Origin of the sequence: Halomonas sp. PA16-9 (genome assembly GCF_009728585.1) — a bacterium.
GTDB lineage: Bacteria > Pseudomonadota > Gammaproteobacteria > Pseudomonadales > Halomonadaceae > Vreelandella > Vreelandella titanicae.
The window spans coordinates 403,701-519,043 of record NZ_CP040452.1 but is presented as its reverse complement, the minus strand read 5'-3'; the positions used below and the strand labels follow the sequence as shown (position 1 = coordinate 519,043).

The 115,343-nt window shown below is 55.5% G+C and carries 89 protein-coding genes and 16 pseudogenes (1 of these 105 only partly in view); 49 read left to right on the top strand and 56 right to left on the bottom strand.

Annotation, left to right across the window (positions count from 1 at the left end):
- From frdA to menE, 7 genes and pseudogenes are all read left to right on the top strand, one after another.
- Positions 1-433 carry the end of a fumarate reductase (quinol) flavoprotein subunit gene (gene frdA / locus FDY98_RS18810; RefSeq protein ID WP_022521692.1) on the top strand. 1,355 nt of this gene lie to the left of the window's left edge, so the window shows 433 of its 1,788 coding nt (coding positions 1,356-1,788); its start codon lies beyond the left edge, outside the window; its stop codon occupies positions 431-433.
- Positions 430-1,182, top strand: a complete 753-nt coding sequence (locus tag FDY98_RS18805; RefSeq protein ID WP_155706082.1) for a succinate dehydrogenase/fumarate reductase iron-sulfur subunit — start codon at positions 430-432, stop codon at positions 1,180-1,182. Before frdA ends, FDY98_RS18805 begins: the two co-directional genes overlap by 4 nt.
- Before the next feature lie 12 nt (positions 1,183-1,194).
- Complete coding sequence (locus FDY98_RS18800; protein WP_027957065.1) at positions 1,195-1,590, top strand: fumarate reductase; 396 nt, start codon at positions 1,195-1,197, stop codon at positions 1,588-1,590.
- A 17-nt stretch (positions 1,591-1,607) separates the two neighbouring features.
- Complete coding sequence (gene frdD, locus FDY98_RS18795; RefSeq protein WP_231500587.1) at positions 1,608-2,003, top strand: fumarate reductase subunit FrdD; 396 nt, start codon at positions 1,608-1,610, stop codon at positions 2,001-2,003.
- Positions 2,004-2,050: 47 nt separating this feature from the next.
- Positions 2,051-2,911: a 1,4-dihydroxy-2-naphthoyl-CoA synthase gene (menB, locus tag FDY98_RS18790; RefSeq protein WP_009285921.1), complete on the top strand. Its 861-nt coding sequence runs from the start codon at positions 2,051-2,053 to the stop codon at positions 2,909-2,911.
- Positions 2,911-3,854, top strand: a pseudogene (gene menC / locus FDY98_RS18785) (o-succinylbenzoate synthase). The gene menB and the pseudogene menC overlap by 1 nt, the downstream one beginning before the upstream one ends.
- A complete protein-coding gene (menE, locus tag FDY98_RS18780; protein ID WP_027957062.1) occupies positions 3,851-5,263 on the top strand; it encodes an o-succinylbenzoate--CoA ligase in 1,413 nt (470 codons plus the stop codon). Before menC ends, menE begins: the two are co-directional and overlap by 4 nt.
- 27 nt (positions 5,264-5,290) lie before the next feature.
- Here the strand turns inward: menE and FDY98_RS18775 are convergent, their stop codons facing one another.
- Positions 5,291-6,559 carry a Zn-dependent hydrolase gene (locus FDY98_RS18775; protein ID WP_027957061.1) on the bottom strand — a complete coding sequence of 423 codons (1,269 nt, stop codon included), beginning with the start codon at positions 6,557-6,559 and terminating at the stop codon, positions 5,291-5,293.
- Positions 6,560-6,746: 187 nt separating this feature from the next.
- Between FDY98_RS18775 and FDY98_RS18770 the strand changes: the two genes are divergently transcribed.
- From FDY98_RS18770 to FDY98_RS18760, 3 genes are all read left to right on the top strand, one after another.
- A complete protein-coding gene (locus tag FDY98_RS18770; protein ID WP_027957060.1) occupies positions 6,747-8,120 on the top strand; it encodes an aspartate aminotransferase family protein in 1,374 nt (457 codons plus the stop codon).
- 46 nt (positions 8,121-8,166) lie between these two features.
- Entirely contained in the window at positions 8,167-9,663 is a 1,497-nt protein-coding gene (locus FDY98_RS18765) for a CoA-acylating methylmalonate-semialdehyde dehydrogenase (protein ID WP_027957059.1), read from the top strand.
- 94 nt (positions 9,664-9,757) lie between these two features.
- Positions 9,758-10,378, top strand: a complete 621-nt coding sequence (locus tag FDY98_RS18760) for a TetR/AcrR family transcriptional regulator (RefSeq protein WP_027957058.1) — start codon at positions 9,758-9,760, stop codon at positions 10,376-10,378.
- Positions 10,379-10,385: 7 nt separating this feature from the next.
- On the opposite strand, the gene FDY98_RS18755 is transcribed toward FDY98_RS18760, so the two are convergent.
- Positions 10,386-10,844, bottom strand: coding sequence for an Lrp/AsnC family transcriptional regulator (locus FDY98_RS18755; protein WP_027957057.1), 459 nt, complete (start codon positions 10,842-10,844; stop codon positions 10,386-10,388).
- Positions 10,845-10,969: 125 nt separating this feature from the next.
- On the opposite strand from FDY98_RS18755, the gene FDY98_RS18750 reads away from it, so the two are divergent.
- Positions 10,970-11,932, top strand: coding sequence for a nucleoside recognition domain-containing protein (locus FDY98_RS18750; RefSeq protein WP_035538744.1), 963 nt, complete (start codon positions 10,970-10,972; stop codon positions 11,930-11,932).
- Here the strand turns inward: FDY98_RS18750 and FDY98_RS18745 are convergent.
- Positions 11,915-12,541: a LysE family translocator gene (locus FDY98_RS18745; RefSeq protein ID WP_027957055.1), complete on the bottom strand. Its 627-nt coding sequence runs from the start codon at positions 12,539-12,541 to the stop codon at positions 11,915-11,917. The genes FDY98_RS18750 and FDY98_RS18745 overlap by 18 nt on opposite strands.
- A gap of 564 nt (positions 12,542-13,105) precedes the next feature.
- Between FDY98_RS18745 and FDY98_RS18740 the strand changes: the two genes are divergently transcribed.
- The 3 genes from FDY98_RS18740 to FDY98_RS18730 all read left to right on the top strand — a co-directional run bounded on the left by FDY98_RS18740 (position 13,106) and on the right by FDY98_RS18730 (position 20,798).
- Positions 13,106-13,738, top strand: a complete 633-nt coding sequence (locus FDY98_RS18740; RefSeq protein ID WP_027957054.1) for a hypothetical protein — start codon at positions 13,106-13,108, stop codon at positions 13,736-13,738.
- Positions 13,739-13,761: 23 nt separating this feature from the next.
- Positions 13,762-15,693, top strand: coding sequence for a hypothetical protein (locus FDY98_RS18735; RefSeq protein ID WP_027957053.1), 1,932 nt, complete (start codon positions 13,762-13,764; stop codon positions 15,691-15,693).
- A gap of 167 nt (positions 15,694-15,860) precedes the next feature.
- Positions 15,861-20,798: a DNA repair ATPase gene (locus FDY98_RS18730; RefSeq protein ID WP_027957052.1), complete on the top strand. Its 4,938-nt coding sequence runs from the start codon at positions 15,861-15,863 to the stop codon at positions 20,796-20,798.
- A 114-nt stretch (positions 20,799-20,912) separates the two neighbouring features.
- Here FDY98_RS18730 and FDY98_RS18725 read toward each other — a convergent pair whose 3' ends face one another.
- The 6 genes and pseudogenes from FDY98_RS18725 to FDY98_RS18705 form a co-directional block, all read right to left on the bottom strand.
- On the bottom strand, positions 20,913-21,467 hold the full coding sequence (locus FDY98_RS18725; RefSeq protein WP_027957051.1) for a zf-TFIIB domain-containing protein: 555 nt from the start codon (positions 21,465-21,467) through the stop codon (positions 20,913-20,915).
- Between the two features lie 99 nt (positions 21,468-21,566).
- A complete protein-coding gene (locus FDY98_RS18720) occupies positions 21,567-23,687 on the bottom strand; it encodes a TonB-dependent siderophore receptor (protein WP_027957050.1) in 2,121 nt (706 codons plus the stop codon).
- A 47-nt stretch (positions 23,688-23,734) separates the two neighbouring features.
- Complete coding sequence (locus FDY98_RS28570; protein ID WP_340147054.1) at positions 23,735-24,022, bottom strand: hypothetical protein; 288 nt, start codon at positions 24,020-24,022, stop codon at positions 23,735-23,737.
- Positions 23,973-24,860: an ABC transporter substrate-binding protein gene (locus FDY98_RS18715; RefSeq protein WP_340147053.1), complete on the bottom strand. Its 888-nt coding sequence runs from the start codon at positions 24,858-24,860 to the stop codon at positions 23,973-23,975. Before FDY98_RS18715 ends, FDY98_RS28570 begins: the two co-directional genes overlap by 50 nt.
- Positions 24,861-24,883: 23 nt before the next feature.
- Positions 24,884-25,681 carry an ABC transporter ATP-binding protein gene (locus FDY98_RS18710; protein ID WP_027957048.1) on the bottom strand — a complete coding sequence of 266 codons (798 nt, stop codon included), beginning with the start codon at positions 25,679-25,681 and terminating at the stop codon, positions 24,884-24,886.
- Positions 25,678-26,735, bottom strand: a pseudogene (locus FDY98_RS18705) (FecCD family ABC transporter permease). Before FDY98_RS18705 ends, FDY98_RS18710 begins: the two are co-directional and overlap by 4 nt.
- 255 nt (positions 26,736-26,990) lie before the next feature.
- On the opposite strand from FDY98_RS18705, the gene FDY98_RS18700 reads away from it, so the two are divergent.
- From FDY98_RS18700 to FDY98_RS18685, 4 genes and pseudogenes are all read left to right on the top strand, one after another.
- Positions 26,991-28,043 (top strand): class I fructose-bisphosphate aldolase, encoded by a 1,053-nt coding sequence (locus FDY98_RS18700; RefSeq protein WP_155706080.1) that lies wholly within the window; start codon positions 26,991-26,993, stop codon positions 28,041-28,043.
- A 125-nt stretch (positions 28,044-28,168) separates the two neighbouring features.
- Positions 28,169-28,438, top strand: a pseudogene (locus FDY98_RS18695) (PAAR domain-containing protein); the annotation flags it as partial.
- A gap of 194 nt (positions 28,439-28,632) precedes the next feature.
- Entirely contained in the window at positions 28,633-29,094 is a 462-nt protein-coding gene (locus tag FDY98_RS18690; protein ID WP_022521744.1) for an Hsp20/alpha crystallin family protein, read from the top strand.
- Between the two features lie 37 nt (positions 29,095-29,131).
- Positions 29,132-29,530, top strand: a complete 399-nt coding sequence (locus FDY98_RS18685) for an Hsp20/alpha crystallin family protein (protein ID WP_022521745.1) — start codon at positions 29,132-29,134, stop codon at positions 29,528-29,530.
- Positions 29,531-29,610: 80 nt separating this feature from the next.
- Here FDY98_RS18685 and FDY98_RS18680 read toward each other — a convergent pair whose 3' ends face one another.
- Together FDY98_RS18680 and FDY98_RS18675 are read right to left on the bottom strand one after the other, a co-directional pair.
- Entirely contained in the window at positions 29,611-30,483 is an 873-nt protein-coding gene (locus FDY98_RS18680) for a PhzF family phenazine biosynthesis protein (protein ID WP_027957045.1), read from the bottom strand.
- The gene (locus tag FDY98_RS18675; protein ID WP_027957044.1) at positions 30,470-30,682 is read right to left on the bottom strand and encodes a DUF1127 domain-containing protein; all 213 of its coding nucleotides are present in this window, start codon (positions 30,680-30,682) and stop codon (positions 30,470-30,472) included. The genes FDY98_RS18680 and FDY98_RS18675 overlap by 14 nt, the downstream gene beginning before the upstream one ends.
- Before the next feature lie 166 nt (positions 30,683-30,848).
- On the opposite strand from FDY98_RS18675, the gene FDY98_RS18670 reads away from it, so the two are divergent.
- Together FDY98_RS18670 and FDY98_RS18665 are read left to right on the top strand one after the other, a co-directional pair.
- The gene (locus FDY98_RS18670; RefSeq protein WP_027957043.1) at positions 30,849-32,291 is read left to right on the top strand and encodes an aminotransferase-like domain-containing protein; all 1,443 of its coding nucleotides are present in this window, start codon (positions 30,849-30,851) and stop codon (positions 32,289-32,291) included.
- Positions 32,292-32,359: 68 nt separating this feature from the next.
- Positions 32,360-33,331: a zinc-dependent alcohol dehydrogenase family protein gene (locus FDY98_RS18665; RefSeq protein ID WP_009285898.1), complete on the top strand. Its 972-nt coding sequence runs from the start codon at positions 32,360-32,362 to the stop codon at positions 33,329-33,331.
- A gap of 8 nt (positions 33,332-33,339) precedes the next feature.
- On the opposite strand, the gene FDY98_RS18660 is transcribed toward FDY98_RS18665, so the two are convergent.
- The 4 genes from FDY98_RS18660 to pdxR all read right to left on the bottom strand — a co-directional run bounded on the left by FDY98_RS18660 (position 33,340) and on the right by pdxR (position 36,741).
- Entirely contained in the window at positions 33,340-33,744 is a 405-nt protein-coding gene (locus tag FDY98_RS18660; RefSeq protein ID WP_027957041.1) for a VOC family protein, read from the bottom strand.
- A gap of 22 nt (positions 33,745-33,766) precedes the next feature.
- Positions 33,767-34,369: a DNA-3-methyladenine glycosylase I gene (locus FDY98_RS18655; RefSeq protein WP_022521751.1), complete on the bottom strand. Its 603-nt coding sequence runs from the start codon at positions 34,367-34,369 to the stop codon at positions 33,767-33,769.
- A gap of 14 nt (positions 34,370-34,383) precedes the next feature.
- Positions 34,384-35,067 carry a phosphatidylcholine synthase gene (gene pcsA, locus FDY98_RS18650; protein WP_442905399.1) on the bottom strand — a complete coding sequence of 228 codons (684 nt, stop codon included), beginning with the start codon at positions 35,065-35,067 and terminating at the stop codon, positions 34,384-34,386.
- 198 nt (positions 35,068-35,265) lie between these two features.
- Entirely contained in the window at positions 35,266-36,741 is a 1,476-nt protein-coding gene (gene pdxR, locus FDY98_RS18645) for a MocR-like pyridoxine biosynthesis transcription factor PdxR (RefSeq protein ID WP_035538748.1), read from the bottom strand.
- Between the two features lie 92 nt (positions 36,742-36,833).
- Here pdxR and FDY98_RS18640 point away from each other — a divergent pair, with 92 nt between their 5' ends.
- Positions 36,834-37,283 (top strand): GNAT family N-acetyltransferase, encoded by a 450-nt coding sequence (locus tag FDY98_RS18640; RefSeq protein ID WP_027957038.1) that lies wholly within the window; start codon positions 36,834-36,836, stop codon positions 37,281-37,283.
- Between the two features lie 21 nt (positions 37,284-37,304).
- On the opposite strand, the gene FDY98_RS18635 is transcribed toward FDY98_RS18640, so the two are convergent.
- The 3 genes and pseudogenes from FDY98_RS18635 to codB form a co-directional block, all read right to left on the bottom strand.
- Positions 37,305-37,781, bottom strand: a complete 477-nt coding sequence (locus tag FDY98_RS18635) for a YbaK/EbsC family protein (RefSeq protein ID WP_027957037.1) — start codon at positions 37,779-37,781, stop codon at positions 37,305-37,307.
- 77 nt (positions 37,782-37,858) lie between these two features.
- Positions 37,859-39,114: pseudogene (gene codA / locus FDY98_RS18630) on the bottom strand (cytosine deaminase).
- Positions 39,115-39,136: 22 nt separating this feature from the next.
- Positions 39,137-40,397 (bottom strand): annotated as a pseudogene (gene codB / locus FDY98_RS18625) (cytosine permease).
- A 446-nt stretch (positions 40,398-40,843) separates the two neighbouring features.
- Here codB and FDY98_RS18620 point away from each other — a divergent pair.
- From FDY98_RS18620 to FDY98_RS18610, 3 genes are all read left to right on the top strand, one after another.
- On the top strand, positions 40,844-42,085 hold the full coding sequence (locus tag FDY98_RS18620) for a diguanylate cyclase domain-containing protein (protein WP_340147052.1): 1,242 nt from the start codon (positions 40,844-40,846) through the stop codon (positions 42,083-42,085).
- A 36-nt stretch (positions 42,086-42,121) separates the two neighbouring features.
- Positions 42,122-42,952: an amino acid ABC transporter substrate-binding protein gene (locus FDY98_RS18615; protein WP_340147051.1), complete on the top strand. Its 831-nt coding sequence runs from the start codon at positions 42,122-42,124 to the stop codon at positions 42,950-42,952.
- A gap of 116 nt (positions 42,953-43,068) precedes the next feature.
- Entirely contained in the window at positions 43,069-43,929 is an 861-nt protein-coding gene (locus FDY98_RS18610; protein WP_051430592.1) for an amino acid ABC transporter substrate-binding protein, read from the top strand.
- A gap of 38 nt (positions 43,930-43,967) precedes the next feature.
- Here FDY98_RS18610 and FDY98_RS18605 read toward each other — a convergent pair whose 3' ends face one another.
- The gene (locus FDY98_RS18605; protein WP_022521765.1) at positions 43,968-44,591 is read right to left on the bottom strand and encodes a TetR family transcriptional regulator; all 624 of its coding nucleotides are present in this window, start codon (positions 44,589-44,591) and stop codon (positions 43,968-43,970) included.
- Positions 44,592-44,771: 180 nt separating this feature from the next.
- On the opposite strand from FDY98_RS18605, the gene FDY98_RS18600 reads away from it, so the two are divergent.
- The 3 genes and pseudogenes from FDY98_RS18600 (at position 44,772) to FDY98_RS18590 (ending at position 50,914) form a co-directional block, all read left to right on the top strand.
- Entirely contained in the window at positions 44,772-45,866 is a 1,095-nt protein-coding gene (locus FDY98_RS18600; protein ID WP_027957032.1) for an efflux RND transporter periplasmic adaptor subunit, read from the top strand.
- A gap of 1 nt (position 45,867) precedes the next feature.
- Positions 45,868-48,914, top strand: a pseudogene (locus FDY98_RS18595) (efflux RND transporter permease subunit).
- A gap of 296 nt (positions 48,915-49,210) precedes the next feature.
- Entirely contained in the window at positions 49,211-50,914 is a 1,704-nt protein-coding gene (locus FDY98_RS18590) for a methyl-accepting chemotaxis protein (RefSeq protein ID WP_027957030.1), read from the top strand.
- Between the two features lie 100 nt (positions 50,915-51,014).
- Here the strand turns inward: FDY98_RS18590 and FDY98_RS18585 are convergent, their stop codons facing one another.
- From FDY98_RS18585 to FDY98_RS18565, 5 genes are all read right to left on the bottom strand, one after another.
- Complete coding sequence (locus FDY98_RS18585; RefSeq protein ID WP_027957029.1) at positions 51,015-51,878, bottom strand: ABC transporter substrate-binding protein; 864 nt, start codon at positions 51,876-51,878, stop codon at positions 51,015-51,017.
- Positions 51,879-52,055: 177 nt separating this feature from the next.
- On the bottom strand, positions 52,056-53,390 hold the full coding sequence (gene preA / locus FDY98_RS18580) for an NAD-dependent dihydropyrimidine dehydrogenase subunit PreA (protein ID WP_035538758.1): 1,335 nt from the start codon (positions 53,388-53,390) through the stop codon (positions 52,056-52,058).
- Complete coding sequence (locus FDY98_RS18575) at positions 53,387-54,766, bottom strand: NAD(P)-dependent oxidoreductase (protein ID WP_027957027.1); 1,380 nt, start codon at positions 54,764-54,766, stop codon at positions 53,387-53,389. Before FDY98_RS18575 ends, preA begins: the two co-directional genes overlap by 4 nt.
- Before the next feature lie 34 nt (positions 54,767-54,800).
- Positions 54,801-56,240 (bottom strand): dihydropyrimidinase, encoded by a 1,440-nt coding sequence (hydA, locus tag FDY98_RS18570; protein ID WP_027957026.1) that lies wholly within the window; start codon positions 56,238-56,240, stop codon positions 54,801-54,803.
- A gap of 62 nt (positions 56,241-56,302) precedes the next feature.
- Complete coding sequence (locus FDY98_RS18565; protein WP_009285885.1) at positions 56,303-57,169, bottom strand: nitrilase-related carbon-nitrogen hydrolase; 867 nt, start codon at positions 57,167-57,169, stop codon at positions 56,303-56,305.
- A gap of 617 nt (positions 57,170-57,786) precedes the next feature.
- On the opposite strand from FDY98_RS18565, the gene FDY98_RS18560 reads away from it, so the two are divergent.
- Positions 57,787-59,304: an NCS1 family nucleobase:cation symporter-1 gene (locus FDY98_RS18560; protein ID WP_009285884.1), complete on the top strand. Its 1,518-nt coding sequence runs from the start codon at positions 57,787-57,789 to the stop codon at positions 59,302-59,304.
- A gap of 14 nt (positions 59,305-59,318) precedes the next feature.
- Here FDY98_RS18560 and FDY98_RS18555 read toward each other — a convergent pair.
- Positions 59,319-60,220 (bottom strand): annotated as a pseudogene (locus tag FDY98_RS18555) (LysR family transcriptional regulator).
- A gap of 204 nt (positions 60,221-60,424) precedes the next feature.
- On the opposite strand from FDY98_RS18555, the gene FDY98_RS18550 reads away from it, so the two are divergent.
- Positions 60,425-63,133: a bifunctional diguanylate cyclase/phosphodiesterase gene (locus tag FDY98_RS18550; protein WP_027957025.1), complete on the top strand. Its 2,709-nt coding sequence runs from the start codon at positions 60,425-60,427 to the stop codon at positions 63,131-63,133.
- On the opposite strand, the gene FDY98_RS18545 is transcribed toward FDY98_RS18550, so the two are convergent.
- From FDY98_RS18545 to FDY98_RS18525, 5 genes and pseudogenes are all read right to left on the bottom strand, one after another.
- Positions 63,130-64,146, bottom strand: a complete 1,017-nt coding sequence (locus FDY98_RS18545) for a CobW family GTP-binding protein (protein ID WP_027957024.1) — start codon at positions 64,144-64,146, stop codon at positions 63,130-63,132. The genes FDY98_RS18550 and FDY98_RS18545 overlap by 4 nt on opposite strands.
- 3 nt (positions 64,147-64,149) lie before the next feature.
- A pseudogene (gene moaA, locus FDY98_RS18540) lies at positions 64,150-65,204 on the bottom strand (GTP 3',8-cyclase MoaA).
- A pseudogene (gene moeA, locus FDY98_RS18535) lies at positions 65,201-66,469 on the bottom strand (molybdopterin molybdotransferase MoeA). Before moeA ends, moaA begins: the two co-directional pseudogenes overlap by 4 nt.
- On the bottom strand, positions 66,466-67,092 hold the full coding sequence (gene mobA, locus FDY98_RS18530) for a molybdenum cofactor guanylyltransferase MobA (protein WP_009285880.1): 627 nt from the start codon (positions 67,090-67,092) through the stop codon (positions 66,466-66,468). Before mobA ends, moeA begins: the two are co-directional and overlap by 4 nt.
- The gene (locus FDY98_RS18525; RefSeq protein ID WP_022521826.1) at positions 67,089-67,964 is read right to left on the bottom strand and encodes a formate dehydrogenase accessory sulfurtransferase FdhD; all 876 of its coding nucleotides are present in this window, start codon (positions 67,962-67,964) and stop codon (positions 67,089-67,091) included. Before FDY98_RS18525 ends, mobA begins: the two co-directional genes overlap by 4 nt.
- Before the next feature lie 198 nt (positions 67,965-68,162).
- Here FDY98_RS18525 and FDY98_RS18520 point away from each other — a divergent pair, with 198 nt between their 5' ends.
- The 10 genes and pseudogenes from FDY98_RS18520 (at position 68,163) to moaB (ending at position 77,673) form a co-directional block, all read left to right on the top strand.
- A complete protein-coding gene (locus FDY98_RS18520; RefSeq protein ID WP_022521827.1) occupies positions 68,163-68,603 on the top strand; it encodes a DUF3305 domain-containing protein in 441 nt (146 codons plus the stop codon).
- A complete protein-coding gene (locus FDY98_RS18515) occupies positions 68,600-69,232 on the top strand; it encodes a DUF3306 domain-containing protein (RefSeq protein WP_009285878.1) in 633 nt (210 codons plus the stop codon). The genes FDY98_RS18520 and FDY98_RS18515 overlap by 4 nt, the downstream gene beginning before the upstream one ends.
- Positions 69,233-69,431: 199 nt before the next feature.
- The gene (locus FDY98_RS18510; RefSeq protein ID WP_340147050.1) at positions 69,432-71,072 is read left to right on the top strand and encodes a 4Fe-4S binding protein; all 1,641 of its coding nucleotides are present in this window, start codon (positions 69,432-69,434) and stop codon (positions 71,070-71,072) included.
- Positions 71,073-71,162: 90 nt separating this feature from the next.
- Positions 71,163-71,777, top strand: a complete 615-nt coding sequence (locus FDY98_RS18505; protein ID WP_027957019.1) for a TorD/DmsD family molecular chaperone — start codon at positions 71,163-71,165, stop codon at positions 71,775-71,777.
- Between the two features lie 66 nt (positions 71,778-71,843).
- Complete coding sequence (locus FDY98_RS18500; protein ID WP_022521831.1) at positions 71,844-72,044, top strand: twin-arginine translocation signal domain-containing protein; 201 nt, start codon at positions 71,844-71,846, stop codon at positions 72,042-72,044.
- Positions 72,045-72,068: 24 nt separating this feature from the next.
- A pseudogene (locus FDY98_RS18495) lies at positions 72,069-74,919 on the top strand (molybdopterin-dependent oxidoreductase).
- Positions 74,920-74,983: 64 nt separating this feature from the next.
- Entirely contained in the window at positions 74,984-75,598 is a 615-nt protein-coding gene (gene fdh3B, locus FDY98_RS18490) for a formate dehydrogenase FDH3 subunit beta (protein ID WP_022521832.1), read from the top strand.
- An 11-nt stretch (positions 75,599-75,609) separates the two neighbouring features.
- Positions 75,610-76,710 (top strand): formate dehydrogenase subunit gamma, encoded by a 1,101-nt coding sequence (locus FDY98_RS18485; RefSeq protein ID WP_009285875.1) that lies wholly within the window; start codon positions 75,610-75,612, stop codon positions 76,708-76,710.
- Between the two features lie 103 nt (positions 76,711-76,813).
- Positions 76,814-77,146 (top strand): DUF1244 domain-containing protein, encoded by a 333-nt coding sequence (locus FDY98_RS18480; protein WP_022521834.1) that lies wholly within the window; start codon positions 76,814-76,816, stop codon positions 77,144-77,146.
- A 5-nt stretch (positions 77,147-77,151) separates the two neighbouring features.
- Positions 77,152-77,673, top strand: coding sequence for a molybdenum cofactor biosynthesis protein B (moaB, locus tag FDY98_RS18475; protein WP_022521835.1), 522 nt, complete (start codon positions 77,152-77,154; stop codon positions 77,671-77,673).
- Between the two features lie 131 nt (positions 77,674-77,804).
- Here the strand turns inward: moaB and FDY98_RS18470 are convergent, their stop codons facing one another.
- On the bottom strand, positions 77,805-79,187 hold the full coding sequence (locus FDY98_RS18470) for an aminotransferase-like domain-containing protein (protein WP_035538766.1): 1,383 nt from the start codon (positions 79,185-79,187) through the stop codon (positions 77,805-77,807).
- Between the two features lie 175 nt (positions 79,188-79,362).
- Between FDY98_RS18470 and dctP (FDY98_RS18465) the strand changes: the two genes are divergently transcribed.
- From dctP (FDY98_RS18465) to FDY98_RS18445, 5 genes are all read left to right on the top strand, one after another.
- The gene (gene dctP, locus FDY98_RS18465; RefSeq protein WP_009285873.1) at positions 79,363-80,430 is read left to right on the top strand and encodes a TRAP transporter substrate-binding protein DctP; all 1,068 of its coding nucleotides are present in this window, start codon (positions 79,363-79,365) and stop codon (positions 80,428-80,430) included.
- A gap of 72 nt (positions 80,431-80,502) precedes the next feature.
- The gene (locus FDY98_RS18460) at positions 80,503-81,006 is read left to right on the top strand and encodes a TRAP transporter small permease subunit (protein WP_340147049.1); all 504 of its coding nucleotides are present in this window, start codon (positions 80,503-80,505) and stop codon (positions 81,004-81,006) included.
- Between the two features lie 4 nt (positions 81,007-81,010).
- Positions 81,011-82,333, top strand: a complete 1,323-nt coding sequence (locus FDY98_RS18455; protein ID WP_009285872.1) for a TRAP transporter large permease — start codon at positions 81,011-81,013, stop codon at positions 82,331-82,333.
- A gap of 8 nt (positions 82,334-82,341) precedes the next feature.
- Entirely contained in the window at positions 82,342-83,619 is a 1,278-nt protein-coding gene (locus tag FDY98_RS18450; protein WP_268871410.1) for a hydroxymethylglutaryl-CoA reductase, degradative, read from the top strand.
- A gap of 215 nt (positions 83,620-83,834) precedes the next feature.
- Positions 83,835-85,040, top strand: a complete 1,206-nt coding sequence (locus FDY98_RS18445) for a molybdopterin molybdotransferase MoeA (protein ID WP_027957016.1) — start codon at positions 83,835-83,837, stop codon at positions 85,038-85,040.
- Between the two features lie 18 nt (positions 85,041-85,058).
- Here FDY98_RS18445 and FDY98_RS18440 read toward each other — a convergent pair whose 3' ends face one another.
- The 19 genes and pseudogenes from FDY98_RS18440 to dctP (FDY98_RS18350) form a co-directional block, all read right to left on the bottom strand.
- Positions 85,059-85,466, bottom strand: a complete 408-nt coding sequence (locus FDY98_RS18440; protein WP_027957015.1) for a hypothetical protein — start codon at positions 85,464-85,466, stop codon at positions 85,059-85,061.
- A 1-nt stretch (position 85,467) separates the two neighbouring features.
- Positions 85,468-86,028, bottom strand: a complete 561-nt coding sequence (locus tag FDY98_RS18435; RefSeq protein ID WP_009285870.1) for a chemotaxis protein CheW — start codon at positions 86,026-86,028, stop codon at positions 85,468-85,470.
- Positions 86,018-87,696: pseudogene (locus FDY98_RS29690) on the bottom strand (diguanylate cyclase). The gene FDY98_RS18435 and the pseudogene FDY98_RS29690 overlap by 11 nt, the downstream one beginning before the upstream one ends.
- Positions 87,697-87,765: 69 nt before the next feature.
- Positions 87,766-88,122: a response regulator gene (locus FDY98_RS18425; RefSeq protein WP_027957013.1), complete on the bottom strand. Its 357-nt coding sequence runs from the start codon at positions 88,120-88,122 to the stop codon at positions 87,766-87,768.
- Between the two features lie 69 nt (positions 88,123-88,191).
- Positions 88,192-90,321 (bottom strand): hybrid sensor histidine kinase/response regulator, encoded by a 2,130-nt coding sequence (locus FDY98_RS18420; RefSeq protein WP_009285868.1) that lies wholly within the window; start codon positions 90,319-90,321, stop codon positions 88,192-88,194.
- A 2-nt stretch (positions 90,322-90,323) separates the two neighbouring features.
- On the bottom strand, positions 90,324-91,751 hold the full coding sequence (locus FDY98_RS18415) for a CheR family methyltransferase (protein ID WP_027957012.1): 1,428 nt from the start codon (positions 91,749-91,751) through the stop codon (positions 90,324-90,326).
- On the bottom strand, positions 91,748-92,815 hold the full coding sequence (cheB, locus tag FDY98_RS18410) for a chemotaxis-specific protein-glutamate methyltransferase CheB (RefSeq protein ID WP_027957011.1): 1,068 nt from the start codon (positions 92,813-92,815) through the stop codon (positions 91,748-91,750). The genes FDY98_RS18415 and cheB overlap by 4 nt, the downstream gene beginning before the upstream one ends.
- Positions 92,816-92,827: 12 nt before the next feature.
- The gene (locus FDY98_RS18405; protein ID WP_027957010.1) at positions 92,828-94,870 is read right to left on the bottom strand and encodes a methyl-accepting chemotaxis protein; all 2,043 of its coding nucleotides are present in this window, start codon (positions 94,868-94,870) and stop codon (positions 92,828-92,830) included.
- Between the two features lie 167 nt (positions 94,871-95,037).
- Positions 95,038-96,198: pseudogene (locus tag FDY98_RS18400) on the bottom strand (glutathionylspermidine synthase family protein).
- A gap of 19 nt (positions 96,199-96,217) precedes the next feature.
- A complete protein-coding gene (locus FDY98_RS18395; RefSeq protein WP_340147082.1) occupies positions 96,218-96,631 on the bottom strand; it encodes a DUF1190 domain-containing protein in 414 nt (137 codons plus the stop codon).
- Between the two features lie 229 nt (positions 96,632-96,860).
- Positions 96,861-97,274, bottom strand: a complete 414-nt coding sequence (locus tag FDY98_RS18390; protein WP_022521852.1) for a DUF350 domain-containing protein — start codon at positions 97,272-97,274, stop codon at positions 96,861-96,863.
- A 75-nt stretch (positions 97,275-97,349) separates the two neighbouring features.
- Positions 97,350-98,039: a DUF2491 family protein gene (locus tag FDY98_RS18385; RefSeq protein WP_340147046.1), complete on the bottom strand. Its 690-nt coding sequence runs from the start codon at positions 98,037-98,039 to the stop codon at positions 97,350-97,352.
- A gap of 45 nt (positions 98,040-98,084) precedes the next feature.
- Complete coding sequence (locus FDY98_RS18380; protein WP_155706077.1) at positions 98,085-98,777, bottom strand: PspA/IM30 family protein; 693 nt, start codon at positions 98,775-98,777, stop codon at positions 98,085-98,087.
- A gap of 106 nt (positions 98,778-98,883) precedes the next feature.
- Positions 98,884-99,342 carry a DUF2170 family protein gene (locus FDY98_RS18375; protein WP_230803468.1) on the bottom strand — a complete coding sequence of 153 codons (459 nt, stop codon included), beginning with the start codon at positions 99,340-99,342 and terminating at the stop codon, positions 98,884-98,886.
- A gap of 157 nt (positions 99,343-99,499) precedes the next feature.
- On the bottom strand, positions 99,500-101,035 hold the full coding sequence (locus FDY98_RS18370; RefSeq protein WP_155706075.1) for a malonate--CoA ligase: 1,536 nt from the start codon (positions 101,033-101,035) through the stop codon (positions 99,500-99,502).
- Complete coding sequence (locus FDY98_RS18365) at positions 101,032-102,399, bottom strand: malonyl-CoA decarboxylase (RefSeq protein ID WP_027957006.1); 1,368 nt, start codon at positions 102,397-102,399, stop codon at positions 101,032-101,034. Before FDY98_RS18365 ends, FDY98_RS18370 begins: the two co-directional genes overlap by 4 nt.
- An 11-nt stretch (positions 102,400-102,410) precedes the next feature.
- Positions 102,411-103,744: pseudogene (locus FDY98_RS18360) on the bottom strand (TRAP transporter large permease).
- A 2-nt stretch (positions 103,745-103,746) separates the two neighbouring features.
- Positions 103,747-104,268 (bottom strand): TRAP transporter small permease subunit, encoded by a 522-nt coding sequence (locus tag FDY98_RS18355; RefSeq protein WP_027957005.1) that lies wholly within the window; start codon positions 104,266-104,268, stop codon positions 103,747-103,749.
- Positions 104,269-104,368: 100 nt separating this feature from the next.
- A pseudogene (gene dctP / locus FDY98_RS18350) lies at positions 104,369-105,221 on the bottom strand (TRAP transporter substrate-binding protein DctP).
- Positions 105,222-105,517: 296 nt separating this feature from the next.
- Between dctP (FDY98_RS18350) and FDY98_RS18345 the strand changes: the two are divergent.
- The 3 genes from FDY98_RS18345 to FDY98_RS18335 all read left to right on the top strand — a co-directional run bounded on the left by FDY98_RS18345 (position 105,518) and on the right by FDY98_RS18335 (position 108,483).
- Positions 105,518-106,201, top strand: coding sequence for a GntR family transcriptional regulator (locus FDY98_RS18345; RefSeq protein ID WP_027957004.1), 684 nt, complete (start codon positions 105,518-105,520; stop codon positions 106,199-106,201).
- 120 nt (positions 106,202-106,321) lie between these two features.
- Positions 106,322-107,329 carry a GlxA family transcriptional regulator gene (locus FDY98_RS18340; RefSeq protein WP_027957003.1) on the top strand — a complete coding sequence of 336 codons (1,008 nt, stop codon included), beginning with the start codon at positions 106,322-106,324 and terminating at the stop codon, positions 107,327-107,329.
- Positions 107,320-108,483, top strand: a complete 1,164-nt coding sequence (locus FDY98_RS18335; RefSeq protein WP_027957002.1) for an MFS transporter — start codon at positions 107,320-107,322, stop codon at positions 108,481-108,483. Before FDY98_RS18340 ends, FDY98_RS18335 begins: the two co-directional genes overlap by 10 nt.
- On the opposite strand, the gene FDY98_RS18330 is transcribed toward FDY98_RS18335, so the two are convergent.
- The 5 genes and pseudogenes from FDY98_RS18330 to FDY98_RS18310 form a co-directional block, all read right to left on the bottom strand.
- Positions 108,480-108,926, bottom strand: a complete 447-nt coding sequence (locus FDY98_RS18330; protein ID WP_027957001.1) for a phosphatase domain-containing protein — start codon at positions 108,924-108,926, stop codon at positions 108,480-108,482. The genes FDY98_RS18335 and FDY98_RS18330 overlap by 4 nt on opposite strands.
- Entirely contained in the window at positions 108,914-110,005 is a 1,092-nt protein-coding gene (locus FDY98_RS18325) for an MBL fold metallo-hydrolase (RefSeq protein WP_027957000.1), read from the bottom strand. The genes FDY98_RS18330 and FDY98_RS18325 overlap by 13 nt, the downstream gene beginning before the upstream one ends.
- On the bottom strand, positions 110,002-111,093 hold the full coding sequence (locus tag FDY98_RS18320; RefSeq protein WP_027956999.1) for an ABC transporter ATP-binding protein: 1,092 nt from the start codon (positions 111,091-111,093) through the stop codon (positions 110,002-110,004). Before FDY98_RS18320 ends, FDY98_RS18325 begins: the two co-directional genes overlap by 4 nt.
- Positions 111,081-112,810: pseudogene (locus FDY98_RS18315) on the bottom strand (ABC transporter permease). The gene FDY98_RS18320 and the pseudogene FDY98_RS18315 overlap by 13 nt, the downstream one beginning before the upstream one ends.
- A 2-nt stretch (positions 112,811-112,812) precedes the next feature.
- A complete protein-coding gene (locus tag FDY98_RS18310) occupies positions 112,813-113,817 on the bottom strand; it encodes an ABC transporter substrate-binding protein (protein WP_027956997.1) in 1,005 nt (334 codons plus the stop codon).
- A 65-nt stretch (positions 113,818-113,882) separates the two neighbouring features.
- Here FDY98_RS18310 and FDY98_RS18305 point away from each other — a divergent pair.
- Both FDY98_RS18305 and FDY98_RS18300 read left to right on the top strand, forming a co-directional pair.
- Positions 113,883-114,703, top strand: a pseudogene (locus tag FDY98_RS18305) (DeoR/GlpR family DNA-binding transcription regulator).
- Between the two features lie 64 nt (positions 114,704-114,767).
- Positions 114,768-115,034, top strand: coding sequence for a DksA/TraR family C4-type zinc finger protein (locus FDY98_RS18300; RefSeq protein WP_022521873.1), 267 nt, complete (start codon positions 114,768-114,770; stop codon positions 115,032-115,034).
- A 12-nt stretch (positions 115,035-115,046) separates the two neighbouring features.
- Here the strand turns inward: FDY98_RS18300 and FDY98_RS18295 are convergent, their stop codons facing one another.
- Positions 115,047-115,331 carry a YrhK family protein gene (locus tag FDY98_RS18295; RefSeq protein WP_022521874.1) on the bottom strand — a complete coding sequence of 95 codons (285 nt, stop codon included), beginning with the start codon at positions 115,329-115,331 and terminating at the stop codon, positions 115,047-115,049.
- Between the last annotated feature and the right edge of the window lie 12 nt (positions 115,332-115,343).

The window sequence follows — 115,343 nt, the reverse complement described above, 5'->3', positions numbered from 1 at the left end:
GAATTGGGTAGCACTCAAGCACGCCATGGTGCAAGCCATGGAGAGTGGCTGCGGTATTTACCGCACTGAAGAGGGCATGCGCCATTCGCTGGATACCATGCGTCAGCTACGTGAGCGCTTTAATAAGGTTCGCGTTAATGATACCAGCAAGATATTCAATACCGAGCTACTGGAATGTCTTGAACTGGAGTGTGGCCTGGATATTGCCGAAGCCTCTTGCTTAGGGGCGCTTGAGCGTCGTGAATCCCGTGGTGCCCATCAGCGCCTGGATGAAGGTATGCAGAAACGCGACGACGTTAACTACCTCAAGCACAGCCAAGTGTTTTATCAAGGCGATGCCCATGCCGAGCTACACTGGCAGGATGTCGATGTGCGGTTTTCCGCCCCGGCGGAGCGGGCTTATGGCGATGCGGGCAAGGGGGGCAAGGCATGAACACCCAGCAGATCAGCACCAAAAAAATCAGCGTTAAACGCTATTTGCCAGACAGTTCGGCTGAGTCCTACTGGCAGCAGTACGAACTGCCGGTGGACGACAGCACCTCTTTGCTGGATGCCCTCAACCACATTAAAGAACAGCTCGATAGCACGCTGAGCTACCGCTGGTCGTGCCGGATGGCGATTTGCGGCTCCTGCGGGGTCATGGTGAATGGCATTCCCAAGCTCGGCTGCAAAACCTTCCTGCGCGATTATGAAGGCGAGATCCGCATCGAGCCGCTATCCCACTTCCCGGTGCAGCGGGATTTGGTGGTGGATATGGAGATATTCCTTGAGCACCTGGCCGCGGTTAAGCCCTACCTGATTGATGACAACCCGGTAAAACCGTATGACCCCCAGGCGCCGGAAACCTATCAGCAGTCCCCTGAGCAGCTCGCCCGCTATAAGCAGTTCGCTAACTGCATTAATTGTGGCCTCTGCTACTCGGCCTGCCCGCAGTTTGGCTTGAATCCTGAGTTCCTTGGCCCGGCGGCGCTAACGCTGGCCCACCGCTACAATCTGGATAGCCGCGACCACGGCAAGAAGCAGCGCATGGCCGAACTTAACCGCCACGAAGGCGTTTGGAGCTGCACCTTTGTGGGCTTCTGCTCCAAGGTATGCCCCAAACACGTTGACCCCGCCGCTGCGGTCAATCAGGGCAAGGTCGAAGCGGCCAAACACACACTCATTGCGCTGTTTAAAGGGTAGGGGAGGAACGTCATGGATAAATCATCATCGCAACGCCTGCCGCCACTGAAACGCAACTGGTGGCTGAAACACCGCTTTTTTAAACTCTACATGCTGCGCGAAGCCACTGTGCTGCCGCTGGTGTTTTTCACGCTCTGCTTACTCGCCGGTATGGTTGCTCTTCTTCAAGGGGCAGAAAGCTGGCAGGGGTGGATCGCCTTTATGGGCTCCCCCATCGTATTAGTGCTGAATCTTCTAGCGCTGGCCGCCAGCCTGTTTCACGCCGCCACCTTCTTTGTGCTGTTCCCACGGGTAATGCCGCTGCGTATCGCCGGGCATAGCCTGCCTGATCAGGCTATTGTTGCCGGGCAGTGGGCAGGGGTAGTGGCGGTCGCACTGCTGTTTTTCTGGCTATTCGGGAGGGCGTAATTATGGAAAAACTAGCCATGAATAAACCAAGCATGGGCAAAAACAGCGCTCAGCATAAACAAGCCTTTGATGAGCCGCTCTGGTGGGGGCTGTTTAGCGCGGGTGGCGTCTGTTTTGCCGTCTTTCTGCCTGCCGTGATTCTATTTATCGCCGTTCTACTGCCCCTTGGCCTGCTGCCCGCCGAGGTGCTGAGCTATGAGCGGGCATCGGCACTGCTGTTCAGTGTACCGGGCTTTCTGTTTGTGGGGGCGGTAGTTTGCTTGCCGCTTTTTCATGCCGCCCACCGCCTGCGCCATGGGATGTTTGATATCAGCGTGGGCAATGACGCACTCAACAAAAAGCTAATGTACGGTGGTGCTGCGCTGGTAAGCATTGTGGCGCTGGGTCTAGTCGTCGCAGGTATGCTGGGTTAAACGGCTCGCTGTCAGCATTTCGCCCCAACAGATAAGAAGAGATAGGCATGATTAACGGACTCACTGAAACGGAACTCTATGCGCCGGTAGAGTGGCAGGATCGCTCCGATGGCTATCAGGATATTTTGTACCACACCACTGCCGATGGCATTGCGCGCATCACCATCAACCGGCCCGAGGTGCGCAACGCCTTTCGCCCGCTGACGGTTAGCGAGATGGCCCAAGCGCTGAATCGCGCCCGCCACGACAGCTCTATAGGCGCCATTCTGCTCACTGGCGCAGGCGACAAAGCGTTCTGTGCCGGCGGTGACCAGCGCATTCGCGGTGACTATGGCGGCTACCAGGATGAAGAGGGCACCCACCACCTCAACGTGCTGGATTTCCAGCGCGATATTCGCACCTGCCCCAAACCAGTAGTGGCGATGGTGGCGGGCTACGCTATCGGCGGCGGCCACGTGCTGCATCTAATGTGCGACCTGACCATTGCCGCCGAGAACGCTGTCTTCGGCCAAACCGGCCCTAAAGTCGGCTCTTTTGATGGCGGCTACGGCGCCTCGTATATGGCGCGCATTGTGGGTCAGAAAAAGGCCCGGGAAATCTGGTTCCTGTGCCGCCAGTACAGCGCCGCCCAAGCGCTGGAAATGGGGCTAGTCAACCACGTGGTGCCGCTAGACGAGCTAGAAAAAGAGAGTGTGCGTTGGTGCCGCGAGATGCTGCAGCATAGCCCTATGGCACTGCGTTGCCTGAAAGCTGCACTCAATGCCGATTGTGACGGACAGGCCGGGCTTCAAGAGCTGGCGGGTAACGCCACCATGCTCTACTACATGACCGAAGAGGGGCAGGAAGGGCGTAACGCCTTTAACGAAAAGCGCCGCCCGGATTTTTCCCGCTACCCGCGTAACCCGTAATGCAGCTGGCGCTTTACCGCTACTCCCTCCCGTTCCGTCAGCCGCTAATGTTTAAAAGAGAGCGGTTGGCGAACAGAGAAGGGCTGTTAGTTTCCATTAACGGGCAGTGGGGCGAGATTGCCCCGCTACCTGGCTTCTCAACGGAAACCCTGGCGGAAGCTGAAGCCGAAAGTCTGGCTTGTTTGGCTGCTTTGAGCCGAGGCGAAATAGTCTCCCCAACGCTGCCATCGGTGCAGTTTGGGTTTGACTGCGTCCAACGCTCTTGGCCACTCAATCTTCCTGAGCCTTTGCCGCCCTACCCACTGCTCCAGGGTGCACCTGCCGCGCTGATCCAGTCTCTTTCAACCACCGATTGGCAAGCCTCGCTACCGTCTCGGCTCAAGCTGAAAGTGGCACGCCATGCTATGGAGGAGGAGCTGGCGCTGATTGAACAACTTGCCGCTCGGCTGCCCACCACCAAGCTGATTTTGGATGCCAACGGCGGCTGGACGCGGGAAGATGCCCAGCGCTTCTGTGAGCGCCTCCCCTTAAACAGATCGACTACCTGGAAGAGCCCTGCGCTGCCTTTGCTGACACCATCGCCGTGGCAGAAGCAACGGGGGGGGCCATTGCCCTGGATGAAACGCTATCCCGCCGGGAAGAGTGGTACTGCCACCCACAGCTCAAAGCCTTGGTAATCAAACCCACGCTAATCGGCTCGCTAAGCGACTGCGAAGCACTCGTTCAACGGGCACGGGCGGGTAATCTTCGCGTGGTGGTCTCCTCCAGCTTTGAATCCGGTCTAGGCCTTGTGCAGCTTGCCCGCCTGGCAAGCGAGTGGGCGCCTGATGAGCCGCCTGGGTTGGATACCGGCCATTGGCTTGCCGGACGTGTGACTAATCTAGCGGGTGAGGTGATGACAGAAAACGTGCACTGTCTTTCTAAAATGGAAAATTTAGCGTGATAGATACCTGCCCCATTCACTACTGGGCCAAAGAGACCCCTGAGCATATTGCGGTAGAGGCTGGCTCCGTGTGTCTTAGCTACCGAACGCTTAATCGCCGGGTGGCGTCTTTAACGCAGCAACTGAAGCGCGCAGGTTTTGTGCCCGGTGATCGCTTAGTGGTGCCCGCCAAAGGCTCGCTTAAATCCTTGCTGCTGGCGTGGGCCTGTCTGCGGGTTGGGGTTGTTTTCTGCCCGTTTAACCCAGCATTCCCTGTTACCCAGCAGCTCAATTTAGCTGAGCGCTTGCAGGCTGGCCGCGTCTGCCAAACGGAAAGTGACAATGATTACTCTTCACAGCTAACCTCTTCACCGCTAACGCCGATCACCCTGGATTTCCTGGCGGAAGCTGGCTCAGGTGAGTCGCCAGCGCTCGATGGCAGCCAGCTGTGTAACACCATTTTCACCTCTGGTTCCAGCGGTACGCCCAAGGCGGTGCTACATCGTGTGGCCAATCATTTAGCCTCCGCCCGCGGTTCGGCGTCGCTGATTCCCGTTGATCAGAACAGCGGTTGGCTACTGTCGCTGCCGCTGTTTCATATCGGCGGCTATGCGATCCCGTTTCGCGTCTTTCTCGCCGGTGGGCGGGTGATCCTCGACGATGCTCCCGATACGCTGGCGGAGCGCCTTGAGCAGCAGGCGATTAGCCATCTTTCCCTGGTGCCTACCCAGCTTTGGCGGCTGCTGAAAGCGGGCTTTACGCCCCAGCGCACCCAACTACGTGAGCTGTTACTAGGCGGTGCGGCGATTCCAGCACCGCTGGTGGCGAAGATGACATCACTGGGGCTGACGCCGAAGGTTAGCTATGGGCTGTCCGAGATGGCCAGCCAGGTATGCACTGGCATACCCACCGCTCCGGGCGTCGTCGGTAAGCCGCTGCCAGGTCGTGAGGTCAGAATAGTCGAGGGTGAGATACAGGTACGCGGCGAGACTCTGTTCTGCGGCTATTTGAATAACGGCAAAATGAATCCAGGTCTCAATAACGAAGGCTGGTTTGCTACCCGTGACAAAGGACACTTCACTTCGGAAGGCGCGTTGGTGGTGGAAGGGCGGCTCGATAACGGTTTTATCTCCGGCGGTGAGAATATTCAGCCAGAAGCTATTGAGCAGCGCTTGGTTGATCACCCTGGCGTTGCCCAGGCGTTGGTTGTAGCAGTGCCCCACCCCGAGTGGGGCGAGCGCCCGGTGGCGTTTATCGATTGGCACGGTGAGGCCGTCCAAGAGCAGGCGCTAAACACCTGGGTGCGTGAGGCACTGCCCGGCTTTATGGTGCCCGACGCCTGGCTAGCCTGGCCGCCAGGAGTGGGCTTTAAACCCTCCCGCACGCGGTTTGCTGAGCTGGCGCGGGCACGCGTGAATTTTACCGTTTAGCGGCGCAACCCATTGGTGACTTAATACCTATTCCGCTAGGCCAGCAGCGTCCAGCATGGCGTGGAGCAGAACGTTACAGCCTGCATGAATGTGTTCCGGCGTGGCGCTTTCGATCTCGTTGTGGCTAATGCCGTCCTTGCAGGGAATAAAGATCATTGCCGCGGGGGCTACGCGGCCCACAAACATTGCATCGTGGCCCGCGCCGCTGATGATATCCATGTGTGATAGGCCGAGCTTCTTCGCTCCTTCACGCACCGCATCAACACATTCTTTGTTGAAGTGTTCCGGGGCAAAATCCGCTGTGGGCGTTAATTCATATGCCAGCCCGTGGCGTTGGCAAATGTCTTCCACGGCGGCGGCCACCGCCTTGCCCATTGCGATAAGGGCTTCAGGCTCCCAGTGGCGCATATCCAGAGTCATTTTAACCTGGCCGGGAATCACGTTACGTGAACCGGGGTGCAGCGTCATACAGCCCACTGTGCCACGGCCGTGGGGCTGATGTTCAAAGGCGATACGGTTGAGCGCTTGGGTGACTTCGGCTGCGCCCATCATGGCATCCCGACGTAGGTTCATCGGTGTAGGGCCTGCGTGGGCTTCAAGTCCAGTCAGCGTTAAGTCGAACCACTTCTGCCCAAGTCCGCCGATAACCACACCAATAGTGGTGTCGGTATCTTCCAAAATCGGGCCCTGCTCAATGTGTGGTTCAAAGTAAGCTTTGATCTCATCTGGCGAGACGCTGTCGCTGCCACGGTAGTGAATGGCGTCCAGGGCATCGCTTACCGTGACGCCATCGGCGTCGGTGCGCGCCATCATGGCATCAAATTCCAGCTCGCCGGTAAATACGCCGGAACCCATCATGCAGGGCGGAAAACGGCAGCCCTCTTCGTTAGTCCAGGCTACGACTTCGATTGGGGATTGCGTGGTGATGTTGTGCTGGTTAAGGGTGCGGATCACTTCCAGGCCAGAGAGCACGCCGAAGCAACCGTCGTACTTGCCACCGGTAGGCTGACTATCAAGATGGCTACCGGCCATAACGGTTTTGGCGGTTGGATCGCTGCCTTCCCTACGGGCAAAGATATTGCCGATATTATCAATGCGAATAGTGCAGCCCTCGGCACGGCACCACTGGATAAATAGGTCACGTCCCTGGCGTTCTAAATCGGTAAGCGCCTGGCGATTAACGCCGCCCTTAGGGGTGGCGCCTAGTTTGGCCATCTCCATTAGTGCTTCCCAGAGGCGGTCACTGTCAGTGCGCAAATCAGCTGTAGCGATTTTCGGTTCAGCAAACGAGTTCATATGACTTCCTTTTATTGAGCACGGAGGAAGCTGGCGACCCCGATTTTTGGCTCATTGCTAGAGTAGAGATAAAAAAGCCGACGTTACGTATAGATTCTCTAACGTGAACAAAAGAAAAGCATAATTTTATAAACGTGTTTGCTGGCGCATGCTGAGACCAAGTCTTATAGCGATGGAGCTGGACAGCATGTTTGGAATAAAAAGCAAAACGAAGCCTGAAGCATCGAGCTCTTCTATGGAGGAGGTGTCTTCTAAAACGGCACTTAATCAGCACTACTGGATGCCGTTTAGTGCCAACCGCGACTTCCATGCCAACCCGCGTGTGATCACCGGTGCGGAAGGGCGCTACTACATTGATGACCAGGGTCGTAAGCTGTTCGATTCACTTTCCGGGCTATGGACCTGCGGCGCGGGCCACAACCGTGAAGAGATTCAAAAAACCGTAGCGGCGCAGCTAGGTAGCCTCGACTTTGCGCCTGGCTTTCAAATTGGCCATCCGTTGGCGTTTAAACTGGCGGAAAAGGTGGCCAGCCTTACGCCAGCCGGACTGGATCATGTGTTTTTCACCAATTCGGGGTCAGAAGCCGCAGATACCTCGGTCAAAATGGCCAAGGCTTATTGGCGGCTAAAAGGTAAGCCAGAGAAAACGCGCATGATTGGCCGCGCCAAGGGCTACCACGGGGTAAACATTGGCGGCACCAGCCTGGGTGGGATCGGCGGCAATCGCAAACACTACGGCCAGTTGATGGATGTAACCCACCTGCCACACACCCTCCAAGCGGGTCACGCCTTCACCCGTGGCCAAGCGGAAACCGGTGCCGAGCTTGCCGATGCATTGCTCGATCAAATCGCCCTACATGATGCTTCCACCATTGCTGCGGTGATTGTTGAGCCGATGTCCGGCTCGGCGGGGGTGATCGTTCCGCCGAAAGGTTACCTGGATCGGCTGCGTGAGATCTGCACTGCCCACGACATCCTGCTGATTTTTGACGAAGTGATTACCGCCTTTGGGCGTAGTGGAGCAACCACCGGTGCGGAAGCCTTTGGTGTCACGCCGGATATCATGAACGTGGCGAAGCAGATCACTAACGGCGCAATTCCCATGGGCGCGGTGATCGCGTCCAGCGAGATTTTCGATACCTTTATGCACGCCGGTGGCCCCCAACATGCCGTTGAGTTTCCTCATGGCTACACCTACAGCGCCCATCCGGTGGCCTGTGCGGCGGGTCTGGCGGCGCTTGAGATGATGGAGCGTGAAAACTTCCCTGCTCAGGTCAGCGCCATCGCACCTACCTTTGAGCAGAAGCTACACGCCTTGAAAGGCCGCAATCACGTTGTCGATATTCGTAACTACGGCCTAGCTGGTGCCATTCAGCTAACGCCCCGGGAAGGCGACCCAACGATCCGTCCCCGCGATGCCCACATGGCGCTCTGGGAAGCAGGCTTCTACGTGCGTTACGGCGGCGACACGCTGCAATTCGGCCCTCCCTTTGGCACCACCGAGGCCGAGCTAGAGCGGCTGTTCGACGCCGTGGCCACCACCCTGGATTCGTTAGCCTAAGATTCGCTGGCATAACCGACTGACCTAAATTTCAGAGAGTTTAAATATGAGTGTTGTTTCCCATCTGATTAACGGCGAGTTAGTTGAAAGTAAGCGTACGCTGGATGTCACCAACCCCTCCACCGGCAAAGTGATTCGCCAAGTGGCGGATGCCAATGCCGCCGATGTAGAGCGCGCCATTACCGCCGCCCAAGAGGCGTTTCCCGCCTGGCGCGATACGCCGCCCGCCAAGCGTGCCCAGGTGATGTACCGCTTTAAGCAATTGCTCGAAGATAACGCTAACCGCTTGGTGCAACTGGTCAGTGAAGAGCACGGCAAAACTCCCGAAGACGCCATGGGCGAACTCAAGCGCGGCATTGAGAACGTCGAGTACGCCTGTGGGGTGCCAGAGCTGCTCAAAGGAGAGTATTCCCACAATGTAGGGCCGGGCATTGATGCCTGGTCAAACTTCCAGCCATTGGGTGTGGTGGCAGGTATCACCCCGTTTAACTTCCCCGCCATGGTGCCGCTGTGGATGTACCCCATGGCGATTGCCTGCGGTAATACGTTTATATTGAAGCCTTCGGAGAAAGACCCTTCGGCGGCCATGGCAGTAGCCGAACTGCTTCAAGAAGCGGGGCTACCCAAAGGTGTAATGAATGTAGTCCACGGCAGTCGCGAAGCGGTGGAAACGCTGCTGGATGCCAAGGCCGTTAAAGCCATTTCCTTTGTCGGCTCCACGCCAGTGGCTGAGGCGATCTACTCTCGTGGTTCCGCCGCGGGTAAGCGCGTTCAGGCGTTAGGTGGGGCGAAGAACCACGCCGTGGTGCTGCCGGATGCCGACCTGGAAAACGCCGCCAACACATTAATGGGCGCAGCGTTTGGTAGTTGCGGCGAGCGCTGCATGGCGATCTCGGTAGCGGTATGCGTGGGCGACGAGACCGCAGACCGTTTGGTTGAAACCCTACTTCCTAAAATCGCTCAATTAAAAGTCGGCCCCGGCACCAAGCGGGATCTGGATATGGGGCCGCTGGTGACCGCTGAGCACCGGGATAAAGTCCTCGGCTACATCGAAGATGGCGTAAAGGCTGGCGCGACACTGGTTGCCGATGGTCGCGACCTTCAAGTCTCAGGCTATGAAGAGGGCTATTTCGTGGGCGGCTGCTTGTTCGATAACGTCACCGCCGAAATGCGCATCTACCAGGAAGAGATCTTTGGGCCGGTGCTTTGCGTGGTGCGCGTGGGTAGCCTGGATGACGCCATGCACCTGATCAACGACCACGAGTATGGCAACGGCACTTGCCTGTTTACCCGCGATGGCGAAGCTGCCCGCCGCTTTACCGACGGTATCGAGGTTGGCATGGTGGGCGTGAATGTGCCGCTCCCGGTGCCCGTGGCGTACCACAGCTTTGGTGGTTGGAAGCGCTCGCTGTTTGGGGATCTTCACGCCTACGGGCCGGACTCGGTGCGCTTCTATACTCGCCGCAAGGCGGTCTCCCAGCGCTGGCCGTCGGTGAGCGAGGCCACCCGGGCCGAGTTCTCGTTCCCCAACAATCAAAGTTGACGTCTTAGAGTAACTAGGACATCTTCTCAGCACCGTCGCTCTGCGATGGTGCTTTTTTTGGTGCGTACTTCAGACGTATAGGGACGAGAACAGCGTGGCGAGAACCCAGGACGAAATTCGGCAAACCAACGTAAAAAAGATTCTCCAGGCGGCAGAGCAGTTGTTTGCCGAAAAGGGCTATGCAGGTGCTTCCATGGGCGAAATCGCACAACTGGCAGAGATCCCCAAGTCCAACGTGCACTACTACTTCTCGACCAAAAATGCGCTGTATCAAGATGTTCTGTTAGAGCTTCTCGAGGTGTGGAAACAGGACGCGCTCTGCTTCGAGCTCTACGATGATCCTCGTGTCGTGCTTTCCACCTATATTCGCGCCAAGATGAACCACTCCCGCAACCGCGCCCACGGCTCGAAAGTCTGGGCGGCCGAAGTCATGCAGGGCGCGCCGATTCTTAAGGAGCGCCTGCGCGACAATCTTTACGAATGGGCCAAGCTTAAGGAGTCGAAAATTCGCGAGTGGGTCGAGTCAGGTCAAATCAACCCCGTCGAGCCTTCCTACCTTCTTTATATGATTTGGGCCTCCACCCAGCACTACGCTGATTTTGACTACCAAATCTACCTGCTCAACGACGACCAACCGCTGGACGACTTGCAGTTCGAAAAGGCTGTGCAGTCGGTGACCTCGGTGATTTTGCGCGGGATTGGATTGACGGCGTGAGCAGCATTCAACGACTGAGCTGCACAGACGTATCAAACTTATGCCGCTTACGCGACAGTAGCGTGCGGAACTTGCGCAGGTTGTCGTCGCCATAGAGCACGCGATCACAAAAGCTGTCGTACTCATCTAAATCAGCGACTGTCACGATCAATACAAAATCACACTCTCCGGTTACCTGATAGCACTGCTTCACTTCAGGGGCGCTCAGCGCTGTTGTTAAAAAACGCTGGTAGAGTGATTTGTTATCCCGCTCCATGGTGACTTCTACCACCATGTGCAAGCACTGCCCCAAGGCGTCAGGATTGAGTAGTGCTACCTGCTGCTCAATGATTCCAGCGTCGCGTAATCGATTAACGCGCTTTAAACAGGCAGAGGGTGAAAGCCCTATCTCGTCCGCTAGCGCTTGGTTGGTCAGGCTGGAGTTACGCTGAAGTTGGTCAAGGATTCGTCGATCAATGGCGTCCATGAAATAAAATGTCCTTTCTGAGCTCATAAAGAACGAATAGTGATTGTTAGTGCGGAATTGAAAAGAATATTCTGCGCCAGCCCCATTATCATAACCGTTGTTCAAATGATGGCAACGGGGGCTTGATGCAGATAAAAATTCATCATCTATTGGCTTGGGTAACTCACCTATTACAAGACGCGCTGCGCGTGTACCTGACGCTGCTCAAAATCCTGATTCCAGCGTTGCTTATCGTCAAAGGATTAGAGCTCTTGGGGGTTATCGGCTGGCTGGGAACGGTATTAGCTCCCTTAATGAGCATACTCGGTTTGCCCGAGCAGTTGGGCGTTGTGTGGGCGGCGGCGCTCTTTACCAACTTGTACACCGCCATTGCGGTATTTCTCCAAGTAGCTGGTGATATGCACTTGAGTGTCGAGCAAGTGACAGTGCTGGGTGCATTAATGCTGGTAGGGCACTCAATTCCTGTTGAGGGGGCCGTTGCCAAGCGCGCTGGCGTACCTTGGTGGGCTACGTTAGTCCTGCGCGTAGGTGGGGCTTTGCTGCTTGCTTGGCTCTTGCACTGCTTCTATTCGTATTTTGGTTTGTTGCAAGCGCCAGTAGCATTGGTATGGCAACCAAGCTTGTCGACAGCGCCAACGCTAAGCAGTTGGGCTATTGCACAGCTTGAAACGCTAGCGCTTATCTTTGTGATTATTTTAGCGCTGATTGTGCTCCTAAAACTTCTGAAAAAGCTCGGCCTGGAGCGCTGGATTCATCTTGGTTTGCTACCGCTACTCAAGCTATTAGGCATTGGCCGTTCGGCAGCTAATGTAACGGTGATTGGTTTTACGTTGGGATTAAGCTATGGCGCAGGGCTGCTGATTCGGGATGTGCAGAACGGGGTGCTTAGCAAGCGTGATAGCACGCTTGCACTGTGCTTTCTCGGCCTCTGCCATAGCGTTATAGAAGACACGCTGCTGATCTTGATGCTCGGGGCCGATATAGCGGGCATCTTGTGGGCAAGGCTACTCTTTGCCGTTATTGTCACCGCGATGATTGCCCGTTGGCCCGCAGCCACAATCAATAGGGCGCTACACCGGCTGCCGTAAGCGTAAAATGGATAGGCCCAATCCGATAAAAGCACTGCCCATCAGGCGATTGACCCATGTCACCCGCGAGCGACTGCTCAGCCAGCGGGCGAGATGCTTGGCAAGGGTGCCGTAGGTCATCAAGGTGACAAAGGAGAGTGCCATGAAGGTGCTTACCATGATGGAGAACTGAGGAAGCAAAGCGCGCTGCGTATCCAGAAACTGTGGAAACAGGGCAGTGAAGAACAGGATCGCCTTAGGGTTGCTCATGGCGACCAGTATGCCTTCACTGACAGTGCGCCATCTGGGAGTGGGTTTTGCCGGGCTGGTTGAGACCGCAAGGGAGGTGTTGCTGCGCCACTGACGAATGCCCAGGTAGATCAAGTAGGCTGCGCCGCCCAGTTTAAGCAGGTTGAACAGCACTTCCGAGGCGTTCAACACCACCCCCAGCCCCAAGACTGCTGCACTGGCCAGTATGAGTAGGCCAGTGATATTGCCCAGCGACGAAAGCGCCACGCGTTTGGCTCCTCCTGCCATGCCATTGCGCACCGCGACTAGAAAAGCGGGCCCGGGGCTGGCAATGCTGACTAGTGCCACGGCAACAAAAAGCAACCAAGTGGAAAGCAGCATGGGCGCATCTCCTGACGGGGTTGAAGTGACTCATCGCATTAATCCTAATGGATAACACCCGTGTAGACGACTAAAAAGCGTATTTAAGGTGTGGCGAATAAAATGAATGTGTTTCGCGCAATATAGGACTTGTCCTTTCGGTTTCCGGGTCAGGAAGTGGTCGGGTCGGCGACTCAAACTCTCAGCAAGCCTCTAATATCTCTTTTGACAGAGACTCCCCGTTCAGTGTGCGTGCGTACTGTGACAGCTAAACTTTGCTGGCGACCAAAAGGGCGGTCAGCGATCTTAGGCAATTCTGCCCAAAATACCGGATTTTGTAAGACATTCGCTATTGGGTTTGTAAGATATCTCTTAAAAATCGATGACTGAATTGATTTTGCTAGGAGATGCTGTAGTTTTTCCCGGCGTTGCTATCAGGGTTAAAGTCCTAAGCAATAAATGGCATCGACTTAATACGACTTTTTATAGAAGAGCCCTTTCTCAACAAGATGAAAAAGGGCGATCCCTCATGGCGGCATTCAGTATTGATGGCGCTTGTGTTTAGCCTTACTGGGTTTCAGGCGCATGCCTTTATTTATTTCGATTATTACCAGCTTTCCTACCGTCATCTTTACAGTACTGCTAAGTGTCGCCGTTCTTTACTGGTTAGTTTCGCTATCGGGATTGGTCGATAGCGACGTAGTCGAGGGTGATGTTGGCGAAGGCGGTTCGCTGGCGCTGGGCGGTTTACTGGCAACGCTGGGCTTGCACGGCGTTCCCCTGCCGCTAGTGATTACGCTGCTGGCATTAACCGGCTGGCTGTTTAGCTATTTCGCAATGCTGTTGTTAGGAACCCACCTAAACCCAGGCCTGTTGCTGTGGTTGTTTAATGCCGTCGTGCTGATATTAGGGCTTGTTGTCGCCACTATCGTCACGTCCTTGCTGATTCGCCCTTTGCGGCCCCTTTTTCGCCCCGCTCAGCACCTGCCTATTGAACAACGTCTGACAGGTAAGCAATGCACTGTTCGTTCGGCAGAGGTGACAAAAGAGAAAGGCCGCGCCGATGCGCATATCGATGGTGACCATCTTATTTTGCAAGTGCGAAGCGACTCAGCGCTGGTGCGCGGTGAGCGCGCCATCATTATTCAGTACCTGTTTACTGAAGATGCGTACTGGGTGATATCTGAAAAAGATTTTGAAGCCGGCTTAGCCGATTAATTGCCTTGGTGCAGGAGATGAAGATGGATTTGTCGTGGATCATGCCACTACTGGTTAGTGTCAGTGTGATTGTTATTGCACTGCTTGCAATACTGACACTGTTTAAAGCCTTTTATCGAAAAATAGATCAAGGCCAGGCATTAATCGTCAATGACCTTTCCGCAACGCCCAAGGTTTACTTTACCGGGGCTATGGTGCTGCCCGTTGTTCACCGTTCCGAAACCATGAAGGTGTCGGTGATCACCCTGGAGCTCAATCGTACCGGGAAAGAGGGGCTGATTTGCCGTGATAATTTGCGTGCCGATATTAGCGTAGCATTCTACCTACGCGTCAATGCCACTGCCGAAGACGTCTTGCGCGTTGCTAAATCCGTTGGCGTAGGCCGCGCCTCCGACCGCGATGCTGTTAATGAGCTGTTTAACGCCAAGTTCAGCGAAGCATTGAAGACCGTCGGTAAAAAGATGGACTTCATGCAGCTCTTCGAAGAGCGCCAGCAGTTCCGCGACGCCATTGTTGAGACCATTGGTCAGGATCTTAATGGCTATATTCTTGAAGACGTTGCCATTGATTATTTAGAGCAAACGCCGAAAAGCTCTTTGGATCCGAACAACATCCTGGATTCAGAAGGTATCAAATGTATCACCGAGATTACCGCCCGGCACAATGTTGAGACCAACCGCCTGGAGCGCGACCAAGAGCTGGAAATTCAGCGCAAGAATGTATCCGCACGTGAAGCAGCGTTAGAACTTGAGCGAACTCAGGCCGATGCCGAAGCCCGTCAGCGTCGTGAAATCGAAAGCCTGCAGTCTCGTGAGCAGTCCGAAGCCGAGCAGGTACTCCAGCAAGAACGAGCAAAAAGCGAAGCCGCGCGGATTAAAACCGACGAAGAGCTGGCGATTGCCGAAGAGAACAAGCAGCGCCAGATCGAAATGGCCACCAAGGCCCGCGAACGTGCGGTACAGATCGAAGAGGTGCGCATTCGTCAGGCAAAAGAGCTTGAGGATGTGACCCGCGAGCGCGCAGTAGAAATTGAACGAATCGGTATGGAAAAAGCGCTGGAAGAAGAGCGCAAAGAGATTGCCGACATTACCAGCCAGCGTATTGCGGTTGAGCGCAGCGTGGCGGAAGAAGAAGAGAATATTAACGATGTGCGCAACCGCGCCGAGGCGGAGCGCCAGAAGGTCACTCGCTTGACCGCTGCTCAAGCCGAAGCGGAAGAGCGCAAGCTCAAAGAGGTGCGCGCCGCGGAAGCAGTCTTCGAGCGCTCCAAGCTGGAAGCGGAGGAAGCGGTTATTCGCGCCCAAGCCGATCTGGATGCGGCAGAGAAGAAATCCGCCGCAGAAGAGAAGCAGGCACGCGGTCACCAAGCGCTTGCCGCCGCAGACGGGCTGGCCGAAGCGCAAGTGCTGGAAGCGCGTGCTCACGCCCAGCGCAGCGAAGGCTTTGCCCTTGCCGAGGTTAAAACGGCCAATGCGAAAGCTGACGAAGATGCCGGACTGGCGGAAGTGCGTATTCTTGAACAGCGCCTTGAAGCCGAGGCCATGGGCGAGGAGAAGCTGGGCACTGCGAAAGCGCAGTCCAGAGAAGCAATGGCCAAAGCCGAAGCGAATGGCTTGGTCGAGAAGCTGCGCGCTTACGACAATATGTCCGAAGAGGCTCGCCACTTCGAAGAGTTCCGTATGAACCTGGAGGTTCACGAAAAAGAAGTCATGGCGCAAATCGAAGCCCAGCGCATCGGTATGCTCGAAAATGGCAAGGTAATGGCTGCCGCAATGCACAATGCCAAGTTTGAACTGATTGGTGGCGACAGCGATGTGTTTGAAAAACTCACCGCCGGGCTAGGCTACGGTAAAGCGGTTCAAGGCGTGCTTGATAAATCGCCAGCACTGCAAGCTACCCTGGCGGGCTTGGCAAATCGTGCCATGAGTTCTGGCAAATCTTCCGAAACTGCCTAAAGGATAGGGCGGCTCTCTATGGGGAGAGCCGCCCTACCTTTGCCGTTAGTGTCGCGCCAAGCGGCCGGTGACCTATCCAGGCAGTTTTCGTAAAAGCCTAAGACCGCAACTGTCACTCAATTGCGGTCTTTGCTATTTCTAGTGAGCACTTTTCAGGATGAATACCTATGTCGAAGGAGCATGCTTCGGTTGAAAATATCGTCAGAGAAAGCACCGCATTCGAGACGATTCAGCGGCGGTTAAGAGCCCAGGGCGGCGAACTGGGCGCGTCGATCAGTAAACTGAATGACGCCCGCGCTGACGTTTTCGGTAGCAGTAGCATGGCGCTTTTGGGTAGGGCCCGTGTTCGAACCGAAAATAACGCCATTGCTCGCGATATGGTACGCATTGGCGAGCAAATTCTGTTTGGCTTTAATGTTCAATTAGGGCTGCGCAAGGAACTGGAAGCGAGCGATATTTTTGCGCTCTACCACCTCAAAGATGATGAGGAAGGGCTTGAGCTGAGCGAAGCGCCAATGGCGGATAGCTTCCTTACCGAGAGCCGCTTTGTTCAGGATTTCAAAGAACTCCAGAAATACTACAGCCATGCCACGCTGGTTCAACTGGTCACCCTTAACAATAAGCTGCTAATTGCTTTTCAAATCGGTGAAAAACTAAGCGACCTGCGCGTCTTCCGTTGGGAGTTAGCCGCCAGCGGCGAGGTGAGCCGCTATATCGATAATCGCGGCGAGCGCGACCTGATCTTTCCTGACCGCTTCGCTTTTTCCTGGCAAACCGCAGGCCGGGATATGCAGGAGCAGGGTCGCGCGCCCCATCTGAATATCCTTGATACCGTCTTCGTGGATAACCTGCGCGGACACATTACCTTCAAGATCGAGAACAACACCAGTAGCGGCGAGGGTGTCTTTAGCGACCCGGTGGAGTCAGACTCCCAGTCGCTGGACGATGCCAGCTTTGAATATGCTGATCTTGGTGCGGTGGTGCTGATCCGTATTTTGCCCTTCAATGAGCAACAGTGGCGCTACTACCTTTTCAACCGTGCTGAGCAGCACGTTAAACGTGTTGATGCCATGGCGGGCTCCGTCGTTGAGCTGCCGGAAAACCACGGCCTGATTTTTCCCTCAGGCTACTACTTAAATACGGGTGAGTTGACCACCTACGAAGTACCCGAGGAAGACCTGCGCTTCAAACGTATGGTGCGCTCGCCAAACGGCGAAGATGTTCTCTACACTTTCTACGCGCCGCAAACCGGGCAGGTGGTGCTTTATCGCTACAACTTGATCCGCAAGCAGGTCGATACCCCCATGGTGGGGCACGGGGCGGCGATACTTGAAAACGGTCACCTAGCGATTTTTTACGCTGAAGACGAGCCTACGCTGGTTCATCCTATCCAGGTATGGGCCACGCCCTTTATGTCGGAGCGCTTTCATGCTCAGGATGCGGTGCGTAACGACACGCCACTAGGCCGAATCGGTAACCCTGATCTGGTACGCGGTATTGCCGAGCTCAATAGCATCGTGCAGCTCGCTAACGAGCAGCAGGCGTCAGAGCGCCACTTTAACGCCATCATCCGGCGGGTTGACCGAACGCTGAACCAGTTCCACTGGATTGGTGAAGCTGACTTTAAAACCATTCACGCCGCGCTTGAACAGCTAAAGCACACCGCTGAACTGATGCTCGATGAGTATGAGAAAGTCCAGGCGATTCGTGCCCAGACAGCCCAGGCGCTAGATGAGGTTGAAAAACAGCAGGCGACGCTGCTGCGGGAGCTAAAGCCCAGCAGTTGGAAAACTCCCGACCTATTCGTCACCTACCTGAAGCACTTACGCGACCATCGTGGCCGACTGATGGCGCTGCGTGAGCGCCGCTACCTGGATGAAGAGCGCCTGCAAACCTTAGAGCAAGCGCTGGATAAAGCGGAACAATCGCTGACCCAGCAGACCTTTAGCTTTCTTGCTCAGCCAGAAGCGCTGGATGGCTACCGGGAAACCCTGGCGACGTTGAAAGAGCAGGTGGGTGAGGCAGAGAATCGCCAGCAGTTGGCGGAGTGCGTGGAGCGCTATCGCGAATTAACCGCGGGCCTGGATATGATTCAAGGGTTGCTGTCGTCGATGTCTGGCGGCGATGCTATTGAGCAGACGCGGATTACCGAGAACATCTCCAGCATCTACGCCTCGATTAATCAGCAGCGCTCCGAAGCGGAGATCCGTTTAAGAGAGCAGGGGAGCGCAGAGGCTCAGGCACAGTTTGCAGCCCAGATTCGCCTGTTTGAGCAGAGCCTGGCTAATGGTGTTGGTGCACTGCGGGAACCCGATGACTGCGACCAGTTGATGACGCGAATCCTTGACCAACTCCAGGAGTTGGAGAGTCAGTTCGGCGAATTTGATGAATTTTTAACCACCATTCTTGAGCAGCGTGAAAGTGCCCACGAGAGCATCGAAGCACGCCGCCAGCAGCTGCAGGATGAGCGTCAACGTCGCGTCTCTACTCTAACGGACGCCAGTCAGCGGATTTTGGCCAACGTGGAGCGCCGTACGGAACGCTTTGAAACCCTCGAAGAGCTGCATAGCTTCTTCGCGGCGGATGCCATGGTCGGCAAAGTGCGCAGCATGATCGATGAGCTGCGCAATATGGGCGGCAATCTTGAGGCGGACGATATCGCCGGACGCCTGCGCTCCTCCCAAGACGCCGCCATGCGTAGCGTGCGCGACCGTTCCGATATTTATGAATCCGGTGGTGATGTTATTCGCTTAGGGCCGCGCCACCGCTTCAGCGTCAACCAGCAGCATCTTGATTTAACCCTGGTGCCTCGCCAAGAGCGCATCATGCTGCATCTGACGGGCACCCAGTATTACGAGCCGCTGGAAGATGAGCGGCTGACCGAGCTGCAAGACTACTGGAGTATGCTGCTGCCTTCTGAAAGCCCCGCGGTCTATCGCGCCGAGTATCTTGCTTATCGCTTTATGGACGAGTTGGCGAAACCTGGTGCTAAGCCGATTAATGTCGAAGATTTCAGCGAGTTGCAGCGTCAGATTGCCAATTTTTCCTCGCCGCGCTACCGCGAAAGCTACGAAAAAGGCATTCACGACCACGACGCTGCGCTGATCGTACGCACCTTGTGGCCAGCCCACCAAAGTGCTGGTTTGCTAGGGTTTGGGCCTCTGCCCCGGGCGCTGGCGATGCTCTTCTGGGCCGATCGCATTCATGATGAAGAGGCGACCCGTAACCTTCGCGCTCGCTGTCTTTCGGCAGGCATTCTGTGCCGAATTATGAATAACGAGGATCTGCTACGGGCTTTGATTCAGGAAGTGCAGCCGCAGCTTGATGCCTTTGTCACGACCCAGCAGTTGGCTAGCGTGTCAGGTCAGGCTGATTCGTCTAGCTTGATAAGCAGCGCCGCTGATTTCCTGGTACGTCAGTTAGCTGAAGAAGGCGAACGTTTTCCGGTCACTCAGTACGCCGCCAGCCTGGTGGAGAGCTTTACCACCTCCATGCAGCAGCAGGGGCACTACGCACATTTCCAAGAGGCCCTGGCCGTGGTGGCGGGTAACCCCGGCGCCCGCTGGGTGATCACTTCCCACTGGCTGCAGGCCCACGCGGGGCAAGCCAAGCAAGAAGCGTTGCTGCATTACCTGCCTGAAGCGATTGCCATGCTCAACACGGCTGACCGACTAAGCACCGCCACCCATAATGTCGAGCTAGCCTTCACCGTTACCGGCTTACTGGGCCAGCACGGGCGTCTTGAACAACAGGAGCTCGCGCTTCAGCTAGACGATTTTCAGGAGCGGCTGCGCCACCACGAGCAGGTCGTTATACGCGACTGGACGGCACTGCAAGAGCGTCGCCAGCTGATTTTACGCGAGCAGCGGGAGCGGTTGCGGCTCGAAGAGTACCTGCCGAAGCCACTCAACTCCTTTGTACGCAATAAGCTAATTACCGAAAGCTACCTGCCCATTATTGGCGATAACCTGGCCAAGCAGATGGGAACGGTAGGTGATACGCGGCGAACGGATAATAGCGGTTTGCTGATGATGATCTCCCCGCCCGGCTACGGTAAAACCACGCTTATGGAGTATGTGGCGAACCGCTTGGGGCTGATCTTTATGAAGATTAACTGCCCCAGCCTTGGCCATGATGTGACCTCGCTGGATCCTGAGGCCGCCACGCACTCCACCGCTCGGGCCGAGCTGATCAAGCTGAACCTGGCGTTTGAAATGGGCAACAACGTCATGCTCTATCTTGACGATATTCAGCATACCCATCCGGAATTTTTGCAGAAATTTATCTCGCTATGCGACGGCAGCCGTCGGGTAGACGGTATCTGGAATGGGCGCACCAAGACCTACGATATGCGCGGTAAGCGCTTCTGCATCGCCATGGCGGGTAACCCCTACACCGAAAGCGGCGACGTGTTCAAAGTGCCCGACATGCTGGCTAACCGCGCCGACGTTTATAACCTGGGTGATGTATTAAGCGGCATGGAAGAGGTGTTTGCGCTCTCCTACATCGAGAACGCCATGAGTGCCAATACGGTGCTTGCCTCTTTGGCAACGCGGGGCATGGACGACTTCTACCGCTTTGTGGATATCGCCATGGGTCGCGAGGTGCCAAGCACCGACTTTGAACACGACTATAGCGCCGCAGAGCGTGAAGAGATCGTGGCGGTGCTGAAGAATATGTTTAAAGCACGTGAAGTGGTGCTGCGTGTTAATCAGCAGTATATCGCCTCCAGTGCCCAGGCTGACGAGTACCGCACCGAGCCATCATTCCGCCTCCAGGGCAGCTATCGCAATATGAATCGGTTGGCGGAGAAGATGTCACCGATCCTTAGCGACGACGAGCTTGAAGCGATCATTGATGATCACTATGTCGGCGAAGCGCAACTACTCACCCAGGGTGCCGAAGAGAATCTACTCAAGCTGAAAGAGCTTAGAGGCACCTTGAGCGAGGAAGAAAAACAGCGCTGGGAAGCGATTAAGCGTGAGTTCCAACGTCGGCAACTAACCGGAGGCAATGAAGAGACCGGTGCCCTAGTGGTGCGTCAATTAAGCTTAATTGCGGAGGGGGTTGGTCAATGGGGGAAGGTAAGGTCGGAGGATGGTTAATGTTGCTGGAAGAACTACCCGAACATTAATCATGAGTTATTGATTGGAGATACTTAATTGTTAAAAATCAGCCGCTGGTTATCAGCGGCTGACTAATCATTTATCTAAAAGCACTCACTCAACAGCCGAGTAAGGGTTTTCTGCCATTAAGAAAGCGCGTAAGTCGGCTTTTTGAGAGTGGTTGTGCAGCCACTCACGCACGTCACAGGCCTTTTGGTAGTCAGCATCACCAAACTTGCTGCGATAGAGCTGCTCAAAGGTGTCACTGGTTTTTTCCTGACGTATCCGCTTTTGCCAGGAGTCTGTCAGTATGCTGTTAAGGTTACCTGCAAGTCCTTCAGCAACCAGCATTTCCCACTCGCCTTTATTCAGCCACACGCCGCCTACACGAGCGCTATAGTCGATCCGATGAGCATTATCTTTGGCGATTCGAAACTTGCTCATAATGCCGCCGGTCACTGGGCAAATCAGTGCGCCTACCGTATCTTCCGCCTCAACGCTCTCGACACCAGTATCATCAAATACGTGTTCGGGGTGACGTTCTTTCCAACTAATGTAGTCTTCAATCAAGATCCAATTGCCGCCGCAGTTATCGCAAGTATGGCTACGGAAAAGAGCATCAATAAAGCTGGGGACTAAGTTCCCTTGTTGGCATGCGGTACATTTCATCGGCGCGTTCCTGCTGTTAAGTCCATGATATCTTTCTCATGTATGAAAGTTGTCACAAAGATTAATTAAGAGCAAGTTGTTGCGCCGAGAAAATAATACTTAAAACCTTACCGACGCTAGAAGGCTAACTTCCAGCGGGTCGCCGACCACTACCCGCGTACTGCCTCCGCTGGAGGGATAGTAAGTAGTGTCGAACAGGTTCTTGGCGTTGAGCTGCAGGTGTAGATTGTCGCCCAGCCAAGGGGTATCCCAACCGACAAAGGCATCAGCGACCGTATAGGCATCCAACTGGAAACTATTGTCAGCGTCGCCTTCGCGCTCACCCACGTAGCGTACCCCGCCACCCAGGCGCCAGTTGCCCAGCTCTGGGCCGGTATTCAGGTCGTGAGCCAAGTAGAGGCTTGCGGTATGCCGCGCGGCGTTGGTTAGCCGGTTGCCCTGGGTGCCTTCGGTATCTTTGAGCACTTCGGTGTCTGTGTAGGCGTAAGCGCCCAGTAGCGACAGCCGATCGGTCAACTGGCCGGAAACCGTTAGTTCCACACCTTGGGAGCCCGCTTCGCCTACCGTGCGAGTCACGCCGTTGTCGGAGACGGCGACATTCTCTTTGCGGATATCAAAGAGCGCAGCGGCTAACGAGAACTGGTCGTTCCACAGGTGCTTCACACCAATTTCGCTGCCCATACTGTGCTCGGGATCCAACGTCTTACCGGTATCACTGTCGGCGCCATTGGGCACAAAAGCCTCGCTATAGCTGGCATAAACCGACGTATTCGGAGTCAGGCGATGCAGCAAACTGACCGAAGGCAGAAAAATATCGTCGCTGATATCGGTGGCGGTTACGAAGGGTCGGCCACGGCCACCAAACTGCTCGTAGTGGGTGTAGCGCCCGCCTAGCCCCAGCGTCCAGCGGTCATTGAAGTGCCAGCGGTCATTGAGATAAACGCCGGTCGTATTAATCTCATCCAAGCGGTTGCTTCGCGAGGTGTTAAGGCTATCGCTATCCAGATTTAGACCGCCGTAGCTCATCTCGTATACATTTTGGTCGGTGACCGCTGTACCGCGATACACCTCGGCCAGATAATCCCGCTGGCGTTCATGATCCACACCGATAGTGAGATCGTGGCGCATGCCTGCCAGGGTGGCGGTGCCGGTAGTATCCCAGGCGGTATATTGCACGCGGCGGTCAAAGCCGTAGTTAGCATCGGCACGGCGGGTTAGCGCGCCGGTGTCTTCATTCACACGCAGTACCCGCGGCTGGCCATCGCTGTACTGGCGGCGGTTCCAGCCGTAGGTCAATCTTGTCGACCAGTCGTCGTTGATATCCTGCTCCCACCAAGCGGTGACCGCTTCGTCGTGACCAAATACCCGCGACCAGGGTTCATCGAAACGGCGGTCATTGGGTACCTTGGCGGGCTCGCCATCGATCATTACCGTGCCGCGATCCAGATCCAAGTCATAATCACGATACTCATAGGAGATCTGCGCGCGACTGTCGCTGCCTTCCCAGCGCAATGAGGGGGCGATAATGGTACGTCGATCATTGCCAAAAGCGCGCGAGGAGTCTTCATCTTCATGGTGGACGATAAAGCGGAAGGCAAGCCCGGTATCGGCAAGCGGGCCGGTGACATCCACGCTGGCATTGCCGCCGCCCAAGGAGGTGGCTTCGGCGCTGATTTCGCGCTGCCACTCGTACTCAGGGCGTTTGGTGACCAGATTGATCACCCCGCCAGGATCCTGCTGGCCTTGAAAGAGCGAGGCTGGCCCCTTGAGTACTTCGACATGGTCCACCGTTGCCATGGAGAAGGTGCCCCGGGGCTGGCGAATGCCGTCGATCAACGTCGAACCATCGCTGTTGCTGCCGAAACCGCGTTTGATAAAGCCGTCTTCGGTGCCACCCATATTGTTGCCTTCGGTGACCCCTGCGACCATCGCCATCGCCTCAGTGAGGCTGTCGATATTATGATCGGCCATCACCTGGGCGGTGACTGTCTCTACGGTGCGGGCTTCTTCCAGAAACGACACCGGCTGTTTGCTGGCCAAACTAGAACGCTGGGCACGATAACTCTGCGGGGCCACGTCAGTGAGGCGATCCGAAGTGACGATCAGTGTTTCTGAAACTGTTTCTGAAGTGATCTCGTTGGCTTGTTGCGCGAAGGCATAGGGCAGCGGGTTCAGCAGTAGCAGCGGCGAAAACAGTGCAATGGTTCGAGAGCGGAGCATGGGCGGTATAGATCCTTTTTGTCGTCAGTGGGTGGAATGAGCAAGCGTTATTGCGCGTTGAGTGCGCCCCAGAAATGTCCCTCGCGGCTTAGCGCTGGTGGGGCGGGCAGCAGCGCGTCGAAGGTAGCGGCCGGGTCGAGGTCGGCGAAGCGTTCGGGGTAGAGCCATTGGGCAATGCGTTCTAGTGCCACAATGGCAAAGGGGCCTTGGTGGAAGCCGTGCCAGAGCGCGTAGAACTGACCTTGCTGAACGGCGTCGAGATGCTGCCAGCCGGGCAGTTCGTGGCTAAGCGACGCAGGTCTTGGGCAATCCCGCATCGCTAATCCCAGTCCCACGCTGATGCCATCTCCTGCTGTCCATTGCCCCGCGGTATTGATCACGACCTCGGGGGGGGCTCAGTACCCACTCGTTGCTTAGCGTCGCCGATGCGCCAGGGGCTAAGGCATCGGCAATATTATCGCCGCCCGCCCGGGCCACTAAGTCGGCAAGCCCGTTGCGTAGATTGGTGCGGCAGCAGTCAACTTTCACCCCAGGGGCGACATTGATGAGGACGGTGGGTGGGGATGCAGGAAGGTCTGCCAAGCGCCGGTCGATACGCGCCAAGCGCTGCTCAATCAGGGCAATCATCGCGCTGGCCCTGGGCGTTGCGTTTAATACCTGGCCTAAAAGGGCAAGGCTTTTGGGCGTGTTCTCCAGCGGATGACGGTTAAAGTCGATAAACAGGTAGGCAATGCCCAATTCGTCCAGTAACTGCGCCAGGGGCGAGCCTTCCACGCTGCTAGCGCGTGAGAGATCAAACAGCACCAGGTCCGGGGCCAGATTCAGTAACGCTTCGCTATCGAGCTGGGGGGTTGGCGCGTGTGAAAGCGTAGGCAATTGGGCAAGCGCGGGCCACTGGGTAGTAAAACGTTGGGCCATGGAAGGGTCGAACACGGCCAGCGGATAGGCCCAGCCCGCCAAGTGTTCGGTCGGGTTATCCAGTAAGCTGGCTAGCGCATAGAGCTGGCGCGGCTGGGTAAGAAATAGCCGTGATGGCGGTGCTGAAAGCGTTACCTGGCGCCCGGCGAGATCGGTAAGTTGTTTGGGAAAGCCCGCCTGTGAACCGGCTGCCCAACAAGCGGTAGTGCTTAACAGACTGATCCAACACAACAGATTGATAGCCAGGTGGCGCATTGGGTTATCCTGGATTGACGTCGCTAAATGGAGTGCGCAGTTTGCTCACTGACGCGATCGCTAAGCACAATTGGCCGCCCCAACGAGCATTGCTCGACCCGTGACTCGACTCCGTAGGCGGCGTGCAGTACGTCGGGGGTAATCACCGTGTGAGGGTCGCCGGCAGCCAGCAGACCACCGTTGCCAAACAGCAGCACTTGGTCGCAGAAGCGCAGGGCCAGATTGATATCGTGGATAGCCATCAGGCAGACCGACTGCCGTTCCGCAATCACTGTGCGCACGGTATCGATCAGTGCCAGCTGCCAACGCAAATCCAGCGCACTGGTGGGCTCATCCAGCAGTAACAGCGCCGGTTGACGGGCAATCGCCTGGGCCAGACCCACCATCTGGCGCTGACCGCCGGAGAGTTCGCTTAGCGGGCGTAAGGCTAGCGGTCGAATGGCCAGCGCATCGAACACTCGCTCAATCAATGCCTCAATCGCCGCGCGGCTTAAATCGGGGCGCACCGCTCGGCAGGCGCTAAGCACCGCTTCATAAGCGACTAACGTGGTGGCCTGAGGGAGCATTTGCGGCAAATAGCCCACATGGCGCATCCGCGCTGCGCCGCTGAGGCTGGCGAGGTCGATATCGTTGAGCTGCATTTGCCCGCTGGAAGGCTGTAGGCCAGCGACTGCTTTTAACAGGGTCGATTTACCCACCGCATTGGGCCCCAGCACCGCGACCAGCGAACCGAGTGGTAGTGTGGGCAGGCTTAGCTGGTCGAAGACGCGCCGTTTGCGATAACCGGTCGTGAAGTTGCTGAGCGTAAAACCTGCCTTCATCGTGCTCGCCCCTGCATCATGATCAATGCCATAAAGAAGGGGATACCCACCAGCGAGGTCACCAGACCCACGGGAAGCACCAACCCATCGACCAGCGTTTTACTGGCGATAGAGGCAAGCGAAAGCACCAGCGCCCCGGCCAGGGCGCTGCCTGGCAAGTAAAAGCGGTGATCTTCACCCAGCGCCAGTCGGGCCATATGAGGCCCCACTAGTCCGATAAAGCCGATAGTGCCCACAAACGCGACCGCCGCAGCGGCAAGTAAACTCACCCGCAGTAGCGAGATAAGCCGCAGGTGTTCAACCGCAATGCCGAAGCTGCGCGCGTGTTCATCACCCGAGCGTAGTGCCGTCATCGCCCAGGCGCTGCGCAGCGAGAAGGGCAGGCAAACAGCCAACACGGCTGCCACGATGGCCACCGTCTCCCAGGAGGCACGGGACAGGCTACCCATCGTCCAGAACACTAATTGCTGTAACGCATCGGGACTGGCGATGAGCTGCAAAAGTGCAACCAGTGCATTGAGTACAAAGACCAGCGCAATACCAAACAGCACGATAATCTCACGACTGGCCCGTAGAGGCGCGACAGCGCATTGATGGTCAAAATCGATGCAGCCGCAAACACAAACGCCATCAAGGCGGTGGCGTAGTGGGCATTCAAGCCAAACAGGGAAAAGTTGAAGACAATCACCAGCGATGCGCCGAGGGTGGCCGCTGCGCCCACACCGAGGGTAAACGGACTGGCCAGGGGGTTATTCAGCACCGTTTGCATTTCCGCACCGGCCAGGCCCAGGGTGGCGCCTACCAGTACCGCCATTAGCGCTGCAGGCATGCGGATCTCCCAGACAATGGCCTGCTGAATCGGGCCTTGAGCATGGGCATCAAACAACAGCGCGATTAAATCAGCCATTGGGATATGTGCAGGGCCACTGGCGACATCAGCCAGCAGGGAGATGACCAAGGCGATGGCTAAACCCGCGACAATCAGCAAACGGAGAACGATAAAGCGCCGATAGCTGGATGCCAACGGCGCAATAAGTGGCGAAGAGGCGGGCATTATAAAGGTGATTCCAAGTGTGAAGCGAAGGAAACAAGAGGAGTCTTATTTGCGACTAACACTCATTCTTGATTGTATTTTCATCTTTTAGTCGTAGTCTTGTCAACTGTCGGGAGACCTAGCGCCACCTGATTGCGGTGGTGCTTTCCCTATGCTCTATTGAAGCGCTAGGCTTTATTAAATCGATACGCTTTATTTAAGCAGTTTTTGGCATACACTTACTTTTTGTTACATACAAATATAAAGGAGCTCATCATGACTGATATAGCCGCTTTGCTTGGCAGTGACGCCGAGAGTTTGCTTAATCACACGTGCCAGGGCGTACCCCGTGAGAGCTTGCACCTGCCGGGCCCAGACTTTATTGACCGTGTTATGGCGGATAGCGACCGCAGCCCAGCGGTGCTGCGCAATATGCAGGCGTTCTTTAATCACGGCCGTTTGGCGGGCACCGGTTACCTTAGCCTGCTGCCGGTAGATCAGGGCATTGAACATTCGGCAGGCGCTTCCTTTGCTCCTAACCCGCGCTATTTCGACCCGGCCAATATCGTTGAGCTGGCACTCGAAGGTGGTTGTAACGGCGTGGCATCGACGCTGGGCGTGTTGTCATCGGTGGCGCGGCGTTATGCCCACAAAATCCCGATGATGCTCAAGCTTAACCATAACGAAACGTTGAGCCATCCGGCGATATACGACCAGACGCTATTTGCTGATGTAGACCAGGCCCTCGACATGGGGTGCGTGGCGGTGGGGGCGACGATTTACTTTGGCTCCCATGAGAGCCGTCGGCAAATCATGGAGATTAGCGAGGCCTTCGAGCGCGCTCACCAATTGGGAATGGTAACGGTCTTGTGGGCTTATTTACGCAATCCAGCCTTCAAGCAGGACGGCACTGATTATCACGCCTCCGCCGACCTCACCAGCCAAGCCAATCACATGGCCGCGACGCTTAAAGCCGATATCGTCAAGCAGAAGCTGCCTGAGAACAACGGCGGCTATCGTGCGGTAGGCTTTGGCCATACGCACGACAATGTCTACAGCGAGCTAACCACTGACCACCCCATTGATTTGGCCCGCTACCAGGTTGCCAACTGCTTTATGGGCCGCGCGGGTTTGATTAATTCCGGCGGGGGCTCCAAGGGGCATTCTGATCTCGGCGAAGCGGTGCGCACGGCGGTGATCAATAAGCGTGCCGGTGGTATGGGCTTGATCTCAGGGCGTAAGGCCTTCCAGAAACCCATGCAGGAAGGCGTTGAGCTGCTGCATGCGATTCAGGATGTCTATCTCTCTACCGATATTACGGTTGCCTGATGGCTGGCAGTTGGCTAAGCGTAGGTCCTTAAGTGAGCACTAACAAACTTGATGAATATTAATTAATATTAAATAATCGTCCTATTGAGATGTTTAAAACGGCATACGCTTAAAGGAGCTATATCATGAGTGGAAAGCCAGCAGCACGTATTACTGACCTTACCGCGTGCCCTATCCCAGGGCACGGTACAAACCCACTAGTCAGTGGCTCGCCTGATGTTTTTTACGATAGCTTGTCTGCCGCAAGGTTAGACGATAAATCTGCTTGCGGCAGTCCTATTACTCACGAAGTCTCGTCCACCGTATTCGTCAACGGTAAGCCAGCCGCTGTCCTGAGCAGTGTGGGTGCCCACGGTAATGAAGTCATCTCCGGATCGGGGACGGTCATTATCGGTAAGTAGTGGTGTCTGCCTCCATTGATCGGAGCGCTGACGGCCGTAAAAAAAGCCTCAAAAATTGCCATACAGACCCTTGAAAATCGACTGACCGCTCCTATTTTTTACATCGTAGAGGCTGCTTCTGTGGGTTGCGTAAGAGGCTGCCTCTTATGACAATTCTCACAGTCTGCTTAACGTAGGAGGTGTTCGATATGTTCGATGATCTCAAGCGTTTTGAAACCGGCTCGCCTCGGCAGTTTGACTGGTTTAGTCAACTGTTGGACGGCTTCTTCCCCGATGGCAATGCGATGGATATTCGTGCGGTGCCGCGGGGTAGTTTCCCGATGATCAATGTGGCGCGTAGCGATGATGCCGTGCGTGTGTATGTGTTTGCTGCGGGGTTGGCACACTCTGATCTGACCATTGATATTCAAGACAATGTGCTGACGCTACGTGGCAAGCGAGACTCTGTGACGAGTGGTAATGAGGATGGCAGCTCGCGCCCGGTATTTCGCCGAGAGCGCGCCAGCGGTGAGTTTGTAAGGGCGATAGCACTCCCCGATGGCTTAGATGCCGAGCGGGCAGAGGCACGCCATGCCCATGGTGTGTTCGAGATCGTGTTGCCTAAACGCGAAGAACTCAAGCCGCGGCGTATTGATGTTCAGGCGGCGTAAATCATGTTTGTTAACCTTGCATAAGGAGGGATAAATCATGAATAACGTTGTTCGTTCATCCAACCACTCCCCGCTTTTACAGCGTGGCGAGGAGCAACCTTCTCAAGAAACCCTGCTGCCAGCGGTGGATATCATTGAGGAGTCCAATGCGCTCAAACTGGTGGCAGATATGCCTGGCGTTACTAATGAAACGCTGAAAATAGAGCTCGACAACAACGTACTGAGCCTGGAAGGTGAGATAGCGCTAAATATGCCCGAAGGGCTGAGCGCGCTGCACGCCGAGGTTCGCGGCCAGCGTTTTGCGCGGCGTTTTAACCTCAGTCACGAAGTGGACAGTGATGCCATTACCGCCACTCTCGTCAACGGCGTATTGACGCTAACGCTGCCCAAGAAAGACAGCCACCGCACGCGCCGTATAGAAGTGCAGGCGGCTTGAGGCCTGGTCTCCGAGTACAAACTGAGCGAAAAGCCGAGTGTCCGCTAAATAGCGGGCACTCTTTTTTGTGAGGCGGTTGGCTATCGTTCCAGGTAAAACTCGCCTTTGCCCACCACTTTTGCGTTACCGCCCACCGTCACAAGGCCGGGCTTGACCTCGCCATTGGCAGCGGTATGGATAACGCTGGGCCGCCCCATTTCGACACCCTGATGAATTTTGCAGTGCAAGGTGCCTGGTTGCAGTGATGCCAAGTAACCGGTCAATGCCGCTGCAGCGCTGCCGGTAGCGGGGTCTTCGCAAATACTGGAATGCATACAAAACATGCGGCTGTGAACTACCGTTTCTGCCCCGTCTTGTTGTTCAATCACATACAGGTAAATCTGGACGGCACTGCTAGACATAATAGCACTTGCCCAAGCCGTCGTAGAAATACGCACGCTCTCTAACGCTGCCACGTCAGTGAGTTCGATCAAATGAAAGGGCAGCCCGAAGGAGGCAATCACCGGATCACCCTTCACCTGATGGATATCCAATCCCAGCAGCTCAACGGCAGTGGTGCGGTCAATAGTGCTGTCTGTGATCATGGCGGGCTGGGCGGTCTTAAACGTTGCCCTATCTTGTTCATAATTAACCACTAGCTTGCCGATAGGAGGCTGGAGCACAACGCCTTGCTCACGGTTCACTAAATCCAGCTCCCTTAGCAGATGCGCAGTGCCTACCGTGGGGTGGCCTGCAAAAGGTAGTTCACGAGTAGGCGTAAAGATCCGCATCGGGTAGTGATTCGGTTCAGTGGCAGAACTTAAAAACACCGTTTCGGCCAGGTTAAACTCATTTGCCAGCGCCTGCATGGTACTGGCTGCCAACCCTTCAGCCTCTAGAAAAACGGCCAATGGGTTGCCGGTAAACGGCTGGTCGGTAAAGACGTCGAGTAGGTAATACTCAGCGGTTGTCACAATTTCCTCCTTCACGTAGTGAATGATGCCAAAACGGTTTACGGCCCTCTTTTCTCGCCTGTTCGCGGGTGATGCCGATATCATCAAGTAGCCGATCATCCAATGCCAGCAGGTGGCGGCGGCTACGACGGTAGTGACGGTACTGCTGTAGTTGATAGCGCAACTGGTAACGAAGCTGGGTGAGGCTGAAGCGTGGCATGGCTAATCCTCCGTGTTATATGCCCAACCAGATTACTCAGTGCTATCATTTGAATACAGATATAGAGTTTACTGTTTTTAGGATACAGAAAGGCGTGTTATACCTCTGTATGGTCGCTGGTCAGGGCATCTGTATCGTTATCAGGCTGTATAGGGGGATGAGTGTCATGACACGCTATGAAGAGGTCGCTGGCATTTTGCGCGAGCGTATCGAGCACGGTATTTACCGTGTAGGCGATCGGCTGCCGTCTATTCGCGCTGTGTGCCAGGAGCTGGACGTTAGCATTTCGACGGCTCAGGAGGCCTACCGCCAACTAATGGACGTTGCATTGATCGAGTCTCGACCAAAATCGGGCTATTTCGTGCTGCCTAGCCGCGTGCCATCGGTGCTGCCGTCGGTCTCACGACCCGCACAGCGCCCGCTGGATATTTCCCAATGGGATCAGGTGCTGGAGCTTGTCGCCACTCAGCGTGATGACGTTCGGCTGCTTTTGGGGCGCGGCATACCGAATTTTGATTATGAGACGCTGCGACCGCTGTCGAAGATACTCGCTGGACTTCATCGTAGTAACGACCTGCATGGGTTCAACTACGACAAGTTGAACGGTAGCCCTGAGCTTCGCCAACAGGTAGCGCGGCTGGCTATTGCCTCCGGTTGCTTGCTACACCCAGACGACATCATGGTGACCACCGGCTGTCAGGAGGCGCTGGCCATCGCGCTACGCACCCTTACCCAGCCCGGCGATGTGGTGGCCGTGGACTCACCCAGCTTTTACGGCACCATGCAGATACTCAAGGCCAACGGCTTAAAAGCGCTGGAGATACCCACCGACCCACAAACCGGCATCAGTCTGGAAGCCCTGGAGCTAGCGTTAGAGCAGTGGCCAATCCGCGCGATACAGGTCACGCCCACTTACAACAACCCGCTGGGTTACACCATGCCTGAAGCACGCAAGCGGGCGCTGTTTCAGCTTGCTCAACGCTTCGATGTAGCCATTATCGAAGACGATATCTACGGCGACTTGTCATTTAGTCTGCCAAGACCGCGCACCGTGAAATCCTTCGATGACGACGGGCGCGTAATGCTGTGCAGCGGCTTTTCTAAAACCGTGGGGCCTGGGTTACGGGTGGGCTGGCTGGCGCCAGGGCGCTACCGTGATCAGGCACTGCATATGAAGTATGTCTCCACCGGTGCTTCAGCCACGCTGCCGCAGCTGGCAGTGGCGGAATTCGTCGCCAAAGGGCACTACGAGCGCCACGTCCGTTACGCCACCCGCCAATATCAGCGTCAGCGCGATATCATGATCAGTTGGATTCAGTGCTACTTCCCCAAGGGCGCGGGTATTAGCTACCCCCAAGGCAGTTTTTTGCTATGGGTAGAGCTACCCGCCGCGGTGGACTGTGTGAAGCTCAATCAGCGCTTAGCGCAGCATGCTATCCATGTAGCGCCGGGATCGCTGTTTTCAGCTTCGGGCAAGTTTCGTCAATGCCTACGCCTGAACTATGCGTTCACGTTAACACCCAGCATCGAAAACGCCGTGCGCACCGTGGGTGAGCTAGCCACCGAAATGGTGGAGGAAGCTCAGACGCATGCGACAAGCGTTATCTAAGTTCACGTCTAAACCGCAACCTTGAGCATTTATCTTTATCCATATTAGGCCATGGAAATTCATCCGCTATGTTCGAGGTACCCATGCGTCGTCATGCTCTAACCTATCGCGCGTTCGGAAGGCCGCTTGAAACATTGAACGTGGAAACCGCGGAAGTTCCACGTTTGGTTGAGGGCAAGCTCAGGGTGAGAATGTTATGTGCTCCAGTGAACCCGTCTGATCTGATACCCATCAGCGGTGCTTACTCGCACCGTATAACGCTTCCCGCGGTTGCCGGCTACGAAGGAGTGGGGCGCGTTATTGAGGCACCTAGACAGTATGCCTCTCTGATCGGAAAGCGAGTGCTCCCATTACGAGGCGAGGGCACTTGGCAGACGATTCTAGATTGTGATGCTGCACTCGCAGTACCTGTCCCCGATACCATTTCTGACGCCGTTGCCGCACGGGCCTACATTAATCCCTTGGCTGCCCTGACCATGCTTGAGACTTGGCCTGTCGAGGGAAAACGTGTTCTTCTCAGTGGAGCGGGTTCCAATTGCGCTGACTATCTTGGGGCGTGGGCATATCAGCACGGCGCCAGGGAGGTTATCGGCATATACCGCTCCGAGAGTAGAGTTGCCCGGCTGGAAAAGCTCGGTATTAAACCGGTATCGATTCAGGATATGTCCCTGGCCTCGCGTGTGGCCCGTAAGTCTGACGTGGTGTTCGACGCTTTAGGGGGGCCAGTTGCGGCAAATATATTGCAACTCATGGCACCGGAAACGACATTTATCGCCTACGGGTTATTGACGGGACAGGCGATTCAAGTAGATTCGAAACCCAGGGCTCTCTATAGGAAGTTTCATTTGCGCGACCCTTTGTCCAGGATGTCCGCGGAAGCTTGGCAGCAAAAATTCTTGGCCATCTGGGGGCTTTTAGATCAGTCAGCGATGCCAGGTTATCAAGTGTTTCCAGGTCAGGATTGGCGGCAAGCTGTCGAGAGGGCGCTTTGCCCGAGTGGCCAGAAAGTGCTTCTGGACTTGTCCACTCTTGGGCAATGAAAGCTGCTTTATGTCAGATCCATAAACGGATTGTAGGCGACTTCCCAGTAATGACCTTCTGGGTCGCGAAAGTAACCGGAATAACCACCCCAGAACACCTCTTCCCCAGGCTTGATAAGCTCTGCGCCGGCGGCAACCGCTTGTTCAATCACTTGGTCAACGGCCGCTTGGCTGGCGACATTATGAGCCAACGTTATACCGCTGAAACCGCTCGGTGCATCATCAGCAATGCCGATATCTCTGGACAGCGCTTCGCGTGGGAAAAGTGATAGCCAGGCCCCTTCCATTTTGAAAAAGGCGACTTCATCGCTGTCCGTTTCATGCTCCGGCAGGCCCAGACCTTCACGATAAAAACGGATGGCGCGTTGCAGGTCATGTACACCAAGGGTGATCAGACTGATTTTCGGCTTCATGAGGTGCTCCTAATAGATAGCTTTAGCCGGGTCGCTGAAACTGCTGCCGCGACTGCTCTACGCGTTCGCGTGTAATGCAGTTTAGCGAGTGGTCGTTGAGCAGCCCCATTGCCTGCATAAAGGCAAAAGCGGTGGTGGGGCCGAAGAATTTCCAACCGCGCTTTTTCAGTTCTTTCGCCATTGCTACGGATTCGGGCGAGGTGGTCTGAGTCTGTGGTGTCGCTAATTCGGTCGGCTCATAGCGCCAGAAAAAAGCGGCCAAAGAGCCTTCTTGCTCAACCATTTCCTTTGCACGTTGGGCGTTGTTGATGGTCGCTTCGATTTTTCCGCGGTGGCGAATAATGCCTGCATCTTGGAGTAAACGCTGCACATCATCTTCATTAAAGCTGGCGACTTGATGGAAGTCGAAGCGGTGAAAAGCGGCGCGAAAGTTGTCGCGTTTATTAAGAATCGTGCGCCAGCTTAAGCCCGATTGAAAGCTCTCTAAGCAGAGCTTCTCGAATAGCCGCTGATCATCGTCTACCGGGAAGCCCCACTCATTATCGTGATAGGGCAGAAACTCTGCCGCGCCGCCACACCACTTGCAGCGGGGATGCCCATCGGGGGCGATAAAATCGTTGTCCATCAACTGCTCACCTATCAATTGAACCACTCTTGGGCAGTACGCCATAGGCATATGCCGATGAAATAAACCGATGTAATCCCCCACCCCCATAATGCCCAGGCGGCGTGCTCGGGGCTGGAGAGTACTAACGATGTTATACATGCGCACCATACGAGTGTGACGGTGATATTGAGCGGCATGAACTGGCGCACCCGAAAGGGGTGGAGGAATTTCATATTAGTCACGGTGAGGATGGCCAGAAAGGTGATAGCGGCAAAGGTGATAAAAGGCGGGAAATCGAGAATATAGAAATAGGCTGCGGCGATATTCCAGGCGGCAGGAAAGCCAACGAAGTAATTATCCTGGCTTTTCATATCAACATTGCAGAAACAGAACATCGATGAAAGCAGAATAATGAATACTGAGAGCAGTGCAAAATTGGGCGGCAACTCAATAAAGTAGTAGATGAAAAGGGCAGGGATAAAGGCCCAGGTCAGGTAATCAATCACCATATCGAGTGTTGAACCATCGAAATGGGGCAGTATGGCCTTCACTTCATACTTGCGGGCCAGGGTGCCATCGATTCCATCGATCATCATCGCGGCACCTAACCAGAGCAGGCAGGCGACTGGATTATTGTCGACCAGAGCGAGCAGCGCCATGGTGCCGAGTAGCACGCCGCTGGCGGTAAATATGTGCACGCTCCATGCCTTCCATATCGAGGTGCGGGATTCTGTGTGCGAAGAGAGTAATTGAACCACATTAACCCCATTGGGAACGTGGGTCCCCTTTAAATTGAATTTATAAATAAGCCTGTAAAGAAAGATACACTACTACAAGAATGCTTCCAGAGAATATGTCGGAAGCCTATCCTGTGATGACGTGATTGATACTGGACTTCACACGCTATGCATTAACTAATGGTGTAAGCGCCGCCATGCCTCACTTAACCACTCACCTGCGTTCATTAGTTCGCTTTCAGTCGAGCCCGCATAGCCAAGCACTAACCCAGGGCGCTTATTCTCGGAAAGGTAATAGCGGGAAAGTGGAGAAAGCGTAATGCCTGCTTCACTGGCACGCTTAACGAGCATCTCTTCTTCCTCGATAGTATCGAGTTCAGCTAATAGATGCATACCCGCATGGCCGTCAGAAAGCCGAAGCCCAGCGGCCACTGCAGGCGTTAATGCCGTGCGTAAACACGCTTGTCGCTGACGATAGGCCGCCCGCATCCGGGCGATGTGGCGAGTAAAATGCCCGCTGGTAATAAATTCAGCAAGCGCCGATTGCACTGGATAGTTACCTTCACGGTGCAGTCGGGCATGGGCACGTCTGAAGTCGTGGGCAAGTGTATCAGGCAGCACCAAATAGCCTAAGCGTAAGCCGGGATAGAGCACTTTGCTAAAGGTACCGACATAAATAACCGATGCCTGTTCGGCAAGACCCTGTAGAGAGGGAGTCGGCGGCGTGCCGTAACGAAATTCGCTGTCGTAATCGTCTTCAATGATCCAACTACCAGCGCGAGAAGCATACTCAAGTAACGCCAGTCGCCTGGGGACTGGCATGGTAACGCCGCTGGGATATTGGTGGGAGGGTGTCACGTAAATTAGCCGAGGTGCTGGCGCATTCTTAGGGGCAAGTGACGGGTTTAACCCTTCTTTATCGACGGGGATGGGAGTTACCGTTAATCCCGACGCCAGAAAACAGGCTTGGGCGCCACCGTAACCCGGCTCCTCCATCCAAACCGAATCCCCATGATCGGTGAGTAGTTGGGTAATCAGTTCAAACGCCTGCTGGGCGCCTTGGGTAATCACAATCTGTTCTGGTTGGCAGCGCACCGCGCGGGAGAGTCTTAGATAGTCACAAAGAGCCGCTTTGAGTACAGGTAGACCACCGCTGGTTTGATAATCCATCCATGCCATTTCCGCGTGATAATAGTGACGCCGTAGAAGGCGCTGCCACTGCTCGCGGGGAAACAGGTCGAGCGCCGGGACGCCTGGGGCGAAGGCGCGATGGCCGTGGCTCAACGTTCCGCTTAGTGTTAATAGCTTGTTACCCCGGCTTGAGTAGCGGACAGGCAAAGGTGGTGGAAGCTCGGCTCTGGTTAACAGCGCGGGGAGGTTCGCCACATAGAGCCCTGCTCCCTGGCGGGCAATCAGTAACCCTTCCGCCAGTAGCCGATCCATGGTGGCCAGCACCGTATTACGGCTAATACCCAAAGCGCGAGCCAAGTAGCGGGAAGAGGGAAGCGTATCGCCAGCCGTCAGCTCACCGTGTTGAATCCACTCCTTAAGCGAGCAGTAAAGCTGCTGAACAAGTGTGGCTGCTTCATTCGCAGTTAGCCTTAGCGCTAGCGCCTCCGCAATCCAGTCGCTGGCAGCGTCACGTCTTTTCACTGGTTCCCTCAATTTAGCGATAAGTGGCTCTTTATCATAGACCACTATGACGGCAAGCTGTGTTGAATCACCACTCAAAGGGAGCAGTCGTTATGGTTAATGTTCGTTCGGCGGTACTCAATGACTTAGAGCCTCTTAGCGCATTACTTGATGGCTATCGTCAGTTTTATAAGCAACCGAGTGATATTCAGGCGGCGCATGATTTTTTAGATCAACGCATGGGGCTAGGGGATTCATTCATTCTGGTTAGCGAGAATAGCGAAGGCATGCTCACTGGGTTTGTGCAACTTTACCCAGGTGTTTCCACGGTGGGCTTAAATGCCCGCTGGACGCTAAATGACCTCTTTGTGCTGCCAGAGTGTCGCGATAAGGGCACTGGCAGAGCGTTAATGGAAGCCGCCACCCAGCTTGCCCATGATCACGGCGTCGCACGATTGATATTAATGACGCAGGTAGAGAACGAACGCGCCCAACACCTTTATGAATCATTGGGCTGGCAGCGTAATACGGCGTTTTATGGTTATTTACTGGACGTTAAATAATAAAAGGTTATAGATGCGTGCTTAAGTGGCATTCTCCGGCAACTTACACACATCCACCCACTCGGCATTGACCAGTTCGGCCAGACGCTTGGGGCTTAGGCGTACGGCGCTAGTGGGCGAACCAGCGGCGGGCAGCACTTCGTCATAGGCGTGGAGCGATTCATCGCAGTAAACCGGCAGGTCGGTGGCGAGGCCGAAGGGACAAACGCCGCCAACCGGGTGGCTGGTCAGTTCCATCACCGTTTCGGCGTCGAGCATTTTGGCCTTGCCGCCGAAGGTATCGCGAATTTTGCGGTTGTCGATACGCGCATCGCCACTGGCCACAATGAGTAGCGGTTTGTCACCGACTTTGAACGCTAGGGTTTTGGCAATTTGACCTGGTGCTACGCCATGGGCATCAGCGGCAAGTTGTACCGTGGCAGTACTGGTTTCAAGCTCTTCGATGTTTACATCCGGCGCGTGCTCGGCAAAAAACTGGCGAACGGTTTCGATGCCCATCTTGGATTTCCTCGGTCATTAACATTCGTCGGTAACATTAGACGGTTCAATGACTAATCTAACGTGCCTTTGGTGGATTAGCCAAGCCACTGGGGCGTGGTGATTTTGGCAGGCTCACGCTGCATGATGATCTCGCCGTGGCGTACGGAAAGCAGCACCTCGCCCTGGGTGCGCAGCACGCTGTAGTCATCCTCGCCCTCCAACAGGTTGAAGCTGGCGGGTTTGCCGCGACCTCGATGCCGTAACGCTCTTCAATATTGAGCGTGCGGGCGCTGTTGTCGGTAATCAGTGAAAGTGCCTGGCTGAAGTCCTGATAGCCCATCATTTGGCAGATATGCAGGCCAAAATCCAGCGTTCGCAACAGCTTGCCATTCCCCAAGGAGTACCAGGGATCGAATATGGAGTCCTCGGCAAAGCAGACGTTAATGCCCGCTGCGTTGAGCTCCTTAACACGCGTCACTCCGCGCCGTTTCGGGTAGGTGTCAAAGCGCCCCTGCAGGTGGATGCTTTCGGTAGGGCAGGAGACAAAGTTAATACCCGAGCGTTTTAGCAGCAGAAACAGCTTGGAGCAGTAAGCATTGTCGTAGGAGTGCATCGCCGTGGTGTGACTGGCGGTAACGCGGCTGCCCAAATCATTAAACAGCGCCTCGCAGGCCAGTACTTCGAGAAAGCGTGAGTTGGGGTCGTCAATCTCGTCACAGTGCACATCCACCAGGCGGTCGTACTTGATCGCCAATTCGATCACTCGCTTCATGGAGGCCACGCCCAGCTCACGGGTGTATTCGAAGTGGGGGATGCCGCCCACCACATCGGCGCCGATCTCTAGTGCCTCCTCCATCAGCCGATCGCCGCCTGGGTAAGAGAGCAGGCCATCTTGAGGGAAGGCGACTACCTGAATATCAATTTTATCTTTTAACTCGTCGCGCAAGGCGCACAGGGTTTTAAGCCCAATCAGGCTAGGGTCGCTGGTGTCGGCGTGGGTGCGCACAAACTGAACGCCGTTGCCGATTAGCAGGTTTAGGGTTTTAAGCGCGCGCTCGCGAATATCCGCTTCGGTGAGCATAGGCTTACGCTCGCCCCAGCGCTCAATGCCTTCAAACAGCGTGCCGCTCTGGTTCCAGCTTGGCTCACCTGCCGTAAGGGCGGCGTCCAAATGGATATGGGGCTCAATAAACGGCGCACAAATGAGCTTGGCGCCCGCATCAATCTGCCCTTCGCTCGCTGTTTGCGGCATGTCTTGCTCGGTAATCGCTGTGAACGTGCCGTTCTCAATCTCAAGTCGGTAAAGCTCAGGACGCTGGCGCAAACGGGCGTTAAGAATCTGCATGCTCATATAACAAGGCTCACTTATTTTATTACTTCGCAGTAGAGGGAAACGTATCGCTCAGCGTAACGTGGTTTAAACGAAGCAGCACGGCGTAGCTTCCTGCTGCCACTACAACACCTACCAGTGGTGGCAGTAACGGGGAGAAGTAGCGGCCCCGGCGCCCAGCGCATACGCAGCTAACCCTCGGCGGTTGAAGTCGGGTAGTTGTGCTTTATCCAATGTGGGTAGCGGCCTTTATGCTTGAGCCAAAAGTCCGCCATGATCACCCCGCCCATGGGCGGTATAAAGGTGCCGAGTAACACCAGAAATGGGATGAGTAGGTTATACATACCGCCCACCGCCAGCACGGTGCCAATCGCCGCGCCACCCACAGTGACCAGGCGGCGCTTTTCGGTGCGCAGCAAATTACAGCCCGCCACGGCGAAGTTGTAGATAGTGTTGTCCTGGGTTGTCCAGATATTCAGGAACAGCATCAGCACGGCGATGGTGACAAAGCCCTGAGCGATCAATACATCCACAATATCCGCCTGCTGGTAAATCATGGTGCCAAGTGCACCGGTCAGCACCATTAAGCCGTTACCGACAAAAAAGGCCGCCAGGGTCGCGATCACGGCAATTTTCGGTGTTTTGGAGAAGCGGCTCCAGTTAGTCGCTTGGGTACCGCCGCTAATAAAGGTACCGATAATCACGGTAATCGCAGCCGCCACACTCATACTCTCCGTGGGCGTTTGCTGGCTTAACCCTGCAAAACCGCGCACATCCACCAGCCCCGTGAACAGGCTGATCAATATAAATAGCATCATGGCCGGGACAGCAAAGCGCGACAGCCAGTCCATACCTTTATAGCCAATCATGGCGGTCACGCAGAAACCAAACCCAAACAGCACCATTAAGGGGATTTCCAGCCATTCAGGCATCCCGGTGGTGCGTACTAACACTAGGGCAATCGTGGCAGTGCCCCAGGCGTACCAGCCGATCTGGGTAAAACCGAGAATAAAGTCGGAGAGTTTGCTGCCTTTTTCGCCGAAGCAGAAGCGTCCCATCAGCACCGAATTGAGCCCGCTTTTACAAGCAATATAGGCGAGGGCTGCCGCATACACCCCCAGCAGCAAGTTACCAATCGCTATGATCCATAGCAGTTGGCCAATCGGAAAGGCTTGGCCTAACGTGCCGCCCGCCCACATGGTGGCGGTGAAAAACGTAAACCCAAGCAGTACTGCCGAGGTAGATAGCAGGCCCTTGCGGGCGCTGGTAGGGACTTCACTGAGTGGATAGTCAGAATGATGCATCACGCCCTCCTAATATAAATCAGCGAACCTGTTAGCTATTTATAAAGCAAGAGATATGCCAAAAGGGTATGTCAATAAGAATGATTACGCTTGTCATTTTTTAAGACATGCCCACTCATTTTAATGATACTTTAGTAAATAAAACCTAATTGTTTGTGTACGTTTGCCGAATAAAATAGTGGTCAAAAAAGCTTGTTTGTTAAAAAAATGATCGCTCATTGTGATTACGGCCAGACACGCCCGCTGCAGCTATAGCCATGAAGGAACCGGAGTAGATGCCAGAACCCCAGCATAGGAGTGCTTCACTGCCTGCGGCTAAACTTCCTTGGCATCATACCCTGGTGGGTAAGGTGGTGATGTTTATGCTGATGGGCGTGCTGTTTGCGTATGTAACGGGGGCGCTGTCAGGTTTTTTTATGGTTGAGCGTGGGGCTCGGGAGCAGTGGTTGCGCGAAGCGCAGGTGAATGCCCAGATAGTGAGCGCGACTATTAGGCGTATTTATACGTCCGTGGCGGTTAAGACCGATGGCACGGGTCAAGTCACGCATATCATTTCCCAGCGCCCAATTGGCGATGAAGAGTCGGTTCTGGAAACTGGGTTTAGCCCGATTGATGTATTAGCGTTAGCAAGTGCACAAACACGTAACAACGTATGGTTGTTCACTAAGTCATCAGAAGGTTCTCTCACCGTAGTGGCTGATGCGCTTAACACACCATCAGACTCACCTGCCAACTTGGCGGTAGATACATGGCAAACAAAAGCGGATGCCGTTGATTTTTATGTTGGATTTGCCAGCATTGGCAATGAAGAGCACTTCATTAGTTCGCTGCCCATTGTTACTCCTGATGGTCAACTGTTAGGCGTGCTGGTAGCCACTATAGGCCAGAAAGGTGGGCTGTATCAGATGCGTAATGATCTGATCAGTAAAGCATTTGTAGCGCTACTGGTGGTATTGGTCGCAACAGCCCTGCTAGTCACTGTTTTGATGCGTCAGTTATTTACACCCGTGCCAGTAATTAAGTCGCTCACCGAAATCGCTAAAAACCAGACTGCTGACAGCACGCCTTATACCGACCGTAACGATGAAATTGGCCGGATGGCAAAGGCCATAGATGCGCTTCGTAAGAAAGTCATTGAGCGTGAACACTTACTTGAAGTTAAAGACGAAGCGCTGCGCTTTCAGCATCTTGCTCATCATGATGAGCTGACCAAATTGCCCAACCGCGTGCAATTAAATAATGCTTTAAAAACCGCTGTGCACTCACTGCTTCAAGGCGACGTATTTAATGTCATGCTATTTGATCTTGACCATTTTAAAGCAGTTAACGATAGTCTGGGGCACGCGGCGGGTGATGCTTTGCTCGTTGAAGTTAGTCAGCGGGTGCAGGGGCTGCTGACCGACGATGATTTGGTGGCGCGCCTTGGTGGCGATGAGTTTGCCATCATTCAACGCGTTGTGCGTAGTGCCACCAATGAGGCAAAAGTACTGGCAGAAGCAATTGTGTCTGTTCTACGTGAACCGTATCAGTTTAATAACCAGGAAATTAACATTGGAGTGAGTGTTGGCATTGCAACCGCGCCCGCTGATGGCCGCAATAGCCACGATCTGCTGCGTCACGCAGATCTGGCGCTCTATGCGGCCAAGGCGAAAGGGCGCGACCGTTATATGCTCTATGCCGCGGGATGACAATGGATTCCGGGATCATTGAACAAAGGTAAGCCTATGAAGTGGCTAGTAGCGTTATTAATGACCAGTGCGATGTGGCAAGGTGCCGCTGCTGGTGAGGAGATCGACTCCTCGCCGACATTGTCGCGTATTGCGTCTGCTGGTGAGATTACTATCGGCCATCGTACCAGCGAAGCCCCCTTCTCCTACCTGGTTAACGACCAGCCAACAGGCTATGCGATTGACCTGTGCCTAAACGTCATCGAAGGTCTGGAGGAAACATTGGGCTTAGGTGATCTCAAGGTAAATTATGTGCCGGTAACGCCTGCAAATCGGTTCATATTAGTACGTAATGGTGAAGTGGATATCGAGTGTGGAGTGACCACCAATACCTCTGAACGTCGCCGTCAGGCCGCTTTTTCATACCCTCATTTTCTGACCGCAACGCGCTATGTATCCCTCGCCGAGCAGCATATGGACAGTTTGCAGGATTTGGCGGGCCGCAGCGTGGTATCAACAACGGGCACTATCAATATTGCCCAGCTCAACGAACTCAATCGCACCGAGGGGCTAGCAATATCGGTAATGCTAAGCCGTAATCATGAAGAAGCCTTTGATATGGTGGCTTCAGGACAGGCTTCCGCGTTTGTGATGGATGAGGTTTTGTTAGCAGGTTTGGTTTCGTCTGCCGTTGACCCTGCCGCTTTTCATATTTCTCAAGCAACACTGAGTAGTGCCGAGCCCTATGGCTTAATGATGCCGCCTGATGATCCTGTTTTTGTTGAGCTGGTCAATAAGGAACTGCGTAACATTTATCAGAGTGAAACTATTCACACTCTTTATGAAAAATGGTTTTTGCAGCCTCTCCCTCCGATAACCGAGTATTGAACTTGCCGCTAGCGCCAGCGCTTGCCGCTATTTTCGCCAATCCTGAGCAGTACATAGAGTAGAGGAGGTGTGTTATGCGCCGAAGTTTATTGCTTGGGTGGTGTAGTTTGCTGGTAATGATGTCTGGTGGAGAAGCAGCACATGCAACGACACCTATCGATTCGCTTGAACGCATAGAAGCAACCGGCGTGTTAAGGGTTGGCTATGGTGATACAGCGCCATTCTCTTATTTAGATAGTCAGGGTAACGTCGTCGGTTACTCTATCGATATTTGCCAACGCTTAGCGAAACAGCTGCAAGTGCAGTTAGGTCTGCCTTCTCTTGAGATAGCCTATGTGTATCGTACACCCAGTAACCGGGTGCAACTGCTCAATAGTGGCGATATCGATATTGAGTGTAATGCCAGTACTAATACACAACAGCGGCGGCAGAGCGCGCAGTTTGCACTTAGCCATTTCTTTGTCTCGGTGCGTTATGTGGCCCTGAAGGAAAATGGCTTTACCACCTTGGAGGACTTGGCCGGGCGTAGCGTGAGCGTGGCGCGTGGCACCGTCAATGTCAGCCAGATTAATCAGGTAAATCGAGAACGCCAACTGAATTTATCGGTGGTGCCCGTAGGTACATTGCAGGAAGCGTTTGATTTAGTTGCTGATGGGCGCGTAGCGGCTTTTGCAATGGATGATATATTACTAAGCACAATGATTGCTGAGTCCGATCACCCTGACGCGTACGCGCTTTCCGAAGAAGCCATTACGTCGATAGAGCCTCTCGGTTTTTTAATGCAATTGGGCGACGATGCCTTTGCAGCAGAGGTAAATAAAGCCCTCGAACATATTTATACCAGTCCGGAAATGCCGTTGCTTTACGAACGGTGGTTTCAGCAACCTCTCCCTGGCAAAGACATTACGCTTAATGTACCAATGAGTGCCGTCTTGGCTGAGCACTTTGCCACCCCTCGCGAGATAAACGCAGATTAAGTGCATTAGATAAATATAGATTAAGATTTAGCGCAGGTTCATACGGTTTGAGTGTTAAATAAACCACGCATTAACGTTTCCACGATACCACTGCTCTCATCCGCCAGAGAATGCTGCTGGGGATCCTGCAGCCAGTCGAAACAGACGCCAATCAAAAAGCCATGAAATTGGCGCCGGGCGCTGGCTGGGGTTAAGTCAGCGCGTAAAGTGCCAGCGATTTGGGCCTGTTCAAACAATTGCTCTACTCGCGCCTCTGCGTGCTCAGAGAGTCGAGTGATCATGCAAATCCGCGGGTGCTCCTCTTCCAGTTTCTCGCAGCGGTGCAACACGATGGTGGCTGCTCTCTGCAGTGGCAGGTCGTGGGAAATGGCTGCCAGCGAGCGTAGAGCAATGTCGCGTAAGCAGTCTGCCGGTGCTGAGCCTAGGTGTTCCACCACCTCATCGACAATTTCATCCAGAGGGACACGCACGCGTTCCAAGAGTGCATCGAACAATGCAGCTTTGTCTTCAAAGTGCCAATAAATGGCCCCTCGTGTCACGCCTGCTGCCTGGGCGATGTGCGCCAAGGTGGTACGCGAAACGCCTTGGGCTAAAAAGGTGGTCTCTGCCGCGTCCAGAATGATTTCTCGGGTACGTTCGGCGTCGGCCTTACGACGGGACATAGCGGCTCCTATTATTAAAATAAGCGGTATTTTGGCAGTGATGGATAGCAAAGTCGCGGGTGGGTGATTATTATACACCTCACTGACATTCATGAATGTCAGTGAGGTGACTATATTATTCAACTTGTACCCTGAATGCAGGTTTGAAAATCATCACTGACCGCCATCAAGGAGCTACTCGTGCCCGTTACTCTTCTCCGTTCACTGCCCATCATACTGGCTCTGCTTGTGCTAACGGGCTGTGAGCAACCCCAGGCGCAGTCGACTGATGCCACACGACCGGTAAAATTGATGACACTGCAGTCGGCAAATGCTACGGCCTTACGGCAGTTTCCCGCGCGGGTGGAAGCCTCTACGCGCAGCAATTTGTCATTTCGTATGGCCGGGGAATTATTGGAGCTCAATGTGAGCCCCGGCCAACAGGTGAGCGAAGGCGAGGTGATTGCGCGCATTGATGATCGCAATGTGCAAAGCGAGCTGGACAGCGCCCGCTCGCGCTTGGAGCTCGCCGAGGCAACGCTAGAACGCATGCGCTATACCCTGCAGCGTGGGGCGGTTAGCCAATCCCAGTTTGATGAGTCGGAAAGCGAGTGGCGGGCCGCCCGGGCCACCTTCGAACAGGCACAAGAGCAGGTCGAGCATACAAAGCTACGCGCCCCTTACGATGGTGTGATTGCCCAGGTGCCAGTGGATAACCGCCAGATAGTTCAAGTTCAAGAAACGGTCGCGGTGATCCAGCAGCCAGGGCAGCTAGACGTGGTGTTTCATCTGCCCGAGCAGATCGTGCAGCGCATACCGCGAAATAATGGAACGCCCTTCGGTGATGCGTTGGCGTTTGAAGTGCGCTTTGGTAATAGCGATAAACCCTATCTTGCCCAGCTAGCCTCTTACACCACCCAAGCCAGCGCACAGAGTTTGGCTTATGAAGTCACCCTAACGCTGCCCCAGCCGGACGATATCACCCTGTTAGACGGTATGAGTGCCAATGTGCGGCTCGATTTGAGTTCGCTGCAAACCGAAAATAGCACCCCGCTGTGGCTACTGCCCACTGATGCGGTGAGCTATGCCGGTGATGATCCCGACCAGGCTCAGGTATGGCGCTTCATCGAGCCAGAAAACGTGGAAGCGGTGCCGGTGGAGGTCGGTCGGTTAACCTCAAACGGCCTGGAAGTTAGCGGAAAGTTGGCAGCGGGCGATCGCGTTGTGGCGGCCGGAGCCCACCGTTTAACCGAGGACACCAGGGTGACCCCGTGGGAAAAAGAGCAGGGGCTTTAACATGGTCGACTACTTTCTACGCCACCGGGCGACCAGCTATTTAATGACCGTGGTGCTGCTGGCGGGTGGCGCGCTGTCGTTTTTGGGCATGGGCCAGTTGGAGTTCCCCGAATTTACCATTCGCAATGCGCTGATCACCACGCAGTACCCTGGTGCGACGCCTGAAGAGGTAGAGCAGGAAGTCACTTCGACACTCGAAGAGTCAATTCAGGAGATGTCATCGATCAAACGGGTTAGCTCGGTGAGTTCTGATGGCCTATCGCAGATCACCGTTGAACTCGAAAGTACGGTGCAGAACGAGGAGTTGGAGCAATTATGGGATTCGCTGCGCCGTAAAGTACAGGATGCCCAGGCCGCGCTTCCGCCGGGTGCGAGTCAATCTCGCGTAAATGACGACTTTGGCGATGTATTTGGTTTCATGGTCAACCTGACGGGCGATGGCTATAGCATGCCGGATCTGGCTGACCATGCTGATTTTCTCAAGCGCGAGCTCGCTTTGGTGAAGGGCGTCGCGAAGGTGTCGCTAAGCGGTGAGCACGAAGAGCGCATCTATATCGAAGTTGATCGCGAACGCCTGCGCGCACTGAATATTCCGTTAACACGATTACAGCAACTGCTTGAGACCCAAAATGCAGTGGCAGACTCAGGGCATCTTAAACAGGATGGCCGCCGTTTTCGTATCACCCCCACGGGCAGTGCGGCAGATATTGAAGCTCTGCGCGCCCTGATTGTCAGTGAGGGCGACGGTGAACTGGTGCGGCTGAGCGATATTGCCGATGTGAGCCGCGAGCTGGCGGAGCAGCCCCAGCAGCTTTACCGCGATATGGGCAGGCCGGCGATCTCGTTGGGCGTCTCCTTTGAAAGCGGAGTGAATGTTGTCGAGGTGGGAGAACGGCTACAGCAGCGTCTGGATGAACTGCAAACCCGCACACCACTGGGTATGGAGCTGAATGTCGTTTATAACCAGCCCCAGGTGGTCGATGACGCAGTATCCGGTTTCCTGGTCAGCTTGATCCAGGCGGTGGCTATCGTGATCGTGGTGTTGATGCTGTTTATGGGCTGGCGCAGTGGTCTGTTAATGGGCTTTATCCTGCTGATCACCATTATTGGCACCTTTATGTTGATGCGCTTTCATGGTTTGCAGCTGGAAAAGATCTCGCTGGGGGCGCTGATTATCGCCCTGGGAATGCTGGTAGATAACGCCATTGTGGTCACCGAAGGCATGCTGGTGGGGTTAAAGCGCGGCAGCACGATTCGTGATTCGGCGCATCAAGTGGTTCGCCAAAATGCCTGGCCCTTGCTGGCCGCAACGCTGATCGCGATTGCAGCCTTTGCGCCCATCGGTTTATCGCCAGACACCACCGGTGAGTTTATCGGCTCGTTATTTTTCGTGCTGCTCTACTCGCTACTGCTGAGCTGGATCACGGCGCTGACGTTAACGCCGTTCTACTTCAAGCTGTTTTTCCGCAATGTTGCCCCCGGCGATGGACAGGAAGACCCCTATAAAGGCGTGGTTTATCGTTTTGTAGGCCGTGTCATTATCACCGGTATTCGTTGGCGCTGGTTAACCTTGGCGCTGATGGTAGCGATATTGGCTGGCGCGGTGGTCGGCTTTGGTTCGGTTAAAAATTCCTTCTTTCCGGCCTCTAATACGCCGATCTTTTTTGTCGATTATCGCACGCCGGAAGGTACCGATATTCTCGAAACCCAACGCCGCGTTAGCGAGCTTGAAAAGAGCGTGATGGAGATGGACGGCGTTCGCCACCTGACCACCACCGTGGGCGGCGGAGCGCAGCGCTTTAACCTCACCTATTCACCGGAAGACCGCTATGCAAGCTATGCGCAGTTGATTGTCGAAACCGACGATAAAGCGACTCAACACGACCGCATGGCTGACGTAGAGCAAGTGTTGGAGCGGGATCATAGCGATATCGACTACAAAATCGCCCCGTTGGAGGTCGGCCCCGCTCCCAAAGCCAAGCTAGAGGCGCGCTTCTACGGCAGCGATCCAGCGGTGCTTCGCCAGTTGGGCGATCAGGTTGAGGCCATGTTCCTTGATACACCGAATTTGACCAGCGTGCGCACCAGTTGGCGTAACCGCGTGCAGGCGATTGAGCCCGTTTTTCTTGAAGATACTGCACGTAGGCTGGGTGTGACCCGTGAAGACCTGGCCAGCACCCTGGCGCTAAGTACCAGTGGCAGCCAGGTGGGCATTTACCGCGACGGCAGCGACCTGATTCCGATAGTGGCGCGGGCAATCCCCGCACAGCGTCACGATGTGGATAACCTAGGCTCACTTAACGTCTGGAGCGCAGAGCAAAACCGCTATATCTCCGCCGATCAAGTCATCGGCGATACCACCACACAGGTGGCGGATCCACTGATTATGCGCCGCAATCGCGAACGCATGCTGGCGGTGTATGGTGAGCCGGATCCGCTAAGCGGGGTGACCGCAGCCAGCGTATTGGCCGACATTCGCCCAAGGGTGGAGGCCTTGGATCTACCGGCAGGTTACCGGTTGGAGTGGGTGGTGAGTTTGAGACCGCTGGCGAAGCGCAGAGTGGGTTATTTTCCTCACTGCCGCTGGGCATAGTGATGATGTTTATTCTCACTGTGGTGCTGTTCAATAACTTCCGCCAGCCGTTGGCTATCTGGTCGCTGGTACCGCTGACGATTATTGGCGTAGTGGGCGCGTTGTTGGTTACCGGGTTACCTTTCTCGTTTATGGCTCTGCTGGGTACGCTGAGCTTGATCGGCATGGTAATCAAAAATGCCATCGTGTTGGTAGAGGAGATCAACGTGCAACTGCCGTTGCATCAAGACCGCTACCACGCTGTGGTGCGAGCTGCGGTCAGCCGCGTGCGTCCGGTCGCCATGGCCGCGCTGACCACCATGTTGGGCATGATCCCGCTAATTAGCGATGCCTTTTTCGCCAGCATGGCGGTCGCGCTGATCGGTGGCCTGGGTGTCGCCACGCTATTAACCTTAATCGTACTGCCGGTAGTTTACTGCGTGCTCTACCGGATTCGCATACATCCTGATCAATAACTCGAGCAGACTTCTTTCATCTTAGCCGTGGCCTTGACCAATCCACGGCTAAGATAGCCTCTGCACCGATATTCAATGCGCCTACCACTTCGCTCACTGCTGTTTGCAAATCGTTTCTATTTTCATTTGTGAAAATAATTTTCAAACTAGACTAAAGTCTATGCTGCCCAGGCCGATAGCAGTACCTCGTAAAAGATATTGGTCGATTTAAGTTAATCTAAAGCCGCTGGAAGTGCTCTAGCTAGATTATATAAATTGCCAAAAGCTAATGGATCTGGCCTGGAGGCATTCCGCATATGAATCGTGTACTTAGTAATCTATCCGTCAAACTGGGTTTAACCCTTGTTTTGGCCATCTTTTCATTATTAATAATAACCATTGCTTTTCTAGGCTATCAGGCAGGCGAAGAGGGCAGTACTTCGTTAAAAGAGCTTGACCTATCAGGTGATCGCACTTTAGCGCTTAGCCGCAGTCAACGATCCATAGCCTACGCTCAGCTTTTCTACGTTAGTAGCTTCGATGCGTTTGAGAAAGGTGATGCCAGTTCATTCCGTGACTACCTGGCTCGGGCCCAAGATGCTCAGCGAGTTGCGCAAGATTACTTTACAGAGTTTGAAGCCACCAAGCCTGAGTCGGCACTTTCTGATACCGTGACTGCCACCTATGAGAGCTTGATCCAACGGGGGATTATCCCCTTAGAGGAGGCATTAAATACGGGTAACAGCAGTCAGTTTAATACCGCAAGGGAAATGGTGAGTGACTTAAATCAGCAGTTAATTGAGTCTGTTAGTGCTTACAATGATCATCGGGCTGAACGAAACAAGTCGATGATTGCCGATTATGAGAGCGGCATGCAGTTTCTTACTTATATTGATATCGCTGTACTTTTGATTGCCGCGTTAATCGTTCTGTTTGTTCGCATCGCGATGGTGGGCTCTATTGTAAAACCACTAAACGAAGCAGTGGAGCATTTTGAGCGTATTGCCCAAAATGATCTCTCTGGTAAAGTAGATGACCGTGGTAGCAATGAGATCGGCAAGCTGTTTAGTGCTATGCAGCATATGCAAAGTAATTTGGTTAAAACCGTTTCTGAGGTACGCGATAGCAGCGGTTCGATTCATATCGGGGCGCGTGAGATTGCCAGTGGTAACTCGGATCTATCCTCGCGTACCGAGCAGCAGGCGTCTTCCCTGCAGGAAACCGCCGCCAGCATGGAGCAGTTAACCGCTACCGTTAAACAGAATGCCGATAACGCCCGCCAGGCCAGCCAGTTGGCGAACGATGCCTCAAGCACTGCAAGCAACGGTGGTGAAGTGGTTGAGCAAGTGATTACCACCATGCACGGTATTTCTAGCAGCTCGCAAAAAGTGGCGGATATTATTACCGTTATCGACTCTATCGCCTTTCAAACCAATATCTTGGCACTCAATGCTTCTGTGGAAGCAGCGCGGGCAGGCGAACAGGGTCGTGGTTTTGCCGTGGTGGCGAGTGAAGTGCGTAACCTGGCCAGCCGCAGTGCCGATGCCGCCAAAGAGATCAAAGCACTGATTGAGGCGTCATCCACCCAGGTGAAAGAGGGCTCAGCATTAGTCGAAAGCGCCGGTGCTACGATGCGGGATGTGGTCTCCTCTGTGCGCCGGGTGACCGATATTATGGATGAAATCTCCGCGGCTTCTCAGGAGCAGAGTTCGGGCATTGAGCAGGTCAACCAAGCGGTTGCCCAAATGGATGAAGTGACCCAGCAGAACGCGGCCCTGGTTCAGCAGGCGTCGTCAGCGGCCAGCTCGTTGGAAGAACAGGCGGCGCGGCTTGAAAGCGTTGTCTCGGCTTTTCGTTTAACTGAAGGGGAGAGCCGTACGCAACACGCCCCGCTTACCTCGCCCCAGCACACGCCACAACACTCATCTCAACAGACACCAGCGCTGATGCGGCCAGCGACGCGTAGCCAAACCAGCAGCAAAACCAGGGCTAGCGCTGAAGGTGATTGGGAAGCTTTTTAAGCTAACTTTTTTCGCCTCTTCGATTTCTCACCGCTTAGGTTCCTCGCTATTTAGGTTGCATTACCCCCTCGTTAAGAGGGGGTAATGGTTTAGTGAGCGATTAGTTACCTGACGAGTTTAGCGCGGCAGCAACTTCTTCAACCTGCAGCGCCAGACTCTGCAGGCCGCCGCCGGAGAGGTACCACAGGGCGGGGGTTAGCATAACGACCTGCGCTTTCTCAGCACCCGCATCTAAGAGCGTTTTCGCTAAGGCATCCGCATCGGCGGGCTCATCGCCAATCGCGGCGCTGCGATCAACCACCAGTACGACCTGCGGATCAATTTCGCTAATCGCCTCAGGTGAAAGCGGGGTAAAGGTACGGGTACCGCGGGTTTCTGATGTCACGCTAGTAGGCATCTCAACGGTCGCTATGCCCAGCACGTCGTGAACGACCGGGTGCTGATTCAGCATCAGGTTGCCGCCGTTGTGGGTTACCACCAGAGTGCGAGGAGCGTTGCTTAGCGCTTCGCGCTGGATCTCAATCTCGGCGTGCAGTGTTCCCAGCGCCTCTTCAGCTTTGCTTTCCACTGCTAAACGACTCGCCAGTTCGCGTACGTTGGCGTCAAAAGCAGTCAGGTATTCGTCACCCTGAAGGCTGGTGTTGAGCAGCGGGGCGATTTCGCCAAGCCCCTCTTCCCACTCACCCTGGCGGCCAGTGTAAAGAATCAGGCTAGGCTCGCTTTCGCCAAGGGCATCCATATCCGGTGAGCGCAGGCCGCCAATATCGGTGACGTCATCGGCTGCATACTGCTCAAGATAGCCAGGCAGGCTGGCTTTCGGTACACCCACTACCTGCTCGTTTAAACCTAGTGCATCCAGCGTATCCAGGCTGCCTAAGTCGAAGGTGGCGATTCGCTGGTCGGCGCTCGCGGTGGCGCTGGCAGTTGCTAAGAGTATAGCGGTGGTAGTGGTAGCGAACTTCATTGGGTTTCCTTTTGTGAGAAAGAATTTTATATGCGATGTTTTCTCATGTTCTCAAGGATGCTGACTTTTGTCGCTACTGGGTGATGGAACAGTATGTTGCAGAAAACGCGACCGCCCTCACAAACTGAGGGCGGTGGGTAGCGCTAACGGCTGTTTAAAAAAAAGAGGGTAAAGAGGTTAAGAGGCGACCCGGAAAGGATTGCGTGGGTCGTTATCCCAGGCCAGGAAGGGTTGGCCGGTCTCCTGGGGCACCATGGTGATGCAGTTATCTACTGGGCAAGTGATCTGGCAAAGGTTACAGCCCACACACTCCTCTTCGATCACTTCATAGCGTCGCGCGCCGTCCTGCTCGGTGAGCTTGGCAATCGACTGGTGGGAGGTATCCTCGCAGGCGATATAGCAGCGGCCACATTCGATGCATAGATCCTGGTCGATCTTGGCGATGGTTTTGAAGTTGATGTCGAGGTGTTTCCAGTCGGTGGTTTGCGGTATTGCTTTACGGGAGAACGCCTCAATGGAGTCGTAGCCTTTTTCCGCCATCCAGCGAGAGAGGCCGTCTTTCATCTCCTCCACAATCCTAAAGCCGTTGAGCATCGCTGCCGTACACACCTGCACGCTGCCGGCACCTAGGGCGATAAACTCCGCCGCATCCCGCCAGGTGGAAATGCCGCCAATGCCGGAGATGGGCAGAGTTGGTGTGGCCGGGTCGCGGGCGATTTCCGCCACCATGTTCATCGCGATGGGTTTGACAGCGCTACCGCAGTAGCCGCCGTGAGTGCTCTGGTGGCCGACGGTGGGCTTGGCGACCATATTGTCCAGGTCGATACTGGTAATCGAGTTGATGGTATTGATCAGCGATACCGCGTCGGCCCCGCCGCGCAGCGCCGCCTGGGCACCGACGCGAATATCGGTGATATTAGGTGTGAGTTTGACGATGACCGGTTTGGAGTAGTGCTTCTTGCACCAGTAGGTGACTTTCTCGATCAGGTCGGGGTTTTGGCCCACCGCCGCGCCCATGCCGCGCTCCGGCATTCCGTGGGGGCAACCCAGGTTGAGCTCGATGCCGTCCGCGCCAGTGGCTTCCACTAGCGGCAGAATGTAGGCCCAGGCTTCTTCATTACAGGGCACCATAATGGAAACGATCAGCGCACGGTCGGGCCAGTCCTTTTTCACCTGAGTGATTTCTTTAAGGTTGATCTCCAGCGAGCGGTCGGTAATCAGCTCGATATTGTTAAAGCCGATCACCTCGCGGTTTTTTCCGTAGTGGGCTGAGTAGCGGGAGGAGACATTCACCGCAGGTGGCTCTTCGCCAAGGGTTTTCCATACCACGCCGCCCCAGCCAGCTTCATAGGCGCGTACCACGTTGTAGGCTTTATCGGTGGGCGGTGCAGAGGCCAGCCAGAATGGATTGGGGGCTTTAATGCCAGCAAAGTTAACCGATAGATCAACGCCATTAAGCACGCTGTCACCGCTGTCTTTCTTACCCGGTGGTGTAAAAGTGAGTGTGTTCATGCGGCCTCCTGCTTGGCGACAAGCGCCTGATGAATGGCGTGAGCCGCCAGTTTGCCGTGTTGCACGGCCTGAACGGTAAGGTCTTGACCGGGCTTCACACAGTCGCCACCGGCATACACATTGGGCAGTGAGGTTTGGAACATCTCATTAACGTGAATGCGCTCGCCGTCCCGGGCAAGCTCAGCGGCGGTGGTATCGCTTAGGCTCGCGCCTTCGAAGCCTTGGCCGATGGCGGTGAAGACAGCATCGGCGGCGATCTCAAAGGTTTCTCCAGTAGGGGTTAAGCGGCCCGCTTGATCATGGGTCTTGGCAAAGCGCATGCCCGTCACGCGGCCTTGATCGTCCAGCAGAATCTCGTCGGGCTGGGCCCAGGTCACCATCCGCACGCCGTTGGCTTTGGCAATCTCTTGTTCATGGTCGGTGGCGGACATGGCTTCAATGCCGCGACGGTAAACCAGCGTGACCTCGGTGGCACCTAAGCGCGCCATTTGAGTCGCCATATCAATGGCGGTATTGCCCGCGCCAATCACGATACAGCGTTTGGCCACCGCAAGGCTGCCCAGATCGTCGGTCTGGCGCAGGGGTTTGATGTAGTCCACGGCGGGCATCAGCCCCGGTGCTTCATCGCCGGTTAGCCCCAGGGCGCGGCTGGTGCCCAGGCCCAGGCCGAGAAATACGCTGTTGTACTGCTGATGCAGGGTGGCCAGTTCCAGGTTATCGCCCAGGCGTTGGCCGTACTGGATGTCGATGCCACCGATCTCGAGCAGAAATTCGACTTCCTTACGGGCGAAGTCGTCGGTCATTTTGTAGCGGGCGATGCCGTACTCGTTCAGCCCGCCAGGCTTTTGTTCGGCTTCAAAGATGGTCACCTGATGACCGAGCATCGCCAGTCGGTGCGCGCAGGAGAGCCCGGCAGGTCCGGCACCGACCACGGCCACATGACTGCCGGTAGAAGTGGCGCGTTTGAAGGGGTGGCCGTCGAACTGCATATGGTCGGTGGCATGACGCTGCAGCAAACCGATCAGCACCGGCTGGCATTCGGCGTCGTGGTTGCGCACGCAGCTACGCTCGCAAAGAATTTCCGTGGGGCACACCCGGGCGCAGCTGCCGCCTAAAATGTTGGCTTCCAGAATGGTTTCCGCCGCGCCGTTGATATTGTTCTCGCTGATCTGGCGAATAAAGCTGGGAATATCAATATCCGACGGGCAAGCCTCGACGCAGGGCGCATCAAAGCAATAGAGACAACGCTGACTTTCGATCATCGCCTGGCGATGGGTCAGCGGCGGATGTAGATCGCTAAAGTTGCTTGCCAGCGTATCCGGGTCGTAGGTGCCGACCTCTTTTGCGCTGGGTAGGTGGTTCAGTGGGCTAGTCACAGTAAAGCCTCCGCTGTTGTTATGGGCACAGCTGTTATCTTTTTACGGCCATCGGCGCATTCAGCTCGGCGCGCTTGGCCAGCAATTCGAAGACACCGGGGTAGGCGGGGCGCTCCAAATAGCGGCCCGCACCGCGCTCGGCGCGCAGCTCACCATCCCGCCACACCCATTTGCCCTTGCTAATGGTGTGACGGGCAATGCCGCGCACCGTTTTGCCCTCGAAAATGTTGAAATCGACGTTCTGGTGGTGGGTTTTGGCAGAAATCGTCCGGGTGCCGTTGGGATCCCACACCACGATATCTGCATCGGAACCTACTTGAATCGCCCCTTTGCGCGGGTAGAGGTTGAAAATCTTGGCGGTGTTGGTCGATGTCAGCGCGACAAACTCCTGGGGCGACAGCTTGCCGGTGTTGACGCCTTCATCCCACAACACGGCGAGGCGGTCTTCCACGCCAGCGGTGCCGTTGGGGATTTTAGTAAAGTCATCCTTGCCCGCGGCTTTCTGATCGGCACAGAAACAGCAGTGGTCGGTGGCGGTGGTTTGCAGATTGCCCGACTGCAAGCCGTGCCAGAGCGCTTCCTGGTGGCCCTTGGGCCGGAAGGGCGGGCTCATCACGTGGGCAGCGGCGCGGCCCCAGTCGGTATCCTGGTAGACGCTATCGTCGATGAGCAGGTGCCCGGCTAAGCATTCGCCATAAACCGGATGACCCTGCTGGCGGGCGTAGGCAATTTCATCGACGGCATCTTTGGTGGACACGTGAACCAGATAGATCGGTGCGCCCAGGGTGCTGGCAATGCGAATCGCCCGGCTGGCCGCTTCGCCTTCCACCTGGGGGGGGCGCGAAAGCGGATGGGCTTCCGGCCCGGTCATGCCCTGGGCAAGCAGTTTTTGCTGCATGTGGTAGACCAGCTCACCGTTTTCGGCGTGAACCGTAGGCACCGCGCCTAGCTCCAGACAGCGCGAGAAGCTTTCCACCAGAATGTCATCAGTGGCCATGATCGCGCCCTTGTAGGCCATAAAGTGTTTGAAGCTGTTCACCCCGTGTTCATGAACCAGGGTGCCCATTTCCTCTCGCACGCTATCGTCCCACCAGGTAATCGCCACGTGGAAGGCAAAATCGGTGGCGGCTTTTTCCGCCCAGCCTTGCCAGGTTTCGAAGGCCTCAAGGAGCGACTGACCTGGCTGTGGGATCACGAAGTCGATGATCGAAGTGGTGCCCCCGGCCAAGGCCGCGGCGGTGCCGGTATAGAAATCTTCGCTGGCCACGGTGCCCATGAACGGCAGTTGCATGTGCGTATGGGGATCGATACCGCCGGGCACCACCAGTTGATCGCTGGCATCGACAATTTCACACCCTTCAGGGACATCTAGATCGGTGCCAATCGCATGGATTTTACCGTCGACACACAGTACGTCTGCGCGGTAGGTATCGGCGTGGGTGACCACGGTGCCGCCCTTGATTAATAAGCTCATCGTTCGCTCCTGTTGTTTTTAAATAGAAAACTTAACCAGCAACCTGTTTTTTACCAGCAGAATCATTCACCGTCGGTCAGGCGGGTATAGGTTTCCGGGCGACGGTCGCGGAAGAACTGCCAGTTGTTGCGTACCTCCCGCACCATGTCCAAATCGATCTCGTGCACCAGCAGCTCGTCTTCTGTTTCGCTGGCCTGAGCTTCGATTTTGCCGCGAGGGTTAACGATATAGCTGGAGCCGTAAAAGTCGCCGATGTTCCACGGCGCCTCGGTTCCAACTCGATTGATCGCAGCGATAAAGCAGCCATTGGCGGCGGCAGAGGCAGGTTGCTCTAACTCCCACAGGTATTGGGAAAGACCGGCCACGGTGGCGGAAGGGTTGAAAATCACCTCAGCGCCGTTGAGAGCAAGCGCCCGCCAGCCTTCGGGGAAGTGACGGTCGTAGCAGATATACACGCCGATTTTGCCGTAGGCAGTATCGAACACTGGCCAGTTGGATTTTCCCGGCTTGAAGAAGAATTTTTCCCAAAAACCGGCTACTTGGGGAATATGGGTTTTGTGGTACTTGCCTAAGTAACTGCCGTCAGCGTCGAATACCGCTGCGGTGTTGTAGTAAACACCGGTTTCAGTCTCTTCATACACCGGCACGATGATCACCATGCGGTGCTCGGCGGCGAGCTTCTGCATCATCTGGCAGGTAGGGCCTTCCGGTACCCGCTCGGCGGCGGCGTACCACTTGCCGTCCTGGCTGGGGCAAAAGTAGGGCTGGTTAAACACTTCCTGGAAGCAAAGCACCTGCACGCCCTGGTCAGCCGCTTGCTGAATCATTGGCAGATGTGCCTCGTTCATGGCGTCGCGAATAGCTTCTGGTTCAAGATCGGTGCTGGTTTTCAGGCCCATCTGAATCAACCCGATTTTCATATTCTGCATGAGACGCTCCCTCTGATTGTTGATGTGTAGCGTATGTTTGTAGTGTTCTTGAAACTAGTTTTGTAAAGCTGACGAAATAGACAGCTTTTGTTGAAAGTAGCGCTGGGTAGGTGGTTTTAGCAAGTCTTTAAAGGAGATTTGTTAAATCGTCTTTAACTCATTGAGTTTGCTTATTTTTATTGTTCCATTTGGTGATATTCACTTTTTTGGTGAGGTCTTGCACTGTTTTGGATGGTTTTTTTATTCTTTTAAAATCATTGGTTTGGTATATTTCTAGCGAGTGTTTTTGGTTTTTTTCTGTTTGAAATTGGTGCAAATATTTTTTTTGATCTAGCTTTGTTTAGTTGGTTTTTGTTTTAGGTGGGGAAAATATAAAGATAACAAGCTAACAATAATAATGTTGTCCAGGAAGGCAGCTTTTTAATCAATGAGTTAATTGACCTGCTTTTTCAAGTAGGCATGCTTATTGCTTGTTTTCTAAAAGCTATGGTTTCTAAGAACGATGGTTTTGAAAAACAATGTTTTCTAAAAGCCATGATTTCTAAGCGCCTTTTTGAAAAGCTCCACTGGCCGTGGGAGCTAGGCAGCGCAATAACGCAATGCTGAGGAGATAAAAAATGACCGAAACAACCTCTCAGATGGTGGATCGAGGTGGGCTGATAGAGCTAGATGTAGGGGACGATGTACGCAGTAGTTCGCGCTTTAATGAGGATATTGCGCCTACCCAGGCCAGCGAGCGCACCTGGAGTAAGTGGAATATTGCGGCACTCTGGGTAGGCATGTCGATCTGCGTGCCCACCTACACCCTAGGCGGGGTATTAACCGCCTACTTCGGGCTGAGCGTGGGGGAGGCGTTGTTTGCCATTTTGTTGGCCAACGTGATCGTGCTGATTCCTCTTACCTTAAACGCCTTTCCCGGTACGAAGTTTGGTATTCCTTTTCCGGTGGTTTTACGCTCTTCGTTCGGTATTTTAGGTTCCAACGTACCCTGTCTGGTGCGCGCCCTGGTCGGCTGCGGCTGGTTTGGTATTCAAACCATGTTTGGCGGTTTGGCCATTCATCTGTTGCTCTCCGAGTTGATTCCCGCTTGGGCTGCGATGGGCGGTGTTGGTGAAGTCATCGGCTTTTTTGTCTTTGGTGCGATGAACCTCTATGTGGTGATTCGTGGTGCAGAGTCGATTAAATGGTTGGAAACCTTCGCCGCACCGCTGCTGTTAGCCGTTGGTGTTGGGCTGATGATATGGGCGTGGCCAAATATGTCGATGTCCGAACTACTGGCACAGCCGCCGTCGCGGCCTGAAGGGGCATCGGTATACGGCTACTTCTTCGCGGGCTTAACCGCCATGGTGGGTTTTTGGGCCACGCTGTCGCTGAATATTCCCGATTTCAGTCGCTTTGCCAAAAGCCAAAAAGATCAGATCGTTGGTCAGGTGATTGGGCTGCCGCTAACGATGTTTTTCTTTGCCGCACTCGGTGTCGTGTTAACCGCTGCTTCCGAAACGCTGGTAGGGGAAACCGTTGCCGACCCGGTACGTTTGATTGGCTATATCGACAGCCCCTTCTGGGTGGTACTGGCGATGCTGTTGATCATTATCGCCACGATCTCTACCAATACGGCTTCTAACATCGTGTCGCCTACCAACGATTTTCAGAACATTGCGCCCAAATTGATTAACCAGACGCGCGGCGTGCTGATGACTGGCGCGGTGGGCGTGTTGTTGATGGGCTACGATCTGCTGCAAAAAGCGGGCGTTATTCCGCCAGGGGTTTCTCTGGAGCAGATGTACTCCAACTGGCTGCTGGGTTACTCCAGCCTGCTGGGGCCCATCGCGGGCATCATGGCGGTGGACTACTTCCTGATCAAAAAGCAGCGTTTGGATGTGCCCAGCCTGTATATGGATAACCATGCTTATCCTGCGGTGAACATCGCGGGTTTTATCGCCTTTGGCGTGCCGGTGGCGCTTACGTTGCTATCGCTGTTAACTGGCACCATGAACTGGTTCTACGACTACGGCTGGTTTACCGGCTCGGCGCTGGGGGCAATTGTTTACTATGTGGCAAGCCAAGTGTTGGCGTCATCGCCCCAGGCGGGGCCAGCGCCGATAATGGCCAATGAGGCAACCGAGCAGCGTTAAACATACTGCCGGGTTTAGCTGCTTTTGATTAAGCGTAGAAACGCATCGACCACTCGGTTGGGGCGGCGGTCGTGGCGGGTGATCAGCACAAAGGGGATGCGGTAGTGCTGCGTGTTGGCATGCAACGCTCGCATCTTGCCCGCTGCCACCCACTGTGCAGCTACGTGTTCAGGCAGAAAGCCGATAAATCGCCCGGTAAGAATCAAAAAAGCGGCGCCTTCTCGGTCGGATGCTGAGGCACGAAGGCTTAGCGCATCATGCGCCTGTCGGGCCTCAACCGGTAGCGGATAGCGGGGCGAAATAGCCGAGTGTTGGGCGATATCAGCACCACTGAGCGTGTCGTCGTCCTCCGTAAACAGGGGATGGCCAGCCGCACAGTAAAGATATGATGGCTCATCATAAAGGTGCCGCGCTTCTAAACTGGTGGGCAGGTTCACTGCAGGCACTACGCCGACGTGCAAGTGGCCATCCATCACCCCTCGAATGACCGCGTCAGAAGGCTCCATATGAATATGCAGCGTGACCTCATGCTCCGGCGCGCTGAGCTCAGCCAGTGCATTGGTCACGTGCATGGCGGGTAGTGTCACCAAATTATCGGTAATGCCGATATTCAGCTCGCCTTTAATCGTTTGGTGCAGGGCGTTAACGTCGCTTTTAAACGTTTCAAGCGCGGTCAGTAGCGTCAACCCTGCCTGATAAATCTCTTTACCCTCTTCGGTTAAACTAAACCCGCCACGCCCCGCTGGCAGAGCGAAAACCCCAGCCTCCCCTCCAAGTCGTTCATGTGTTGGCTAATCGCCGAACGACTAATGCCCAGCGTGGTTTCCGCCGCGGTAAAGCCACCGCACTCAACGACCGTCTTAAAAATACGGATTAGGCGTATCTCGTAGTCGCTCATTTGGCCCAGCGATGCCATAACAATTTCCTGGTAGATTGGCTATCCATGCATAACGTCACGCTTTTCAGGGCATTAACGGTGATAAAAACTGATATACATCCTAAAAGCACCGCGGCACTATCGGATAAAGCCACGTGTCAGCGCGTGTTATGTATCATTTTTAGTTACTTTTTACACTGTATCAGGTGTCCCCCTGGGTTACCTGAATAAGGCTTCTGCGCGATGTCCGCTACCTCCAATGATGTAAATGATGATGTATTGAAAGCCACCAAGACTTATCGCCAACAGCGCCGCCATGTGATTGCGCTATATCTGCTAGCACTGCTTGTCATGATGGTGCTTTTCGGCTGGCTGCTGAGTGAACAGTATCGGCAAGAAATTGAGGCCGCCGAGTCGCGGATTACCGCCCGCGCTAATGTGGTTGCTGAGTGGGCAAAAGGCGTATTTGCACAAAGCGGGCAAGCGCTTTTTGGGCTTGCTGAGATGCTAACCCTGCAAGGCATGCCAGATAGCGATAATGCCCAGGCCCTTCAGCGCTCGCTAGAAAACCTGACCCTGTATGTGCCCATGGTGGACGAAATCGCTGTGTTGAGCGCTGAAGGCCGAGTAATGGCGAGTGGCCGCAGCAGCCGAAGAGCAGGTGCTGATATCAGCGATACGACGTTGTTTAATGCCTTTAAGCAAGCAGGACAAGAAGAACTGATTACCCCGCTTTACTGGTCTATCAGTGACCAACGCTACTATTTGTACCATGGTCGACGATTAGAAACCTCGTCCGGCGAGTTTGCTGGGGTGGTCATCTCTAGCATTGTACCTGAAGTGTTTGCCGACGCCCTGGAGCAGATGAGTGTCTATGACGGCGAGAGCATTGCCCTGGTCGACCCCGGATTAAAATTTATTGCTCGCTACCCGACCCCCGAAAAGCCATTTTCGATTGGCAGTCAAATTGAGAGCCCAGAAACGGCCGAGTGGCTTACCCGTGGTGAGTCCACATGGTCAATCAACATTGACTCACCTATTGATGGCCGCAAACGGCTGTTTCGCATGCTGAGAGTAGGCGAGTATCCGATGCTGGCTGTGGTTGGCGTTGATCTTCACGAATTGCTCTCGGCCTGGCGGCAGCGTGCTTTGATTTTAATGTTGGTGACGGCAGTGATTGCCCTGCTGGGTGCTTGGGGGGCGCGCCACTACCTGAATCGTTTAGCGTTGTCGCATCAACTACGTCAGCGTATTGAGGAGCGTGAACAGGCCCGTGCCGAGGCCCAAATCGCCGCTGCCGCCTTCCAGACGCACTTAGGCATCCTTATTACCGATCCACAGGGCATCATTCTTAAGGTGAATGAGACCTTCAGCCGCATTACCGGCTATAGCGAAGCGGAGATAGTGGGTAACAATCCGCGCATGTTTAGCTCTGGGCTACAAAACGCCGCCTTTTACCGCCGTTTATGGAAGCGTGTTATCAAAACCGGCAACTGGGAAGGCGAGATATGGAACCAGCGTAAGAATGGTGAACTGTTTCCCGAGTGGCTAACCATTAGCGCTGTCTACAGCGTTGAGGGCACCTTAACTCACTACGTGGCCACCATGAGCGATATCAGCGAGCGTAAAGCCGCTGAACAAGAGATTCATCAGCTAGCATTTTATGACACCTTAACCGGGTTGGCCAACCGGCGGCTGTTTATGGATCGCATAGGTAATGCCCTTAAAGAGCTTCAGCGCCATCAGCGTTGCGGCGCACTGCTATTTATCGATATCGATAACTTTAAGCAAATCAATGACACTCTGGGGCACTATGCGGGGGATCAAGTATTGCAGAGCGTTGCTCGGCGAATGGGGCAGATGTTGCGCGATACCGATACCTTGGCGCGGCTGGGAAGCGATGAATTTGCGGTATTAATCGAAGGCGTGGATAGCAATTACGCTCAAACCACCCGGCTGGCAGAGCGTATTGCGCACAAGCTGCTGGCAACTCTTAACGAATCAATCACTCTGGCCGAAGAGAGCATCACGGTGACGGGGAGTATTGGTATTGCGATCATGGCCAGCAATGAGTACGGCGTGGATGACTACCTGCAGCAGGTAGATATGGCGCTCTTTCAGGCTAAGAACAACGGCCGCCATGGCGTGTGCTTTTTTGACCCCTCGATGCAGGCTGCGCTTCTGGCCCATGTGAAATTAGAAGCGGATCTGCGCCAAGCGCAGGCCAGCCAGCAGTGGCAGCTCTATTATCAGCCCCAAGTGGATCACCATGGCGTGATCACTGGCGTTGAGGCGCTGCTGCGCTGGCATCATCCTGAACGCGGCATTGTTTCACCAGGCGATTTCATTCCGCTGCTGGAAAGCAATGAGCTGATAAACGATGTAGGCGAATGGGTATTGGAAGATGCCTGCTATCAATTAGCGCGTTGGGCGCAGCATCCACGGCTAAGCAAACTGACCATATCGGTGAATATTAGTCCGCTTCAGTTTCGCGATGAGCAGTTTCTGGCTCGTGTAGAGGGGGTGTTTGCGCGCACTCAGGCGCCGCTTCAGCGGCTAAAACTGGAGGTGACCGAGTCACTGTTTGTGGAAGCGCGAGACGACGCCAGAGATAAAATGCTTGCCCTTAAAGCGCGCGGTGTACGCTTCTCTCTGGATGATTTTGGCACCGGCTACTCGTCCCTGGCCTATTTAGCGCAACTGCCGCTGGATCAACTGAAAATTGACCAATCCTTTGTGCAGCAGGTGCTCGAAAGCCAAGCCAACGCAGCGATTGTCGAGAGTACCATTGCCCTGGCAGAGAGCCTCAATCTAGAGGTCATTGCAGAAGGCGTAGAGACCAAAGCGCAGCAGGCGTGGCTACTGGCGCACGACTGTCACGCTTATCAAGGCTATCTGTTTGGGCGGCCGGTTACTGCAGAGGCCATCGAGAGATTGATTACGGGCGCTTAACCCAGCGTCAGTAAGCGGAGTTGGCCTTCGATATCGAGAGCGGGGCTCGTATCGGGAAGAATAACTTCCAGCCGGGAGTCTTGCCGCCACGCGCTGCTTTCAACGCTCAGCGTACCTCCGGCGCGGTTAAAGCGTTTCCAGCCGCTATCGGTATGAAACACGCCTTTAATGCGTGCCTCTCTGGGGAGTTCTCCCAAACAGGTGGCCAAGCTATCCAGGTCGAAGCGCTCGCTTGGGTGCCAACGTAACCCCGTACTGGTGTAGCCCAGCGAAGTGCCGGTTTCACGCTGGGGCTTGCCGGGCGGGGGCGGAAAATCAAAAAAAGACCCGGCTAAGCTGGGTGTTGCCGCCAACTGTTGATGGTTGGCGGGTACGCTGATATCGCTCCCTTCGGCGCGTCCGCTCTGGGTCAACAGTCCTATGGGGAGTTCGCCTTGGGGAGCTTCCTGCACCCATTTACGCGGTGGCCAGCGCTGTGCCACAAACGCATGAGCGGCGCCGAGCTGCTCGGGCGTGCTCTGGTCGAGCATGGTGAGTGCCACGGCATCGGCCATATCGAGCTGGTCGCGGAAGGTGTCGTGCGTTCGGGAGCGGGCGTCATCTAATCGGCGTGGGTCGAGAGTAGCAATAATATCGCGTACCTCGACCACTTGCTGGAAGGCTTCCCCTCGCAGTAGATCCAACAGACCTGCCGGGTGGCCAAGGCCTGAGGGCTCGATGATGACGCGATCAGGCTTGCTGCGTGCGAGTAAATTCACCAGCGCCGCTTGCAGTACAAAGGCGAGCTGGCAGCAAAGGCAGCCGCCGGGAAGGCCCTTCACTACCACATCATCACGGGCATCAAACATCGCCTGGTCGATGCCGATTTGGCCAAACTCGTTGACCAAAATGGCCCAGGTTTCATCCACAGGCTTCTGTTCGATGAGGCTGTGGATAAGCGTTGTTTTACCGCTGCCGAGAAAGCCGGTAATGATATGCACCGGCACTTTTGCCAACCGTTCTGACGCTGCCAACGCCTAGCCCCCTGTCATATTCATAAAGCGTACTACCTGCACATCGCCATCGGTGGTGAAGTGATGGCGCTCGGGCTTAAGCGGCAGGGCGTTGATGATCGCCTCTTTTAGCGCCTGCATATTACCGGGGTGACGGCGTAGCACGGCGCGAAGATCGACCGAGTGTTCGTTGCCTAAGCACAGCAGCAAGCGGCCTTCCACGGTCACGCGCACCCGGTTACAGGTATCGCAAAAGTTGTGGCTATGGGGGGAAATAAACCCAACCCGGCTGTCGCTATCGGCCATCTTGAAGTAGCGCGATGGGCCGGGTGTGGTTTCGGTCGTGGGGATCAGCGGATAGCGCGTTTCGATCAAGTCTTGAACGTCATCGCTGGAGTAGAAGGTTTCCGCCCGTGAGTGGTCAGAAACATCGCCCAGCGGCATCTCTTCGATAAAGCTAATATCGAGGTTTTCCTGGCGTGCAAAGGTGACCAGGTCGATTACTTCGTCGTCATTGCGACCTTTTAAGATCACCGCGTTGAGCTTGATGCGTTTAAAGCCCGCTTCCTGGGCGGCATGAATGCCGTCGATCACTTTGGCTAAATCGCCGGTGCGGGTGAGCTGCTTAAAGCGCTCCGCATTTAGCGAGTCCAGACTAATGTTCAGCCGCCGCAGACCGCTTGAGTAAAGCTGCTTGGCGTGCTTGCGTAGGCTGGCGCCGTTAGTGGTCATGGTGAAGTCGTTAAGGCCTGGCATGGCGCCGATCTCATCGACCAGTTGCTCAATGCCGCGGCGTACCAGCGGTTCGCCGCCGGTAAGGCGAATTTTCTCGACCCCCAACTCGGTGAAGGGCGCCGCGCCACCATGGCGATCTCTTCCAGCGTCAGTACCTGGGCGCGGGGCAGAAACGTCATCTCCTCGCTCATGCAGTACACGCAGCGGAAATCGCAGCGATCGGTGACCGAGATGCGCACGTAGCTAATGCGCCGACCAAAGTCGTCGATCAGTTGCTGGTCAGCGTCTGGCTGGACAGATCGCTGCTGATTAGCTTGTGGTTGTGCGGGTCGTTGCTCGGTCATAGCCATCCCGTTAGTGGTTGTATGCTGACTACCTCGCCTGACTGGGCGCCTGCCTGGTCGTCGGCAAGCTCAATCAAGCAGTTAGCAGCCACCATCGAGGTTAAAATGCCCGAACCCTGGGCGCCGGTACTACGCACGAGTAACCGTCCTTCGCTATCAGTATGGTAAACGCCACGGATAAAGTCAGTGCGCTTCAAGCGACTTTTTATGGCGGTGTCGGCAATCGCAGTAAGGCGATGGGGTGTTGATGTCGGCTGCCCATACAGCCGATCCAGCAGCGGCGAGACAAACTGTAGAAAGGTTACCATGACCGCCACCGGATTGCCGGGCAAGCCAACAAACGGCGTGCGCTTTTCACCCAGCCAGCCGCAAGCCATGGGGCGCCCAGGTCGCAGCGCTACCCGCCAGAAGGCTAGGCGGCCTAACTGTTCCAGAGCCTCACGGGTAAAGTCAGCCTGGCCAACGGAAACACCGCCGCTGGTGATTACCAAATCGCTCTGCTCTGCAGCGTCTTCAAGGGCCGTTTTAATGGCGTTTAAATCGTCTGGGAGAATGCCCAGGTCAATGACATCGGCGCCGTGTTCGGCAAGCAAGCCATCAGGGTGAAGCGATTGGCATCGTATATACCTGCTTTGGGCAGCGGCTCACCGGGAGCAGCGACTTCATTGCCAGTGGAAAAGATCGCCACCCTTGGGCGCTGACATACGGCAACATCTGCGTAACCTAACGACGCTAAAAGCCCTAGGGCCGCCGCATCGAGCCGTGCCCGCAGGCAGTGCCGTGTCGCCGAGACCAATATCCTCACCGGCCTGGCGAACATGTTGGCCGTGTTTGAGGAGTTCTGGCGACTCGATGATCACATGCCCAGGCTGCTCATCTAACGGTTCGCGGAGCTGTTCACTCATCACCACGGTATCGGTGCCCGGCGGCAGTGGGGCACCGGTGGTGATGCGTACACAGTGACCGGCAGGTACTAATTCGCGGCGATACTGACCGGCCAACACCTCTCCAGCCAACGGCCAGCGGGTCTGCTTGGCTCCAACACCTTCTCTGGGCAAGGCTAGCGCTACGCCGTCCATGGCCGCATTGGTATTTTGCGGCACGTTAATGGGGGCTTTCACGGTTGTGGCCAATCGGCGACCATGAGCCTGCGCCAGCGGAATCCGTTCGCTGCCCAGCGGGCGTTCAATCAAGGTGGCGAGCGCCTGACGCGCTTCGTCCACGCTGAGCATCTGCTCGCCAAGATCAAAGCAGGAGAGGGTCATTTCACCTCCTTGCTCGAAGAACCCATGAGTACTTTTTCCAGGTGCAGCTTCTCTTCCTCAGTATTAAGGTTAGCAAAGGCATCAGGGCAGTCCGACATATCAACCTTGCACCAAGCATGGCGAGCGTACCAACGATCGATCTTACGCTCGCCCTCGGCCAAGGTGGCGGCCAAATCATCGGCCAGCGAGGTGCGCAGTAGTGCAACTACCGGGTGCAGCCGTTCGCCATCAAAAGCCACAGCGATATCATGCTGGCCAATACCTTGTACCATGCGCGCCACTAAATCGTCAGGTAGGGCGGGGGAGTCGCAGGGAACGACCAGTAGCCACGGCGTTTTTGCCGCCTGCAGGCCGCTATAGATCCCCATCAAAGGGCCTTTAAAGCCGCCTTCGGCACCGTCCATTACAACATCCGCTATAACGCGATCGGCAAAAAAACGGTAGGCGTCAGCATTGCGGTTGGCGTTAATCAGTAGCTCGGCCACCTGACCTTCAAGGCGCTTCACCACATGGCCGACGAGTGGCAGGCCCGCAAAAGGCTCCAGCCCTTTGTCACGACCGCCCATTCGGCGCCCTTCGCCGCCCGCGAGAACCATGCCAGTGAGGTCGTGAGTAGGGATCATGAGCTTGCCTTTTTTGATGAGCGGTATTCTTGCGATGAACGGGCATGGGATGGGCGCGGTGGAATAGCGTCCAGGGCTAAACGGTTTTGGGTGTTGATCGCTTGGAAATGGCGCCCTTTGGCGCGGGCAATTAACATCACGCCGAAGCGTTCGGCCAGTTCGACGCCTTTTTGGGTGACGCCTGAGCGAGAAACCAGCACGCTAATGCCCATTTGTGCCACTTTGAGTACCATTTCGGAAGTCAGTCTCCCGGTGGTGTAGAAAATATCCGCATTGGCGCTGTCGGCCTGTTGTAGCCATTGGCGCCCCGCCAAGGTATCCACCGCGTTATGCCGTCCTACGTCTTCAACAAAGTCGAGTACGTCGGTTTGCTGGCACAGCGCGCAGCCATGAACGGCGCCAGCGCTGCGGTAGGTCTCGTTGTAGGCGTTAAGGTTTTGCAGCAGCTGATAAAGCGTGGATTGTGCCAATTGAGTATCGGGCAGCGCCGTGAGAGCGGTTTGGTCGAGCAGTTTACCAAATACCGTGCCCTGGCCGCAGCCGGTGGTGACCGTACGGGTGCTTAAGCGTATTTCTAAATCCTCGGGCAGATGGCGAGTAATCACTACCGCGGCTTCTACTTCCCAATCGACTTGCACGGCCTCTAAATCAGCCGCGGCGTTCAGCAGCCCCTGATTGCGCAGATAGCCGACCACCAGAGCCTCCGGGTCGTCACCCAAGGTCATCAAAGTGACAATTTCACGCTTGTTGAGGTAGACCGTCAACGCTCTTTCAGCGGCAATCGCCTGCTGGCGTGCATCGCCATACTCGTCAACGATGCTGATCTCGGTAGTGGCCGGTAAGCGGGCTCGGCTTAACTGAAGGGCGTGCATCCGCAATCCTCGCTGCTGATATGAAAGCATCTGAGCCTGATAAAATACCTGAGTAAAAAGGTCAGAGTTGACGATGATGGCGCTGGAGAGGCTTACTTGTCTACCTGTTCGACTGCTATCCGTTCAAAGTCTAGGTGCTTCGCTTAAGTACTGTGCTCAAGTGCTGTGCTTAGATACTTCGCTAAGGGGTTTAACGCGATGTCTGATAATTTACGTTCACTGAGTATCACCCTGGTCGCCGAGGCTAAGCAGGTGAAAAGCTTTACGCTAACCCAGTGGCGTATTGCAGAGCTTACCCTGAGTGATCAGGGCCCCAATGTGCTTAACCTGCAGTTGTCGATGACCGAGCGTGCTGCCTACCGTTTCAACCTGACGTCTGCCACCCCACGGCTATTTGTGCGAGCGGGTTTTACTGGGCAAACACCCAAACCTGATGCGATTACCGCTAGTCAGGACGTGGCAGCCGGTTGGATGGACGGTGAGCAGCAGGTGCTCGAAGCACCAATGCCCATGGCCATTCAGGTCTGGATTGAGAGCTACCTCGCACGCCACGGCGAAGCGCCGATGGAGATGCGCAAGAAAAAACGCAAAGGAGCGGGGCGCGCCAAAGAGACCCCCACCAAGGAGCAGCCGCAATGAGCCGCCTAGAGCGCTGGTCGCGCCTAAAACGCAACGTTCCCCAAGAGCAAGATGCGCCGCCGGTTACAGAGCCCGTTGAGGAACTGGCGGCCAAATCGGATATTTCACCTGATGCCGCGCAGGAAGCGCCAGAGCAGGCATCACTAGAACAGTCTCCTGCAGAACAATCGCCTTCAGAACCAGCACCTAAGCCCGGCAGCTTAGACCACACCTTGCCCGACCCTGAAACGCTGGAAGCGGGCAGCGACTTCAGCGCCTTTATGGTGCCAGGAGTAAGCGGAGCCCTGCGGCGGCGTGCTTTGAAACGCCTGTGGGCCACCGGCAACTACAACGTTCGCGACGGCCTGGATGACTATGATGCCGACTACAATCAGCTGTTAAAGCCCATGGACTCCGAGCTCGCCAGCAAACTGCGCCGCTGGACGCATAAAGTGGAAGAGGCGGTTGATAAGTCGCTAGACGAGCCCGAGTCCCCAAAAGAGTTGGCAGAGAACGAGCAAACAAGTGAGAAACCGGTCGCGCTAGAGGACGACTCCTCAACACCTCGCGATGATGGTGTCAAAACTGTAGAAAACACCTTACTAGACGACCAGTCTGATTATTTATCTGATACTAAGACGAAAACATGAGATTAGTGATAAAATTATAAAAATCAAATTATTGGGTGTGTTAACAGTCGCCAGCGTTGGCAGCGTTGACGGTAATTAATTTGGCAAAATACGTATTTCGCCATAGGCTGAACTTAGCTTCTATGCATTGTTATGCCACAATAGTTAGATAGTATAACTCAAAATTATAATAAGAATTATTCACTGACCGTGAGAGCGCATGAATCAACGAATCCAACTGGCGTCGCTAGACGACCAGCGCAATGCCGAGGCTCGGGAGACGGTACGCCAGCGTATCTCGTGGCCCGCTAACCTAACGCCTGCCAATGTGACCTATCACAGCCGTGGTCATGCGCTGCTGCTCGGCAGTGAGCGCGATACCCGACAAGCCGCGCGTATTCTGCAAGGGCGTGGTTTGGCTTCATTGACGCTGGTTTTCACCGCGCCCAACGCCGCAAATGTTGACGACGGGGTAAACGATAGCGACTTGCTCGCTGCCACCGAGATCCTCACCACCCAGGCGCTAACCCGCGCCCAGGCAGAAAAGCTGCGCATTAGCGGCCATTTGGGCATGTTCAAAACGCTGCTTGATGGCGATAAGCCGCTTGATCTTGCCCGTGCGCTGATCGAGCGAGAGGCGTTTGACCTAGTCCTGGATTTAAATGCTTCTCCTTGCCTATCGGTGGAATTACCACCGCCTGGCTATGTGGTAATGCAGTGGCAGAATGTCGAGCAGCGCAACGACATCCTCGACGATTTTGTGGGGCTGGTGGGCGAATTCGACAAGCCGCGTTATTTTCAGGTCAATAGCGACTTATGTGCCCACTCTACCAGCGGCAACATTGGCTGTACCCGCTGTTTGGATGTTTGCCCCGCGGATGCCATCTCCAGCATTCAGGGGCGGATTGAATCTCACATCGAGATTGATCCCTTTCTCTGCCAAGGCGTGGGCAGTTGCACCAGTGCCTGTCCCACTGGCGCTATCGAATTTCGCCTACCGGAAACGCGCCGCCAGCAGGATACGCTCTCTGCTTGGCTGGGCGCCTACCGCGAAGCGGGTGGCCAAGCCCCGGTGCTGCGTTTTATTACCCATGATTCCCAAGATGCTGAGCGCGCAGCGGGTGTAGTCACCGCAGGTCATATCATCGACGCACCGCTAGAAGAGCTGGGCGCAGCGGGCCATGACCAGTGGCTAACCGCTCTGGCCGCCGGTGCCGCCGAAGTGCGTATCCAACTGCACCCCAATATGCCCGCCCGCTTAAGTGCCTTTTTGACCGATCAGCTCACTCAAGCGCATGCCCTATTGGACGCCCTAGGCCATGACCGTGCCCGCGTAAAGCTGATCGAGATAGCCGATTATGCAGACAGGGATGCGCTACCGGCACTCACCCCGTTGACAGAGTCACCGCTAAGCCTGCCTGAGCCAGAAAAGCGTGCGCGCTTTAACCGTGTGCTAGCGCGGTTGGCTGAATTGGGCAACTCCAACGGCGAGCGGGCTGCTATGCCAGCAGGCGCTGCCTACGGCGCCATTCAAGTCGATAGCGATGCCTGCACGCTGTGCCACGCCTGTGTCAGCAACTGCCCGACCCCGGCATTAAAATCAGGCGGCAAAACGCCCGCGCTGAGTTTCCTTGAAGCGGACTGTGTGCAGTGTGGTTTGTGTGAGCAGGCTTGCCCGGAAAATGCGATTACCTTGATGCCCGGCTTCCTGGCATCCAATGCCCGCGAAACGCGCACATCTGCCACGAAGAAGCGGCCTTTGAGTGCATCAACTGCGGTAAGCCGTTTGCCACTGTCAGCACGGTCGCTACTATTAAACAGAAGTTGGCTAACCACCCCTACTTCGCCGGCGAGGCGATGATCCGCCTGGAAATGTGCGAAGACTGCCGGGTAAAAGATGTCTGGAAAACCATGATTCGCGACCCTGACGCGCAACTGAAGGTATAAGCCGATGACGGATGCACTGCCCACGCTCAAAGAAGCGGATGCGCTACGCGCCGATATCTACCGGCTGTTAGCCACGTTACTGCGCCAAGCGCCAGATACAGAGCTGCTCGACTGGTTGGCTGAGCTAGCTATCGAGCAAGATGGCAGCCGCCTGGCAGAGTGCTGGCAGTCGTTGGCGGTAGCCGCCAACGGTGCAGATGCTGAGAGACTGCAGCGAGCTCACTTTCGCCACTTGGTCGGTGTGATTCAAGGTGAAGTGGTGCCCTACGCTTCCTGGTACCGCAACGGCGAATTGATGGAAGCGGCGCTGGTGGCGCTGCGCCAAGACCTAAAAGTGCTCGGCTTTGAACGCAGTGAGCATACCCGGGATCCGGAAGATCATCTGGCTGCCCTGTGTGAAGTGATGGCGATGCTGATCGACGCCGAAAGCTCTGAGCAGGGTTATTTCTTTAGCCAACATTTAGCCCCCTGGGCGGCCAGCTGTTTTGCCGACCTGGGGCAGGTAGACACCGCTTTCTATGCAGCGCTGGGGCAGTTGGGTAGCGCTTTTATGGAGAGCGAACAGGCTCGCTTGAGGGTTGATGCGGGCCATACGCCAGTGCGTATTCTTGAGCCTTAACGCAGGCTTCATAAAAGAAACAGCAAAAAAAGACCCGCATAAAAAAGCATGCAAGAGGAGAAACCCATGCAACCGTCACACAACGCTGAGCGCCGTCGGTTTATGAAAACCGTTGGGTTGGGAACCGCCGCTGCTGGCGCCGCGGCGGCAGTCGGTCATGTCACTCTGGCACAGGCTGACACTGCCCCGGTGAAAAACGAAAAACCAACGGTTAACTACCGTGAGACTGATCACGTCCGTGCTTATTACGCCTCGCTGCGTGACTGACGGCGGAATGCCAGGAGATTTGCCATGCGCTTAACTCGCAAAACAGACACCCCCAAGGCCTCAGGGCTGGGTATTTCCCGTCGCCAGTTCCTCAAACGCAGCGGTGCAGCCACTGGCGGTATGGCCGCCGTTGGCTTTATGAGTGCGCCCATGATGCAGCGCTCAGAAGCAGCCGATAAAACACCCGTGCTGGACTCGCCGGTCGAGACCAAACGCACCATCTGCTCCCACTGCTCAGTAGGTTGTGGCGTGTATGCTGAAGTTCAAGAGGGCATTTGGACTAAGCAGGAACCCGCTTTTGATCACCCTATCAACCGTGGCGCGCACTGTGCGAAAGGTGCTTCGCTGCGCCAGCACGGCCACTCCACGCGGCGTCTCAAGTACCCAATGAAGTTAGTCGCGGGTGAGTGGGAGCGTATGAGCTGGGATGACGCCATTAACGAGATTGGCGACAAACTGCTTGAGCTGCGCGAAGAGCACGGCCCGGACAGCGTTTACTGGTTGGGCTCGGCTAAGTTCAGCAACGAGCAGGCGTATTTAATGCGCAAGCTTGCCTCGCTGTGGGGCACCAACAATACCGACCACCAGGCGCGTATCTGCCACTCCACCACCGTGGCCGGCGTGGCGAATACCTGGGGTTATGGAGCGATGACCAACTCGCTCAACGACATGCATAACAGCAAGGCGATTCTGTTCATTGGCTCCAACCCAGTGAAGCGCACCCGGTGGCGATGCAGCATATCCTGATCGCTAAAGAGCGCAACAATTGCGACATTATCGTCGCTGACCCTCGCTTTACCCGTACTGCCGCCAAGGCCAACAAATACGTGCGTCTACGTCCCGGTTCGGACGTCGCCTATATTTGGGGCTTGTTATGGCACATTTTTGAAAATGGCTGGGAAGACAACGAGTACATCAATCAGCGCGTTTACGGTATGGATGAAGTGCGCGCTGAAGTCGCCAACTTCCCGCCCAGCGTTGTAGAAGAAGTCACCGGTGTCCCGAAGCCGAGATGTACGATGTCGCTAAACGCCTCTCCGACAACCGGCCTGGCTGTGTGGTCTGGTGTATGGGCGGCACCCAGCACACCACCGGCAACAATAATACCCGCGCTTACTGCATTCTTGAGTTGGCGCTGGGGAATATCGGTGTGGCGGGCGGCGGCGCTAACATCCTGCGTGGCCATGATAACGTACAGGGGGCGACCGACCTGGGCCTTGGCTGCGATTCATTGCCTGGTTACTACGGTTTGGCGGAAGGTGCCTGGCAGCACTGGGCGCAGGTGTGGGATCTCGACTACGAGTGGCTTAAAGGCCGCTATGACGATACCGAGTATGCCGATGGTAAGCCCATGTACACTGCCGGTATTACCGTATCGCGCTGGGTCGATGGCGTGCTCGAAGAGGACGAGAATATCTCCCAGCGTACCGCGCTGAAAGCAATGTTCTACTGGGGCCACGCGGTTAACTCCCAGACTCGCGGCGTCGAGATGCAAAAAGCGATGCAGAAGCTTGAGATGATGGTCATCGTTGACCCTTATCCCACCGTTGCTTCGGTTATGCATGACCGTAGCGACGGCGTGTATCTGCTGCCAGCGGCCACCCAGTTCGAAACCACAGGCAGTGTCACCGCGACTAACCGCTCGATTCAGTGGCGTGACCGCGTGATTGAGCCGCTGTTTGAGTCCAAGCCCGACCACGAAATCATGTACCTGTTTGCTCGTAAGCTGGGCTTCGGTAATGAGTTGGTCAAGAACTACCAGATGAACGGCGACGAGCCGCTCATCGATGACATTCTGCGCGAAATCAACAGCGGTATGTGGACGGTCGGTTACACCGGGCAAAGCCCCGAACGCCTCAAAGAGCACCAGAAAAACTGGCACACGTTCAGCTTCGAGAATCTGCGCGCAGAGGGCGGCCCGGCGGACGGTGATTACTACGGCTTGCCGTGGCCCTGCTGGGGCACGCCAGAGTTCGGCCACCCAGGCTCGCCTAACCTTTACGACACCAGCGTGCCGGTGATGGAAGGTGGCATGGGCTTCCGTGCCCGTTTTGGTATCGAGCGTGACGGCGTCAACCTTCTGGCGGAAGGTTCAGCGCCGGTAGGTGGCGATATCGACGACGGCTATCCAGAGTTCAACGACCAACTGCTCAAAGACCTAGGCTGGTGGGACGACCTGACCGCCGAAGAGAAACAGGCGGCGGAAGGCAAAAACTGGAAAACCGACCTCTCTGGCGGTATCCAGCGTGTCACCATTGAGCATGGCTGCGCGCCTTACGGCAACGCCAAGGCACGCGCTGTGGTCTGGACTTTCCCCGACCAGGTGCCGAAGCACCGTGAGCCGCTCTACACCACGCGTCGCGATTTGGTTGAACGCTTCCCTACTTGGGACGACTTCGACTCCATCATGCGCCTGCCGACCATGTACAAAACCATTCAGGATCGCGACAACACTGGCGAGTACCCGATGATTCTCACCTCTGGGCGCCTGGTTGAGTATGAAGGTGGCGGTGAAGAGACGCGCTCCATGTCGTGGCTTGCCGAGCTGCAGCAGGAGATGTTTGTCGAAATTAACCCGGCGGACGCCAACGACCTCAGCATCAAAGATGGTGACGATGTTTGGGTAGAAGGGGCAGAAGGGGGCCGTGTGAAGGTCAAAGCCCTGGTCACTCCTCGCGTCGATCGTAACGTAGCGTTTATGCCGTTCCACTTTGGCGGCATGTTCCAGGGCGAAAGCCTGCGTGACCGTTACCCGGATGGGTCTGATCCGTACATCATTGGTGAGGCGGCCAATACCGCCACCACCTACGGCTATGACCCGGTGACACTGATGCAAGAGACCAAGTGCACCATCTGCCGCATTGAGCGGGCTTAAGCTTCGACCGACCTGACAGCACGGCGGTGCGGGAGCCATCCCGCACCGGCATGAGGAGAACACCATGGCTCAAATGAAATTTATGTGTGACGCCGAACGCTGCATTGAGTGCAACGGCTGCGTCACCGCCTGTAAAAATGCCAACGATGTCGAGTGGGGCATTCAGCGCCGTCGCGTGGTCACGCTCAACGACGGTGAAGCGGATGAAATGTCCATCTCCGTCGCCTGCATGCACTGTGACGACGCCCCTTGCATGGCGGTGTGCCCCACCGACTGCTTCTACAAAACCGATGACGGCATCGTGCTGCACGACAAAGACCTCTGCATCGGCTGTGGTTACTGCCTCTACGCCTGCCCGTTTGGCGCCCCGCAGTTTCCCCAGCAGGATGCCTTTGGTGAGCGCGGCAAGATGGACAAATGTACCTTCTGCGCGGGCGGCCCGGCCGAAAGCAAAGAAGAGGAGTACGAGAAGTACGGTTCCAACCGTATTGCCGAAGGTAAACTGCCGCTGTGTGCTGAGATGTGCTCCACCAAAGCGCTGCTTGCCGGTGATGCCCAAGACGTGGCCGATATCTTCCGTCAGCGTGTTGTCCATCGCGGGCACAAAGATGGCGCCTGGTCTAATAACCCTCAGGCCAGTGCCGACAACCTAGCCTATGATGCTGCCCATAAAGGGTAAGGAGGCGTGTCATGAACCTGTTGACTGCACAGGCATCCGGTGGGGTGCCACGCTCAGGTAAAGGGCTCGCCCTGGGTATTTGGCGCTTTATGTTGGTGGCGTTTGCTCTGGTGCTTAGCCTCGGCTTCACGCAAGTGGCGTTGGCTCAAGCGGATCCTGACCGTGAAATGAACACCGCTGCCCCCGGCATTACCGCCGACCAGTGGCGTCAGGTACGTAGTGGAGAGACCGGGCCTAACTACCGTGACTCGCGTTATGAAAGCGACTACAGCTTGATCAATGCAAGCGGTGAAACCTGGCGGCAGATTCGCAACCGCTGGGTGTCGCCGTTTGGTTTGATTGCGGTATTTGGCATGGCGGCGCTGATCGCGCTGTTCTACTTCATTGTCGGGCGTAAAGAGCTTGAGGCGCCGCGCACGGGGCGTCTACTTTTGCGTTGGACGCTGATGAAACGCGCGCTGCACTGGACGGTAGCAACGCTGTTTATCATTCTGGCGCTGACCGGGATGACGCTGCTGTTCGGTAAATTCGTGTTCCGCCCACTGTTTGGCGATGGGATTTGGGCCTGGATGATTGCGGCGACAAAAGTGCTGCATAACTACCTGGGGCCGATCTTTGGCATTCTGCTGGTGATCCTGCTGGTCAGCTTGATCAAAGACAATATTCCCAAAAAGCACGACTGGGTATGGTTCAAGAAAGGCGGCGGTATGATTGGCAAAAAGCATGTGGATGCTGGTTTTGCCAACGGTGGTGAAAAAGCCTGGTACTGGCTGTTAGCGACGGTGGGAATCTTAGTGGTTGCCAGTGGCTTCGTGCTCGACTTCCCCAACTTCGACCAGGGCCGTGACACCATGCAGTGGGCCAATATTATCCACGCAGTGGGCGCATTGGGGCTTACGGCGGTTTCCCTCGGCCATATCTATATCGGCACGTTGGGTACCGAAGGCGCGCTAGAAGGTATGACCACGGGCTATGTGGATGAGACCTGGGCCAAAGAGCACCATAATCTTTGGTACGAAGAGGTCAAAGACCAAACGCTATCGGAACAAGAGGTGGCGGCCCGCAAGTCATCTGGCGGCAGCAGTGAACCGTCGGCAACGCGAACCAGTTAATAAGCATTTAATGGTCGCTAAGACACCGCCTTTCGGCGGTGTCTTTTGTTATGCTTCACCTTAAGTTATTAAATAACCCAAGCCATGTATGAGAGGAACGGTTATGTCAGCGTTTGATGAGTTAGACCCAACCACGCGCACCGAGCTTGAAGCCGCCGCGTTTCGCCGCTTGCTACAGCATCTGGACGATAACAAAGATGTCCAGAATATCGACCTGATGATCCTGGCGGACTTTTGCCGCAACTGCTTATCGAAATGGCTGGTTAGCGCCGCGGAAGCGCGGGATGAAAGCCTCAGTTACGAAGAGGCACGTGAGTACGTTTACGGTATGCCTTACAGCGAGTGGAAGGAGCTTTACCAGCCGCCCGCTACGCCTGAGCAAATGGCGGCCTGGGAAGCTCACCACGCCAAAAAGAAAGCAGCCAAACAAGGGTGACGTCAATGAGTGAGCCAATGGTGCCCCTCAACATAGCCGTACTCACGGTCTCGGATACCCGCACGGAAGAGACGGATCGGAGCGGTCAAGCCTTGGTCGAGCGGCTAACCAACGCCGGTCATACTCTCGTTGAAAAGCGCATAGTGCCTGACGATGTCTATCGTATTCGTGCGGTGGTCGCGAACTGGATCGCCGAGGCGGATGTGCAGGTAGTCATCACCACCGGAGGCACTGGCTTCACTGGGCGTGACTCTACCCCTGAAGCCATCTCGGTGCTGCTGGATAAGCGCATCGAAGGCTTTGGAGAACGCTTTCGTCAGCTAAGTGGTGAGGAAATTGGCAGTTCCACCATCCAGAGCCGCTGCCTCGGCGGCTTAGCCAACGCCACGGTAGTGTTCTGCCTGCCTGGCTCAACCGGCGCCTGCCGCACCGGCTGGGACGGCATTCTGGCAGAGCAATTGGATAGCCGCCACAAACCCTGCAACTTCGCTAATCTGGTCATCCCAGGTCGAGGCCAGCATGGTTGAATGAGTGGCATATTTTCCAGGCTGCCGCTTGCTGTAGCAACAAGTTTGCGTGGCGACTTGTATTGGGGTTGCGCTGTCGTCGCGCTCTTAAAAGTTAGTGTCAATGCAATAGCTGCATTGGTTTTAACCGGCTAGCTCAGTGCTTCTTCCTTTAGAAAGTTTAGTAATAAAGGGTGATTCGCTAGAGCAATATTGATTCGAAGAGCTGACCCTGACTCGTCATTGCCTAAAGTAAACAAATTTCCAGGTGCTAGGAAAATCCCCTGTGCAGAGGCTTTTTTTGCTAGCTCAAGGCCGTCTACGCTTTTTGGTAAAGGGCACCAAATGTAGTAACTCCCGGTGGGTGGCTGAATTTGCTTGAAACCAATATTTTTCAACGAGGAGATCGCTGCTGCGCTAGCCTTGGCCACTCTCTCGCGTAAACGAGTCATTTGGCGACGATAGCGACCATGAATGATCATTTCATGGATCATCCTTTCAATAATGCTTGAACTGGTAACCACCGTGAGCATTTTAATATCAATCAGTGACCGAACCAGCGTCTGATTAGCTGCAATGTAGCCACAACGCATACTGGCAGATAGCGTTTTGGAAAAAGTGCCAACGTATATGACTCGGTTAAGGCCATCGAGCGAAGCAAGGTGAGGCGTTGATCGGGGGAGAATATCACCAAAAGGATCGTCTTCAATGATGGTTAAATCATGCTGTTCAGCGATACGTAATAAGGCATGCATATTCTGGAGAGACATGGATGTGCCGGTAGGGTTGTGAGCCATAGGCTGAACAAACAAAAGCCTTGGCCGGTATTCCCGGATACTCTGTTCCAGCATATCGAGATCCAGCCCTTGAGGTCCTCTAGTGATGCCGATGGTTTTGGCACGCTGTAGGCGTAATTTACCAAACATTGGGTAATAACCAGGGCTTTCAACTAGCACCACTTCACCGGGCTCTACAAAATGCCTAACAATCAGGTCGAGTGCATGGTTGGCGCCGAACGTCATCAAGATTTGATTTGGATGAACGCTAATTGCACGATCGTTTAGCGTTCTGGCGATATCTTCTCGCAGGCCGATCAATCCCTGAGGGTTGCCGTATTCGAACTCATCTCTGGCGTCATGATCCTGATTGCTGCGTTTGAAATAGCGGCGTATGTCCGAGCTTTCCATCCAACTTGCCGGCAGGCGTCCATCTCCGGCTCTGACTTCATAATGCTGATTCAATTGTTCTCTTAATAGAGAAACCAAGTCGACCGCTTCAGTAAAATGTTCAGGCTTGATAGCTGGGTGAGCTGGTCTGGTTGCTTCCACATAAAAGCCAGAACCGCGCCGAGGGCTGATATATCCAGTCGCGACTAAGCGGTCATAAGCATCAATTATAGTATTTTTTGAAACCCCAAAGCTCAGGGTTGCATTGCGAATGGAGGGTAATCTTGTCCCCGCCGTTAGCTGTCCCTGCTCAATGCGCTCAATAACTGTATTGGCGACTTGTTGTGCTCGAGGTGGTTTTTGCTTCATAAAAGGCTCAATTGTACCCATTAAGGAAAGGGTACAGTACATGGGTCAATTTTGAATATTGTACCTTGTCCAGCTTTCTCTATCACCCTAACTTAAGATAAGAGTATGTTTTATTTCTAACAATAATCGGTGATGCAGCGGTCTCTAGTTCGCGCTAATAGCACTGCCATTCACCATGGAGAACATCGTGAACTTAACAACCATAAATAAAAGCTGGTTCTTTTTAAAAACGGTCGCAGCTGTGTCCACTGTGACAGCCTGTGTGGCTCCTTCTATTGCTATTGCCGAGGATCTGCCCAGCGTAAACTGGCGAATGCAGGCGCTTTGGGATGCGGGGACGACGCCCTATGAATACGAAGAAAAATTTGTAGAGCGGGTGTCCGAATTAACTGATGGGAAGTTTGAAATTCGATTGTTTGCCGGTGGACAATTAGTGCCAGCGGCCCAAGCATTTGAAGCTGTACGTGCAGGTGCCTTCCAGATGATGAAGACATTTGACGGCTATGAAGCAGGTTCTATACCTGCTTTCGCGTTCACCAGCACAGTACCGTTTGGTTTTCCTGAATCTGACCAGTACGAAGCTTGGTTCTATGAGAAAGGGGGAATTGAGCTGGCTCGTCAGGCCTATGCGTCAGCTGGTCTCTATTACATTGCACCTACGGTTTATGGGCAAGAACCCATCCATTCTAAATTTCCTATCGAATCTCTGGATGATCTGGATGGCAAAAAAGGCCGTTTCGTTGGCTTGGCCAGCACGGTGATGAGCGAATTTGGTGTGTCTACGACAGGGTTGCCTACGGCAGAGGTGTATCAAGCACTTGAAAAAGGGGTCATTGATCTTGCCGATCGCGGCGACCTGACCGCTAATTTTGAAGCAGGCTTGGGAGAAGTGGCCGGATATATAGCTGTACCTGGCTTTCACCAACCCACGACAGCTACCAGTTATGTAGCGAACCAAGCGGCTTACGATAGTTTACCTGACTCTTACAAAGCGGCCTTGGAAGTGGCTGCCCGTGAGATTTCGTCTTCTTTACGGCAGCACATCCTTGCCCAGGATACTGTTGCTCTCGAAGAGTTCGAAGCGCAAGGCGTACAGATCACCCATTTGAGCCCCGACCTCATTGCAGAAGGGCGCCCGACCGCGATGAATGCATGGAGGAGAGCGGCTGGAGATGACGAATTGGCTAACGAAATTCTCAATAGCCAAATCGAATTCATGCAAGAACTTGGCTTGATTGACTGAGTTCCTACCTTACGGTTCCGCGCGCTGGCAATCCGGTAATAGGCCGGATTGCCTTCCCATCGAGGTTCAATTATGGCTGTTCTTCTTGGCTACTGCCGCCTTATAACGGCTCTTAACCGTTGGGTGGCCACGGTTGTATCGGCTTTTGTCTTCATTATGGTGGCCGTCATCAGCTACGAAGTAGTGTCCCGCTATTTTTTCAATGCACCCACTACCTGGGCTATGGAGCTTGCGACACTATTATTTGGCCCTTACTTCTTACTGGCTGGCCCTTATATTCTACATACTGCTGGACACGTCAACGTTGACATACTTTACCGTAAACTGCCGTTTAAGTTGGCAGGCTTAGTAGACTGTCTAACATATGCGCTGATTGTTGTAGTAACGGTGATTTTTATAGATCAGAGCCTACCTATAGCGCTGAATGCCTACGCAAGTGGTGAAACTTCATTTACCTCTTGGAATCCCCCCGTCTGGCCGGTGAAAGCGCTTATTCCGATCGCTTTTTATTGCTTCTCATGCAAGCGCTGGCTGAAATTATTTGGGCAGTTAAGCGTATTCAAGGTCAAGAGGTGAAAGCATGAGTTCTACTCTTGTCCTTTCAATGATGTTTGTCTCACTGTTGGTATTGTTGCTCAGCGGGATGCCTTTAGCATTTGTACTGGCATTTTTGGCAATTTTATTCACAGTCATACTGTGGGGAGCTGATGCACTAGTGCTGACCGTTCTCCAAACCTTTGATGCAATGACATCAGACATCTTGCTGGCTATCCCACTCTATGTGCTGATGGCAAGCGTGCTTCAGCGCTCAGGTATTATTGAAGCGTTATATCGTGCAATGGAGCTCTGGTTCCGACGTTTGCCGGGAGGATTGGCCGTCGGTACCGTGGCGATCTGTACGGTGATGGCGGCGATGACCGGCATTGTTGGGGCGGCTGTTGCGGCAATGGGCATCCTCGCATTGCCATCTATGCTACAGCGCGGTTATGACCAGCGATTAGCACTGGGCACAATCTGTGCAGGAGGTACATTAGGCATTCTGATTCCTCCCTCAATTATTACGATTGTATATGCTTCTACTGCCCAGATATCAGTTGGCAAAATGTTTGCTGCCGGTATTGTTCCAGGAATAATACTGGCAGGACTGTATATTTTTTATATTATTCTGAGAGCAATTATCCAGCCAAACCTAGCTCCTCGGCAGTCTGGAGAGCAGACAAACCTAGGGGAGATGTTGAGTTCTCTTAAAGCTCTGATACTACCAGTACTGATTGTTTTATCCGTGCTGGGTAGTATCTATGCAGGTATTGCCACGCCCACCGAGGCAGCAGCAGTGGGTGTTGTTGGGGCGTTGATTTCAGCGGCCTTTCAGAAGCAGCTGACATTTAAAAACTTATCTGCTGCATCTATGGATACCTTGCGTGTGACCACTATGATTATGTGGATCACGATTGGGGCGAAGATATTTGTATCCATCTTCACCGGCACTGGCGGGGCGGACTCGCTTCTACAATTCATTCAAGACCTTGAAATGAATCGCTGGTTAGTACTGCTTTCCATGATGCTGGTTTTAGTCTTCCTTGGGTTATTCCTGGATGAAATTGGCATCATCCTTTTATGTGTGCCTGTCTTCTTACCTATCATAAACGCCTTTCAATTTGATCCGGTCTGGTTCGGAGTGCTTTTCCTTATTACTGCTCAGATGGGTTATATCACCCCTCCTTTTGGCTACACGCTTTTTTACATAAAGGGAGTACTGCCACCTGATATTGGTATGGGAACTGTATACCGGGCCATCGTACCCTTCTTAGTTTTGCAGCTCATTGCATTAATTTTATTTATGCTTTTTCCCGAAATCGTTACTTGGCTGCCTGAACAACTTTCACAGAAAGTACGCTCTTAAAAAAGGAGATAAAAACAATGACTACAACGACTTCTCGTATTCCAGGGTTGCACAAAATGTCACCTGAAGAGCGGCTACAAAAGGTAGTGGAAGTCACTGGGTTGAGCGAGGATGTTGTCAGGCACCTGGGTAACACGGGCAACCTGGATTCAGCCACAGCCGACTCCATGATCGAGAATGTCATTGGCACCATGAACATTCCTTTGGGTGTGGCGACCAATATGCTGGTAGATGGGCATGATGTCCTAGTGCCCATGGCGACAGAGGAGTCTTCGGTGGTAGCTGCTGTCTGTAACGCAGCCCGTCAGTGCCGTTCAACCGGCGGTTTTAAGACAGACATGTCGAATTCTCACATGATTGCCCAGGTTCAGTTGCTGGGTGTTCCGAATCCTGAATTCGCTCGTTTGCAGATACTAGAGCATAAGTCGGACGTTCAGTTGATATGTGATGAAACAGATCCGGTCTTGCTTAAACACGGCGGCGGGTTCCGTGATATGGAGGTGCGTGTTCTGAAAGGACGCACTGGGCCAATGGTGGTCACCCATCTGATTGTCGATACTCGTGATGCAATGGGCGCTAACGCAGTGAATTCCATGGCGGAAGCCGTAGCCCCCCATATTGCAAAATGGACGGGAGGGAAGACCTATCTGCGTATTTTGTCCAACTTGGCGGATCGTCGGTTAGCGAGAGCACGGGCTACTTGGGCTTTGGACGAAATTGGTGGTGCAGAGGTTCGTGATGGCATATTGGCCGCCTATGACTTCGCCGATATTGACCCTTATCGCGCAGCCACGCATAACAAAGGCATCATGAATGGGGTAAGTGCTGTGGTACTGGCAACTGGAAATGATTGTCGGGCCGTAGAGGCGGGAGCCCATGCTTATGCTGCCCGTACAGGGCAGTACAGCTCATTAACACGATGGGAAGCCGATGCTGACGGAAACCTGACCGGCACTATTGAAATGCCTTTGGCGGTAGGCTTAATTGGTGGAGCCACGCGCTCTCACCCTACAGCGCGTATTGCGCTGGATATAATGAACATAACGACTGCCGAACGGCTTGCCTGCACTATTGCTGCAGTCGGTTTGGCTCAGAACTTCGCTGCACTCAAAGCACTAGCGACGACGGGCATCCAAAAGGGTCATATGGCACTCCATGCGAAAAATATTGCGGTCATGGCAGGTGCGGTTGGTGACGAGATTGAGAAAGTAGCCGACGCGTTGGTGAAGCTTGGTAAGGTAAGGGTCGATGTAGCAGAAGAAATTCTCAACGAGGTGCGACAGTAACGCCTTAGCCAGCTTATATAGAACTGACTAGTCGTCTAGCTAGATGTAACCACTACGGGCTGTTTCTGAACGTTGATCGTGGCATTCTATCTACAGCGCTAATCTACTCTTTAAGGTTAACGACCCCGATTTTTCTGTTTTAGAGACGACTATGCCATCACTTCATAATACCCAGTTCATGCTCGCCAACCTGGTCATCCCTGGCCGAGGTCAGCATGAGTGACTTGCAGCCAATATCAGCCGCGCTTGAGGCGCTACTGGCAGACGTCAGCGTAATAGGCGTCGAGAGTGTTCCGCTGGAAGCCGCTGCCGGGCGTGTGTTGGCCCAAGCCGTCACCGCACAGCTGGATGTACCACCCTTCGATAATAGCGCGATGGATGGCTACGCCTTGCGCGCTGCTGATGCGGGGCAGTGGCTGCCGGTGAGTCAACGCATTGCCGCCGGCACACAGGCGAAAGCGCTTGCGCCAGGAAGCTGCGCACGTATTTTTACCGGCGGTGAGATTCCTCCCGGTGCCGACTGCGTGGTGATGCAGGAGCGCGTACAAGTTGACGGTGATCGTGCGCTGATGCCTGCGGATATTCCCGCAGGTGATAATGTCCGCCGCCAAGGGCGTGACGTGCGCCAGGGCAGCGTACTGTTAGACGCTGGTGAGCGGCTCGAAGCAGCGGCCCTTGGCCACTTGGCAGGTCAGGGGATTACTCAGGTCAGCGTGCGCCGGCGCCCCTGTGTGGCGCTGCTTTCGACGGGCGATGAGATTATTGATCCGGGTACGCCACTAAAGCCGGGGCAGCTTTACAACTCAAACCGGCCGATGCTTAGGCGCCTGTTAGAGAACTTTGGCGCCGAGGTGGTGAGTACCGTTAGTGTTCCGGATGACTATGCCCGCACTGTGGCACTGTTAACGGCCGCCGCTGCTGAGGCAGACCTGGTGGTCACCACTGGCGGCGTCAGCGTCGGCGAAGAGGATCATGTCAAAGCTGCGCTGGAAGCGATTGGCCAGCTCGATATGTGGAAGCTGGCGATCCGCCCCGGTAAGCCGCTAGCACTGGGTCGTTTGCCTCGCGATGACGGCAGCCAGGTGCGGTTTGTCGGTTTGCCAGGCAATCCGGTCTCGGGGTTTGTTGGTGCCTGGTTGTTTTTGCGTCCCTTACTGGGCGCAATGCTTGGTTGTCCAGCGCTAACATCGCTGCCAGCGGTGACCGCGAAAGCGGGGTTTGCTACCTCCACCGGCCCACGTGAGCACTATATGCGTGTAACGCTTGAGTTCACGCCAAGCGGGGTGACGGCGACGGCCTTTGAGGATCAGAATTCCGGGGTGCTTTCATCCTGTATTAACGCCGATGCTTTTGCAGTGGTTCCGGCCAATAGCGACATAGCCGAGGGCGATGCCATTAGCTGTTTGTGGTTGGCTGGCTAAGAGCAGGGGCTGAGAAAGCTAAGGATTAAGCTTGCGGGCATCCAGTAGCAGTACTAGCTGTTGCTGGACGAAGGTTAACCCGCATAGCGCCGTGGAAAATCGGCGGGAAAGCAGCAGTTTAGGCAGCGGGTAGAGGGTGTTGGCCGGCAGTTGCTGAAGCGTTATGTCACCGCTCACGCCCAGTTGCCAAGTGCTGTTGTTGTCGCTGGCTGCTTGAGCGTCGCGTAGGGTGAGCCAGCGGTTAGGTGGGGAGCCATGGTCACCACCTTCATAAAGCAACGTTTGAGCATTGGCAGTGCGCGGTGCCGTGGGGTGATCGGTCATGGCCAGCACATGGCGCGCTTCCAAGGCGGTACGGTAAGGCCCTACGCAAAACAGCACCAAGGCAACCTGGGCCTGTTCATGATGGCCGCGATGCAAGGGCACTTTAACCGAGCCCCTGCTGGTAGGCGTCGAAGAGCGCCTCTGGGTCAAGCAGGGCAAGCGCTTCTTGCTCATCTATCTGCCATAGCGCGCTGACATAAGGGCGCAACGTGCCGGAAAGCGTCTCTGGCGGCGCTTGCAGCATACTTTGAGTGACCTCGCACACATCATCAAGCTGTTCAATACGCACACCGCTAGTAATCCCTGCCGCGCTCACTAACAGAATCATCCCCTTACTGTTACCTTCCGGTGCAGGTAAACCGAGTAGTCGATGCAGGCTAATGACGGACTCGATTGTGCCCCGCAGGTGCAGCACACCTTCGGTAGAGGAAGGCAGTCCCGGCACGTAATAGACGGGTTGGTCGCTGGATAGAATTTCACTCACCGCGCTGCCGGGTAGTGCAAAAGGCTGGCCGTTGAGCCGGAAGAGCACTAGCTGTTGGGTAGGCTCATCAATATCTACCGCCGCCTCAGCATCGCCGTGTGCTGCTAATGCCTCGTCAAGGGTTTGGGTAGCGGGCGGCTGGTCATTTGCCTCGCCGTTGCGGGGAAATTCAGCGGTCATCGGCCAGCTCCGGCGATATCACTACCTGATTGCGACCTTGGTGTTTGGCGCGGTAGAGCGCTTGGTCGGCGCTTAAACGCAGCGGCTCGGTAGAAGGTTGTGCGGGGAAGCTGCTAATGCCTGCACTGAAGGTGCAGCGAAAGCGAACCTCACCGGTGTGAAAATCAATCAGTGCAAAATCCTCGCGCAGGCTATCGATCAATGTGGCGGCTTTCTCGGCATTAATGCCCTTTAGCAGCACAACAAACTCTTCTCCGCCGTAGCGGCCGATAATATCGGAGAGACGCAGGCGACTCTTTAATAGTCTTGCCAGGGTGATAATTACCTGGTCACCCGCCAAATGACCGTGGGTGTCGTTGACGTGCTTGAAGTGATCAATGTCGATCATCGCCATGGCGTGCTGGCTATTATCACGGTGCGCCTGAGCGAGGTTTTTATTGATCAGTTCAGTGGTGGTGCTGTGGTTATACAGCCCGGTCATGCTGTCGCGGGTCATTAATGAGCGCAGCAGACGCAGGCGTTCGGCGCGCAGTTGCACGGCAGAGACCAGCTCTTCGGGCTGAACGGGTTTGGTGAGAAAGGCTTCAACCCCCGCAGACATAGCGGATATCTGCTTTTGGCTGTCGGTTTCACTGGAGAGATAGATAATCGGTAGACCCAGGTGTTCCGGCTGCTGGCGAATAATCGATGCCAGCTCTTCCCCAGAACACACCGGCATATACACATCGACCAACAGTAAATCGGGGCTAAAGCGCTCCATTACCGTGAGCGCATCGGCGGGATGGTGAACCTGATGAGTCAGCATTCCGCTCTCTTCAAGCAACAGAGCGTGGTAAGCGGCTGCTTCGGGCTCATCATCCACCACTAGCACCTTGAGTGGCTCTTCTGCCGCCGGAGCGGTCAGTTCATCCACTGCCAGCATCAGATCCAGCGGTTTTACCGGTTTGGTAAAGTAGCCGCCGCAGCCTGCACGAACGGCACTCAGGCGCGAATGAAAGTCGCTGTGGGCCGACAAAACGATGGCAGGAAGCGGTTGGCCTGTCAGCTTGTTCAAGCTGGTCAGGGTTTCAGTGCCTGCCGTCTGGCCTTGGGGAACTGCACATCCATGATGACCGCGTCAGGGCGACGAGTGAGCACAGCGTTAAAGAATGTGTCTGTATCGATAAACTGAACGACTTCGTGACCAAAGCAGCGTAGGTGATGGATTAATTGATCGACCTGCTCGGGCTCATCGTCGCACAGATAAATTAACCGCTGGCGCTTATTGCGCAGTGGCTCAACCTGGCTGGAAAGCTCGAAGCTGTTTACGGCCGCCAGCGCTTGCTGTTGACCCTGGTGGGAGCGCAGGTGCTGCTGCTCGTGACCCATCAGGAGAAGCAATTGACTGATAAACGTATCGATATCGGCGCGGGCGGGAGAGGTAGTGAGCGCCTCCTGCGCCTGATCCGCCAGCTGGGCAAGCCGCTCAAATCCCAGCGACCTCCCGGTTCCTTTCAAACTATGAAAGAAACGGTGCAGCTCTGGCGCGAGTCGCGCCTGTTCTTCGCTCGTCGTGCGACTCTGCTGCCACAGCTCGGCGGTTTGCGCTAAGCGGGACGGAAGCTGCTCAATAAAACGCTCACGCAGCTGGTTCAGCTTATCGTGCAGCGAAGGGGCGGGCTTAGACATCAAACTACCTACGTAAGTGAACGAAAGCGGCGATCCATTCCATCAGTGATCCATTCCCTCTAGCGATGGTTACTCATCAAGCGCCTGTTTTACTGCGGCTTCCAGGTTGGATGCCAGCTCGGCATCTTTACGCAAACAGGCATCCAGGCCTGGTGTTTGCTGAAGCGTTATGTCCGGCGTGTCTCCGGTGAGTAAAATAAACGGTAGGTGATTAGCCTGCTCGCGCAGCATCGCCAGCAGTGCTACCCCACTGATGAGGGGCATGTGCATATCGCTGATAATCAGCTTGATATCGCTGCGATTATCTAGCTGCTCAACGGCTTCCATCGCGTCAATGGCCAGCAGCGTCTCATGGCCCTGATGCTCAAGCAGTGCCGCCGTCATTTCCCCGGCAAGCGGATCGTCGTCTACGACCAGGATAGGCATTCCATGACCTCATGGTAGTTGTGTCTTTAATGGCTATGTCATTAACCGTCGTGTCAGTATCACTCGTGATTAACCCAGTAGGGCCTGGAGTGTCTCAACTAAATTGTTTTGGTCAAAGCTACCTTTGACGATATAAGCGTCAGCACCGACTTCAATACCGCGTCGCCGATCAGCCTCCTTTTCCCGCGAGGTGATAATAATAATTGGCCGATAACGATAAACCTCATTTTCGCGCAGTCGGGCAGTCAGCGCAAAGCCATCCATTACCGGCATCTCAACGTCGGTAAGTACGGCATCAAACGGCTCTGCCAGTGCTTTGGCTAATCCGTCGCGACCATTTTCGGCCAGGGTAACGTGGTAGCCCCACGCTTCGAGTACATCTTTCTCTATTTCGCGGGTATTCAGTGAGTCGTCGACCACCAAAATGCGTTTCGCGAGAGCGGAGGATGCACGCTCTTCGTTAGCACGTTGGGCACTGTGTCGGGTGACTTCCAGTAAAGCGGGTACGTGGAGTAGGCTTACCAGCGCATTGCGTCCCATGGAAACCATGCCCGAGACCAGCGGTAAATAACGCAGATGTACGGGCAGTGGCTTGATGATCATATCGCGTTCATCAATCAGGGAGTCAATAATCAGAGCAAGCTTCTGGTGCCGCTGGTGGACGACCAGCAGTAGGGTGGTATCAGTACCGGACTCCGTCTCTGGTAGCTCAAGCAGTTGGGCTAGCGATACCACCGGCACAAATTCATTGCGTAAAATCAGCGTGCGCTGACCCGCAGCATCAATAAATGATTGTGATGAGCACTCTACCAACTCTGATACGTAAGGCGCCGTTACCCCTAGGTTGACGCCGCCGACGCTGACCAGCAGTACCCGCATCATCGCCAACGAGAGTGGCAGGCGCAGAGTAAAGCGGGTGCCGTTACCGCGTTCGCTGGCAAGCTGCAGGTCGCCGTTAAGCTCATCCACCACGGTGCGCTTGACCACATCCATGCCCACACCGCGGCCAGAAAAGTCGGTAATCATGCTCTTGGTAGAGAAGCCCGGCAGGAATATAAGCTCTAGCGTTTCCTGTTCGCTCAGTGCATGGAGCTGCTCTTCGCTCACCAACTGCTTGGCGAGCGCTTTTTGACGTACCGCTTCAAGCGAAATACCCGCGCCGTCGTCACGCATCTCTACCACCACCCAGCCAGCATCCTGCCAGGCTTCGATAATCAACTGCCCACGGGGAGGTTTACCCGCTACCTGGCGCTCGGCAGGCAGCTCTAAGCCGTGATCCAAGGCATTGCGCAGCAGGTGAATAAGCGGATCCGACAGGCGATCAATCATCTGGCGATCAAGTTCGATTTCGCTGCCTCGCACCCGGCAGTCGACCTGTTTGCCGAGTGACTGGGCCAATTCCCGGGACATATGCGCGAGTGGATCAAACACCACGCTTAGCGGCAGCATGCGCATTTGCAGTGCGCGGTCGTGTAGGTCGCTCATCAGCGAATCGTGGCTTAACACGCTATCTTTCAGCTCACGGTGAAAGGCGTGAAAAGGCCCCTGCTGTTCGGCAGGAGGTGTGATGCTTAGCTCACGGGCTTGGTCAACCAGGGTATGTAAATGATGATGGCCGGAAAGCACTTCGCCCATCAAACGAATAACATCGTCCAGTCGATCCAGGCGAACCCGCACAGTATCGCTGAGCCGCAGTTCGCTCTCCGCCACCAGCGCAGCGGAGGAAGGCGGTGTTGAGGAGGACGGTAGCGCAGGCACAGAGGATGGCGCCGCCTCAGCGGGAGTAATGGGCGGGGGTGGGGCCTGACCGAGGGCAGCCGCTTCCAGGGCGCTACATAGCGCCTCATCAGCCGCGGGTAGGTCGTCACCTGTCGCTCCTTCGGCGAGTCGACTGACTAAGTCAGCAAGACCGTCAACCGCCTGGCTGAGCAGGCTGGTCACCGTTGGCGTTGCGGTTAGGGTGCCGTCGCGCAGAGCGCTGAGCAGCTCTTCAGTGCTATGTGCCAGCGCCGTAATTGGCACCAGTTTAAGCATTCGCGACGAGCCTTTCAGCGTATGCGCTGCGCGGAACAGGTCGTTGATCTGTTCGCGATCAGCATGGCCCTGCTCCAGTGCGCTAATTCCTTCTCGCAAGCGGGGCAGGTGGTCGGCTGCCTCTTCCACAAAGCGTTGTATAAAGCGGCGAATATCCAGCGCCATAATTAACCCACTCCCTGGGTGGTACTGGTTGATGCCAGTGTTAGGTTCACCGCGTCTAAATAACGTTCGGCTAGAAAGCGCGCATCGCCTGGCGGTAGTGGTGGGGTGATGGTGTCTAGCCCTCCATCAGAGGTGGGCGCAGTGGTCAGCAAACGAACCACCGCAGCATAGCGCTGCTTGCGCTGTAATGGCTTGTCGGCCAGTTCGCCTTGGCGATAAAGTTCAGCTAAGTAGAAATGGGCCGGCCAACACTCCGGGGCGACGTAAATGGCCCGCTTAAAATGCTCGTAGGCGAGCTGGGGCCGCTGCTGCCAGCGGGCGACCAACCCGGCCAGCACCAGCGCATCGATCGACCACGGCTGTTGCTTAAGCAGCACCTCAAGCAGCGTAGCGGCGTCGTCAAACGCATTTTGGTTAAGCAACCGATGGGCGGTGTGCAGTTGGTGGCTAATGCTGTCCGTTGGCTCTTTTTCCGTTGCATGCTGACGTGGCGCCTGGGGTGTCACATCAGTGCAGTTGTCTAACGCTAGCTGTTTATTTGCGCTCTCAGCAACGCTAATACTGTCTTCAGCCATGTTGTCCATCGCAAGTAATGAGGGCTGAAGGGGCGTCTCTGGCACTATCGCGGGTTGCTCTGCATGGCGAAAGTAAAATACGCCCTGAGCTTCGGTCAATTCAAACACGCCGAGATCGTTACCCAGGGTTTCGGTGACGCCGCAGAGTAAAATGCCATTGGGGGCCAGCAACTGGCTAAGTTGCTGATGGATATGGCGCCGCGTCTGCTGGTCAAAGTAGATCGAGACATTGCGAAACAGAATTACATCAAAGGGGCCGACGGGGCTGTCTTCGTTGGCGTTTAACAGGTTAAACGGCCGAAAGGTTACCCATTGGCGCAGCGGTTCGTGAAGCTTGTAGCGCCCCTTGTGGGGGCTGAAGTAACGCTTTTTGAAGGCGGGGGAGAGGGCGCGAAACGCCATGCCGCCATAAACTGCCTGGCGTGCCTTGGCGAGAACTTGGTGATCCAGGTCGCCGCCGGTAAGAGTAAACAGCGCTTTGGCCCGCTCGCCAAAGCGCTCAAACAGCATCATCGCTACGCTATAGGGCTCCTCACCGGAAGAGCAGCCCGCGCTGAAGATAGAGAGCGGCGGCTGCTCTGTCGTTAGGCGTTGCGGTAAATAGGTGTTGACCAGCCAGTCCAGGGCGTCAGGTTCGCGAAAAAAATAGGTTTCGTTGACCGTTAACTGGCTGACAAATTGATCGAATAGCGCCGGGTCGTGGCTTAATTGCTTGAGGAGCTGAGTGATGTCGGTTAGCCCCGTGGAGGCCTGTAAGCTGGCTACTGCTCGGAATAGCCGGGCTTCGGCCAAGCCATCTAGGTGTAAACCGCAGCGTTGATGCACCAGAGCTTTGAAGGGAGCAAACGCACTCATGCCAGAGGCTCCGGTCGGCTATCCATGCAGCCATGGACATCGCGTAGCAGCCGATCCGGAAGGCTGTCGAGCGGTAATTCATACTGTATGACGCCTGCTTTGACGGCTTCCTGATTCATGCCATAAATCACCGAGCTGGCTTCATCTTGCGCGAAGGTGGTTCCGCCTGCGCGATGTATCGCCCGCATGCCATTTACTCCATCGCGGCCCATGCCGGTCAAAATAATACCAATCGCATCGCTGCCGTAGACCTCCGCGACACTGTGCAGCAGCACATCGCAACAGGGGTGGTACAGGGAGCATTCAGGACTGGGTTGAAGCTGGAAGCGGTGGCGGGAGGATACACATAAATCACGCTCGGAAGGTGATAGGTAAATATGCCCAGGGCGTAGCCGTTCGCCCTCTTGGCCCACGCTAACCGGCATAGTGCAAAGGGATGCCAGCCATTGCGCCATACCATCAATAAATCCATGACTGATGTGCTGGGCGATCACAATGGGGGCCGGAAACCCGCTGGGTAGCCTCCGCAGCACCCGCACTAAGGCTTGTGGGCCGCCGGTTGAGCAGGCGATCGCGACCACGTGCTGGAAGTTACGCGGTACCCCCCGTGGCGTTACAGTAAACGTCGGTATCGGAGGAGAGGGGGTAGGTGCTAAGCCGCGTCGACGTAGACGAGTGATGACCGCCACGCCGGAAAGCAGGCGTACACGCTCCAGCAAGCGTTCGGCATCGACTCCTTCCAGAGTGGGTTTAGGCATGACCTCCAACGCGCCTACCTCAAGGGCTTGATAGGCCGTTTGCGCATCGGAGCGGTCGCTGACTACCAGAATGGGCACTCCTTTGCTGTACATGATCTCTTCGATCGCGGACAAGCCGTCCATCACTGGCATGTTGAGATCCATGGTGATCAGCTGCGGCGCAAGGCGCTTGGCCAGTTCCACCGCTTCACGACCATTAGTGGCTTCCCCCACGATCTCAATATCATCGTCCCGGCTGAGGATATCGCGTAGCACGTCGCGGGCTACCTGGCTGTCGTCGGCAATGACTACCCGAATTACACTCATCCGGTATCCTTATCAGCGATTTTTATTTGTTAGGGTGAACTCCTGCACCAGCGCGTTAAGCTCAGCCGACATATGGATCATGTCCTGGCTAATATCGGTAATACTGCGCACTGAGTGTGCGTTGCGAGAACTGGCCGTATCGATATCGCGTAGGGCCATCACCACCTGGCTGCTGGCGGTTTTTTGCTGCTGTGTGGAGAGCGATATCTGCTGGGCCGCGCTGCTGGTTTGACTCGCCGCCTTGAGCAGCGCCTCCAGATCCTGGGCGGTACTCATGCTTGCCTCAACGCCCTGCTCGATTGAGGAGGCACCTTTTTCAGAGGCCACCACCAAGCGATTAATCGCCGTCTGGATATCATCGGTATGCGCTTCAATCTCTTGGGTTGAGTCGGTCACGCTGTCAGCCAAGCGGCGTATCTCACTGGCGACAACCGAAAAGCGGCGGCCCGATTCCCCTGCGCTTGAAGCTTCCAAGGCGGCATTAAAAGCGATCAGCTTGGTCTGAGCGGCCAGGGTGTTGATCAGCTCCATAACCTTGTTGATCTGTTTGGATTTCGCCCCCAGCGTCATGATCTCTGTCAGGCTCTGTTCGCTGTCGCTACGGATATCCTGCATTTTTGACTGTAGCAGCTGCATGGCCGAACTGCCTTTCCGGCTGCGCTCCAGCGTCTGATTGGCAACGTCGACCACCGACTGAGAGTGATCGGCAATTTGGGTTGATGAGGTAGAGAGTTCTTCCATGGTGGAAGTTATTTCCGCTACCGAAGAGGCCATTTCCTCGACCGCTGCGGCCATGGTTTGGCTTGCTTCATGATCGATATCGCTACCGTGCACACCGGAAAGCCCGGCGGTTTTCGCCAGCCGGTCAGCGACTTGCGTTAGTGCCTGAGCGTTTTTGGCCACTGCCGCAATAGCGCGGGAGAGGCGCTCAAGGAGCTCGTTGGTTTGGTTGGCTAAGTCGCCAAGTTCGGCTTTGTCATCGGTGCTGACCCGCCGCGAAAGATCCAGGCTGTAGGTGATGTCTTTCAACTGGCGCTGGAAATCAATCAGCGGGCGGATGAGGCTGCCAGTCAGCGGGTAGAGTACCAGCAGCCCAACGAGCAGAATGAGCAGCCCTATACCGCTGGACTCCAGGAAGCGCTCGTGGGTGGACGCCAGGTACGCCTTTTTATCGACTTCCACCATTAGGTAGCGCTGCAGCTCGGGGAGCCAGATCGTGCTGACCAACACTTCTTGACCGTCACGGGTCGCTTCATGCACCTGTAGCTGCTCGTTTTGCAGCAAACGCTGCGACGCTTGCTCTGGTAAGGCCTCGGTGGCTGTTGCGACAGTAGGAGCTGATTCATCACTACGCTTGGCTTCGCCGCTGCGAACAAGCAGCTCACCCTCGGCGCTGAGCAGCGAAGCGTGTCCGCTACCGCCTAAGCGAAAGTCATCAATCAAACTGGCCATTTGGGAGAGATCAAGCCCCGCACCGGCCACGACCAGCGGTCGACCGTTGGCGGCATTTACCGTGCTGCGATAATTGACGTACACAAAGGCATCGTCGGGTGAGAAGGTGTCGCTATCTAAATTTAGCTCGTAAGCGTTGTCGCTGTCAGTAAAGTGGTAGTACCAGTCATCTTCGCTGCCGGGGGGCTGGATAATGCGCTGCAGAAATTCACCGTTGCGCAGCTGGAAATAGTAGCCCCGACCCTGGTGTTGAGCGGCGATAAACAGCAGCTCGGTGTCTAACTGCTCCATAAGACGCGCTAGATACGCCGCAATGTCGTTTTGTCGCTCTTCCGGTAGGCCTTCGCGAACCCACTGCTCAATAAAGTAGCTATTGGCCAAGCTTTCGGAAATGGCAAGATCCTGGCTAAGGCTGAGGTTTATATGCGCTGCCAGCCCTTTGACCTGTGCCGGTAGCTCTTGATTAAGCAGGTTATCCAGCCGCGCTTGGCTGTGTGAACGCGCTTGAAGATAGAGCGCCAAAAGCATCGCGAATGCTAAGACTGTCCCAAAAGAGAGAAATAGACGAAGCCGTAAAGGTAGGGATTTCCAGCGCGCCATCATGTTCGCCGTTGCTCCAAAGTAGACGGTGGCCCTAACGACGCTGCTCAATAGCGCTCAGGGTTAGAAGTAGAGTGATACTTACCACTCTACTTAGGGTAGTGGCAACGATTTCAGCTTTTTTTGTGAGGACTGGCTAGCCTGTAATAAGTGTATTTTGGTACTTGTGCTTACACGATCGCGTGGGGCACAAAGCAGGAGGAGTCTTTGGTGATGCGACCAACGTCTTCACGAATGCCCATGCCGCAGGCGCGGTCGCCCACTACCCAACTGCCAATTAAGGCGTGGTTATTACCAAAGCGCGGCATCGGGTGGTAAGCCTGCCGAATCCATGGGCTGTCGGTATAGGGGCCGTCCACGGCCTCCCGCTGGCCAGTTGGAGTGATTAGCTCCACATTGCTGCCTTCCCGGGAGAAGAACGGTTTACGCACCCAGCCCGCAGGCAGTGGTGGGCTATTGGCATCCTCAAAAAACGCCGGTAGTAGATTGGGGTGGCCTTTAAAGTGCTCCATAAAAGGGGCAGAATCCCCTTGTTGGAGAGAATGGCTTTCCAGGGCGGCTCAAACCAGTGGGTGTTTAGCTGTGGGATATATTCGCCAAACGCATCGTCGGCCATCTCTTCCCAGGGGTAGAGTTTGAACAGGGCGTGGATAGGCTGGTCATCAAGGTCAACAAAGTGCTCTGCCCCGGTTTGTAGGCCAATATCCTCGTGTAGATAAAAGGCGCTTGAGCCCGCCTGCACCGCCACATCCTGCAGGTAGTGCACGGTGGCGCGCTCTTCAGCATTATCTTTGATGCAGGAGAAATAGAGTGTACGCGCTTCAATGCGATCGCCAAGGTGCGCCATGGCATTGATCAGGCGCTCTTGAATAGAGTTGTACTGATCCGCATGGCGCGGCAGGATGCCTTGCTGGATGGCTTGCTCAAGCCACACCCACTGAAAAAAGCCCGCTTCGTAGAGCGAGGTAGGGTGTCGTAGTTGAGCTCCAGCAGTTTCGCCGGGCCATCGCCTGAATAGGCAAAATCCATTCGTCCGTAGAGGTGCGGCTGACCCGACTTCCAGGAATTATGGATGCTGTCCCACATGTGTTCAGGCAACGCCAGACGCTGCATAAGCGCATTGGAGTGGCAAACCTTGTCCACCAGCTCCATGCACATTTCATGCACTTCCTCGGTAGGCGCTTCGATATCTCGCTCTACCTGCTCTAGGCTGAACTGGTAGTAGGCGTCCTCTTCCAGTAAGGCTCCCCGTCGATGGTATGAAAATGAAAGCCCAGCTCGTGAGCCAGGGCTTTCCAGTTGCTTCGTTCAGGGATATCGATTCGCAGCATAGTAATATTTGCCTGGGGGTTATGAGCCCCAGCCGCCGCGGGCAGAAGAGCGTGAGCCAAAGCCTCGGCGCTGAGACGCGGCTTGGCGGTTCTGAGCCACTGAGCTACGCATGGCATCGTTACGCTGAGTGACGCGCTGAGTCGCCTGGCTAGAGGCCGTGTTCCAGTTGCCCTGGTTCTGGCGATTGCGGTACACCGGCTCCTGATACACCCGCTCGAAGGAGCGTCCACGATTGGTGTTGGACATCATGCTGCCGACCATATAACCCATCATGGCAGGCATGAACCAGCTGCCGCCGGTGCTACCCGTAGCCGCTTGAGACTGCTCTTCGGTCGGCGCGGTACAAGCGCCTTCACCATTCTCCGCTTCGCACTCCTCCAGGGTGCTATAGCGCGGCACCTCTTTTAATGAGGCTTCGAAGCATCTTCGCAGGCGCTACGGGTATAGACATTCTCCGCAACGCAATCTTCAACGCTTTGAAAGCTGCGCGGCTGGTCGAACTCTATACGGGATTTGCTCTTCCTGGGGCGGTTGGCCACAGGCGGTAAGACCAAAGGCGCTGGCGCCCATCATTGCCAGTGACAAGCGCCCGCTGCGCTTGCGGCGCGGCAAATGAGGGGTACTATCGGTTTTGACATGCAGGCTCTCCTTTACCACGTCGTTACCAAGTCATCGAAGCGGCGTTGAGTAAGCCGACTGCCACGGCCACGCTGGCCATTAAAATGCCGTAGGCCTGGTGGCCTTCGGTAATGTGCTGAGACAGGCTTTCGCCCTGCTTGCGCAGAAACAACTTAACGCCAAAGAAGGTGGCCAGCTGAACGATAAAGGCGACAATGCCCCAGAGCACAAAATCGATGAAGCTAATGGAGTTTGCCATCGCGCTGTACAGCGGAATGGTGAAGCCTAAAATGGAGCCGCCATAGGCAGAAGCAGCGGCCGCATTACCTTCGCGAATCAGCGTCCACTCGTGGTGCGGGGTAATCCGGCTGTAGCAGTACATAAAGGCGGCGAGCAGGATAATCGCCGTGACTAGATAGGCGATAAATGATGGCAGGCCGTAGAGGTAATTCACCATGGTGGTTGCTTCCTTTTCAGTAGCTTAAAAATAGACTTGCGGGTCAAACAGCGTCGATATCGACGGAGGCCACATCTACCCCACGTTGTGCACCACCATAAAGCTGCCTTCGCCATCGCTTTCTGCGCTCAGCAGTAAGTACTCCATACGCTCAGCGCCTTCGATGGTACGCTCATAGAGCATGGCATGGTGGGTCACATGGCGCGCCGACACGCTCTCGGTGGTCATTACCTGCTCTTCGAAAACCACCGGCGGCGACCACAGGCTGTCACCATTCCCCCACACTCGCTGATAGGTGCAACTGCGCGCCTCCTCAGTGGTTGAGGTGAGCGCGATGGTTTGGGCGCCGATGCTGTCGGGCTGTTTATCTTCACCGTTTATCAAATTATCAAATTCGGCATCCGAGAGATGGGCAACACGGTAAAAGTCGAACAGCTTATATTCAAGCACCTGACCGTTCTCAATATTGGCCTGCAGCCAGGTGTCGTTATCCAGATAGAAGCGCACCAAGTGCGCTCCTTGACCAAGATCGACGTGCCCCACGGCAGCTATATGATGGTAGGCATCGTCGTTCCAGCGAAACAGCGCATCGGGGTGGGCGCGCAGGCCGATCAGCTTAATATTGACGCGCCCATCCAGGCGTAGGCCCTCAAGGTCTTCCTGGCTGATACTCATAGGCAGGCCAGCGGCCACCGGGCGGCCTTCGTTAGGCTCGGGTGGCTTCTCCGTAGTAGCGCGAAAAAGTGCCTTGAGGGTGTTAAACATGGCCTGGCTCCCTAATAAATTTAAACGCTGATTTGCTCTTAACGCTTATTCCTGTGCGGCGTTTTTCTTCGCTTTCAGGCGCGCTAACACGTCGTGCTTTGCGATTCTGGCCACCCACCCGGCTGCTTTCAGGCGTGCTTCAAGCGAGCTGCCGCTCTCTTCTGCGGCCATGTCGTCAGCGGCTTGCATTTGCGCTGAATTAAGCTGCTGGCGCTCTTTGATGCGCTCCAGTGACTCCATGGCGCTGCTCATGGCGCTGTTCTGGCCTGAGTGGCGAGCCGCGACGGCAGATTGGGCTTTTTGTGCTGACTCAGTCGCCTTAACGACGCTCACCTGCTGCTTGAGTTGGCGAAGCTGATTGTCGGTGCCGCGAATCGCGCCGCGTAGTTTTTCGATGCTGGCGTCGTACTCGCTGACAATAGCGCGCTCCGCTTCCAGGTCATCCTGCAGCGCCACCATGCGTTCAGCCACTTCCACGGCTAGCGCTTCTTCACCTTTATCCAGCGCGGCCTCAGCGCTTTTTTCCAGTTCGGCGATTTTGCTTTCCAGGGCGTCAGCTTTATTGCTGTTTAGCTGGCGCTGGCCCATCAGGCGGGTGAGTTCGGTTTTAGATTGGCTCAGGTGGTTTTCCGAGTCGCGGATTTCCTGGTCTAAAATGCGCAGTGCTTGGGAATCCACCACGGCTTGACCGGTTTCATTCGCTTTGCCACGCAGGGCAGTCATAATTTTGCTTAACATATAAGTGTCTCTTCTTAAGAATATCTTTAAATAAAGCGCCACTGTTTCAGTGTGCATGTTAGTGGCGATGACCGATTAACTCTGTTTTCGATAACCCCTGTTAGGCTTAGGCAAAGTGCGTTTGAATCAGTTCGGCGACGTCCATGGCCGCGCTGGCCGTGGCGTGTAGCTCGGCACAAATCGATTCAAGCTTTGAGTCGCCAAACAGCTGTCCGTAAGCCACATAAAAGTCGTGACCGTCGATTTCGACAATGCCCACGGAAGCCAGCGGTAACGAAATGCCCTGGCGCAACAGCACTTCGTTGAGCTCAGCGGTATTGTTGACGCTATCTACGGCCACAATGGGCGCCATGGCGACCCACTCATTTTCGCTGCGCGAGAGGGTAATCGGCAAGTTGCCGTAGTCGTTTAGCTCCCAGATCAGGGTCTGATTCGTCTCATCCAGGCTGATCGTGCCCTCGGGCCACTCAAGGGGGGCCTCTGTAGCGTTGTTGGATGCCGGCTGGCGAACTAATTTATATAGCTCGCTGGCGGTGATGCCGTTGGTAACGGTAGGCGTAGTCAAGGCGATCTGCTCCATCGTTCGTTAAGTGACCTTACCTTAACATTTAGTAGAGCAAATGGTTCCTTTTCGCAAAAAAACGCCCCGCCTCTTTCCTTATCGTGTCAGGTGAAAGAGTTGGGGCAAACATTTAGGGGTGGGTAACGCTTAGGAATGGCGACTAAGGCGTTTGGTAGGTGTCGTTGAACCGTTTGCGCAGTTCATTTTTCTGTACTTTGCCCATGGTATTGCGCGGCAATTCATCGACAAAGAAGACCCGCTTGGGCTGCTTATACTTAGCTAGCCGACCATCTAAATGGGTGATTACTTTCTCCTCTTCAAGCTGGTTTTCTCCAAGATCAGCGCCTTGCTGGCGAACCACCACTGCGGTAACGCCTTCGCCAAAGTCAGGGTGCGGTAGACCGATCACTGCGGATTCGGCGACTTGATCAAGCTCGTCGATCACCTGCTCCACCTCTTTGGGGTAAACGTTGTAGCCGCCGGAAATCACCAGATCCTTGTCACGGCCAACAATATGCACATAGCCCTGCTCGTCGACCATGGCGAGATCGCCGGTAATGAAAAAGCCGTCGTCTAACAGCTCTTCGCGGGTCTTTTCGGGCATTCGCCAGTAGCCGATAAAGACATTCGGGCCGCGAATCTGCAGCATGCCAATCTCAAACGGCACCTCCGCGCCAGTTTCTCGGTTGGTAATGCGCATCTCCACACCGGGTAGCGGCATGCCCACAGTGCCTGCTCGGCGGGCACCGTCATAGGGGTTGGAGAGGTTCATATTGGTTTCAGTCATGCCGTAGCGCTCAAGAATCGCATGCCCCGTTTTGGCTTCAAATGCCTCGTGGGTCTCGGCGGTGAGCGGAGCGGAGCCGGAAACGAACAGCCGCATGTTGGCGGTAGCTTCTGGGGTCAGTCGTTCGTCCTGAACCAAGCGCGTATAGAAGGTAGGAACGCCCATCATCACAGTGCCACGGGGCAACTCTTCAAAAATGACATCGGCATCGAACTTAGGCAGGAAGAGCATGCTGGCGCCCGCCATCAAAGTGACGTTGCAGGCGACGAATAAGCCGTGGGTGTGGAAGATCGGCAGCGCATGAATCAGCCGGTCATCAGCGCTGAAGTGCCACGCTTTGGCCAGGGTCTTGGCGTTAGAGGCGAGGTTTTTGTGCGTTAGCATGGCGCCTTTGGAGCGCCCAGTGGTGCCTGAGGTATAGAGAATCGCGGCCAGGTCGCGTTCGCCAAGTGCCACGATGTCTTCTCTTGGTACTGCCGCTTGGGCGGTTTCCATCAGGCTACCATCGGCGGCGCTGCCCAGGGTGACCACCGCCGGACAGCCGGTTTCAGCAGCAAGCGACAGCGCTTGCTCTTCTATCTTGGGGCGACAAACGAACAACGCGGGCTCGGCGTCATTTAAAAAGTAGCGAATCTCATCGCCGGTATAGCCCGTATTGAGGGGCAAATAGACGCCGCCGATGCGCAGGCAGGCCAGGTAAAGCAGTATCGCCTCAGGACTTTTATCCACCTGCACGGCAACGCGGTCGCCTTGCTTAACGCCTAGCTCGGTTAGTGCGCCGGCAAGCTGCGCACTGATGGTCAGCGCATCGGCGTAGCGATAGCGGCGGCCATCGCGGGTAGTAATAAAATCGGCCTCTGCGCGCTCGCGCATTTTGGCAGCAAAGGTTTCAAATAGGTTGTGGCTCATTTGGTGGTCTCTCCTTTGGCCAGCTTGCGAGCGCGTTTGGCGAGGTCGCGCACCTCATTCGAGCAAGCAACGGTCGCCTTGGCGGTATAGTTTTCGTGATTGCGCTCGATATCGTCCAACACATACAGGTAGTTAACCATCAGTCCAGCGGCTTGTTTAAAGCCTTTCTCGGAGATATCGCCCAACCAATTAATACGGTGGAGTTCAGCGCCGTTGCCGAGGTGAAAGCGGGCCACCGGGTTGAGCGGCAGGCCGTGGCGGTTCTTCTCTTCGACCAAGTAACGGGCGGCCAGTGGGCGAATCGCGGCTTTAAGCTGCTCTTCAAGCGCTTTGTCCTGATGCCATTCTGGGGTTTCAAGCCCTTTGAGTGATTTACGCAGCGACGAGGGAAGCTGCTCATCCTCACGCTGCTCCTGCAGCCACTGGGCGAAGCCAGGTACCGGCGAGAGGGTGACGAAGTATTTAAGCTGCGGCAGCTCCTGGGAGAGCTCTTGCACCACCTGCTTGATCAAAAAATTACCGAAGGAGATGCCGCGCAGGCCGGTCTGGCAGTTGCTAATGCCGAAGAACGCCGCTGTATCGGCATCTTCGGGGTCGTCGATACCTTTTTTGCTATAGCTGCTTTCGCCAGAGAGGATGGGCTGAATACGGCTTGGCAGCCCCTTATGCAGGGCCACTTCCACAAAGATCAGCGGCTCGTCGCCAATCGCCGGGTGGAAAAAGGCAAAGCAGCGGCGATCGCGGGCATCCAGGCGTCGGCGCAGATCATCCCAATCCTGAATTTCGTGTACCGCTTCGTAGCGGATGATCTTCTCTAGAATCGACGCGGGGGTGTTCCAATCAATGCGCTTGAGCATCAAAAAGCCGCGATTAAACCAGGAGCCGAACAGATGGGCGAAATCGTCGTCGATAGGCGCTAATTCCGGCTGTTCGCGTAGTAGCCCCAGCAGGTCTTCACGCATTTTAACCAGCTCATAGGTGCCGTCGCTGGCCAGGTTTAAACGCCGGAAAAGCTCTTGTCGCCGGGGCTCGCAGGCTTCAAACAGGCGCTGTAGCGATTGGTTGTCGCGCACCTCTTGATACGCCAGATAGGCCGCGTCAATGGGGCCGGGCTCGGCCGCAAAGTCAGCCGTTAGGCGGGCAAAAAAGCTGCTTTTTTCAGCTGCCGAAAGGCGCTGATAAATCGCCAAAGCACGGCTTGCCAGAGCGATGCTGGAGGCTTCGCCATCGCTTTCCAACAGCTTGTGGCAGGCGTCAACCAACTGCCCATGGTCGGGCGTTAAAGTCTCGGGATGGCGGCGCCGCAACAGTGCATCGCGCTGAGTGATGTTGTTGAACAGCTCCTGCAAAAACAGCATGTTCATGGTCGAACTCCTTAACCCATGATCAAGTTAGGTAGCCAAAGCGCGATGCCTGGGAATAGACACAGCAGCAAGATACCCAGCACCATACATAGCGCGTAGGGCAAGCTTCCCATCAGAATGTCGCGCAGCGAAATATCCGGTGCGATACCTTTAATAATGAACAAATTGAGACCCACTGGCGGTGTGATCAGACCGATCTCCAGGTTGATGGTCAAAATCACCGCAAACCAGTAGGGGTCGAAATTAGCCGCCAGGATGATAGGTAACAGAATGGGCGCGGTCATCACGATCACGGCCACGGGGGGCAGAAGAAACCGGCCACCAGCAGGAAGAGGTTAATCACCCCCATCAGCGCCCAGCGGTTGATCTCCAGATCAGCAATCGCGGCGGCGACGGTTTGGGTGATAAACATCGAGGAGAGCGCATAGGCGAACACTTCGGCGGTGGCGATCACCAGCATGATCATCACGCTTTCGCGCAGCGAGTCGCGCATAATCAGTTTTATCGGGCCCAACTGCCACATGCGGTAGATCAAAATAGCCAGCGCCAAACACAGAAATGCACCCACACCCGCCGCCTCTGACGGTGTTGCCACCCCGCCGTACAAGGCAAACAGGATACCCGCGACCACGCCCAGGAAAGGCAGAACACGCACTAGCGCTTTCAGGTTGGTATCAACATTCTGCTTAACGTTCTGCTTTAGCCGTTCGACGGACTCCGCCATCGGGTTGTTATAGCCACCGGCCATCTTGCAGGCGATCATCGTCCAGATCATAAACAGGCCTGCAAGCATAAAGCCTGGCACCACCCCGGCAATAAACAGTCGACCAATAGAGGTTTCGGTGGAGATGCCGTAGATAATCATGGTGACCGACGGCGGAATCAGGATGCCCAGGGTGCCACCCGCGGCAATACAGCCCGCCGCCACGCCATCCGGGTAGCCGCGCATGCGCATTTCGGGAATGCCCATTTTACCAATTGCCGCACAGGTGGCTGGTGACGATCCCGAGAGCGCAGCAAAGATAGAGCAGGCGCCGATATTGGAAACCGCCAAGCCGCCGGGCAGCTTGCCCATCCATAGATCCAGCGAGCGATACAGATCGCGCCCGGTGGGGGAGGAGGCCACCGCGGCGCCCATCAGAATAAACATCGGAATGGCGACAAAACCAAACTCGGCGATGCGGTCAAAAAAGGTTTCCCCGAAGTAGGTGAGCTCAGCAAGACCACGGTCGTAGATCAGCGCCAGCAGTGATACACCGCCCAGGGCGAAAGCGATAGGGGTGCCAATGGCCATCAGCGCAATCAGCGCGATGGCGACAATAATGCCTAAGGTAATGGGATCCATGCTTAGCTCTCCCCACGCAGAATTTCAGCTACATATTGCAGCGACAGCAGGGTGGCGCCGACGGCCATGGGCAGCAGGGCGGGCCACAGCGGTGGATTCCAGACGGAACCCGTCGTCCACTCACCGTGAAGTGCCTCAAAAACATAGACCCAGCTGGCATACGCCAGGGCGGCACAGAAACCTAATCCAAACAGCGAAGCGATCAAACGCATGATGGTGCGGGTAATACCACCCAGCGCATCGGGCACAATAGTGATAGCCACGTGCCCGCCGGTCATCAGTACATAAGGGCTACCCATCAACATCGCTGCCGTTACTGAAAAGATGGTGAATTCGGTCTGCCAACTGGTGCTCATTCCAAGCAAGTAACGAATAAATACCATCTGGCAAATCACTAATACGCCAGCGATAAACATGGCGCAGGCTAAATAGGCGGAAAGCCGCGAAAGCTTATCCATGACGCGAATGTAGCCGCCGATGATGCCCCCACGCGCCAGGGCATTGTGAGTCGTTGCAGGTGCCATATTTCCCTCGTCAAGCTGGTTATTTCGCCAAGCTAAGCAAGCATCAGTTGAAAACGGCCACCCCGAAGGGCAGCCGAGCCGTTAGGCGTTTATGGGTTGCTTACTCGACGGCCAGCGCTGCATCGATAATGGCCTGGCCATTGGGAACATTGTCGGCAAAGTTTTTGTAGGAGGTTTCCTTGGCGATATCGAGCCAGGCGTTGTAGTCGTCTTCGCTCATGCTGACCACCTCAACGCCGTTCTCCTCGTAAAGATCGACCATTTCCTGATCAATGGCGGCGGCCTCTTCAGCAAAGAAGGCTTCTGCGGCTTCACCGGCTTCTATCAGCGCTGCTTGCTGTTCCTCGTTAAGCTCTTGCCATACCTGCTCAGAAATAAGAATGGGTTCGTACATGTACCAGAGCGCGAAGTCACCCGGCTCGGTCAAGCATTCAACCTGTTCATAAAGCCGGAAAGAGATAAACGACATCGACGAGGTATTGGCGGCATCCAGCACACCTGTTTGCATGGCGGTATACACCTCCGAAGAGGGCATGGAGGCAATGGAGGCGCCAGCGGCCTCAAGCATTTGTTCAAATGCAGGTCCGGCAGCACGGAAATTTTGGCCCTCGACGGTATCCGGGGAGGTAACGCACTGTTCGCTAGATGCAAAGACCGGATAACCAGGCATCTGCAAGTACTCGAGCGCCGCCTTCGCGAATGACTTCTTTAATCATGTCCATATATTCAGAGTCATTCAGGCGTTGAGCATGGGCCTGATTACGCACTAAGCCCGGCATCAGCGTAGCCGAAAACTCTGGATGCCGACCACTAGCGTAGTCCAGCGGTAGAGAGGTGATATCGAGGCGACCACGAGCGATAGCGCCCCACTGTTCACGCGCTTTGAACAGCGATTGGCCCGGATAAACTTCTATGGTCAGCCCTACATCCGCATCGGCTACTTTGCGGGCCATCATTTGCACCATTTCGTCGCGAACATCTCCCTGCCCCCCGGGAATTGATGCGACGCGCGTAGCACGGTATCGGCAGAGGCGTGGGAAGCGGCAATGGCGAGACCGAGAGCGGCAGCAGTTGAGATCAAATAGCGTTGCATGAGGCGTCTCCAACAGTTGTTGTTGTGTGTTTGGATGGGCTATATGTATCTATCAGTCGAGCTGATATATATATCAATAGGCGCTATGTATGCTAATGTCAACTGTATGACAGCATTAAAACGGCTAAGACGAGCCGCGATCCAAGGAGGTAAAAGATGACCGGCACCAAGCGATCCAATGCTCAGCGATTAAGAGATTCTCTTGAGGATGACATCATCAATGGCCGCCGTTTACCGGGAGAGCGCCTGGATCCAGAGGCCTTGGGGCGCGAGTTTCAGGTTTCGCGAACGCCTGTGCGCGAAGCCTTTCAACAGTTGGTCGCCAGCGGCTTGGTCACCGTTTCCCCGAAGAAGGGCACCTTCGTTGCGAAAGTGGGGATTGATCAACTGATCGAGATGTTTGAGGTGATGGCGGAGCTTGAAGGCATGTGCGGCCGCTTGGCGGCGCGCCGGATTACCGAATCAGAGCTGGCCGCGTTACGCGAAGCGCATCAGCGCTGCGAAGCAGCGGCCCAGGCCGGCGACAGCGACGAGTATTACTACGAAAACGAAGGCTTTCACGACTGTATCTACACCGCTAGCCACAACACTTTTTTGGCCAGCGAAGCGCGCCAACTTAAACAACGTTTAAAGCCTTACCGGCGCTTGCAGCTCCAAGTGCGCCAGCGGGTCAATAATTCCCTCAGCGAGCACCAAACCATCGTCGAGGCTATTGAGCGGGGTGACTCTGTGGCGGCCCAGCAAGCACTGAGCGACCATGTATTGATTCAAGGCGAGCGCTTTAGCGATTTCGTTTCCAGTGTACGCAGGATGGAGTCACCGTTAGAGAGAACGGGCTGATCCGAATGTACTGCTTTTTATAAAGATGTCCATATCGGTGGGGTAATAGTCCTTGCCGACATTGGGTGCAGCGCTGACACTCTCTCTAATGCTTCGATTCCCCGTTAGCGGAGAGAGACTGTGACTCGCCATGTTGCTCTATTTGCCTACCCCAACTGCCAACTGCTGGATGTCAGCGGCCCCTGGCAGGTGTTTGCCAGCGCCAATGCGCTAAGCCCCCAGCCGTTGTATCAGTTGACCCTGGTCGCCGATGCCGTCGGCCCGGTTGTCACCAACGGCGGCCTAGCCGTACATGCTACGCACACCTACCATCAACTTACTCATTTACTGCCCCTGGATACGCTGTTGGTGGCGGGCGGCAGCGGCGTGATGCAGCAGCGTGAAATAGCCGCAGTGAAGCAGGTGCTTTGTGAGGTCGCCCCAGAGGTGAGGCGGCTCGGCTCTATCTGCTCCGGGGCTTTTTTGTTAGCCGCTGCAGGGTTGCTGGATGGCTGCCGCGTCACCACTCACTGGCGCCATGCACCTCAACTGGCAGATGAGTACCCCGCACTAAGCGTCGAGCCCGATGCACTCTATATCGAAAGCAACGGCCGCTACACCAGCGCCGGTGTAACGGCGGGGATTGATTTGGCGCTTTCGCTGGTAGAGGCAGATCACGGTGCTGATCTGGCCGGTCGAGTGGCCCGTGAGCTAGTGGTGTTTTTGCAGCGCCCTGGTGGGCAGTCGCAGTTCAGCGAGATACTGCGACACCAACAAGAGGCGGGGCCGCTCCGCCGCTTGCTGGATCAACTCCACGCCGACCCCAGCGTAGATCACGGGCTTGAGAGCATGGCCGACCTGATGGCGGTCTCCCCGCGCCATTTAACCCGGTTATTTAGGCGCTACTTAAATACCACCCCCGCTGCTTATCTAACCCAACTACGCCTTGAGCAAGCGCGCTTGGCGCTGCTCAACGGGCGCGAAAACGTATCCCTCGAGCGCCTGGCACAACGTTGGCGGCTGGGCGGCGCGGAGCAACTGCGCCGCCAGTTTCAGCGCTACTACGGCGTATCACCCTCGGTATATCGCCAGCGCTTTGCGTCTTCCCATACAGATGATTCTATTCAGGAGAGCGTTTCATGCCTTTAACCGTCACCCTATTGTCGCTCTGCCAGGCGCTACTGGTTACCGGTAATGTCTTACTGATTGCCGTTTCGCCTCTGATTGGGGCGTCTTTGGCGCCAAGTGCGTCCTGGTCGACCGCGCCGGTCGCCACCCAGTGGCTGGGGCTGATGTGTGCCACCATTCCCGCCTCGTTAATTATGGCCAGGCTGGGCCGGAAGCGCGGCTTTATACTGGGCAACCTTGTGGGACTGGTGGGCGCACTGCTCGCCGTGCAGGCGCTGATCGGCGAGCGCTTTGGGCTGTTTTTGCTGGCAACCTGGCTGATTGGTATCGGCATTGGCTTTGGTCAGCTCTATCGCTTTGCCGCAGTGGAAGCTGCCCCTACGCCGATGCGTGACCGGGCGATTGGTTTGGTGATGGGGGGCGGTGTGCTGGCTGCGTTTGCCGGGCCGTGGTTGGCCAGGGTGAGCCGTGAGCTGGGTGAGGTGCCGTTTCTGGGCAGCTTTGTGGGCTTGGCAGCGCTCTACGCACTGGCATTAGTGGTGCTGATGCTGACGCAACTGCCGCCTGCATCCCGCACCCACGGTGAAGGCACCGCACTGCCGCTGGGTAAGATACTCCGCCAGCCTGGATTTATTGTGGCGGTGAGCGCGGCAATGGTCGGGTACGGCGTAATGAATCTGGCCATGACCGCCACACCGCTCGCCATGGCGGGGGCGGGGCACCACTTTAACCACGTTTCAATGACCATTCAGTGGCACGTGGTGGCGATGTTTTTACCCTCGTTCTTTACTGGCCATTTGGCCACCCGCTTCGGCGCCAAGCAAGTCATTGTGGCAGGCTGCCTGCTGCTGGTGGCCAGTGCCTTGGTCGCTCAGTTGGGTATCAGTTTAGCCGGTTTCAACGTGGCGCTGGTTTTGCTGGGCTTGGGCTGGAACTTCACCTTTTTGCCCGCCACCGGGCTGCTTACCGAGAGTTACCGACCAGTGGATAAAGCGCGCACCCAGGCCGCCAACGAGTTTTTAGTCTTTGGCACCGCCGCTATCACTGCGTTGCTCGCTGGGCCCTTGGTCAGCGGCTTAGGCTGGGCGACACTTAATCTACTGTTGATCCCTATCTCGCTGGTGCCCTTGGCGGTGCTGGTGTGGCAGCACCGAACCAAGCTGGCAAACGCTTAAAAATCCCCCGGCGCGCACTGCAGGCAAGTAAGCCCGAGCGCGCGCCACTGGGCGACCACGGCATCACGGTCATCCAGCACCAGCCAAGGCGTAAAGCCGTCGCTGCGCATTTGATTGAGTAGCGCGGCTTTCACCTCTTCATCATCTATATGGTCATCGCCCTCAGGGCGCAGGTACATGGCATCAAAGGGGATAGTGTGGCGCTCTAGCCAGCGCTGGGTATGCTCACGATGGCTATCCGGGCGGCCGCTGCAAATCACGATCTGCTGGCCTTGGGCCTTCAGTATCTTGACCAGCTTGGCCACCGCTTCGATCACCGGCGCTTCGGCCATATGGGCAAAGAAGGGCTCCCACTGTTTTTGGCTGCCCAGCACCCAGTCACTGACCTGGTGGGGGTGAAACTCGGCTAAGGTGCCGTCAACATCAACAATTACTGCGGACATGCAAAACTCCCTAAACTGGAAAGGGTGACTAGACGTGAATGAGCAGATAAACGCTGGGCAGTGCAGAGGCGCTCGCCTAGTAGTCCATGCCAGGCATTCAATTCGTTATTGGCAAGCTGGGTAAATAGCGGCACCACTTGAGTGGCGCCCAACTGATCGGCAAGCGCCACCAGGTGCGACGCGCGTAGGTGAACATTCCAGCGCTGCCAACTGATTTGGCCTGCCGCTAGCTCGGCGCGGCGATCAGGAGTCAGATAGCCGGTGTGGAGCAGGTGGTGGTCGGGCCACTGTTCCGGCGTATCGCTGCGATCGCACATCAACATAAGGGTTGGCGGGCAAGCGTTTTGCCGCGCTAAAAGCGAGCGAATCGAGTGGTCGAGCCCAGGCCGACGCAGTGTTGCAGGCAGTGCCAATAGCGCGGCCAGGTTGTCGCGAATCACCGGGTCGATGGCGAGCGTTAACTGCCGCTGGTCAGCTTCTTCCGCCAGCCATAGTGCCATTTCCAGGGCACGGCCGGTTTCCGGCACTGGAAATGCCAGCGGCTGATAAAGATGCTCACTAATGGCCTGTACACAATGTGCTTGGGGTTGGTCGTAGCTGCCGTAGGAGGCATCCAGTAGCGCAATAGCCGCTTTCGGCGGAGTATCAAAAGGAAACAGTCGCGACTCAAAACAGGCGTCGCCGCTATAGTAAACACCGCCCCCTACCGCTAAATGTAGCCACACACCGCCTAGCGAGTGCCCCGCTTGGCCGGTAGTAACGGTGATGCCTTCCACCTCTAACGTACCGCGTTCGGGCAAGGAGCGCCACGCGCGGTTGTGAGGCAAGGCCTTGGCTACCAGCGGTGTGCAATAAAGTGGCACGTTCTCCGCTAGCTCGGCCACGCCGCCAATATGGTCAATATGGTCGTGGCTAATCAGCACGGCATCCACATTCAGGTTGTTTGCCCAAGTAATGGCGTCATCCGGGTGGAGTGCACCGCCTGCATCTAGCAGTAAGCGTTTTCCCTGGGCTGCTACCACTATCGCGGCAGGCCCTTTGGCGCCTAAACCACTGAGAATCTCGATAGTGACACTCATTGGTCGGGCTCCAGGCACCAGCCCTGCTGAAGGTCGACGGCAACCTGGCTACCCAGGTCGGGCGCGGTGTGGTGGTAGGCCAGCAGTGTTTCCCCGCTGGACAGGCGCAGTGTGAGCTCATAGCGCTCGCCGCGGAAAATCACGCTCTCCACCTGTGCGGCAAGCTGGTTATGAGTGGGAGCCGCGGAGGATGCTAGTGCCGCGCTGATCTGAATATGTTCCGGGCGCACCAGCACGCTTTGGGTTCGTTCGGACTCGATGGCGTTCAGCCCGCGCATCAGGGCCGCGCCCTCAAGGAGCTTCCCTGGGTGACCGGCGGCGACCTTTAATTGGCTGCCCTGGCCGATAAAGCCCGCCACCCAGGCGGTTCTCGGCTGCCTGTAAAGGGTTTCAGGGGCGCCCCATTGAACCAGCTTGCCCGCTTTCATCACGGCGATTTTGTCCGCCAGCGCCATGGCTTCGGTTTGGTCGTGGGTGACATAGACCAGCGTGGCGCCAGTGCGCTGGTGAAAATCGCGGAAGCTGTGCTCCATGGTGGCGCGCAGGTGCCGATCAAGGTTGGCCAGCGGCTCATCCAGCAGCACCACCGAAGGGTCGCTCACCAAGCAGCGCGCCAGGGCCACCCGCTGGCGCTGGCCGCCGCTAAGGGCTTGGGGCATGCGATCGGCGTAGGCATCGAGCTCCACCAGGGCTAGGGCCTGCTGCACCTTTTGCTGATACGCCGCCCCGCGCAGGCCGCGTAGCTTGACCGGGTAGCCGACGTTGTCAGCCACGCTCATATGCGGCCATAGCGCATAGGATTGGAACACCATGGCCATATTGCGCTGTTCAGGCGGCACATGGGTATCGGCGCTGGCCAGGGTGCGATTGGCTAATTGAATCGTACCGTCGTTGATCGTTTCAAAGCCTGCCAGCATGCGTAGCATGGTGGTTTTGCCACAGCCGCTGGGGCCGAGCAGGGCGACAAACTCGCCTGGATTGATCGTCAGCGACAGCGCATCAACTGCCGTCTGCTCGCCAAAGCGCTTGGTGACACGGTCGATCGTTAGCCCTGCTGTGTTTAACCCTGATGTGTCTAGCTCTGCCATGGAATGACTCCTTTGGGTAAACGCGGCGCCAGTAAACTGAGTGTCAGCATCAGCGAGGCGACCATGATCACCACCAGCACTGACACCGCAGAGGCCAGCACGCTTTCGCCGCCTTCGTCGAGGTTGAAAATCAGCACGCCGAGGGTTTCGTTACCGGCGCTCCATAGCAGGGCTGACACGGTCAGTTCGTTGACCGCCAGCAGAAACACCAGCAGGCCGCCTGCGAACAGCGCGGGCGCGACCAGGGTAAAATAATGCTGCCCAGGCGCCGCCAGGGGCCTGCACCCGCGAGCTGTGCCGCCTCTTCAAGGGAAGGATCCAGCTGCGCCAAGCTGGCGGCGACGGGCTTGACGCAGACCACCAGAAAGCGCGCCAGGTAAGCGATAAAAATCAGCCCCAAGGTGCCGTAGAGCGCCACATTGATAATCGGCAGCGGGCGAACAAATAGCAGGATGCAGGCAATGGCCAATACCACGCCGGGAAGCGCATAGGGAATCTCAATGGCACTGAGTACCATACCCCGCCAACGCTCCGGCAGGCGCTGTAGCCGGTAAGCCAATGGCAGACTGAGCAGCATCAGCACCACAGCCGCGCTGCCCGCCAGCCACAGACTGTTGTTCACCGCTCGCCATGTGGCGCCTTGGCGACCCACCACTTCGGCGTAAGCGTTCAGGGTGGCGGTCTCGGCGTTTAATGGCACGCCCATGGCGGGTACCAGCGAGCTGATGATCAGGGCAAGCAGCGGCGCGACCAGAATAATCAGTAAGATCCCGACGAGCGTGGCGGTCACCAGCGAGCGCCAGCTTCCCAGGGTGAAATCATGGGAGCGCCCACTATGGCCGCCCAGCCCGAAGCGGCTGCGATTCATTAACTGCTGCTGTAACGCCACCCCGGCCAGTGCCAGTAACCCAATCAGCAAGGAGAGCGCAGCCATCTCTGCCAACACCCCGGTGCCGAAGTTGGCCATACGCTGGTAGATCAGTGTGGGCAGCACGTAATAGCCTGCGGGAATACCCAGCATGGCGGGGATGCCAAAGTTGCCCAGGCTGGAGATAAACGCCATCGCGCCCCCGGCGATCAAGCCGCTACGGGTCACGGGTAGAATAATGTGACCCCACACCTGGGTCTGTTTGGCACCGCTAATGCGGGCGGCTTCAATAAGCTCTCGGGGTAGCGAAAGCAGGCTGGTGCGCAGGGCTAAAAACACCAGCGGTGCGCTCTGGATGCCCAGCAGTAAGGCGATACCTTCAGCGGAGTAGAGTGGTTGCGGGCTGCCCAGTGGTGGCGCCAAGCCAATGCTTTTCAGTAGCGGGCTGGCCGGGCCAAAGAGCTGCAGCCAGCTCAGGGCGGTAACCTGGGGCGGAATCATCATCGGCAGCATAAAGCAGAACACCAGCCACGCTTTGCCGCGCACATTGGTGAGCGTGATGGCAAAGGCGAATAGACTGCCCAGCACCAGAGCGATCAGCATGCCGAGCCCCGAGGTATACAGGCTATGCCAGAGTGCTCGCCAAGTGCTGGCACTACTGAGCACCTGCCACAGCGGTGACTGGCGGCCCTGAGCAAGATCGCTCAACGCCTCCATCAGCAGACGCAGGCTGGGTGCCAGGCTCAGCAGTACAATGGCGATCAGCAGGCTTGAAAGCAGCCAGCGGTGCTGGCTGCCGTACTTGTTGTCGTTGCCGGTCTTGTTGTCAAAGATGAGAGCGGACGTCATGATTACCCGCCGAAGAGGTCACTAAAACTCTGTTTAAGCTCTTCTTCCTGCGCCAATGCCTGCTCGGTATCAACCGGCATCAGGGTAATGCTATTGCGCTCGGGGAAGCCTTCCGGTGGGGTAACGTCGTTGTGAGCAGGCAGATAGCCTTGCTGGCTGACCAGCTCCTGGCCCTGCTGGGAAAGCACAAAATCAACAAACTTTTGCGCGGCCTCGACATTCTCTGCACCTTGCATAATGGCGACCGGCTCGGTCACCGCGCTCACGCCCTCTTCCGGGAACACGAATTCGACCGGCGAGCCTTTGGCAGCTTCACGAATTGGCAGGAAATCCACCACGATGCCGTAGGGCTTGGTGCCCGCGGCCACGGCATTAAATACGCCACCATTGCCGCCCTGTGCTTCGGTACGGTTTTCATGAAGCGCTTCGTAATACGCCATGCCAAGGTCAGGGTTGGCAGTGATCGCCGCCATATGGATCAGTGCCGCGCCGGAGTAAAGCGGACTAGGCATGGTGACCAACCCTTCGTAGTCAGGCCCCAGCAGGTCTTGCCAGCTCTGCGGCTGATGCTCGGCGCCGGTGTTATAGACAATCCCGGTGGTGATCAGCTTGGTGCCGTAGTAGTAGCCTTCTGGGTCATACAGGTCGGCGTCATAGGCCTGGCGCTCATCGCTTAGGTAAGGCTGTAAATGGCCCTCTTGCTTAAGTGATTCCATGGTCATGCTGTCGGCAATCAGCAGCACGTCAGGGTTGCTCACCCCGGCTGAAAGTTCCGAGCGCAGCCGGGTCATCAAGCGCGTGGTACCGTCGCGTACCCACTCCACTTCAATATCAGGATAGGCTGCTTCAAAGGCGTCAACGGTTTGCTGTGCATCGCTATTGGGCTGGCTGGTGTAGAGCGTTAGCGTTTCGTTCGCCGCTACCTGAGCCGAAAGGGAAAAGCTGGCTACCGCGACGGCAGTAGTAAGGGCAGATGTCGGAATAGATAACAGGGGGCGCTTCAACATGGGTAAACCTCCAGTGAGTGAACCCCACCTAAGCTACTGTCATCTGCTTACAACAAAGTGACACTATGCTTTCGTTCAACATTTTGTGGCTTTCGTTTGCTGCACTTTTTGCTTTCGTTGTGCCGAGAGGGGTTATGCGCCAGTTCGAACGTCGACAACAGCTGTTACAGCGAATCCACTCACAAGGGCGCCAGTCGGTAGACAGCCTGGCAGGCGAGTTTGGGGTTTCTGTGCAAACCCTGCGTGGGGATATTCGCCACCTAGCCGATAAAGGCCTGGTGCTGCGCCGCCAAGGGGAGGTGCTGCCGTTTCCCGAGCAGGAAAATATCGGCTACGACCAGCGTCAGATCGTTAACGTGGCGGGTAAACGGCAGATCGCGGCGCGGGCAGCGAGCTTGGTACAGGATCATCAAGCACTGTTCTTAGGCACGGGCACCACGGTTGAGCAGTTGGCCGATGCGCTGAGTGATAAGCAAGGCCTGCATATCATGACCAATAACCTGCATGCGCTGATTAAGCTGTGCCAGTTGAAGTGTGAGTTAGTAGTAGCCGGTGGGCGAGTGCGTCGTCGCGACCAGGATGTGATTGGCGGCGATGCCTGGCGCTTTTTTCAACGCTACCGTGCCGATGTGGGGATTGTGTCGGTGGGGGAATGGATAGCCATGGCCAGCTTTATGACTACAACGACGACGAAGTGATGGCCCGTGAGGCGCTGTTGGCCCATGCCGGTTATCGCGTGTTAGTGCTGGATAAAACCAAGTTCGACCTGCCACTACGCTGCGCCGCGGGTCAACTGGGTGATTATGATGCCGTAGTGACCGATGTACCGCTGCCAGACAAACTACGCAGCCCCTTGGCTGCCCAAGGCGTTCGGTTTTTGGGCTAACGGTGCACGCTTCTCGTTACTGCTATGCTGATAGATTGCTAGTGCCGAAGCGAGGAGTGCGATTATGGCAGGTGGATGGGCAAAAGATGGCGCCGAACAAGAGCAGATGGAAAGCACGCTAGAGGATGCGGTGCAGCGTGCGCGTAGCCAGTTGCCCCGCGGTGAAAGTCTTGAGGTTTGCGAAGAGTGTGGCAATCCCATTCCTGAACCGCGCCGTAAAGCGATTCCGGGCGTTAGACTGTGTGTGGTGTGTCAGGGTGAATTGGACAAAAAGCAGTCGGCCTATAGTGGCTACAACCGTCGTGGTAGTAAAGATAGCCAACTGCGTTGAACGGGCTTGTGTCTAAGCGTCCTGGTCGGTGTCCGGCAACTGCTTAAAATAGACATAGCGGTGAAGGCGAATCGCTGGGCGAATCAGCAGTTGGATGCTACCTATCACAAACAGCCACACGCCGACAGTTTGAACCGCACCCTGGTAAAAAAAGCAGACACTGCCGATCGTAAACCAAATGCCCAGCATAAAGTCGTTGATCATGCTAAGCACCTCATAGCGTTGGTGCACAACGAGTTCGCGATGCCCAATGATGAAAGTCCAGTCGTTAGTCACCGGATCCTGTTGGCGCTGCATCATTAGTCTCCT

What these genes read in the sequence shown, in the direction of transcription:
- FDY98_RS18805 (WP_155706082.1), top strand. Translation starts at nt 430, where the DNA reads ATGAACACCCAGCAGATCAGCACCAAAAAAATCAGCGTTAAACGCTAT.
- FDY98_RS18800 (WP_027957065.1), top strand. Translation starts at nt 1,195, where the DNA reads ATGGATAAATCATCATCGCAACGCCTGCCGCCACTGAAACGCAACTGG.
- frdD (WP_231500587.1), top strand. Translation starts at nt 1,608, where the DNA reads ATGAATAAACCAAGCATGGGCAAAAACAGCGCTCAGCATAAACAAGCC.
- menB (WP_009285921.1), top strand. Translation starts at nt 2,051, where the DNA reads ATGATTAACGGACTCACTGAAACGGAACTCTATGCGCCGGTAGAGTGG.
- FDY98_RS18775 (WP_027957061.1), bottom strand. Translation starts at nt 6,559, where the DNA reads ATGAACTCGTTTGCTGAACCGAAAATCGCTACAGCTGATTTGCGCACT.
- FDY98_RS18770 (WP_027957060.1), top strand. Translation starts at nt 6,747, where the DNA reads ATGTTTGGAATAAAAAGCAAAACGAAGCCTGAAGCATCGAGCTCTTCT.
- FDY98_RS18765 (WP_027957059.1), top strand. Translation starts at nt 8,167, where the DNA reads ATGAGTGTTGTTTCCCATCTGATTAACGGCGAGTTAGTTGAAAGTAAG.
- FDY98_RS18755 (WP_027957057.1), bottom strand. Translation starts at nt 10,844, where the DNA reads ATGGACGCCATTGATCGACGAATCCTTGACCAACTTCAGCGTAACTCC.
- FDY98_RS18750 (WP_035538744.1), top strand. Translation starts at nt 10,970, where the DNA reads ATGCAGATAAAAATTCATCATCTATTGGCTTGGGTAACTCACCTATTA.
- FDY98_RS18745 (WP_027957055.1), bottom strand. Translation starts at nt 12,541, where the DNA reads ATGCTGCTTTCCACTTGGTTGCTTTTTGTTGCCGTGGCACTAGTCAGC.
- FDY98_RS18740 (WP_027957054.1), top strand. Translation starts at nt 13,106, where the DNA reads ATGCCTTTATTTATTTCGATTATTACCAGCTTTCCTACCGTCATCTTT.
- FDY98_RS18735 (WP_027957053.1), top strand. Translation starts at nt 13,762, where the DNA reads ATGGATTTGTCGTGGATCATGCCACTACTGGTTAGTGTCAGTGTGATT.
- FDY98_RS18730 (WP_027957052.1), top strand. Translation starts at nt 15,861, where the DNA reads ATGTCGAAGGAGCATGCTTCGGTTGAAAATATCGTCAGAGAAAGCACC.
- FDY98_RS18725 (WP_027957051.1), bottom strand. Translation starts at nt 21,467, where the DNA reads ATGAAATGTACCGCATGCCAACAAGGGAACTTAGTCCCCAGCTTTATT.
- FDY98_RS18720 (WP_027957050.1), bottom strand. Translation starts at nt 23,687, where the DNA reads ATGCTCCGCTCTCGAACCATTGCACTGTTTTCGCCGCTGCTACTGCTG.
- FDY98_RS18715 (WP_340147053.1), bottom strand. Translation starts at nt 24,860, where the DNA reads ATGCGCCACCTGGCTATCAATCTGTTGTGTTGGATCAGTCTGTTAAGC.
- FDY98_RS18710 (WP_027957048.1), bottom strand. Translation starts at nt 25,681, where the DNA reads ATGAAGGCAGGTTTTACGCTCAGCAACTTCACGACCGGTTATCGCAAA.
- FDY98_RS18700 (WP_155706080.1), top strand. Translation starts at nt 26,991, where the DNA reads ATGACTGATATAGCCGCTTTGCTTGGCAGTGACGCCGAGAGTTTGCTT.
- FDY98_RS18690 (WP_022521744.1), top strand. Translation starts at nt 28,633, where the DNA reads ATGTTCGATGATCTCAAGCGTTTTGAAACCGGCTCGCCTCGGCAGTTT.
- FDY98_RS18685 (WP_022521745.1), top strand. Translation starts at nt 29,132, where the DNA reads ATGAATAACGTTGTTCGTTCATCCAACCACTCCCCGCTTTTACAGCGT.
- FDY98_RS18675 (WP_027957044.1), bottom strand. Translation starts at nt 30,682, where the DNA reads ATGCCACGCTTCAGCCTCACCCAGCTTCGTTACCAGTTGCGCTATCAA.
- FDY98_RS18670 (WP_027957043.1), top strand. Translation starts at nt 30,849, where the DNA reads ATGACACGCTATGAAGAGGTCGCTGGCATTTTGCGCGAGCGTATCGAG.
- FDY98_RS18665 (WP_009285898.1), top strand. Translation starts at nt 32,360, where the DNA reads ATGTTCGAGGTACCCATGCGTCGTCATGCTCTAACCTATCGCGCGTTC.
- FDY98_RS18660 (WP_027957041.1), bottom strand. Translation starts at nt 33,744, where the DNA reads ATGAAGCCGAAAATCAGTCTGATCACCCTTGGTGTACATGACCTGCAA.
- FDY98_RS18655 (WP_022521751.1), bottom strand. Translation starts at nt 34,369, where the DNA reads ATGGACAACGATTTTATCGCCCCCGATGGGCATCCCCGCTGCAAGTGG.
- FDY98_RS18640 (WP_027957038.1), top strand. Translation starts at nt 36,834, where the DNA reads ATGGTTAATGTTCGTTCGGCGGTACTCAATGACTTAGAGCCTCTTAGC.
- FDY98_RS18635 (WP_027957037.1), bottom strand. Translation starts at nt 37,781, where the DNA reads ATGGGCATCGAAACCGTTCGCCAGTTTTTTGCCGAGCACGCGCCGGAT.
- FDY98_RS18615 (WP_340147051.1), top strand. Translation starts at nt 42,122, where the DNA reads ATGAAGTGGCTAGTAGCGTTATTAATGACCAGTGCGATGTGGCAAGGT.
- FDY98_RS18610 (WP_051430592.1), top strand. Translation starts at nt 43,069, where the DNA reads ATGATGTCTGGTGGAGAAGCAGCACATGCAACGACACCTATCGATTCG.
- FDY98_RS18605 (WP_022521765.1), bottom strand. Translation starts at nt 44,591, where the DNA reads ATGTCCCGTCGTAAGGCCGACGCCGAACGTACCCGAGAAATCATTCTG.
- FDY98_RS18590 (WP_027957030.1), top strand. Translation starts at nt 49,211, where the DNA reads ATGAATCGTGTACTTAGTAATCTATCCGTCAAACTGGGTTTAACCCTT.
- FDY98_RS18585 (WP_027957029.1), bottom strand. Translation starts at nt 51,878, where the DNA reads ATGAAGTTCGCTACCACTACCACCGCTATACTCTTAGCAACTGCCAGC.
- preA (WP_035538758.1), bottom strand. Translation starts at nt 53,390, where the DNA reads ATGAACACACTCACTTTTACACCACCGGGTAAGAAAGACAGCGGTGAC.
- hydA (WP_027957026.1), bottom strand. Translation starts at nt 56,240, where the DNA reads ATGAGCTTATTAATCAAGGGCGGCACCGTGGTCACCCACGCCGATACC.
- FDY98_RS18565 (WP_009285885.1), bottom strand. Translation starts at nt 57,169, where the DNA reads ATGCAGAATATGAAAATCGGGTTGATTCAGATGGGCCTGAAAACCAGC.
- FDY98_RS18560 (WP_009285884.1), top strand. Translation starts at nt 57,787, where the DNA reads ATGACCGAAACAACCTCTCAGATGGTGGATCGAGGTGGGCTGATAGAG.
- FDY98_RS18550 (WP_027957025.1), top strand. Translation starts at nt 60,425, where the DNA reads ATGTCCGCTACCTCCAATGATGTAAATGATGATGTATTGAAAGCCACC.
- mobA (WP_009285880.1), bottom strand. Translation starts at nt 67,092, where the DNA reads ATGATCCCTACTCACGACCTCACTGGCATGGTTCTCGCGGGCGGCGAA.
- FDY98_RS18525 (WP_022521826.1), bottom strand. Translation starts at nt 67,964, where the DNA reads ATGCACGCCCTTCAGTTAAGCCGAGCCCGCTTACCGGCCACTACCGAG.
- FDY98_RS18520 (WP_022521827.1), top strand. Translation starts at nt 68,163, where the DNA reads ATGTCTGATAATTTACGTTCACTGAGTATCACCCTGGTCGCCGAGGCT.
- FDY98_RS18515 (WP_009285878.1), top strand. Translation starts at nt 68,600, where the DNA reads ATGAGCCGCCTAGAGCGCTGGTCGCGCCTAAAACGCAACGTTCCCCAA.
- FDY98_RS18510 (WP_340147050.1), top strand. Translation starts at nt 69,432, where the DNA reads ATGAATCAACGAATCCAACTGGCGTCGCTAGACGACCAGCGCAATGCC.
- FDY98_RS18505 (WP_027957019.1), top strand. Translation starts at nt 71,163, where the DNA reads ATGACGGATGCACTGCCCACGCTCAAAGAAGCGGATGCGCTACGCGCC.
- FDY98_RS18500 (WP_022521831.1), top strand. Translation starts at nt 71,844, where the DNA reads ATGCAACCGTCACACAACGCTGAGCGCCGTCGGTTTATGAAAACCGTT.
- fdh3B (WP_022521832.1), top strand. Translation starts at nt 74,984, where the DNA reads ATGGCTCAAATGAAATTTATGTGTGACGCCGAACGCTGCATTGAGTGC.
- FDY98_RS18485 (WP_009285875.1), top strand. Translation starts at nt 75,610, where the DNA reads ATGAACCTGTTGACTGCACAGGCATCCGGTGGGGTGCCACGCTCAGGT.
- FDY98_RS18480 (WP_022521834.1), top strand. Translation starts at nt 76,814, where the DNA reads ATGTCAGCGTTTGATGAGTTAGACCCAACCACGCGCACCGAGCTTGAA.
- moaB (WP_022521835.1), top strand. Translation starts at nt 77,152, where the DNA reads ATGAGTGAGCCAATGGTGCCCCTCAACATAGCCGTACTCACGGTCTCG.
- FDY98_RS18470 (WP_035538766.1), bottom strand. Translation starts at nt 79,187, where the DNA reads ATGAAGCAAAAACCACCTCGAGCACAACAAGTCGCCAATACAGTTATT.
- dctP (WP_009285873.1), top strand. Translation starts at nt 79,363, where the DNA reads ATGGAGAACATCGTGAACTTAACAACCATAAATAAAAGCTGGTTCTTT.
- FDY98_RS18460 (WP_340147049.1), top strand. Translation starts at nt 80,503, where the DNA reads ATGGCTGTTCTTCTTGGCTACTGCCGCCTTATAACGGCTCTTAACCGT.
- FDY98_RS18455 (WP_009285872.1), top strand. Translation starts at nt 81,011, where the DNA reads ATGAGTTCTACTCTTGTCCTTTCAATGATGTTTGTCTCACTGTTGGTA.
- FDY98_RS18445 (WP_027957016.1), top strand. Translation starts at nt 83,835, where the DNA reads ATGAGTGACTTGCAGCCAATATCAGCCGCGCTTGAGGCGCTACTGGCA.
- FDY98_RS18435 (WP_009285870.1), bottom strand. Translation starts at nt 86,028, where the DNA reads ATGACCGCTGAATTTCCCCGCAACGGCGAGGCAAATGACCAGCCGCCC.
- FDY98_RS18425 (WP_027957013.1), bottom strand. Translation starts at nt 88,122, where the DNA reads ATGCCTATCCTGGTCGTAGACGACGATCCGCTTGCCGGGGAAATGACG.
- FDY98_RS18420 (WP_009285868.1), bottom strand. Translation starts at nt 90,321, where the DNA reads ATGGCGCTGGATATTCGCCGCTTTATACAACGCTTTGTGGAAGAGGCA.
- FDY98_RS18415 (WP_027957012.1), bottom strand. Translation starts at nt 91,751, where the DNA reads ATGAGTGCGTTTGCTCCCTTCAAAGCTCTGGTGCATCAACGCTGCGGT.
- cheB (WP_027957011.1), bottom strand. Translation starts at nt 92,815, where the DNA reads ATGAGTGTAATTCGGGTAGTCATTGCCGACGACAGCCAGGTAGCCCGC.
- FDY98_RS18405 (WP_027957010.1), bottom strand. Translation starts at nt 94,870, where the DNA reads ATGATGGCGCGCTGGAAATCCCTACCTTTACGGCTTCGTCTATTTCTC.
- FDY98_RS18390 (WP_022521852.1), bottom strand. Translation starts at nt 97,274, where the DNA reads ATGGTGAATTACCTCTACGGCCTGCCATCATTTATCGCCTATCTAGTC.
- FDY98_RS18385 (WP_340147046.1), bottom strand. Translation starts at nt 98,039, where the DNA reads ATGTTTAACACCCTCAAGGCACTTTTTCGCGCTACTACGGAGAAGCCA.
- FDY98_RS18380 (WP_155706077.1), bottom strand. Translation starts at nt 98,777, where the DNA reads ATGTTAAGCAAAATTATGACTGCCCTGCGTGGCAAAGCGAATGAAACC.
- FDY98_RS18370 (WP_155706075.1), bottom strand. Translation starts at nt 101,035, where the DNA reads ATGAGCCACAACCTATTTGAAACCTTTGCTGCCAAAATGCGCGAGCGC.
- FDY98_RS18365 (WP_027957006.1), bottom strand. Translation starts at nt 102,399, where the DNA reads ATGAACATGCTGTTTTTGCAGGAGCTGTTCAACAACATCACTCAGCGC.
- FDY98_RS18355 (WP_027957005.1), bottom strand. Translation starts at nt 104,268, where the DNA reads ATGGCACCTGCAACGACTCACAATGCCCTGGCGCGTGGGGGCATCATC.
- FDY98_RS18345 (WP_027957004.1), top strand. Translation starts at nt 105,518, where the DNA reads ATGACCGGCACCAAGCGATCCAATGCTCAGCGATTAAGAGATTCTCTT.
- FDY98_RS18335 (WP_027957002.1), top strand. Translation starts at nt 107,320, where the DNA reads ATGCCTTTAACCGTCACCCTATTGTCGCTCTGCCAGGCGCTACTGGTT.
- FDY98_RS18330 (WP_027957001.1), bottom strand. Translation starts at nt 108,926, where the DNA reads ATGTCCGCAGTAATTGTTGATGTTGACGGCACCTTAGCCGAGTTTCAC.
- FDY98_RS18325 (WP_027957000.1), bottom strand. Translation starts at nt 110,005, where the DNA reads ATGAGTGTCACTATCGAGATTCTCAGTGGTTTAGGCGCCAAAGGGCCT.
- FDY98_RS18320 (WP_027956999.1), bottom strand. Translation starts at nt 111,093, where the DNA reads ATGGCAGAGCTAGACACATCAGGGTTAAACACAGCAGGGCTAACGATC.
- FDY98_RS18310 (WP_027956997.1), bottom strand. Translation starts at nt 113,817, where the DNA reads ATGTTGAAGCGCCCCCTGTTATCTATTCCGACATCTGCCCTTACTACT.
- FDY98_RS18300 (WP_022521873.1), top strand. Translation starts at nt 114,768, where the DNA reads ATGGCAGGTGGATGGGCAAAAGATGGCGCCGAACAAGAGCAGATGGAA.
- FDY98_RS18295 (WP_022521874.1), bottom strand. Translation starts at nt 115,331, where the DNA reads ATGCAGCGCCAACAGGATCCGGTGACTAACGACTGGACTTTCATCATT.